At 34.5% G+C, this 90,722-nt stretch carries 77 protein-coding genes and 1 CRISPR repeat array; of the genes, 36 read left to right on the forward strand and 41 right to left on the reverse strand.

What is annotated here, in order from left to right:
- From H7A25_25820 to H7A25_25835, 4 genes are all read left to right on the forward strand, one after another.
- On the forward strand, window positions 1–264 hold a 264-nt coding region (locus H7A25_25820), incomplete at its 5' end, for a hypothetical protein (protein ID MCP5503343.1).
- Window positions 265–777, forward strand: a complete 513-nt coding sequence (locus tag H7A25_25825) for a hypothetical protein (GenBank protein ID MCP5503344.1) — start codon at window positions 265–267, stop codon at window positions 775–777.
- Window positions 778–951: 174 nt separating this feature from the next.
- Window positions 952–1,245 (forward strand): hypothetical protein, encoded by a 294-nt coding sequence (locus H7A25_25830; GenBank protein MCP5503345.1) that lies wholly within the window; start codon window positions 952–954, stop codon window positions 1,243–1,245.
- Between the two features lie 2,076 nt (window positions 1,246–3,321).
- Entirely contained in the window at window positions 3,322–3,603 is a 282-nt protein-coding gene (locus tag H7A25_25835) for a hypothetical protein (protein ID MCP5503346.1), read from the forward strand.
- Between the two features lie 589 nt (window positions 3,604–4,192).
- On the opposite strand, the gene H7A25_25840 is transcribed toward H7A25_25835, so the two are convergent.
- Together H7A25_25840 and H7A25_25845 are read right to left on the reverse strand one after the other, a co-directional pair.
- Window positions 4,193–4,885 (reverse strand): Rpn family recombination-promoting nuclease/putative transposase, encoded by a 693-nt coding sequence (locus H7A25_25840; protein ID MCP5503347.1) that lies wholly within the window; start codon window positions 4,883–4,885, stop codon window positions 4,193–4,195.
- Window positions 4,818–5,210: an Rpn family recombination-promoting nuclease/putative transposase gene (locus H7A25_25845; GenBank protein MCP5503348.1), complete on the reverse strand. Its 393-nt coding sequence runs from the start codon at window positions 5,208–5,210 to the stop codon at window positions 4,818–4,820. The genes H7A25_25840 and H7A25_25845 overlap by 68 nt, the downstream gene beginning before the upstream one ends.
- 22 nt (window positions 5,211–5,232) lie before the next feature.
- Between H7A25_25845 and H7A25_25850 the strand changes: the two genes are divergently transcribed.
- The 17 genes from H7A25_25850 to H7A25_25930 all read left to right on the forward strand — a co-directional run bounded on the left by H7A25_25850 (window position 5,233) and on the right by H7A25_25930 (window position 20,186).
- Window positions 5,233–6,825 (forward strand): hypothetical protein, encoded by a 1,593-nt coding sequence (locus H7A25_25850; GenBank protein ID MCP5503349.1) that lies wholly within the window; start codon window positions 5,233–5,235, stop codon window positions 6,823–6,825.
- A gap of 537 nt (window positions 6,826–7,362) precedes the next feature.
- On the forward strand, window positions 7,363–7,719 hold the full coding sequence (locus tag H7A25_25855) for a hypothetical protein (GenBank protein ID MCP5503350.1): 357 nt from the start codon (window positions 7,363–7,365) through the stop codon (window positions 7,717–7,719).
- A 62-nt stretch (window positions 7,720–7,781) separates the two neighbouring features.
- Window positions 7,782–8,018 (forward strand): hypothetical protein, encoded by a 237-nt coding sequence (locus H7A25_25860; protein MCP5503351.1) that lies wholly within the window; start codon window positions 7,782–7,784, stop codon window positions 8,016–8,018.
- A 1,838-nt stretch (window positions 8,019–9,856) separates the two neighbouring features.
- Window positions 9,857–10,246 (forward strand): hypothetical protein, encoded by a 390-nt coding sequence (locus tag H7A25_25865; protein ID MCP5503352.1) that lies wholly within the window; start codon window positions 9,857–9,859, stop codon window positions 10,244–10,246.
- A gap of 13 nt (window positions 10,247–10,259) precedes the next feature.
- Window positions 10,260–10,445: a hypothetical protein gene (locus tag H7A25_25870; GenBank protein MCP5503353.1), complete on the forward strand. Its 186-nt coding sequence runs from the start codon at window positions 10,260–10,262 to the stop codon at window positions 10,443–10,445.
- Window positions 10,446–10,448: 3 nt separating this feature from the next.
- Window positions 10,449–11,531, forward strand: coding sequence for a hypothetical protein (locus H7A25_25875; protein ID MCP5503354.1), 1,083 nt, complete (start codon window positions 10,449–10,451; stop codon window positions 11,529–11,531).
- A 4-nt stretch (window positions 11,532–11,535) separates the two neighbouring features.
- Complete coding sequence (locus tag H7A25_25880; GenBank protein MCP5503355.1) at window positions 11,536–12,135, forward strand: hypothetical protein; 600 nt, start codon at window positions 11,536–11,538, stop codon at window positions 12,133–12,135.
- A 26-nt stretch (window positions 12,136–12,161) separates the two neighbouring features.
- Window positions 12,162–13,538 (forward strand): hypothetical protein, encoded by a 1,377-nt coding sequence (locus H7A25_25885; protein ID MCP5503356.1) that lies wholly within the window; start codon window positions 12,162–12,164, stop codon window positions 13,536–13,538.
- Entirely contained in the window at window positions 13,528–14,088 is a 561-nt protein-coding gene (locus tag H7A25_25890) for a hypothetical protein (protein ID MCP5503357.1), read from the forward strand. Before H7A25_25885 ends, H7A25_25890 begins: the two co-directional genes overlap by 11 nt.
- 3 nt (window positions 14,089–14,091) lie before the next feature.
- Window positions 14,092–15,351, forward strand: a complete 1,260-nt coding sequence (locus tag H7A25_25895; protein ID MCP5503358.1) for a hypothetical protein — start codon at window positions 14,092–14,094, stop codon at window positions 15,349–15,351.
- A complete protein-coding gene (locus H7A25_25900; GenBank protein MCP5503359.1) occupies window positions 15,333–15,920 on the forward strand; it encodes a hypothetical protein in 588 nt (195 codons plus the stop codon). The genes H7A25_25895 and H7A25_25900 overlap by 19 nt, the downstream gene beginning before the upstream one ends.
- A gap of 223 nt (window positions 15,921–16,143) precedes the next feature.
- On the forward strand, window positions 16,144–16,401 hold the full coding sequence (locus tag H7A25_25905; GenBank protein MCP5503360.1) for a hypothetical protein: 258 nt from the start codon (window positions 16,144–16,146) through the stop codon (window positions 16,399–16,401).
- Window positions 16,323–17,657: a hypothetical protein gene (locus tag H7A25_25910; protein ID MCP5503361.1), complete on the forward strand. Its 1,335-nt coding sequence runs from the start codon at window positions 16,323–16,325 to the stop codon at window positions 17,655–17,657. Before H7A25_25905 ends, H7A25_25910 begins: the two co-directional genes overlap by 79 nt.
- A gap of 68 nt (window positions 17,658–17,725) precedes the next feature.
- Entirely contained in the window at window positions 17,726–18,091 is a 366-nt protein-coding gene (locus H7A25_25915) for a hypothetical protein (protein ID MCP5503362.1), read from the forward strand.
- Window positions 18,092–18,111: 20 nt separating this feature from the next.
- Window positions 18,112–18,567 carry a hypothetical protein gene (locus H7A25_25920; protein ID MCP5503363.1) on the forward strand — a complete coding sequence of 152 codons (456 nt, stop codon included), beginning with the start codon at window positions 18,112–18,114 and terminating at the stop codon, window positions 18,565–18,567.
- Window positions 18,568–18,614: 47 nt separating this feature from the next.
- Window positions 18,615–19,001: a hypothetical protein gene (locus tag H7A25_25925; GenBank protein ID MCP5503364.1), complete on the forward strand. Its 387-nt coding sequence runs from the start codon at window positions 18,615–18,617 to the stop codon at window positions 18,999–19,001.
- A gap of 282 nt (window positions 19,002–19,283) precedes the next feature.
- Window positions 19,284–20,186, forward strand: a complete 903-nt coding sequence (locus H7A25_25930; protein MCP5503365.1) for an SGNH/GDSL hydrolase family protein — start codon at window positions 19,284–19,286, stop codon at window positions 20,184–20,186.
- A 21-nt stretch (window positions 20,187–20,207) separates the two neighbouring features.
- Here H7A25_25930 and H7A25_25935 read toward each other — a convergent pair whose 3' ends face one another.
- Window positions 20,208–21,215 (reverse strand): sugar phosphotransferase, encoded by a 1,008-nt coding sequence (locus H7A25_25935; GenBank protein ID MCP5503366.1) that lies wholly within the window; start codon window positions 21,213–21,215, stop codon window positions 20,208–20,210.
- Window positions 21,216–21,297: 82 nt separating this feature from the next.
- On the opposite strand from H7A25_25935, the gene H7A25_25940 reads away from it, so the two are divergent.
- The 5 genes from H7A25_25940 to fbaA all read left to right on the forward strand — a co-directional run bounded on the left by H7A25_25940 (window position 21,298) and on the right by fbaA (window position 26,083).
- A complete protein-coding gene (locus tag H7A25_25940) occupies window positions 21,298–22,182 on the forward strand; it encodes a 4-hydroxy-tetrahydrodipicolinate synthase (protein ID MCP5503367.1) in 885 nt (294 codons plus the stop codon).
- Complete coding sequence (locus tag H7A25_25945) at window positions 22,175–22,984, forward strand: 4-hydroxy-tetrahydrodipicolinate reductase (GenBank protein MCP5503368.1); 810 nt, start codon at window positions 22,175–22,177, stop codon at window positions 22,982–22,984. The genes H7A25_25940 and H7A25_25945 overlap by 8 nt, the downstream gene beginning before the upstream one ends.
- A complete protein-coding gene (locus tag H7A25_25950; protein ID MCP5503369.1) occupies window positions 22,968–23,804 on the forward strand; it encodes a TIGR00159 family protein in 837 nt (278 codons plus the stop codon). Before H7A25_25945 ends, H7A25_25950 begins: the two co-directional genes overlap by 17 nt.
- Entirely contained in the window at window positions 23,801–24,925 is a 1,125-nt protein-coding gene (locus H7A25_25955) for a hypothetical protein (GenBank protein MCP5503370.1), read from the forward strand. The genes H7A25_25950 and H7A25_25955 overlap by 4 nt, the downstream gene beginning before the upstream one ends.
- A gap of 75 nt (window positions 24,926–25,000) precedes the next feature.
- Window positions 25,001–26,083, forward strand: a complete 1,083-nt coding sequence (gene fbaA, locus H7A25_25960; GenBank protein MCP5503371.1) for a class II fructose-bisphosphate aldolase — start codon at window positions 25,001–25,003, stop codon at window positions 26,081–26,083.
- Between the two features lie 156 nt (window positions 26,084–26,239).
- Here the strand turns inward: fbaA and H7A25_25965 are convergent, their stop codons facing one another.
- A complete protein-coding gene (locus H7A25_25965; GenBank protein ID MCP5503372.1) occupies window positions 26,240–27,070 on the reverse strand; it encodes a hypothetical protein in 831 nt (276 codons plus the stop codon).
- Between the two features lie 165 nt (window positions 27,071–27,235).
- Between H7A25_25965 and H7A25_25970 the strand changes: the two genes are divergently transcribed.
- Window positions 27,236–29,533 (forward strand): ion transporter, encoded by a 2,298-nt coding sequence (locus H7A25_25970; GenBank protein MCP5503373.1) that lies wholly within the window; start codon window positions 27,236–27,238, stop codon window positions 29,531–29,533.
- Window positions 29,534–29,581: 48 nt separating this feature from the next.
- On the opposite strand, the gene H7A25_25975 is transcribed toward H7A25_25970, so the two are convergent.
- The 7 genes from H7A25_25975 to H7A25_26005 form a co-directional block, all read right to left on the reverse strand.
- Window positions 29,582–29,860 (reverse strand): hypothetical protein, encoded by a 279-nt coding sequence (locus H7A25_25975; protein ID MCP5503374.1) that lies wholly within the window; start codon window positions 29,858–29,860, stop codon window positions 29,582–29,584.
- A 3-nt stretch (window positions 29,861–29,863) separates the two neighbouring features.
- A complete protein-coding gene (locus H7A25_25980) occupies window positions 29,864–30,868 on the reverse strand; it encodes a 2-oxoacid:ferredoxin oxidoreductase subunit beta (protein MCP5503375.1) in 1,005 nt (334 codons plus the stop codon).
- A complete protein-coding gene (locus tag H7A25_25985) occupies window positions 30,865–32,715 on the reverse strand; it encodes a 2-oxoacid:acceptor oxidoreductase subunit alpha (GenBank protein ID MCP5503376.1) in 1,851 nt (616 codons plus the stop codon). The genes H7A25_25980 and H7A25_25985 overlap by 4 nt, the downstream gene beginning before the upstream one ends.
- A 32-nt stretch (window positions 32,716–32,747) precedes the next feature.
- A complete protein-coding gene (locus H7A25_25990) occupies window positions 32,748–33,287 on the reverse strand; it encodes a hypothetical protein (GenBank protein MCP5503377.1) in 540 nt (179 codons plus the stop codon).
- 3 nt (window positions 33,288–33,290) lie between these two features.
- Window positions 33,291–35,783 carry a S8 family serine peptidase gene (locus H7A25_25995; GenBank protein ID MCP5503378.1) on the reverse strand — a complete coding sequence of 831 codons (2,493 nt, stop codon included), beginning with the start codon at window positions 35,781–35,783 and terminating at the stop codon, window positions 33,291–33,293.
- Window positions 35,784–35,862: 79 nt separating this feature from the next.
- Window positions 35,863–36,657 (reverse strand): DUF4846 domain-containing protein, encoded by a 795-nt coding sequence (locus H7A25_26000; GenBank protein ID MCP5503379.1) that lies wholly within the window; start codon window positions 36,655–36,657, stop codon window positions 35,863–35,865.
- Window positions 36,654–37,502: a hypothetical protein gene (locus H7A25_26005; GenBank protein ID MCP5503380.1), complete on the reverse strand. Its 849-nt coding sequence runs from the start codon at window positions 37,500–37,502 to the stop codon at window positions 36,654–36,656. Before H7A25_26005 ends, H7A25_26000 begins: the two co-directional genes overlap by 4 nt.
- Window positions 37,503–37,566: 64 nt before the next feature.
- On the opposite strand from H7A25_26005, the gene H7A25_26010 reads away from it, so the two are divergent.
- Entirely contained in the window at window positions 37,567–38,553 is a 987-nt protein-coding gene (locus H7A25_26010; protein MCP5503381.1) for a metallophosphoesterase, read from the forward strand.
- A 4-nt stretch (window positions 38,554–38,557) separates the two neighbouring features.
- Window positions 38,558–40,789: a DUF2723 domain-containing protein gene (locus tag H7A25_26015; protein ID MCP5503382.1), complete on the forward strand. Its 2,232-nt coding sequence runs from the start codon at window positions 38,558–38,560 to the stop codon at window positions 40,787–40,789.
- A 4-nt stretch (window positions 40,790–40,793) separates the two neighbouring features.
- On the opposite strand, the gene H7A25_26020 is transcribed toward H7A25_26015, so the two are convergent.
- From H7A25_26020 to H7A25_26130, 23 genes are all read right to left on the reverse strand, one after another.
- Window positions 40,794–42,917: an SMP-30/gluconolactonase/LRE family protein gene (locus tag H7A25_26020; protein MCP5503383.1), complete on the reverse strand. Its 2,124-nt coding sequence runs from the start codon at window positions 42,915–42,917 to the stop codon at window positions 40,794–40,796.
- Window positions 42,918–43,000: 83 nt separating this feature from the next.
- A complete protein-coding gene (locus H7A25_26025; GenBank protein ID MCP5503384.1) occupies window positions 43,001–44,746 on the reverse strand; it encodes an IPT/TIG domain-containing protein in 1,746 nt (581 codons plus the stop codon).
- Complete coding sequence (locus tag H7A25_26030) at window positions 44,743–46,452, reverse strand: hypothetical protein (protein MCP5503385.1); 1,710 nt, start codon at window positions 46,450–46,452, stop codon at window positions 44,743–44,745. The genes H7A25_26025 and H7A25_26030 overlap by 4 nt, the downstream gene beginning before the upstream one ends.
- A gap of 338 nt (window positions 46,453–46,790) precedes the next feature.
- Window positions 46,791–47,195: a type II toxin-antitoxin system VapC family toxin gene (locus H7A25_26035; GenBank protein ID MCP5503386.1), complete on the reverse strand. Its 405-nt coding sequence runs from the start codon at window positions 47,193–47,195 to the stop codon at window positions 46,791–46,793.
- Window positions 47,192–47,437: a hypothetical protein gene (locus tag H7A25_26040; GenBank protein MCP5503387.1), complete on the reverse strand. Its 246-nt coding sequence runs from the start codon at window positions 47,435–47,437 to the stop codon at window positions 47,192–47,194. Before H7A25_26040 ends, H7A25_26035 begins: the two co-directional genes overlap by 4 nt.
- A 532-nt stretch (window positions 47,438–47,969) precedes the next feature.
- Window positions 47,970–59,901: direct repeats of the CRISPR family, unit length 29 nt; unit sequence TTTCAATTCCAATCTGGTTCTATTATAAG.
- Between the two features lie 112 nt (window positions 59,902–60,013).
- Window positions 60,014–60,277, reverse strand: coding sequence for a CRISPR-associated endonuclease Cas2 (gene cas2 / locus H7A25_26045; protein ID MCP5503388.1), 264 nt, complete (start codon window positions 60,275–60,277; stop codon window positions 60,014–60,016).
- Between the two features lies 1 nt (window position 60,278).
- Window positions 60,279–61,286, reverse strand: coding sequence for a type I-B CRISPR-associated endonuclease Cas1 (gene cas1b / locus H7A25_26050; GenBank protein ID MCP5503389.1), 1,008 nt, complete (start codon window positions 61,284–61,286; stop codon window positions 60,279–60,281).
- A gap of 95 nt (window positions 61,287–61,381) precedes the next feature.
- Window positions 61,382–61,606, reverse strand: coding sequence for a hypothetical protein (locus tag H7A25_26055; GenBank protein MCP5503390.1), 225 nt, complete (start codon window positions 61,604–61,606; stop codon window positions 61,382–61,384).
- 86 nt (window positions 61,607–61,692) lie between these two features.
- A complete protein-coding gene (gene cas4, locus H7A25_26060) occupies window positions 61,693–62,214 on the reverse strand; it encodes a CRISPR-associated protein Cas4 (protein MCP5503391.1) in 522 nt (173 codons plus the stop codon).
- Between the two features lie 7 nt (window positions 62,215–62,221).
- Window positions 62,222–62,590, reverse strand: coding sequence for a hypothetical protein (locus H7A25_26065; protein MCP5503392.1), 369 nt, complete (start codon window positions 62,588–62,590; stop codon window positions 62,222–62,224).
- A gap of 3 nt (window positions 62,591–62,593) precedes the next feature.
- Entirely contained in the window at window positions 62,594–63,481 is an 888-nt protein-coding gene (locus H7A25_26070; protein ID MCP5503393.1) for a hypothetical protein, read from the reverse strand.
- Window positions 63,478–63,621 carry a hypothetical protein gene (locus H7A25_26075; GenBank protein MCP5503394.1) on the reverse strand — a complete coding sequence of 48 codons (144 nt, stop codon included), beginning with the start codon at window positions 63,619–63,621 and terminating at the stop codon, window positions 63,478–63,480. Before H7A25_26075 ends, H7A25_26070 begins: the two co-directional genes overlap by 4 nt.
- A 17-nt stretch (window positions 63,622–63,638) precedes the next feature.
- On the reverse strand, window positions 63,639–64,034 hold the full coding sequence (locus H7A25_26080) for a hypothetical protein (GenBank protein MCP5503395.1): 396 nt from the start codon (window positions 64,032–64,034) through the stop codon (window positions 63,639–63,641).
- A gap of 2 nt (window positions 64,035–64,036) precedes the next feature.
- Window positions 64,037–64,504 carry a DUF5063 domain-containing protein gene (locus H7A25_26085; protein ID MCP5503396.1) on the reverse strand — a complete coding sequence of 156 codons (468 nt, stop codon included), beginning with the start codon at window positions 64,502–64,504 and terminating at the stop codon, window positions 64,037–64,039.
- 9 nt (window positions 64,505–64,513) lie between these two features.
- Window positions 64,514–67,240: a CRISPR-associated helicase Cas3' gene (cas3, locus tag H7A25_26090; GenBank protein MCP5503397.1), complete on the reverse strand. Its 2,727-nt coding sequence runs from the start codon at window positions 67,238–67,240 to the stop codon at window positions 64,514–64,516.
- A gap of 1 nt (window position 67,241) precedes the next feature.
- Window positions 67,242–68,009, reverse strand: coding sequence for a CRISPR-associated protein Cas5 (gene cas5, locus H7A25_26095; GenBank protein MCP5503398.1), 768 nt, complete (start codon window positions 68,007–68,009; stop codon window positions 67,242–67,244).
- Between the two features lie 19 nt (window positions 68,010–68,028).
- Window positions 68,029–69,021 carry a type I CRISPR-associated protein Cas7 gene (locus H7A25_26100; protein ID MCP5503399.1) on the reverse strand — a complete coding sequence of 331 codons (993 nt, stop codon included), beginning with the start codon at window positions 69,019–69,021 and terminating at the stop codon, window positions 68,029–68,031.
- Window positions 69,011–71,026 (reverse strand): hypothetical protein, encoded by a 2,016-nt coding sequence (locus H7A25_26105; protein MCP5503400.1) that lies wholly within the window; start codon window positions 71,024–71,026, stop codon window positions 69,011–69,013. Before H7A25_26105 ends, H7A25_26100 begins: the two co-directional genes overlap by 11 nt.
- A 64-nt stretch (window positions 71,027–71,090) precedes the next feature.
- The gene (locus H7A25_26110; protein ID MCP5503401.1) at window positions 71,091–71,396 is read right to left on the reverse strand and encodes a XisI protein; all 306 of its coding nucleotides are present in this window, start codon (window positions 71,394–71,396) and stop codon (window positions 71,091–71,093) included.
- Window positions 71,384–71,797, reverse strand: coding sequence for a hypothetical protein (locus tag H7A25_26115; GenBank protein ID MCP5503402.1), 414 nt, complete (start codon window positions 71,795–71,797; stop codon window positions 71,384–71,386). Before H7A25_26115 ends, H7A25_26110 begins: the two co-directional genes overlap by 13 nt.
- Before the next feature lie 40 nt (window positions 71,798–71,837).
- On the reverse strand, window positions 71,838–72,329 hold the full coding sequence (locus tag H7A25_26120) for a hypothetical protein (protein ID MCP5503403.1): 492 nt from the start codon (window positions 72,327–72,329) through the stop codon (window positions 71,838–71,840).
- A gap of 180 nt (window positions 72,330–72,509) precedes the next feature.
- Complete coding sequence (cas6, locus tag H7A25_26125) at window positions 72,510–73,280, reverse strand: CRISPR-associated endoribonuclease Cas6 (GenBank protein ID MCP5503404.1); 771 nt, start codon at window positions 73,278–73,280, stop codon at window positions 72,510–72,512.
- A 472-nt stretch (window positions 73,281–73,752) separates the two neighbouring features.
- Window positions 73,753–74,463, reverse strand: a complete 711-nt coding sequence (locus H7A25_26130; protein ID MCP5503405.1) for a DUF4469 domain-containing protein — start codon at window positions 74,461–74,463, stop codon at window positions 73,753–73,755.
- 288 nt (window positions 74,464–74,751) lie between these two features.
- Here H7A25_26130 and H7A25_26135 point away from each other — a divergent pair, with 288 nt between their 5' ends.
- A complete protein-coding gene (locus H7A25_26135) occupies window positions 74,752–75,639 on the forward strand; it encodes a site-specific integrase (protein ID MCP5503406.1) in 888 nt (295 codons plus the stop codon).
- On the opposite strand, the gene H7A25_26140 is transcribed toward H7A25_26135, so the two are convergent.
- Window positions 75,623–76,384, reverse strand: coding sequence for a sterol desaturase family protein (locus tag H7A25_26140; GenBank protein MCP5503407.1), 762 nt, complete (start codon window positions 76,382–76,384; stop codon window positions 75,623–75,625). The two genes, H7A25_26135 and H7A25_26140, sit on opposite strands and share 17 nt — an antisense overlap.
- A 140-nt stretch (window positions 76,385–76,524) precedes the next feature.
- On the opposite strand from H7A25_26140, the gene H7A25_26145 reads away from it, so the two are divergent.
- Complete coding sequence (locus H7A25_26145) at window positions 76,525–77,016, forward strand: hypothetical protein (protein ID MCP5503408.1); 492 nt, start codon at window positions 76,525–76,527, stop codon at window positions 77,014–77,016.
- A 129-nt stretch (window positions 77,017–77,145) separates the two neighbouring features.
- The gene (locus H7A25_26150; protein ID MCP5503409.1) at window positions 77,146–77,658 is read left to right on the forward strand and encodes a hypothetical protein; all 513 of its coding nucleotides are present in this window, start codon (window positions 77,146–77,148) and stop codon (window positions 77,656–77,658) included.
- 67 nt (window positions 77,659–77,725) lie between these two features.
- Here H7A25_26150 and H7A25_26155 read toward each other — a convergent pair whose 3' ends face one another.
- The 5 genes from H7A25_26155 to H7A25_26175 all read right to left on the reverse strand — a co-directional run bounded on the left by H7A25_26155 (window position 77,726) and on the right by H7A25_26175 (window position 85,185).
- Window positions 77,726–79,507 (reverse strand): LTA synthase family protein, encoded by a 1,782-nt coding sequence (locus H7A25_26155; protein MCP5503410.1) that lies wholly within the window; start codon window positions 79,505–79,507, stop codon window positions 77,726–77,728.
- Window positions 79,504–81,207: a tetratricopeptide repeat protein gene (locus tag H7A25_26160; GenBank protein MCP5503411.1), complete on the reverse strand. Its 1,704-nt coding sequence runs from the start codon at window positions 81,205–81,207 to the stop codon at window positions 79,504–79,506. Before H7A25_26160 ends, H7A25_26155 begins: the two co-directional genes overlap by 4 nt.
- A complete protein-coding gene (recD, locus tag H7A25_26165; protein MCP5503412.1) occupies window positions 81,204–83,291 on the reverse strand; it encodes an exodeoxyribonuclease V subunit alpha in 2,088 nt (695 codons plus the stop codon). Before recD ends, H7A25_26160 begins: the two co-directional genes overlap by 4 nt.
- 104 nt (window positions 83,292–83,395) lie before the next feature.
- Window positions 83,396–83,803, reverse strand: coding sequence for a hypothetical protein (locus H7A25_26170; protein MCP5503413.1), 408 nt, complete (start codon window positions 83,801–83,803; stop codon window positions 83,396–83,398).
- Between the two features lie 17 nt (window positions 83,804–83,820).
- Window positions 83,821–85,185 (reverse strand): porin, encoded by a 1,365-nt coding sequence (locus H7A25_26175; protein ID MCP5503414.1) that lies wholly within the window; start codon window positions 85,183–85,185, stop codon window positions 83,821–83,823.
- A 326-nt stretch (window positions 85,186–85,511) separates the two neighbouring features.
- Between H7A25_26175 and H7A25_26180 the strand changes: the two genes are divergently transcribed.
- The 4 genes from H7A25_26180 to H7A25_26195 all read left to right on the forward strand — a co-directional run bounded on the left by H7A25_26180 (window position 85,512) and on the right by H7A25_26195 (window position 89,879).
- Window positions 85,512–87,428, forward strand: a complete 1,917-nt coding sequence (locus H7A25_26180; protein ID MCP5503415.1) for an AAA family ATPase — start codon at window positions 85,512–85,514, stop codon at window positions 87,426–87,428.
- 105 nt (window positions 87,429–87,533) lie between these two features.
- On the forward strand, window positions 87,534–87,743 hold the full coding sequence (locus H7A25_26185) for a helix-turn-helix domain-containing protein (GenBank protein ID MCP5503416.1): 210 nt from the start codon (window positions 87,534–87,536) through the stop codon (window positions 87,741–87,743).
- 98 nt (window positions 87,744–87,841) lie between these two features.
- A complete protein-coding gene (locus H7A25_26190; protein ID MCP5503417.1) occupies window positions 87,842–89,251 on the forward strand; it encodes a GGDEF domain-containing protein in 1,410 nt (469 codons plus the stop codon).
- A gap of 13 nt (window positions 89,252–89,264) precedes the next feature.
- Window positions 89,265–89,879 carry a hypothetical protein gene (locus tag H7A25_26195; protein ID MCP5503418.1) on the forward strand — a complete coding sequence of 205 codons (615 nt, stop codon included), beginning with the start codon at window positions 89,265–89,267 and terminating at the stop codon, window positions 89,877–89,879.
- An 83-nt stretch (window positions 89,880–89,962) separates the two neighbouring features.
- Here the strand turns inward: H7A25_26195 and H7A25_26200 are convergent, their stop codons facing one another.
- Window positions 89,963–90,568 (reverse strand): YceI family protein, encoded by a 606-nt coding sequence (locus H7A25_26200; protein MCP5503419.1) that lies wholly within the window; start codon window positions 90,566–90,568, stop codon window positions 89,963–89,965.
- Window positions 90,569–90,722 lie beyond the last annotated feature (154 nt).

Here is a 90,722-nt window from a genome sequence, read left to right on the forward strand (position 1 = left end):
AAATCCGGAACGCAATCGTTTTATCAGAATGATGTAAAAGATAAATCTGGTAATCCATTACCCGTTTATCAGTTAAAGCCAGATGGAAAGTATAAACGTGTAAAAGATTTAGAAGAACTATCAACGGTTGGAATTACCGCATATCAGGGGACTGTTGTTAATGGCAAAATGGTTTATACGAAAATTACCGGTAAAGAAATCGAACCGAATGTGAATATGATTCGAGCTGAACACGGAGAAAAGGTTAAGAGGGTGGTCTATTAAATGAGAGAATATTTTATTATTTTAACTCTATCAACAGTTCTGTTTTTAGGAAGTGAAATACATGCAGAAGTAGATTATTGCAAAGAATTAGAATATTGTTATATAGTTTTTAAGGATTCTGAGTATCATTCCAAAATAGGAAATCGAGTTATGCACTCAGGTGGATTAAACTTGAGTTTTGATCCAGAACATCCGGAATATGTAGAAATTGATCACTTATACGAGGAGCATTCCTTTATTCTTCCGGGAGATAAGATATACCGTATAGATAAGTGTAAACTTCAATATGACTTTCCTGATCAGCAAGTTAAATGTTTTAAAGACATCAAAGCTCACCATTATTATTCAAGGCTACACTATCTTTTTGCAGCACCTTTAGACGAAATGGTAAAGCACATCAAAGAAGTTGAAGTGGAACGTGATGGAAAAAAAATCATTTTTAAAACAGAGGCGGAAAACCGCAGTATCCTCCGTAAGATATTTTTCTTCTGGGAATGGGGAGATTTTTTTTAGGTAAAGGACTGTTTCACTGACCGGTGGTTTGAACCACAGCTCAGAGGCAGTGTGGAAAGAGGCTATAACGGGATAGCTTACATCCGGTTACTGAGCAAGCGAAGCGCGTCGAAGTACGCGGACGGCAGCTGTGCTTCGACTCACCTGCGGTTCGCTCAGCAACCGAGGTGTTCTATGGAGATTGTTTCTGTGGAGCAGGAATACAGAGATGAGTTGGTTTACAACTTCGAGCTGGAAGACAACCACACCTACTTCGTGACAGAAAACGCGGTGCTTGTGCATAATTATGAGAAGAATATTGATTTTTCTACTCTCGCAAATGCAATGGGAGCTGTTGATAAAAATAAAAAAGATTTCAAAGCTAAAGAGGAAGCAAGGAAGAAAAATTTAATACTAGTAAACGCAAAAAATGGTAATAAACTTACTTCGGCTGAAATTGATGAGGTTTATAAAGAATTTGAAAAATGATCCTAAAAAAGTGACGAATTATATAAAAGCTAGAAGATCAACTTGATCAAGTGATAAATCTTATCATAATCCCAAAGGATGAAAAAGGAAAACGGAAGTTAGAGCATATTTTTAAATAAAGATAAAGCAGATATTGGCTTGATTACAAAATACGAATGATATATCTATCGATGGAAAGGTTAAAGTTCAAGTAGACGAAAAGACTGGGGAAATGAAGTTTATCTGAAGGTAGTGCTAACTCATCTCTTGGTAATAAGATACTTAATGACTTGGCAAAAAATTTCCTAAAACAAGATCTGGTTAACATGTTATTCAAGGTGGGGATGCAGGATTCATATAGATAATGATGGAAAAGTGCAGAATCGAAATAATGCTTTCCAAACCTATGATGATGGTAAGGTATTGAGGGTATATATTAACGATGCTTTAAAAAAAATCAGAAAATAGATGTGAGGTGAGATACGGTTTTACCCTGACTTGCAGATAGAATACTTCTCCTAATAAGACTGTAATGCACTCCTGACTGAAATCTCTTTGCTCATGAAACCAGTCTATTTAATCAGAGAAGAATGCAAAATAGGTAAAGAGAAAGACGATGAAAGGAGGAATATTACCAAACAAAGATAGCATGGTATGGTGGTGAGACATATAATCCAGATAAAAACCAAAAAAGCTGGAATACGGAGAAGCAAGAATAGCAGGAAACAAAACTTTGGACGTAGGATTTAAGTTTAGGGAAAGTTGTTCCTGTTTCTCATGATCCAAAATGGGATAATTATAATACGAATGCTTGAGGAAGGGAGAAAGGAATTGAAGTACGGTGAGATTTACTTATTAAACTGAATATATTTTATTAATAACATTTTTCCAGAATTGTTTTAAAAACCATCTTTTTCTAAGGACTTCAAAAATGTTGCAAAAGGATGTTGATGCTCATACTCGCTATGTAATAACCAAAAGAGAGTAAAATGTATTATGCTTTTTAGGCGTCATGCGATATCCCGATGTAATATTCAGCTATACAACTGCGGTAAGTGAAAGTCCTCCTTACCACCAGGTAGAAAAAATGAATTTAAACATCCCTTTTACAAAGGTGTTGATAAAATATTTATGGGGAAAATGTAAAGTAGTATATGAACACATTGATTACGCGGAATACTCCAAATTCAGACGATTACCATTCCTATCCTAAGTTTGCTTTTACATTTTGTAGCACCTTTATCTCAAACTTTAATTAAAGTAATGGATAAAATAGAAATTGAGCGTGATGGAAGAGAATGCTTATTGATGTTGCAATGTAAGAATGAAGGAAAAGAAGAAAATAACGGAATGGCGTGAAAAGTTGACAAACTGAATGGGATCTCTGAAGATGAAAAAAGAAGTAAAAGAAATTAATTCACAAAAGAAAGAGGCAATAAAAAAGATCCAGAAAATTGAGAATAATTTTTAGAAAATCAGCAGACATCTATATTAAAAAAATCATGTAAGTATTTGCAAACATAAGGCAGCTTTACCGGAAGAACCATACCCAAAATGAAAAAACGATTCCATAAGCTAACCTTATCTCTCCTTGAGCCATATTTATATTCCTGGTAGTGCTACAAAACCCGAAGGGAAATTGCGCAGGGTGACCGTAAGAACGGCAGGGGGATTTTAGAATTCACCAAAGGTTCGCTATGAAGGTGAATTCAAAGACGGGCCACAAGCAGCAATGATTTGGCACTGCTTCACGATACTAAGGGCACCATTACTTTGAAGGCATGGCAATGCCAAAGGAAAAAAGCAGGGCTGGCACCTACAGCTACCCCGCAAGTGGCGGGGAAACCTACAGCGCTTTTTCATAAGGACAAGAAATGGGGAAAGGGATTCACACTGGAATGACAACACCAAGCATCGGTGCATGTGGAAAACGGAGAGCTGGAGGGTGAGGGGAGGTTAGCCCCTGCTCCGGGAGGCAGGGGAAAGAAGTGAATCTATAAAAAACGGGACTATCTACGAAGGAGTATGAATCTAAGAATATTTACGCAGCAAGTATATCGGAGAATGGAAAGATGCAAGCGTCAATGGGAGGGAACATTGAAAGATAAGACAGGGAAGTTAATCTTTCAAGGAAAATGGAGAGAAAAGCAGTTTTCAAAGGATAATGGATGTCATCAGACCGACCTCAGACTGGCCCTTCAGGCTGTCAAATTGGCTGGATTAGAATTGGAAAAGGTGCGAAACAAAATGCTAAAAACAATTCGAGAAAGCTCGGAATCATTACCGGCTCACAAAGAAATGTTGTTCCCGATCAGCCGAGCTACAAAAATCAAAAAGAAGACTTTCAAGCAAAAACTATCCAATATACCATCCTATTAGGACTATGGCGTCTTACGAATATTAGCACTACTTACCAACTATAAAGACATGCAGGTCTTAAACGAGATGCTTGAAACACACTTGAAAGCAGCCAACATCGAAAAATTCACATTCAGCATTTATCCCTCATAATATATCTATATACTTTATGTTTTTTGCTTTCTGAGGTATACATGATACTTGCGAGTTATCTTTTTACAAATTCTCTCGAGAAAAAAAACAGGAATATAAAACCAACACCGCTTTTAGTATATGTTGCGCAATACTGGGTATAATCTTATCTATTTTTCTAATATTTCTTACCAATACATTTTACCCAATAACAGATGAGCCAACAAAACTTCGTCTGGCTATACTCTTAGGTTTATGGATATTCTATTTGCTATGGGGAATCTACTATTCCGGCAAATACTATTACCGGCTCACGAAAGATGTTTTTGAGCAAAACCGAAACATCATCCTTTTAAGCTGGAATCTACCCTTTCTTTTTCTGGGAATTTACATGTATCTGGCATTAAGTTCTTAAGGAGGAAAGCGTGGTATTATTCTCGACCGGCTCTAAAGAGCCGGGATAGGTTGAGAACGGAAATTAAACCCCTATTCGGCGGAAAAGTCTCTCTAAAAAGTTTTCATCGAGTTCGGTGATGCTCGCAATCAGGGGCATATCAAGAGCCTTTCTTCGCATAGAAATAGCCGTTCTGAGCGTTTTTTTCCGCTCTGCACGTCTGGCTTTTCTTTTCTCGTCCTCAGCCCTTCTTTTCTCGTTTTCCGCTCTTCTTTCTGCAAGTTCAGCTCTTCTTTTCTCGGTTTCTACAAGATGTAAGGCTCTATTATAGCCTTTTTGCTCAATTTTATCTAACAGTGAAACCAGCATATCCTTTACTCTCCTGCTTTCCTTAGTTTCCATCATAGATTTTAGACTGTCAAGTTCAATTTTTTTTACACCTGATAGGGTGTAGAGAAGGACAGTTTCTATATATTCCATGCCGGTTTTCTTTTCTGCTAATTCAGCCAGCAGAGAAATAATTTGCACCAGCTTTTCTTCAAACTCTTCACGATTGATATATTTCAAGAGCAGGGTAAAGAGTCTCGTAGTTATTTCTCCTTTTATATCTTCTTCTTGAAACCTGGAGAAATCATAAACTATATAGGAAAAATTGACCTGGTATTTTTCCCAGCCCGGCATCATTTCCTGTAAGCTCTGCAGCAAATCATCACCATACGCTAATTCGTTTTTTCCGCATATAAAAAAAAAGCACAGGCAGGATAAGAGGAAGAACAAGCGACTTCTCTTTTTTCTCCTGGCTTATATGAAGGCTCCAGATTCCGAGCATATACTTCAATAGCTGAAATGAAGTCATTCTATCGGGATAACTTTTGTGTTCGAGAAGAAGATAGATGTAGCTATCTTTGCCAGCTATCGGAACTTTGAAAAGCATATCCGAATGCACATCCTGATAATTGGCATCGACGAAACTATCTTTTGTAATTTCGAGAGAATCCAATAGAATGTCTTTTAATAAGTCTGGCGGAAGTTTGTGTTTCAGGAAGTCGATAGCATTCTCCCGGTTCTGGAAAGTGATTTTGAAAAAGGAATTATGATCCACCAAGCTTAAAACTATTCACAGAATGATTCGTCAAGAAGAAGATCTTGATTCTCTAACACCTAAAGAGCTTTCTGCGCTGAATAAAAAGCTGATACAGGAAGCTGTTAAGGCAGGAAAAATGGCTCCTACAGATGACGAAGCCTCCGGCTGGTCAAAAAACAAAGATGATAGTTTATGGACTAAATTTGTAGGTGATGCAAACGATGCCTGGCAAATTTTACAGGGAAGCAATGTAGATGACGACGGTTGGGTAGATGCAAACGGCGTTTACCACCAACGCACCTGTTTTGTGGCCGGGACTCTAATCTCCACAAAAAACGGTTTTAAAAAGATTGAGGATATTCAGATTGGTGATATGGTTCTGTCTTACAACGAAAAAACCGGGGAAAGAGAGTTTAAGAGAGTAACTAATACTTTTGTAAGACAGGCTGATGTAATTTATACAATTAGCTATGAAGATGGAAGTGTTTTTGAAACAACCTGGAACCACCCTTTCTATATTGAAGGCAAGGGATTCATTCAGGCCAAGGATTTAAAACCCGGCCAGCTTTCCCATACAAGCCAATCCAGATTTTTAAGAATAGCGAATATAGAAAACGAAAGCAGGATGGAAACGGTATATAACTTCGAGGTTGAAAGTAACCATACGTATTATGTGGGTGAGTCCGGAGTATTGGTGCATAATCAATCATTATACTATAATGAATATATGGGTCGTATTTCTCAGGATATGGAAAGAAATTTTCCATTGTTAAAGGAATTACGTGAAGCAACAGAAAGAAAAGAAAAGATACAAGAACAATTAAAGACATCTCTTAAAGCAAAAGAATTTAAACATTTAATAGGCATGCTAAAACGAAATGGGAATGATGCAGAAGTATTAGCCAAAATAATCGAATCAAATGAAATATATAAAGATGACAATCTAAGAGAAAGACTTACTGCTATTTTTGAAGCAACAGAAGCGTCAACTGTAGAGGGACTTCCTGTTAGAGCAAAAGGTTTACAAATTGGCCCTCCTCGTTTAGGTGATAGGGGATATAAAGAATTTTTTAAAGATGGTTCGCCCACACAAACAGGACACTTTTTAACGGGATTAAGACTTGCTTTACAACCTGAAGTCGTTAACGAAAATTCGAGTGCATTTAATGGAAATATTATTATTGAATCACCTCGCAAACAATTTACAAAAGAAAATCCTAAAGTTTCAAATATGTCAGATGAAGAAATAGCATTAAGAATGTCTATAGGCCATGAAAAGTTTCCAGATCCAACAGGAGTTCATGGATTCATTACAGGAAGAGGTTTAAATGGAGGTTTATATAGACAGTTTGCTGCAACAAATGAAGAAGATATAAAGAACTTCAACAAGGCAGTTAATATTTTAGGTAACGATAACTATAATCTCGATTATAGTAACGCAGAAAAATATATCAAAAAAATAAAGGTAACGGAGCAAGAAAAAAAATACGGAATTATGTGGAATAAAGGAAATAGCTATGCAGATTTAATGTTAACAGCAACAGCTTATGACCTTGGGAATAAAATAAAAAGCGGAAAAATAAAAACAAGAAATGAAGCAGCAAAATATATCAGAACAAATTTAAAGGAATAAAGTTGTGAAAATTCTTCGGATATCTTCGATCATATGGTTTTCTCCTTTCTTTTTAATAAGTCTAATAATAGTTGTCATTAATATTTATGATATGTTTACAGTTCAAAATTATTTTAGAATATTTAATGACTGGAAAATACTTTTCATAGTTTCTATACTTGCAACAATGTTTTTTTATATCTTAATAAGAATAGAAAAAGAGAGTAAATATAGTATTATTTTATACATTTCAAGTTTCTTAATATCGGGTATATATCTTTTGTTTTATTATATATATTATGCATTTGCAAAACTTCTTTCTTGGTAAAAAATCAACGGAAGGATTTTCTACGATCATAACTTCAAACTAATAAATCAGGGTGTTGCTTTTTAAGTAATGGAGATCGTAACATGCATTTTTAAGCTAATTTAAGCCATTCTACGAAGGTAATTTTAAGAAAAGCAACAGCCAGAATTACCACTTTTTCCTAAAAAAAGCGATATTCTCTCAAATAAATAAACGGTTTCAAAAAAATCGAAGAGATTCAAATTAGGGATGTGGTGTTATCCTATAACGAAAAAACTGGTGAAAGAGAATTTAAGAGAGTAACTAATACTTTTGTAAGACAGGCTGATGTAATTTATACAGTTAGCTATGAAGATGGAAGTGTTTTTGAAACAACCTGGAACCACCCTTTCTATATTGAAGGCAAGGGATTCATTCAGGCTAAGGATTTAAAATCCGGCCAGCTTTCCCATACAAGCCAATCCAGACTTTTAAGAATTACGAATATAGCAAACGAAAACAGGTGGAAACGGTCTATAACTTTGAGGTGGATGAGAACCATACGTATTATGTGGGTAAGTCCGGAGTATTGGTGCATAATGATGAAAAGTATTCAATTAAAAAAATGATACTTTGAAAAAGATAGTTAGTGAGATTAATAGAAAAATGTGTACAAACTTAACAATACGTAATGTATAAAGAACAAATAAAATTTTATAAATCCGAACATTATAAAAAGCCGGATAAAACATTGTTGTTCCTTCTACAACTGGACGTGATGAAAGGATTAAGGAATCAAAAAGGTGAAGCTTTCTTAATAGATGAAGCTGTAGATAAAATGCAAAAGGTGCTAAGGAGAAGTAGAGGGTTTGTTCCCAAATTTTCCAGTAAAAATACTCTATTATTTCTTCAGGCTACAGGACGATGATAAGTCTTTAGTAAATAAGTATAATGAAAAAAAAATAGACAACGGCTAAAGTGGAATAATGTTGACAAAGACTTAGTAACCCATTATCCATGTAGAATCTTCTCAAGATGTTTCAAAAATTATATTACAATGAGTATTTTAGCGGTAACTCATTGTTACTAGAAATGTGGGGAAAAATTGGTATGTGATTAGAAGAAGTTCCATATAAAGGAAAAATTAAATAACTAAGGAAAATTTAAAAAATCCTGAATTCAATATTTATGCAACTGCAAATATTCTAGTTCTTTAAAAAAAGTAGAACCATAATCCAACAAATAGAAAGGTGGTATTTTATATAATAATAATACGGTGCTGATATGAAAATTAGAGGTAGTAATAAAAAAATGGACAGGATTATGGTGCATTAATAGAAAAGTTTGCAAAAAGAAAAACCTTGGGAGAAAAATGAAAAAAAAATATTTATACTATTTTGTATATGCTTATTTTTAGGATTAACAATTAGCATTTTATATATATATGTAGAGATAGGAGAGCATCCCATGAGCCATATTGACTCCAAAGAAAGTTTTGAATGGATAGAAATATTAAAAACGATAACTGGAATTACCTCTCTATGTATCTATTAGCTGTATTTTTTCCCTTTATCTATATTATATATTTTATTGATATTTTTGTATAAGGAAATAAATAAAGTCAAATAATATCTTATTGATCATTAAAATCATACTTAATTATCATCAACGCACCTGTTTTGTGTGGCCGGAACTCTAATCTCCACAATAAACGGTTTAAAAATCGAAGATATACAGGTTGGGGATGTGGTTTTATCAAAAGACGAGATTTCCGAAAGATTGTGTATAAAAGTCACCGAGCTTTTTATCACGAGGTAGATAATGCTTTTTGAAATCCGCTTGAGTAAATGGGAGCAATAGAAACCACATGGAACCACCCATTCTATATAGAAAACAGGGGCTGGACGAAGCCAAGGACTTAAAACGTGGCGACCGCTCTGTCCCTCGCGGACGGCAGCTCTATGGAGATACTGTTCGTGAACAGGAATACAGAGATGAGTTGGTCTATAACTTCGAGGTGGATGAGAACCATACGTGGCCAGGTGTGGGTGAGTCCGGGGGTGCCAGTACACAATGATGCAGCTATGTATTTGATGTTTCCAGAAGGGGAGAAGGATTCGAGCAAACCTGCGATTGTATCAGTTAAAAAGATGAAGAGCAAAAAAAGGATATATAGGAAATACTAAATATAGAGAATATGGTAGATATGAAAACTATCTTGATTAAATGGAGATGGCAAGATTGATGATGAAGAAAGAAACATGATAACCAAGCAGGAATAGTGAAAAAGTATATCCAAAGGAACACTGGACTTATACTATGATGAAAAAAGGTGGACTACAAAAGAAGAGTCGCTGAAGGAATTCATTTCAGACGGGTAGAAAGAGAAACCTATCGATAACAAATAGTGATCGCTCGGCGAATTAATACACATTATAAACAATTCCCGTGAGAAAAATAAATATAATGGAAAAAGGAGGATCCAACTAACTATGTTTATTACAAATCCATATAAGCCGAGATGGTTCAACAGAAATAAAAACTGGTAAAAAAAAGAAGAAATATATACTGTAGGAGAAGTTAAAATTTATGCAGATGATAAAGGAAAATCCCACTCCAGCACTTAAAGACTTCTTGATTAACTTGTAAAGATTTTTAGGAATTGATTACTATCAAGAATATACAGAAAATATGATACGCAAAGTTGAACACAATATTTGATAAGAGATTGACCTATTTGAAACTTGATAAGAAGGATGAGCCCAAATGATACTTAAATTGAGTAACTATATTTTCATTATTCTTCTTAACATGCCTGAGTCCTCCACAAAAAAACTTTTTATGGATATAGGGATGCTTGAAGAAGCCTTAAGAAATATGTTTCCAAGTGCCAGTTACAAAAGTGACCCGGAAAGAAAATGTTATAGCTACTTATACATATACTGGAACTTTTACGCAAGGTTAGTGAGGAGAGGAGAATATTATTTCATCGCTGATGATACTGAGTTTAATGTGTTTAAGTTGACTGAGAAACATCGAGATAAAATTTACAGAATCGATGATTGTATTATGAAAGACTCTAAAGTGGAACACGATCGAAAATACAATTATAAAATCCCAAGGAAATTATCACAAAAGCAAATATATTCTGTTTAATAGAACTGAAGACATGGTAGGTTTGATTAAAGAAGTGTATCTTAAAAAGCGGATGTTTATTACTATAAATGTAGAAGATTACCCTCAAAAGCATGGCCCTTCCGATCCCAATCACCAACCTTTCAAAGAATTATTTTTTCGATTAGAGGTCATGGGAGACGATTATGCCAGAGAACCAGGAAACTGGCGCAAAGAATAATTATTGTCCTATAACGAAACAACCGGTATTATAGAAGTCGAGTCTAATAAGCAAAAGTATGTAAGCTCTGTTGGGGTTTACAACTTTGAAGTGGAAAATACTCACAGCTATTTTGTCGGGGAAAATAGGGTTTGGGTGCATAATTATGAAGAATCAATACCAACTAAACCTGTTGACTATGAATATAAAAAAAGGGAAATTAGTGAAGTCTTAAATAACTTTAGGAACGCAAAACCTGGAGTTATTAATGGGACTTTTCAAAAGGTTAAAAACTTTTTATTAAATGGCGAGTTTGTTGAAGATAGGGTCATTAATTATGGAATTGACGAAGAAGAATTATCGGATATTACATTAGAATCTCATGGGATGACTGCAAAAAAGAATGAAGAAATATTTTTTGAGGGTATTAATAAAATGACAGATTCCCTATGGTTTGATAGTGATGGAGGAAAATTAAAAGTTTATCGCATGAAAAATGAGAAAGAAACAAAAATCTTATCTGCTTCTTTATTAAATGACGTATTAATAAATCCAAAGTACAAAAACGTATTAAACATAGTAAATGAAGGAGGTTACGGTTCTAAAGTGAACGTAATTGATTCTGATGATATTTCAGCAAAATATAATGGTACTGGCACTGGAGCAAAGATAACTATAGATGTAGGTAATTATGATGGAGAAAGATCAGCATTTCATGACCCTATTGCAGTCAAGGATGATGATGGTAAAATTAGATATGAGTATATACCTTTGATTGCAACATTAGGGCATGAATTTATACATGCACAACAAGTAAATACTGGTACAAGCCTCCATCCATTTCAAAAAGTTTTAATGAAACATCATTGGTTGGATGGAAAATGGGAACCTTCTCTTGTGCCTGTTAATGCAAGCGAACTTCATACTATTTCAAGTTCCACTTCAGAAATAGAAATTTATGGAACTTCTACCAAAAAGCCAATTCCGTATTTGCATAATAATAAAATAACAGAGAATAGTATTCGCAAGGAACATGGGGTACCTATTAGATTAACTTACCACGATGATAAAAGTGCATTAAAAGCTTTAGATGAGTATGAGGAATAAAAAAATGAAATATTTTATCTCTCTTTTTATTCTTTTAGATCTTTTTTGTATGCCATGTGTAGAGAAATATTATGAAAATAAGATAGTAGGAAAAGATTTATCCTGTTACCTTAAAACAGATGATAGAGAATTCGCAAGAATAATCTCATATTTTTTCTATCCAGAATCACTTTATCACAAAGAATTTGATTTTAAAATAACTTTGTTTAAAAATACTCATCACATTAAGGTACATGACACCATGAACAAGAGATTAAAGAATACATTTTTAAAAAATAAAGATGTTATCATAAAAATTGATAATTGTCCTGGAGCTTTTGATGCTCAACGCAAAGAGTTGCTCCAATATAATTATTTACCAAAAGCATATTTTCTCATTTTTAAACCTCCACATGAATTAGTTGATAAAATTGAAAAAGTAGTGATTAAAAGAGATGGAGAATATTCTACTATTAATATAAAAGAGTATGCAAGTTCTCAACCTATTACCTCACGAGAAGATTTATGGCCAGAGGTAAATAAAGAATTCGATTCTTATTCTGAAGATAGAATAAAGAAAAGGGTAAAATTTTTTAAAATTTATTTTGAATTACCGGAATATTAATCGAAGATATACAAATTGGGGATTTAGTGCTGTCCTATAACGAAAAAACCGGTGAAAGAGAGTTTAAGAGAGTAACTAATACTTTTGTAAGACAAGCTGATGTAATTTATACAATTAGCTATGAAGATGGAAGTGTTTTTGAAACAACCTGGAATCACCCTTTCTATATTGAAAACAGGGGCTGGACGGAAGCCAAAGATATTCTTGCTGGCAATAAGTTAATCACTTCAACCGGTATTATAGAAGTCGAGTCTAATAAGCAGAAGTATGTAAGCTCTGTTGGGGTTTACAACTTTGAAGTGGAAAATACTCACAGCTATTTTGTCGGGGAAAATAGGGTTTGGGTACATAATTATGAGAAGGATAAAATTACATTGAATAAATTAGAAACTGCTCTAACTGATATCAGAAAATATAAAGAACTGAGTAAAGGCTCTTTAGGAAGGTATATCTCTTGTGCTTTAGGTATTTATTCAATAAAAGTATGTAAAGATACAAGTGATAATATAGATAGTGCCGAAAAAATTATGAACAGTTCAATTGATGATATAAATATGCCTCTGATTGAAAGCTTGAAGTTCTGGAAATCAGATGAAAGTAAAATAATGGATATACTCAATGAAAATTACATCAATTCAAAAAATATTGAAGCTGCGAAAGGTATGTTTATGCTTAATAAGGATCCTGAAAAAATTACACAATATGAGAAAGATATAAATTCGTTATCTAAAGATAAGAAAATTCAATTCAAAGTTGATAGAGAAACAGGAGAAGTTAAAGCAATTATTAAAGATGGCGTAAACTTAGATGAATTATATAAGACTACAGATACAGGAAATAAAATATTGATTGATATGATAAGAACTCAGGAGAAACAAAAGTCAGGTTTAACAACTTTTGTATATGATGAAATGGGTAAAACACAAGCTGTACCAATAAAAGATAATGGAGAAGTTAGAATTTCTGTCAGTAATAATCAACTAAATACAGAAAAATTTGAGTATGAGTATATTCAAAATGTTAAAGATAAAGATGGAAACGTTATTCATCGTAAAGGTGAAGTAATAGAGAAAAACCCGGAAAGAAAATATGCTGTAGCACATGAGGTAGTTCATGCGAATATTATAAATTCCGGAAAACAATCCCAATATCAAAATAATCAAATAGGTGATGATAAAAAAGCATTACCCGTATACAATCTGACTTCAGATGGAAAAATTGAAAAAGTAAATGACCTTGAAGAATTATTACTGGTGGGAATTCCTGCATATCAAAAGGTAACTAAGAACGGAAAAGAAACTTATATACAGATTAAGGGTAAAGATATTGAAACAAATATCAATAAACTTCGAAGGGAAGATGGACTTTCTATAAAAAGGAGAAAGTATAAAAATGTTGATTAGATATCTAATAGTGACAATTCTCTTTTCTATCATTCATAGCATTTCAATTTTTGCTGAATCCAATAGATGCAGGCTTGTTAAAGCTTGTTATATAGTATTTTATAATAATGAGAAATACCACAAACTGGACAGGCATGATTTTGGTATTTATGGAGTACGTTCAGGAGTAAGAATTATATATCCAAATGATGGAGTTGGAGAATATTTTGAAGTTAAAGGATTTAAAAGACACTCTTTTTTAAAAGATGGAGATAAAATTTATCGTATTGATGAGTGTAGGCCCAAAAATGATCCGGGTGGAGTGGTTGGATGCGGAAAGATAATTGATAAACATTATTATCCAAAACAATACTATTTGTTTTCCGCACCTCTTGAATATATAGTAAAACATATCAGGGAAGTTGAAATTGAGCGAAATGGAACTCGTATTATCATTCAAACTGAAAAGGTATTGGAAGAAAAAAAAGTGAAAGATAGAGAGGAAGAAATCCAAAACCGTAATATTCTCCGTAAGATATTCTTCTTCTGGGAATGGGGTGATTATTTTTAGGTAATGGACTGTTCTCCTGACCGGTGGTTTAAACCATCGGTCAAAGGCAGTGTGAAAAGAGGCTATAACGGGATAGCTTACATCCGGTTACTGAGCAAGCGAAGCGCGTCGAAGTACGCGGACGGCAGTTCTATGGAGATACTGTCTGTGGAACAGGAATACAGAGATGAGTTGGTATATAACTTCGAGGTGGAAGACAACCACACCTACTTTGTGACAGAAAACGCGGTGCTGGTGCATAATTATGAGAAGGGCTTGAGTCGGGACTCTTTAGTGGAAGCAATAGATTATTTGCAAGGTCTTCAACGTGGAAATTTACCACATGAAGATTATGAAAAAACCTTAAAAAACATGCTTAAGGAAAGTAATCAAGAACATCTGCTTGAAACTAGTCTTATTGGAAAAATAAAATATGCGGAAACAATAAAAAAACTTGATGATTATATAGGGAAAAGTTTCTTTCCCTTACCGCAAGATGATAAAACTGGAGTATTTATTGAAAATCGTTCAGAAGAAGAGTATAAAAAAATTCAGGACGCTTACTCTGCGTTTTCAAAAGATGGAAAAGTTAAAGTATCGATTGATTCAAATACAGGAGAAATGAAGATTGAAACACAAGAAGGATACGACAAGAATGATCCAGGAAATAAAATGTTATTAAAGCTTAAAGAGGTTTCTTCGAAAAAGACTATATCTCTAAGTTACGGAACTCATTCAAGTCTTTATATTGATAGAGGAAAAGCAATGAGCAGACCATCAGAAACAACAGCCAGACCGTATGACGAGAAAGCTGCGATAGATGGATCTGGTACAAGCACATTAATAAAATTAGACCCACAAAGTGTAAATGATACAATGAATCTTTACTATACAGAGGATACAACAGACAGCAATGGTATCTTTCATAAAAAAGGTGAACCAACTACTGGGAATTATAGTTTAGACACACTACTTTATCATGAAACAGCACATGCAATACTAAATGCCATGGGTGCAAGTAAAGCAAATCAACAGCAAAACACTTTTTTTAGAGTAGTAGATAAGGAAAAACAAACATTTGGAAACTCGCTCACCCTTGAGGAAGTGAAAGTGGAAAATACAAAAGATGAATTGTATGTAAAAGAAACAAAAATTATTAATGGCATAAAAGTTGATACTTATAGACCAGCAAAGAAAGAAGAATTGCAAATGAAGCTACCGTTTCCAACCGTTTGTGAATATTTAAAAAGTAAAGGAAGTAAAACATGCAGATTAAGTTATTAATGAGTTTTTTTATATATCTTTTATCTTACACATATATATTATCAGATGAGAAGAAATGTAATTATTCTAATCCTGCTTATAATATGTGTTTTAAAATAGAGCAGTGTTTTATTAAAATGAAGATAAATAAACATGCACACTACCACGATGCATTTTATAAATGGGGGATGGGAGGATCTAATGGCTTAAACTATAATTCACAGAAAGAACCCTATTATTGGATAATAAACCAGGTTCCGGAATCTCATAGATTTTTACTTCAAGCCGGTGACTGGATATACTGGATTGATGAATGTAATCCTTATATACAAAATAGACTTGAAGATGATATGACTAGAAAACAGTATGCGGAACACGTGCCCCTTATAGACACCTTAGCTCTATTTCTTTTTACTGCATTTCAAAACATTGATACAATTGTTGTTGGGCGATTGGTCAATGGAGAACGGGTTCGTATGACACTCAATATGAAAGAGTTATTCCGAAAAGATTTAAAAGAAAAAGAAATCCAAAATCGTCACATCCTCCGTAAGATATTTTTCTTCTGGGAATGGGGAGATTATTTTTAGGTAATGGACTGTTCTCCTGACCGGTGGTTTGAACCATCGGTCAGAGGCAGTGTGAAAAACCATCAGGCTCGGGGAAAATATAAAACATGAAAAAACGATTCCATAAGCTAATCCTTATCTTCTTTCTCCTTTTTGGAGCCATATTTATCCTCGCAGTAGTGCTACAAAACCCGAAGGGAAACTGCGTGCAGGGTGGTTCGTAATTGACAATCGATAATGAAGAATGGAAAATGTGAAAAACGCAGACCGGTCCTTCAGGACCGGGCAAATTGGGGATTTAGTGCTGTCCTATAACGAAAAAACCGGGGAAATAGAATACAAGCCCGTGACACAGCTTTTCCGTAACGAGGTGAAGACCATCTTTAAGCTCACCTATGCTAATGGAAAGATAGTCGAAACCACATGGAACCACCCTTTCCTCGTGACTGGTGGTTTAAATCATCAGTCAAAGGCAGTGTGGAAAGAGGCTATAACGGGATAGCTTACATCCGGTTACTGAGCAAGCGAAGCGCGTCGAAGTATGCGGATGGTAACTCTATGGAGATACTGTCTGTGGAGCAGGAATACAGAGATGAGCTGGTTTACAACTTCGAGGTGGAAGATAACCACACCTACTTCGTGACAGAAAACGCGGTGCTGGTGCATAATTATGATAAAGAGAATTTGTCATATAACCCAGAAACAACTTTTTTTGAAGGAATTGGAGAACGAGTTAATAACCTATTTAGTGGTAAAGGTTTTAAAACGGATAACAATTTAATAGAGGAAGACATCACGGCAAAGGGTGATTTTAAAGGAATAAAAGCGGAAATTGATGCAAAATTAAAGTATCAAATGCCTTTAACGGAAGCAGAAAATGACTATCTTAATAAAAATAAGCAAATAAGTGATTTACAATCAAAAGAAAACTTAAGTAAAGAAGAAAAGGATAAACTAAAAGATTTAAAAGATCAGCTTGAAGCAAAAGAGTTAGGACACAGCCTAACTATGTTTGAAAGATGGAAAGAAGAAGGAAGAGATGAAGTTCCATTAACACCTTTTATTAAAAATGTTCTTCAAAAACAATTTGAAGGATTGGTTGACTTGGATGAAATAAGGATAAAGAATAATAACAATACGTTATATGAAATAATTAGAAATAAATTTTATGGAAAAAGTTCTATAGCTTTTGTAGATTTGTTAAATAGTGAGAATATCATATATGCAAATAATGGTGCTGAGCTTTTCAATGAGTCAAACAATTTACCCGGAGGTATTGACCAGTTCAATATAAAAGCATCAGGTTTAACAGGAAAAAGTGGGTTAATGAGTATTGCTCATGAATTAGGACATATTGCACAGCTAAAGTTATTTAGAGAAAAATATGGATATTCAAAAGGAATAGAGTATATGAATAAAAGGAGAGATGAAGAGGAAAAATTAGGAAAAAAGGCATATATATCGAATGACGAAGGCACTGCATATTTCAAAGCAGATAAATATGGATTAGTGTTAAAACCTTTATCGAGTGAGAGCAATTTTATCAATAAGACGATGAATGAAAGATTAATCAGTGATAAGCTTTACGGTGAGGATTTATTCGGTAGGAAACTTCCAGATAGCAACAATAATGCAAAAGCTACATTAGATCTATATGCTGATGTAGCAGGATATATAGGTAACGAATTAATGCAAAAAAAGGTAATTAACAGTAAATATATCTTCGTAGAAAATGGCAGATTAAGGACAAGGAAGTGAAATTGTTTCGATTAATTCAATACTGTTTAATATTTAGTTGTATTGCAGTAGCTCAATGCAGAAGCAATATGTTTAACTTTATAGAAAAGGATTCTGTGGTTATTAGAAGTGAAATCAAAGATGACTTCAGGGTATTTATTTTTTATCATAGTGGTTCAATGGAACCATATACTTCTAAAGCTAATGTTGATGTTGATATGGAAGATGCTATAACTAAAGAGAAGATGTGGCATTCTACTGGTTTAAAATTAACTAATCGGGGAATATTATATTATGGTAAACTTAATTACAGATATTGTATGCATCAGGAAGTTAAGTTTACAGATGTAACTTTTAATTATTATAATAGAGAGTGTATCAAGCCTAAGAAATTAGTAAAAGGTAGGAAATATATTCTAAGCGGGAATTTTCCTGATTTTACATTCGTTCATTAACATTATGGAGTCCCTATAATATGCGTGTAAAAATAATTATTATTTTTTGTATTCTTTTTATCGATTTCTGTATACACACAGAACAGTCAGCACAAGTAGAAAAACCATTGTTTTTACAAATTAGCTCACATGAAAGTAATGGTAATCGGTATTTTAAGTTAAAATTATCAGATAGGTCACTAAGTAATCTTACTATTCAAAGCATAACATTGATAGATTGGACTACTGGTTTTTTGATGTGGCAAGCAAATCAAATTAAAACTAATAAATCCGGAGATATAAAATATGGGATAAAGAATTTAGATTACTGTAATCAAGAGTGTTTAAGGTATTTTACGCATGAAAATGAACGATGGAATTCCTGTTTCAACCATTTTACGATGTGTGGTAAAGCTACGCCATTGGTGAAAGGTAATGAATATAGACTTATAATTGAATCGAGTTCAATTATTGGAGAATTGTTTTTTCGACATTGAATGTTAGATTATATCGAAGCCCTCAGTGCCGGGATGGTGTTTAAAACATGAAAAAACGATTCCATAAGCTAAACCTTATCTTCTCCCTTCTATTGGGAGCCATATTTATCCTCGCGGTAGTGCTGCAAAACCCGAAGAGGAACTGCGTGCAGGGTGACTGCAAGAACGGCAGGGGGATTTTAGAATTCACCAAAGGACTTCGCTATACAGGTGAATTCAAAGACGGGCTACAGCACGGATTTGGCACGTTTGCCGATGCTAAGGGCAATCGCTACGAAGGTAGCTGGCACAAAGGAAAAAAGCAGGGCTTCGGCACCTACAGCTACCCCGGCGGGGAAACCTACAGCGGCTTCTTTCATAAAGATAAGAAAGATAATCTTTCAAGGAAAATGGAGAAAAGGACAATTTTTAAAGGACAATGGGTAAGCCATTAGACCGACCTCAGGCCGGTCCTTCAGGGCCGGGCAAATTGAGAAGTGTAGATAGAATCTTCGGAACCAGAATTGGCCGGTAAAGAAAATTAAATTAATTAGACGAAATTATTACTCTGATTCCATTTTATTTTCCACTATTTTTTTTGGTCAAGTTTTTATTTTTTGTGGGGTAGACTATATTTAGGACGTAGTAGGGCTATAGTTAGGGTAATACCTAAAGAAATTCAAAGTGGAACTATATTCTGATTTACAGATAGTCCCTCATTCAATAATTGTCCAGTCATGAATAAAAAATTTATCTATTTTCTAACATTTCTATCTGTTGTTATATTATCTGTATCGTATTTTAGACACCTACAGAGAAAAAAGAAGGAAGAAAACGAATCCAGAAAAGGATTAGCTTTATTATATAATCTAATTCGAATATCTTATGATCAAGTAAAAGAAAAAATTAATTACAAACCTTTTCCTGAAAGCCTTGATGACTGTCCTTCGAAGCCCACTATCAAAAAGCAATATATGCTCTGGGATAATGAAGGTTTTTATCCAATATTATATGAAGATATTAGAATATACTGTAAATATAATAAAATGATTATTTTGGCTATGGGAGATTCTATTACGGCCGGACTCGCACCGGACAAATCAAATACTTTTCCGGAACTATTGGAGAGAACCATAGAAAATACTTCCGTAATAAACGCAGGAATGAATGGAGCCAATACGATTCACTGGAGACCGGAGGGAGTCTTGTATAAAAAAAATATCTATGACAATAGAAAAGTCATTGATGTAGTTCTTTTTCTTTTGGGTGGAAACGATAGAAATTATTTTTCGCACTTGGATAAGAGTGAAATAAATGAAAAATATGCAAAGGAAATCGGCTTAAGACTAAGAAAAATCTTAATGAAAATGAAAGAGGACCTGCCTTCCGCAAAAATCATTCTCGCAAATTATCCTCAGCTTAAAAACGAAAATCGTTTTCCTGCGGTAGAGCAAATTCGCACGAAATTACCCGAAGAAGATTCCTTCTTCTGGAAAGGGCCGGATTTTACTTCAGCTTTTGTTGGGAAAAAAGAGTATTTCTTACCGGATAAAACGCATCTGAGCAATCTCGGTCATCAAAAATTTGCAGAGATCTGGAAGAACTTTTTACTACAGAAGAAAATAATTCCGGGTAACTAAAACATTTATTTTTCTTATAGCTCAGGTCTTTGATGTCTTTCGACGGAGGTAAAACTCTAAAAACATGTATAATCCTAAATATAATAAAAGACAGATAATAAATGAAACAACGAAGGAATCCGAGGCTTGAAGTATTATATATACAAAATAAGCCAGCAGATTCATTAAACTAAAAATAATAGTTGTATAAACCGGTTTCCAGGCCTTGAGAGTGATTCTCTGGTATAAGTGTTCTCTGTGAGCTTTCAATATATTTTCTTTGCGAATAAGTCTTTTTAAGATAGTTACCATTCCATCCACCCAGAACACGGGAAGTAAGAAGAACGAGAGTCCGGGTTCAAAACTATTCTTACTATTCATAATAAAAACAGGACTCATAGCCATTAAAAAGCCGAGAGCGAGAGAACCTGCATCTCCCATAAATACTCTGGCTTTTGGTCGATTAAACAGCATAAATCCGACAAGGGAAAATAATACAAAAAGTAAAATCGTACCTTCGAAAGTTATACTTTTATTCAAAAGAAAAACCACTATAACAAGTGAGAGAAAATTCAAACTGAGATATAGATCCAATCCATCCATGAAATTACATAGGTTGATCACAAAGATGATGTAGAGAGTAGCCAGAAAGCTTATCAAAAATCTCGGTAGTTCCGGTTCAAAACCCAGCAAAGTATAAGAAGGGAGAAAAAAGTAAACACCCGGAAAAAAAAAGAGAATTTCGAGAAACATTTTAGATAAGGATGATAAATGGTATATATCATCCAAAAGTCCCAGAATCATTAAAAATAAAGTTCCAATGGTGATTAAAAAATATATGGGTTTTATCTCTGAAAATATAGGAAAATATATACCGGAAAAGAAGAAAGCGATTAAGATGAAGAAAACACCGGCTGATTTTTTAACAGCACCCTTGTGCATACTTCTGTGATTGGATATATCTAAAATATGGAAGGTTTCGCTTTTAATATAGAAATATTGAACAACAAGACTGGTTAAAAAACAAACGACGAGGAATAAGAGTAACATAACCTTTTACTTTTCTTCCCGGCTTAAGCCTGTATGGCAAGTTTTTTATTGCCAAATAAAGGCTTGGTGAAAAAGTTTTTCTATGTTTCAGGGTGTATTTACAGCGATTGTTACTCCTTTTAAGAATGATAAAATAGACTATGACAGCTATTTTAAAATTTTGGATATACAGATAAAATCAGACGTTACGGGCATTGTTCCCTGCGGAACCACCGGAGAATCTCCAACTCTCAGCCATGAGGAACACGAGGAATTCATCCGTAAAACTGTAGAATATGTAAATAAGCGTAAGCTTATTATAGCAGGAACCGGTTCCAATTCTACCCGCGAGGCCATTCGACTGACAGAAAGGGCCTGTAAAGACGGGGTAGATGGAGTTTTATCCGTGAATCCATATTATAACAAACCCGGTCAAAAAGGACTGTATGAACATTTCAAGCAGGTTGCTGAAGTATCTTCAGTTCCCGTCATGCTTTATAATATTCCGGGAAGAACCGGAGTAAATCTTCTTCCGGCTACCATTTTAAAGCTTTCTAAAGAGAAGAATATCCGTTCGGTAAAAGAGGCCAGTGGAAACCTGCAACAGATGGCAGAGGTCATTTCCTTAGTAGGGGATAGTATGACAGTTCTTTCAGGTGATGATAGTCTTACGCTTCCTCTGTTGTCCGTAGGTGGCAAAGGAATTGTATCCGTTGTTTCCAATGCTTTTCCTTCCAGCATAGCTAAAATGACAAAATATGCTCTTGATGGAAAATATTCAGAAGCCAGAGAAATTTATTACGAACTATTTAAAGTATTCAGTCTGGCATTTTGTGAAACCAATCCTATCCCGATAAAAGCGGTCATGAGCTGGCTGGGTTATTGCGAAAATAACCTCAGATTACCCCTTACTTCTCTTTCCGATTCTACGGAAGCTTCCGAGTTAAAAAAAGAAATCTTTCGTTTGAGGGATAAAGGCTTTGAGTAAAAAAATAAAAATTGCTCTTATTGGTTCTGCAGGTCGGATGGGAAAAGCCATTACGACCGTTTTATCTCAATCTCAGAGAAGTGAACTATCAGCAGCGCTTGAAAGAAAAGATTCTATACTTTTTGGAGTGGATAGCGGTCTTAATGCAGGCATTAAGGCTAACCAGGTTCCGATTACAGATGATTTGCTTAAAGGGCTTGAAACAGCCGATGCTGTAATTGATTTTAGTTCGGTAGCCAGCACGGAAGCTGTTCTCTATGCCTGTTTACAATTAAACAAACCCCTGGTAATAGGTGTAACAGGACTTTCGGAAGCCTTAATCCAGAAAATCAGGGAAGCTTCCGAAAAAATTCCGATTGTGCAATCTCCGAATATGTCTGTAGGAGTCAACCTGCTTTTTAAACTGGTGGAGCTGGCTTCCGGTGTATTAAAAGAGAATTATGATATAGAAGTTTTAGACATTCATCACAGGCATAAAAAAGATTCTCCATCGGGAACTGCACAAAAATTAAAAGATATTATGCTGAAAACCCTGAATAGAACAGAAAAAAATGTGATTTATGGTCGACATGGGGATAATTACTCGGAAAGGGAATCCGAAGAAATTGCTATTCACTCGATGAGAGCGGGAGAAGTTGTGGGAGATCATACGGTTCATTTCTTTTCACCGGAAGAGAGGATTGAAATCAAACATAGCGCTCAGGATAGAAAAACATTTGCGGTAGGAGCAGTGAAAGCTGCTGAGTTTGTTGTAAACCAAAAACCGGGTTTGTTTGATATGTTTGATGTTCTCGGAATTTAAGCTTTTTCAATTCTTAAAAACATTCTTATTTCTGGACTACAATAAGAATCTACACCTGATATTCTTAGATATTTTTGTAGTCAGTATTATCATATACTCAGCCTATATGATTCTCAGGCGTTCCAAGGGGATTCTTATAGGCATAGGGGTATTCTGGCTTCTGGGTTTTTCTGCCCGAACTTTACAGTTGGAACTTTTAGAATGGGTGATACAAGTAGTCAGCCCATCTATTATTTTTGTGATTGTAATTGTTCTTCAGCCTGAACTCAGAAGGATTTTCTCCGAGTTTTCTCGCATTCGTTTTTTTAAATTTTTTCGCCTGAAATTAAACTATGAAATAGATGAAGTGGTTGAAGCAGCAACGATGATGTCTCGCTCCAAAACGGGAGCTTTAATCGTTTTTGAAAAAGATGTAAGCTTAAAACATATTGTGGAGCAATCGGTACAGCTGGATGCCATTATATCTAAAAGTCTTATCCTGACTGTGTTTAAAAAAAATTCGGCTCTTCATGATGGAGCTATGATTATTCAGCAAAACCGAATCGCATCTGCTTCTTCCTATTTACCCATGAGTAATAGTCTCGGAAGTTCAACTCTGGGTGCCAGACACCGTTCTGCTCTCGGAATTGCAGAAGAGACCGATTCGGTAGTTCTGGTTACCTCAGAAGAAACGGGAGAGATATCCGTTTGTCACGATGGTGAGATGATTCACCCGGTAAAACCTTTTGAGTTAAAGTCCTTACTTCTTCAACTTTTACACGGAGAAACCCTTAAGCAGGAAAAGAATAGTACCGGGAAAGAGCAGGAGGGAGAAGGATGATTCTTCGCTGGATTTTTGAAAACTGGCAGGCAAAAATACTCTCTTTTGGCCTGGCAATTTTGCTATATTTAAATTTGCAAAGTTCTAAGATTACCACAAGAGAGCATTACATTCCCATTCGTTATCCGAAGCTCGGGAAAAATCTGTTTTACTCAGATAAAAACAAACAGGTTTATAATGTAAAATTGGAGGGGCATAAAGAAATCATCAATCTTCACCTGCAGGACTTGCATATTGACATTAATGAAGATGAACTTTCACCTGGCACCAATGAAATAGAAGTGAAGAAGGTGGAAGGTCTACCACCCAAAGGAATTCGAGTAAAGCTACTGGAAGGCCCAATAAAAGTAGTAGTAGATACCCTGGAATCCAGAACCATTCCAATAGAAGTAGGATTTGAAAAAGAACCACCACCCAATTATATGAAAACTTCTCATCAGGTCAGTCCGTCTACCCTTACCATTTCCGGCCCTAAAAAAACTATTGATAAGTGGAATCGTTATATTGCCGGGAAGATAAATCTTGAAGATAAAAGAGAAACCTTTACCCGAAAATTTCGAATCAATGGACTTCCGGGAAATTTAAAACTTTTAAGCAAAGCGAGGGAAGTAAACGTAAAAGTAAAAATCGTTAAAACGTCTTCCGATCTTTCTGAACAAATGGTGGTAGGAGTTCCGGTTCGTTGCGAAGGTTTGAAAAAAGGTCTGGAAGCAGAACTTTCCAAAAAGAAAATTTCTATAAAATTCTATTCTCCGAGTAACCTCAATAGCTTTCAAATTATGCAGGGAATACGGGCTACTGTTCCCTGTTTAAATACTATAGACCCGGAAACCTTAGAAATCAAGCCTGCCGGCGAATCTATAGAAAAAGTAAAAGTGAATAAAATCAGTGCAGATTTGAAAAATGTAGATATAATTGAGATTATTCCTGAATCCCTTACAGTTAAATACAGTATTCGTTCTAACTATAAAAAAGATACAAAGAAGCCTATTTCTACCCAACCGGATGAAGATCCCAAGAAAGAAAAAACCGATGAAAATAAGCAACCGGATAAATCAGATGAAAAACCCGGAACTGAAGAAGAAGTGGGTCCCCCCCAGGAATTTCCTGTAGAAAATTAAAAAATTAACATAAATCATTTCCGTACAAAAAAAAACTAATTGGTAAAAATCCATATACAGAAAAGAGATGGAAGTATGGGAAATAAAGTATTAGATAAAATTAAGCCGGGTGTTGTTCATGGAGAAGATTTAAAAACCCTGATTTCAATTTGTAAATCAGAAGGTTTTGCAATTCCTGCCGTGAATTGTGTGGGTACAGATAGTGTAAACGCGGTTCTTGAGGCAGCCAGAGAAGCAAAATCACCGGTTATTGTTCAATTTTCCAATGGTGGAGGAAAATTTTTTGCAGGTAAAAATATACCTGCAGTTGGAGAAGAAGCAGCTATCATTGGGTCTATTTCTGGTGCTCAGCATATCCATCTGGTAGCAGAAAAATATGGTGTACCTGTTGTGGTTCATACGGACCACTGTGCTAAAAAACTATTGCCCTGGATCGATGGTTTACTGGATGCAGGAGAAGAGTTCTATAAGAAAAATGGCAAGCCACTTTTTTCTTCTCATATGCTTGATCTTTCCGAAGAGCCAATTACAGAGAATCTTGAAATTTCCAAAAAGTACCTGAGTCGTATGAGCAAAATGGGAATGTTCCTGGAAATTGAATTAGGAATTACAGGTGGTGAAGAAGATGGAGTCGATAATTCAGGTCGTTCGCAGGAAGATCTGTATTCCAAACCGGAAGAAATCGATTATGCCTATACTGAGCTTTTAAAAATAAGCCCAAATTTTTCTATAGCTGCTGCTTTTGGAAACGTTCACGGGGTTTATAAACCGGGTAATGTTAAGTTGACTCCGAGTATTCTAAAAAAAGCCCAGGACTATATCACAGATAAGCATAAATTAAAGGATTCGAATCCTGTTACATTTGTCTTCCACGGTGGTTCTGGTTCCAGTAGAGAAGAAATTCGGGAAGCTATTTCTTATGGAGTAGTCAAAATGAATATCGATACAGATACCCAATGGGCTACCTGGGAAGGTATTTTAAAATATTACAAAGACAAAGAAGCTTATCTCCAGGGTCAACTTGGAAATCCGGAAGGTGCGGATAGTCCGAATAAAAAATACTACGACCCGAGAGTCTGGTTAAGAAAAGGGCAGGAAGCCATGGTGAAAAGGTTACAGGTTGCTTTTGAAGACCTGAATGCTGTAAACCGTAATTAATAAAATAGGGATCTTAACTATTGTCGGGAGTGTTTCTTAATTACAGGCGAGTCTTCTGTGGCTCGCTTGCTTTCTTAAAAAGATATGTGCCTTACCTGGTTTCGGCCACCGATTGTATTCGAGATTGAATAATATTGGAATATTAGTAAAGAAGCATCAAATTAACTTGAGTTTTTTCCCGGTAACGGATTCGTATATATCCTTTTGCAGGTGAGTTACTTTTAAAAGTCCTTTTTCTTGAAGTTGTTTGGCCCATTTTTCTATGATAGGAATTTTGTGTTCTTTCTTTTTCTCAAATTGTATTGCATAATCTCTATCTACTACTGCAATGTGGGTTAAATACCATTCTCTTAGGAAATCAAATGTTTCTGAAAGTAGCTTCTCAATCCTGATATTTTCATTAAAGGCAGAGTTCAGATAGTTTTTCTTGGCTACAATGGAAAGCTTAAATTTTTTATGTTCTTCAAGGTGAGAGGCTATATTATGATCGAGAATTTTTACTAATTCTTCCTCTACTGTAAAATGCCTGAGTGAATAGGTGAGGCACTCACTGATAACGTCAACAGCCAGATCCAGATTCTTTTTTTTACCGGTATTTCGGTAGTAGGTTTCAGAGTGATAAATTAAAGTAACAAGCCAGATATGTTGCAGATCAATAATTGGAATTCCGGTGGAAAGGCTCAGTCTTCTATATTTATCTCTGACTTTGGGAATAATTATCTCTTTTCTTAGATCTAATTCAATGAGGTATTCTTTAGAATCCTTTTTGCTATCTTCCTCTTTAATAACATGCTCAAGGTATTCATCTGTCAATTCAGATTGTTTATTTAAGAATTCTTCCAGTAGTTGAGAATCAATAAAACCTTCCTGGATAAGAATCTGCCCCAAAGGAGTAGATTTTCTTTTTCTCTTCTGGATAAAAAGAGCATCATCCAACTGTTCCTGTGTTATAGCTGAGCTGTAGACCAGAAGTTCCCCGATTAACATTATATGAACCTTTGCTTGTAAGTATTCAAATGAGCTATTTTCAGTCAACTGATTTAAATAGATATATTACTTTCTCTCTTTATTGAATTGACGCAAGGGGTATTGAGAAGGTAATTGGAAGAAATCAAGGAAAACCGGGAGAGGGTTTAAGGTAAAAGTAAATATATGAATCAGAAAATAATTTCTCTTTTTGAAAGGATAAAACGGAAGGAATCCAATTTTTTTGATAATTTCATCCTGATTATCATTACACTTTCGGCTGTTATAATAGGAATTGAAACCGATCAAGATCTGGCAAAAACCTATCATACATTTTTCTATTACTCAGATCTTGTTGTTTTATTCATTTTTATTTTTGAGTTTTTCTTTAAACTTTATGTTTATTCCCCCAAACCTTTGGATTACTTCAAAGACTCCTGGAATATTTTTGATTTCAGTATTGTTATTTTAAGTATCCTTCCTTACCTTCTGAATAGCTCTGTAAATGTTGAAACGATCATTATTTTAAGAATATTGAGGCTTGCCAGGGTTTTCAGGGTATTTCGTTTAATATCCATATTAAAACCCTTGCAACTTCTGGTTTCTACCTTAATTCACAGCTTACCTTCCATGGGTTATGTGGCTTTATTGATTATGCTTTTATTTTATGTATATGGTGTTATAGGTGTATTTCAATTTAATGATACAGATCCTGAGCATTATTCTACATTGGGACTTTCCATACTAACCCTATTTCAGACAATAACAGGAGAAGGATGGCCTGATTTATTAGCAATTCAGATTGCCAAGAAAAATACTGTTTTTGCTTCTATTTATTATATTAGCTTCATTGTACTTGGAAGTATGATCATTCTAAACTTACTTATTGGGGTTATCGTATCAGAATTAGAAAATATAAAAGAAGTAGATGCCAGAGGTAAAGACTATATTCACCATGAAGATCATATAGTTATCCTTGGCTGGTCAGATAAACTGATCTATCTTATAAGTGAATTAATTGAAGCGAATAAAGATAATCGAAATACAGTTATCTGTATCCTTGCAGATAGAAAAAAATATGATATGAAAGAATTTTTTAAAATGAATCACTTACATCATAAAAACATTACCTTTCATTTCAGAACAGGACTTGCGACCGAGAAACGAGATCTGGAAATGGTGAATATTACCAGGGCTTCTTCTGTTATTATTATCAATGGAAACGGGACGGAATCTGATGCAAGTATTATCAAAGCTTTAATTGTGGTGGTTAATAATTTTGGTAAATATGAAAAACTTCCCCCAATAGCTATTCCGCTGTATAATATAAAAAATGATTCAATTGTACAATTGGTCAGTAAAAAACAGGTATATAGCGTACTGGTTGATGATGTGATTTCCCGACTCATAGCGCAAACTTGTAGGCAGGCAGGACTTTCAGTTGTCTATGATGAAATTCTTTCTTTTGAGGGAAATGAAATCTATTCTAAGAAAATCACGGATCTTGAAGGAAAAAGATTTGGTGATATAATTAACTTTTTTGAAAATGCTTCTGTTATAGGAATACGTAGAGCAGGGGGAGAAGTATTAGTAAATCCTTCGTATACTAATACAGTTTTAGAACCGGGTGATGAAATTATTGCTCTTGCGGAAAGTTCCATGGGTTTCATGTATGATTTACGTGATTTAAATCGAACAATGGATCTTTCCAAAGTCCAAAAGAGCAGTGTAAAACGTGAAACTGAGAATGTTTTAATTATCGGAGCCAATCGATTGGTTTATTCGATAATAAATGAGTTGGATTCTTATGTTCGAAGAGGCTCTAAAATTTCTATTTATGTTGATAAAGAAAAATTCCAATATGAACAAACTAAGCTTTCTAAAAATATGAGATCATCTGTATCGGTTGAGTATTTGGATACAGAATCAAGAGAGGACTTAGAAAATATACCCTTTGAAGAGTATCATTATGTAATATTACTTACTTACGATATGCCTTCTGTGGATGATGCAGATGCCTACGTTATTATTCTCTGGTTATATATACGAGATATTCTCAAAAATAGAAATCATCCGATCCCGATTGTTACCGAAATGCTTAATAATAAAAACGAAAAACTTGCCCGACCTTCCGATTTAGATGACTTTATCATTATAGATAAAATTGATAGTCGGCTTCTGGCACAGTTTTCTCAGAATCCTTATTTGAAGCAGGTATATGAAGTTTTGTTTGATGAAAAAGGTTCTGAGATTTATTTAAAACCGGCAAAGGATTTTTTAGAAATTGGGAAGGAATATTCTATTTATGAAGTATCGAATCTTGTGAATCAACAATCCGATCTGTTGATAGGTTACAAGAAAAACTCGGAGGAAGAATATAAAGATAAAAGATGTGGTGTTGTTGTAAACCCTCCTAAATCAGAGCGAATTACCTTTACTGAGGTTGATAAGTTAATTGTTATTTCTGAAGTAGAATATACTTAAAGAGAGGAGAACATTCGAGGGCAGGGATTACTACCCTCGAAAAAAGTATCACTTTTTATCGTAAAGTTCTTTCTGCATTTTTTTATAGTACTGATCGATTTCATAGAAATCCAGGTTTCCATCTTTATCCAGATCCATAGAGTTGAAGACGCTTAGATATTCCTGTTTGGAAATTTTTCCATCATTATTCAGATCGTATTTTTTAAAAAATACACCTTTTTGTCCGCCAAGATAAGTCTTTTTCTTCTTTTTTGCTTCTCCAAAAGCCATAGAACCAAAAGCAAGACAGAGGCAAAGAATCACGATACTATTTATCAGTTTTTTCATACCTTATTTGACTTCCCAGGTTTCATCAGAGAAGAGTAATTTTTTCAAATCTCCTTCTCCTTTTTCCCTCTCTACTTGGTTTACCTGTGCATGAAGCTGTGTTTCATAGGTAGGTCTTTCTACATCTCGGAATACTCCCATCGGAACCGGGTAGTGGGGCTGCATCATCCGGGAAAGAACAAAAGCATGATCCGGATTTTCACGATTTTCGTCATGAATCGAAACAGCATCCAATCCTTCTTTTGTTATATCCACAATACTGGCCTTGGAACCATCCAGAGAAATACCTTTATCATTATTTTTACCAAAGATCATGGGTTTTCCGTGCTCTAATGTAATAGTATTATCTTCTCTTACTTCTCTACCGTAAACCGGATCATGAATACCATCATTGAAAATCACACAGTTCTGGAGTACTTCTACAAAAGAGGTTCCTTTGTGCTGGGCAGCCCTCAGGAAAATATCAGACATGTGTTTCTGGTTTTTATCATGAGTTCTGGCTACAAAACTGGCTTCTGCTCCGAGAGCAATGGAAATAGGTTTGAAGGGAGCCTCAAGACTACCATACGGGCTGGATTTTGAAACGGTTCCTCTTTCACTGGTAGGGGAATACTGGCCCTTGGTTAAACCATAAATCTCATTATTGAAAAGGATGATATTAATATCAAGGTTTCTACGAATCGAGTGAATCAAATGGTTACCACCAATAGACAGACCGTCTCCATCACCTGTAATTACCCAGACACTGAGTTCGGGGTTTGTGATTTTTACACCGGTAGCGAAGGAAGGTGCCCTACCATGAATTGTGTGAAAACCATAGGTATTCATGTAGTAAGGGAAGCGAGAAGAGCAGCCAATCCCGGAGATAAAAACAACTTTTTCTTTCGGGATTCCGAGTTCCGGCATAGTTTTTTGAATGGCTGATAGAATTCCGTAATCTCCGCAACCCGGGCACCATCTAACGTCCTGGTCTGAAGCAAAATCTTTTTTAGTCAGTGCGATAGTCATTGAATTAACTCCTCAATTTTTTGTTGAACTTCCTGGATAGTAAAGGGTCTTCCTTTTACCTTGTTTAGTTTTTCTACCTTGATTCCAAAATTTCCCTGGATAATAAAAGATAACTGTCCGAGGTTAAGTTCCGGAACAAGTATCGTATCGAAAGATTCCAGGAGAGATTTGAAGTTCTTTGGAAATGGGTTTAAGTATCGAACATGAGCATGGGATACTTTTTTGTCCGGATTTTTCTCATTAAAATTCTCAACAGCACTGCGGATGGCACCAAAAGTTGAACCCCAGCCTACTACTAAGAGTTTTCCTTTTTTCTCTCCGTAAACTTCCTGATCCGGAATGTCATTGGCTATACCGGCAATTTTCTCTGCACGAGTATGAACCATTTTTTCATGGTTATTGGGATCGTAGCTGACGTTACCTGTATGGTAATCTTTTTCCAGACCGCCGATTCGGTGTTCCAGTCCGGGCGTTCCGGGGATGGCCCAGTGCCTGCCCAGAGTTTCTTCATTTCGGGCAAAAGGTCTAAACTTGGGTTCAGGGAAGCTTGTAATCTGGTTATGGGTTATTTCGGGTAATTCGTCTGTATTAGGAATTCTCCAGGGTTCGGCACCGTTGGCGATATATCCATCAGAAAGCAAGAAAACCGGTGTCATATACTTCAGGGCTAAGCGAACCGATTCCAGAGAAACATCAAAACAATCAGTTGGAGTAGAAGCCGAGATAACAACTAACGGACTTTCCCCGTTTCTTCCATAAAGAACCTGCAGAAGATCAGATTGTTCTGTTTTGGTTGGAAGACCTGTAGAAGGACCTCCTCTCTGTATATTAACAATTACAATCGGAAGCTCTGCCATGATGGCCAGGTTGATGGCTTCTGATTTGAGACATACCCCGGGACCTGAGGTTGAGGTAACGGCGAGTCCACCGGCATAGGCAGAACCAATTGCAGCCGAAACAGCAGCAATTTCATCTTCAGCCTGAAATGTATAGATATGGTAATTCTTGTATTTTGAAAGGTCGTGTAAAATATCCGAAGCGGGTGTAATCGGATAGCTACCCAGGAATAGTGGTAAATGGGTTTTATAGGACGCTGTAACAAGACCGAGCACAATAGCCGAGTTGCCGGTAATGTTTCTATAAGTTCCGGGTTCTAATTTAGCTCCGGGAATTTGATACTGAGAAATGAAGATTTCAGCAGTCTCAGCATAATGAAAACCTTTTTTTAATACAATTATGTTGGCTTCAATAATATCTTCTTTTCCTTTAAATTTGTCTTCGATCCATTTTATGGTTGGATCTAAAGGTCTTGAAAACATCCAGTAGGTCATACCGAGAGCAAACATATTCTTGGTTCTGTCAATTTCCTTGGAAGAAAGGTTTTTTTCTTCAAGAGCAATTCCTGTTAACTTGGAAATCTGAACTTCTATAACCTGGTATTTGTTTTTTAGGTCGGTTGTGATGGGGGATTCTTTATAACCTGCTTTTTCCAGATCTTTGTCTGTAAACGAATCCGTATTCACAATTAAGATTCCATTTGTTTTTAAATCTGCAATGTTGGCTTTTAGGGCAGCGGGATTCATTGCAATTAGAACATCCGGTGAGTCACCCGGTGTGTGAATCTTTTCAGAGGAAAAGTTCAACTGAAATCCGGATACTCCGGGAACCGTACCCGCAGGTGCTCGAATTTCTGCCGGAAAATCCGGAAAAGTTGCCAGGTCATTTCCTACGATAGCACTGGTAGAGGTAAACTGGCTACCGGTTAATTGCATTCCATCACCGGAGTCTCCGGTGAATCTAATTGTAGCTGATTTAATAACTTCTACTTTTTTTTCTTTATTATCCATTGTTTTACCTGATTTTAATTCAATCCTTAAAACTATCTGATGTTTCTCGAAATCCACCAATTGGGTAGTGCTTGAAATGGATTTCTTTCTTCCTGTAGTTTGTCGGCAAGCTCAAGAGAAGGAATACCCGGAGGAGACTCCAGTACAAAAACCAGTCTTGAGCGAAGAGGAAGTTTTCTTATAACTGTGTATTGTTTTTCTTTAAGCAATTTTAATGCTTCTTTTTCGCCTGTACCTTCTGGAAAGAATATAAGAACATTGCCCGGTAAACCATAAAAATGACCGGATGCATCTCGAAAGACGGGAGAACTGCTTTGAGGAAATTCTCCTCCGTTTATACTTGTATTTACTGCTTGTTTATGAATTTCAACTGTACCCTGTTTGTATATAAGGGTATCGTTATAGGTTTTTTTTAAAACTGGTTTAGCGGTAGGAGTATTGAATTTTATGTAAAGCTTATCTTCCATGACGAGCGGTATTTTCTGATTGCCATTATAATAGTAATAATCTTTAGCCGATATACCTGTCAATACTAAGAAGAAAAGAAGAGGGCAAAAGTATTTTTTTTTCATGAATTATCTTCCATAAATTTTTATTCCCCATGAGTCGAAAGTTCCTGTAATTCCACTTTCTTTGTCTTTTACCGTTAGCTTATAAGTTCCATCAGCTGATTCTCCTAAAAATTGAGAAGTTCCAAACACCCAGGAAGAGTAGGCTGAACAGGTAATTCGATAATAGGAAGAGCCGGAAGAATAACAGAAATGGTATTTTGCAAGTGTGCTGCTGGTTTTTCCATCTTTCTGTAAAACTACTTCGATCTGTCCGGGTTCGGGATGTGTAGCTGTGAAAATAACTTCTATAAATTCAATATGGTTAATATTACTGCCTGAGACTGTATTAGTGCTGCTTACACCTGTAGAATCAAAGTCAGGTATAGCGAGAGATGGACTCAGGGACTGGTATGAATTGGAGGGATATATTTTTAATGTAGAGCTTCCTCCGACACTGGTCCAGGTTTTTGCGAGACTTACAGCCTTTTCGGAATCAAAAGCACCAAAACCGTATTTAGGATTAAAAGAATAGCCCGCCTGGTTGGTTGTCCAGGCCGAATCTGAAGAATCATTTTTACGGGCAGTTCCGGCCAGAATGAGTTTCACATCTCTCCAGCTTAAGGAAGGATTCACTGAAAGAAGTAGAGCGCCGAGGCCGGAAGCAACCGGTGCAGCTGCTGAGGTTCCATCGAAGTTTCCTGTATAATCTGCATCACCGGGTGAGGAGGAGCCGGAATTAAAACCGGAAGTACCTTTTAGATCTGTGGTATAAATCGCAGCACTGGCCGTACCGGAACTTGCCCCCCTGGAAGGTGCAACTACCCATAAATTAGCACCTTCGTCTGAATAATAGGCTTTTTTTCCATTATTTCCTATGGCACCTACCGTAATTACTCCATAGTAATTGGCCTGTCCATCGTAATTCGCATTATCTACTTCTGCTGAACGAAAAGAACCGTTACCGGATGCCCAGAAATACAGGGTTCCTTTTCCGGCTCTGCCATAAGCTAATCCATCCTGTATGGCAATTTTCCAGGTTGCATTTGCCGCCGAAAGTTGTCCGGTTCCATCTTCTGCTCCCCAACTATTATTGGAAACTCCTACGGATGTATTGGCACTCATGGCTATAACTTCATTTTCCAGGGTATAGTTCTGTAAAAGATTCATACCAATAAGATTACTACAGGGGGCAACTCCTCTTAAACCAACATTATTCTTGTCACGCGCAGCAATGACTCCACCAATTGCTGTTCCATGAGAGGGACTATAAATATCCGGATTATTTTTCTCCAAACCGCTCTGGTTTATAAAATTAATACTTCCACCCGAAACGTTTTCTAATAGATCCGGATGAGTGATTTGAAGCCCATCATCTACTACAGCAACCAGCACTCCTTCACCCTTAATTCCGGCATTCCAAACAGGTTCTACCCGAATGTCTTCTCCCGGAGTTCCGCCAAATTGACCCGTATTCGATAGATGCCATTGATAGGAGTAGTAGGGGTCTTTACCCTCTCCGTAATTACAATCGGTTTGGATACAGATTCCGGTAGAACCCGGTCTCGGACATATTTTGATAAGGCTGTAATCGCTTGTTTTATAGAAACCCTGACCTTTCATGTTCAAGAAAGCATCTATATAGGGCTTTAAATCAAATTTAAAATTTCCATTATCTAAGGTTTGACCGTTCGCATCTTTAAGATCTAATTTCTGAGTTGTATCTCCATTAAAGATTACTCCATCCGCAGAACCATCCGAAAGGTCTTCTGAGTAAAGACTCCAGAGATTCTCAAGGTTTTCGGAGTAAGAGCTTTCAGAAGGATTCGTTCCTGAAAGTTGCTTTGCATAATAAGCTAAAGAAAACAGGGCCAGCATATAAGGTTTATTTTGTATACTTCCGTTACGGTTCATCGGAGCAGCAGCCAGTGGAACCAGCCTTTCAAGGTTTATATTATTGGAGAAAAATACTTCAGCTATTTCTAAGTTAGAACGGTTGTAGGCTGTACCTGCATTATTATATAAACTAAATAGAAGTCGAAAACGTTCTGACATCATCCTGGAAATCGGAGAAACAACCGTAAAAGAACCGTCACTTATCGCGGAAAGATAAGTATTCTTTACATCCAACCAATTTAACCTGGATAAGCCTGAATCCATCGGGAAAAAATTAAATGCTGTACCGGTAGAGGGATAAACCAGAATACAATAAGGGAAGACTTTCTTTACAGTTGCGGAAAAGGCTCCATAAGAATCAGTGTTAGTTTTAGCTAAAAGCTCTCCTTCTGCATGATTCCGATGACACTCTCCTTTGGGACCGGGTAGTCTGATTTCGACTATAGCTTTTTCGACATTGCCGGTTATATTCACATTTCCCGAAAGTGTAATCGGAGCACTGGCTATGGCCAGCATAGTTAATTCCTTTTCTTTATTATCTTTCTTTTTCTGGCAATTTAAAGAGCTAAAAAGGAGCAAAACAAGGCTTAAGAAAAACCTGAATATGGGCTGTTTAAATCTCATGATAATGCTGCTTGTATAGAGTAGGACTCTAAAAAAACAGTTTTTGTTTACCCTATCTGTAGAAAAGCATAATTCTTCCTCAAGGAAAGCGTTTTAAATCATGCTTTTGAAAGGTCCATTCCGGAGTTATTAATTGCTTTTTAAAAGAAAGCTTATACCAGGGGCTTAAAGAAGAGGAAGGGTTTCTCAGGATATGAATATCCTGTGCCGGCATATAACTTTGTGCCAAAAGAAATATGGTGTCTCCTTTGGTGTTCTTAGCCATATCCATGACTATAACCGCGTGACCGTAAGGATTCCCGGTTTGTAGGAAGATATCTCCAATTTCCATATTATTCAGCTTGGATATTCTTGTAACTTCCTGGTTTAAAGAATAGGTTCCGGCATAAGAAAAAACTACATCCATGTAAGAACGAAAGGTTTTGTATGTATAATCTTTTTTTGCTTTTTTTATCCAGTAAGTTTTATTTCCTCTTACTTTTAAGCGATAACCTTCTGCATATTTTGTATAATACGCCGTATCTCCGTTGGTAAATTGGAAATGAATATTATTCCACATTTTATTTGTATATAAATATTCCGCACGTAGACGCATCACTGCATCTGCACATTGTTGTAAATCCCTATTTCCCCTGTCTATATCGAGTACAGCAAATTGAACATCCTGCCTTCTTTTCTTTTTTCCATTGTATAAATAAACCATAGAGTTCTTTTTTAGTTTGAAATTTCGCAAGAAAAGACCAAAGGATTTTTTTGGAAGTTCGATTCGTTTATAGCCTTTTGGAAGAGGTATCTCTGAAACGGACTTATAGGGATTGTCCTGTGCATTCAAACAGGACAGGAAGAATATTATAAGAAGAAAGATTTGCTTCATAATAGAAACAGGATATATAGCATTTCCAAAAAGGGAAAGAGAAAAATAGGAAAATCTAAAAACAGATCATAAAAGATTTCTTTTTTGAATAGTACCCGGAATGGCTTAATTTTAAAAAGGACTGCGATTAAAAAATATAATCCAAGAATCAATATCTCTGCACTAAAAAGTTTTGCACTTAAATGAATCAGGATACCCAGAAGGGAGCTGACTAATAAGAGATTCCCAAGTTTACTTTCACTTATATACAAACTGAGATTCGGTTTATTATAAACCTTATCTCCTTCTTTATCTCTATAATCAAACCAGAGACCATTAATAAAGAAAATTAAGAAACGAGAAAGAAAAAAGAGAATTCCACCTGAATCCGGATTTTTTCCGAGGTAAAAATAAGGAAAAAAACTGAGTACTAAGCCCCAGGCCAGACCTAAAAGTAAAGGTTTTAAAAAACCCCTGATAAGTGAGGGAATAAAAAAAGCTTTACTCAATAAGAAATACAATAGGGTTAAAATCGAAGAAATGATAAGTTTCTTAACAAAAAAGAAAGGAAGGAAAAAAAGACCGGACGCAAGAATCGTAAATGAGAGAGTTATATGAACAAAAAAAAGTTTTTCATGTTCCTGATAATAAATGGCACGCAGGGGAACATTTAAAACATCCACCGAAGCTCTGTCTTTCCATCTATCGAGATTGTATAGTGTAAATACAAGGAAGAATGTAAAAATATAAAATTCATAGGGAAAAGCCTCCAGGCCCCTGTGTCTTTGCAGTGTGAAAATACAAATAGGAGCTAAACCGGCTAAGGGAAAACTGAAATAGAAAAAATATTGCAATAAATGGCGCATAGGAGTATTTCTATTTTTAGTAGTTAGGAAGAAATTTCCAGATATTTTTATGAGGATTCTTACTTTGTTAAAAAACCTGAGTAATCTTAAACTGTATTTAAAGTTTAACTCTGAAGCAATAAGCTATTTTCTGTATCTGCTTTTACTTCTGAGTATTTCCTGTATTTCCAGCCCGGCTTCCAAAAGCTTTAAAGACTTAAAGGTGGATACCACTAAGTTTCAAGCTGAATTTAAAGATCCAAAGCAGATTAAAATTCTGATTTTTGGAGATAGCGGAACGGGGAATGAAAACCAGTACAGGGTAGCCAAAGCCATGAAAGAGGTCTGTGATAAGGAAGGTTGTGATTTTGGCATTCTTCTCGGTGATAATTTTTATGAGACCGGCATATCCTCAGCAGATGATGCACAATTTGACGAAAAGTTTGAAAAACCCTATTCTCCTCTTGGAATTAAAATCTATGCAGTTCTCGGAAACCATGATTACGGGCTTGCCGGTATGATAGGAGGGAATACGAAATACCAGGTGGAGTATACTTCCCGTTCTAAATACTGGGTTATGCCACATTCTTATTATAATATTGCAGGAACTGAAGTTGAATTGATCGGTCTGGATACAAATCCTTTTAAGAAAGATAAGCTTCAACAGGAATGGCTTTATGAAACTCTCGAACAAAGTAAAGCCAGGTGGGTTTTAGTCTTTGCTCATCATCCTTTCTTTTCCGGTGGAAGGCATGGGGATGATAAAGGTTTAGAAGAACTTCTATTTCCGAAACTCTGTCAATATGCAGATATTTACCTTGCGGGTCATGAGCATGATTTACAGCTTTTGCAGGAAAAATGTGATACGGAATACTTTCCCCACCTTATATCCGGTGCTGCCGGTAAAAAACGAGCTACCGGAAAAAGTGAGAGAAGTCTTTTTGCCAGGGAAGGTTTTGGTTTTACAAGGCTTGTTTTAGCGGGAGAGACAATGAAAATTTATTATTATGATGATTATGGAAAAGAAGTTTTTCATAAGGATTTTCCCAAAAGACAGATAAGAAAGAAATAATTATATGAATACAGACAATAAAAGTTTAATGACTATACAGCCCCAGAGAGTAGATAGTAAGCTTGTATTAGAGACAGCTTATCGTTTTACAGTTCAAGAAAATCCGGCTAAAGAAAGGGGAATTCCCTCTGCTTTGTTTGTTTTCTTTTTCATTCTTTATGCTTATTCCAGGGCGAATACCTGGGCCTTACCTACCATATTTTCTATCGATGGAGCCGAATTAACACTGAATAGTATAGAGTTAGGAGTAGACCATCCTCCCGGTCATCCTCTCTGGACATTACTGGCACATTTGTTTTATAAATTAAAATCCTATCCGGCTGAATGGGGAGCCATTCATGCCAGCATACTTCCGGCTGCCCTATTTGTTCCCTATTTATATAGAACTCTTGGTTTATTAACCCAGAATCGCTTAAGTTCTTTTCTCTTAAGTTTTTCTTTTGGTACTTCCTTTCTTTTCTGGTTGCATGGTAGTATCATGGAAGTTTATGCTTTACAATCTTTATGCTTAATTCTTGTTTTTTTCTATTCTTTAAAAAGTATTTCTTTTTTTGAACCCTTTGATTTTATTAAAACGGGTCTGAGTCTCGGTTTATTAGGTTCTGTGAATTATCCTTATATTATAGCTCTTACACCGTATCTGGTAATGTTATATTACCCTTTTTTAAAACATAGAGAGATCCGTATAAAACAACTTGTCTATGTCCTGTTATCAACATTCATTGGTTTATTACCTCTTTTATATATTCCCTTACGTTTAAAAAGTGGTAACTTTATCTTCGATTTGAATTATCTTTCCGGTTATAAATTGGGAAGTTTTAAGTGGTATATCTGGTATTTAAGCGGTTGGGGATTTACTCTTGATAGAGGAGGCTGGTTAAGCACGGACATATCACAGTATTTCCGGTTTTTATTGAAATATATACAATCTGTCCTGGAGAATTTTACTCCCTTTTCTTTATTTTTATTGCCTTTTTCTTTTTATTTTTTTACAGCTTTTTGGAAAGGATATAAAGAGAGATTGGCAAAAAAAGACATCTCCTCATTAAACTGGGTTTATCTTTTAGTATTTTTACAATTTCTAATATATGCTATTCCCTCAATTGCTTACAGTGTAGCCGATCAAGAAGTATTCTTTTTCCCTTCATTTATTTGTCTTAGTTTATTTTTATCTTCCGGCTTTCAATTAATTGAAAAGAAGAGAAAAGGATTTATCTTATTTTCTTCAGCCTTTCTTCTTTCTATTATTATTAGCTCAATCTATTCCGGAAAAAAAGTTTTATCAATCAGTAAGTCTGAAAATGAATATAAAGCAAGGTTAGCTATGATTCAGGGTTTTCCACTCGGTTCTCTAATATTAGGACATGGAGATGGAACTACCTTACGTTATAAGTATTTTCAAAGTATAAAAAGTTTGAGACCTGATTTGGAAATTGATACTATAAACTCTTATTTAAGGCAATACAGGGGAGAATTTTCTGAGGAAATAAAAAAACGCTTTGATACGAATTCCTTATATACGGGACTTTTGCATTCGGATAAATTTTTATTTATAAAAAAGGTTTTAGAAAAAAATACAGAAAGAGATGTATTTCTAATACAGGGAAAAAAAGCCATTAAATATCCCGGTATTCAGTATCAACCGGTTCCTTACAATCCGGAAGTATACTTGATAAGCCTAACATCTGCCGGTTCTTCTCATAATGAAAAACCTTTAATGGATATAAATCTGAATATAAACTCGTTTCCGGCTCATTTGAAGTTAGAAGGTTATAGTTTCAAAACTGACAAAGAAAATGCTGATAGAATAAAAATAGATAAAGAGAATTCAAAAATTCATATTCCGAGGAATCTTGAGTTTCAGTTTCTTTTATCGGTTAAGAGGTTAAATCAAACTGAAGAAGAATATATAGCCGATATTTTTTTTACCGATAGGGAAGGGAATATAATAGAAGATAAGGCTTCGAATTTTTATCCGGCTTTTCGTTTTTTTATACTGCATAAAGATACAAAAAAAGATGAGTATGAGACTTCCTCTTTTTATTTTTCTTTTCCTGAAAAATATAAAGCAGGTATATACAGGTTATTTTTGCGTTTAAATCAGACTACTGGTGAAATACAAAACTTACCGGGAAATCGGAAAATACATAAAACAGAAATTCAATTTACAAGTCCTGTAAAAGAAGGGGATAAACCCGGAGAGTTTATCCCGCTTGGCAATGTAGAGATTTATTAGAAATTCAAGGTATTATCTTTCGTATGGTATGATTATAGTATTCACTAATATATAGGTTTCCATTTTTATCTACTGCTATTCCGAAAGGAGTATTAAACCTGGCATTCGTTCCATTTCCATCCTGAGAACCAATAGAACCATCTCCTACAACAGTGCTTACCGTATTATTCCTTGTATCAATTTTTCGAATTTTGTTATTATAACTATCTACTACATACAGGTATCCATCCTTTCCTATTACAATTCCGGTAGGTGAATTGAATAGGGCATTCGTTCCCGCACCATCTGAAGAACCGGAAACAAAGGCCGAGCCGGCTATAGTATTCGTTGTGCTGGAAGTGGTATCAATTTTACGAATGATTCCGGGTCCCGGATCAGTAAAGTAGAGATTCCCGGAACTATCCATGGTAAGGCCACCCGTAGAGTAAAGCTGGGCAGAGGTTCCAATTCCATCATAAGTGCCTCCTGTACCATCTCCTATTAGAACCGAGATAGTACCGGTACCGAGATCAATTTTTCGAAGATAAGAACTCATTGCATCCTGACCGAAATAAAGAATATTATGAAGAGTATCTAAAAAAACGGATACAGGGTTATATAAATAGGGAGAAGTGGAACTCGGAATCCCCATTTGTCCTGCAAAAGTACTTACATTACCATTAGAATCAATTTTTCGAATCACCTGATTATAGGTATCTGCTACATATAAATCTCCGCTTCGACTATCTATAGTAATGCCATTGGGTCCATTGAATTGGGCATTCGTACCTATACCATTTGAAGAACCGGTAACAAAACTGGAGCCGGCTAAGAGACTTACATAGTTATTGCTCAAATTTATCTTTTGGATTACATGAGCTGAATTGGAAGTAATATAGAGGTTTCCGGTGGAATCATAAACGATTCCACCGGGGTAATAGAGACGTGCGTTTGTTCCGTAACCGTCTGCAACTCCGGAAGAACCGGCAATACCGGCCAGGGTACTGACACAATAGCCGCAGGCAGGAGTGGATGCCGTGACAACCGGGTATTGAACTATGTTCCCGAGGGAGTCCCTGGCGAGAACAGTGAAGTAGTAGGTGCTGATAGAGCCCAGACCGGAGATTGTATAGCTGAGTGTAGAAGTCGTCCAATCCATAGAAGGAGTTTTTAGATTGGCTGAATCTATAGTGGAAATGTCGTTACTTGTAGAGAATATTAGCTTATATTGATAAGGAGGTATACCGCCTGTAGCTGCCGGCCAGCTGAGCTGAATGGATTCATAGGATTGAACAATGGTTGTGATACTACCACCTGCACTGAAAGGGCTCACTGCATTGGGGTCAATATTTGTAGTATTTGTGCTGTTATCATCCAGAACTTCGAGAGCTGTGATGGTAATCTTTAGATTTCCTTTTTCTACCGTAACGGCAGGAGGAGGGTCATCCTTTTTAATTTCTTCCGGTATTACAAAACTAAAAGTACCCAGTTCTTCACCATCTTTTACAACCGTAACCGTAACTTTCTTAGAGACATTTTTCCCATCACTCTGTTTTTCCAGTTTAACAAGAAGAGTATAAGTTCCCGAAGCGTCGCTGATAGTATCCGCTTTTACATCCTGAATACTTAAAGAGAGGGGTTTTTCGATTAGACCGCTATTGTCTCCTGAAAAAACAAGGAACCGGGCGGCCTTACTCGGAATTTTGGTATTTTGAGAGAGAATATAGTCAAAGTTGGTTCCAGTTTTATAGAACCTTCCAATTCTTCCGAGGGCTTTATTATTTGCATCTCCCCAGTAAAGTTCATAAAAAGTGATTCCGGTTTCATCAGCAGCTTTTTTTAAACTCAGCTTTCCGGCGACTTCACCTAAATCCGGATCCACGTCAGTAAAACTGAGTCCCTCTGAATTGATCACAGGTGTTCGATGAATGGAGAGCCCGGTATTAATCCCGGAACTGGAGGAAACCGCAGCAAAAGATAAAGGATTGCCAGAGGCGTCCTTGAGAGTTCCTTTTACAGAAAGCTTGGGTACGGGACTCGAAATTGGCTGAAGAGCAGAAAATAACCTGATTCCATTGTCTTTTTTATTGGAAGAAGATGGAAGGCAGGAGTAAAGGTATAGAATGATAAGAAGGACGAGCGACTTCATATTTATCTCCAAAAACAGAATTTTATATACTAAATTAAGAAAAGCAAGTATAATTTTTGAAATAAAACATGAAATTACTTCATCTATAGGTTTTTAACTTCTAATTCATCCTCTTCCGGTTCAGTTTCCAAAATGGGTATTTCATCTGTTGCGATTTCAATGCCATCCGTTAAAACTACACTTCCTCCTCCGGGTAAAAGAAGAATTAAATCATGGAAGCCGAGAAGGTTTGAGGTATTTTCAGGAATATGTATTGTACAGGAAAGAGTTCCCGAATCTTTTTTTTCAACAGGAATGGGAGAACCGATTGCTTCAATCAATACCTGCATATCATCAGTAAAGCCATTACCGACGAGTTTTAGATTTATTTCTTTATCCGTTACATACCATTTGTTAGGAGAAATAAAACTGATTGATATTTTATTCGTTGCAGCTTTTGCCGCGATATAACCGGTTTGACTGGTAGTTAATAGCCCGTGCAGGGTTACAGGAATATCGGGTAAGCCATTTAAAATATTAGATTGAAGTAAGTTATAGATATAAACAAATATAGCTACAATAGTGAAACCAAATAACTGTAAGCGAGCAAGGTCAATCACTTTACCTGTACAGATTAAATTTCGCATAGAGGGCTGAGTATTTCGTAACTCATTTTTGCTTATCTTATTTTCTATAATTGTTGATGAGAGTAAGCCACCGTAACTGATTGCCATTAATCCTAATAAAGAAGGGTTGAAATCGGGGATTTCTCCGCTTTGCAGGATTAAGCCCCAGCAGATTGCTACGTAACAATAACTTCCTAATAGCACAATAGTCCAAATGAAGGCCTGAAACCTGGATAAACTGTATGTATTTGTTTTTATATCAAGAAAAATATAAGGGAAGAAGTTAAATCGCTTCATAATAAAGGAAATAAAACCCAGAAAACTTAAGAGAACGATTAAGCTTATAATTACAGCTCCTTTTTTCCAATGAGCATTTAATACTACATATCTCTTGACTTCCGAGGGTTGCGAATTAATCATGAGTTTTAACTTGATTGTTTCACCAAAGATTTCACTTCTCAAATGAGAGAATAGGTTTGACTCTTTTGCTTTTATGGTGTGTAACATTCGGTCAAGGGTTGTGGAAAGAGTGAAGCGTAAGGTTTGTTGGTTGGTTTTTGGGTTTGGTTTGGAAAGATAAATTGCCTTTCTTGTTGTCAACAACCTTTCCTTAAATTCATAGCTTGGATCTTCTTCTTCGTGAATATAGAATAAGTATATATTATCAATATTATCTCCAAAATTTTCACCTTCAATTGTAATCGTATCCCCTGCAACGCCGGCTGCCGGGCTTACTTTAGATATATGAGGTTGCATTCCCGGTTTTATCGAACGTTGTGGAATTTCAAAAGTAACAGCCTGGAGGTCTTTTATTTTTTCTAAGTTATGATAGAGACAAAGAGTAAGTGTCGCAGTATCCTGATAGGGTATGGGAGATTCACTTTTAATTTCGAATCTTGCTTCTGTATCACTATAAAACTTTACGCTTCCTGTAACGATATGAAGTTCTTCTCCGTTTAATTCAAAATTGAAGTAAAGGTTATCCGCAGTTTTCGGTTTCTTTACTTTTTTTTTATGATGGTAATTAACGTCCTCTAACAAGAAACGTTCTTTTAGATTATCTCCTTTAATTTTAACTCGAAGTAAATTTTTAGAAAAATCTTTTACTTTTACCGAACGCATTCTATAATTAGAATTACTTACCTTATCAATTTCGCTTACTGCATGGGAGTGTAAAGCACCTGTTATCAAAAAAACTGTTAATATACCTGTAATAATTTTCATTTTTCATCTTCTCCCTGTATTTGTATTGCTTCTTTTAGTGCTGTTTTTTTCCCTTCTGAAGGTATTAGTATTAAGTCATATTTCCCGGGGGCTTCGAATCCGGGAATCTGAAAGCTGCAACTGGATGGGTTTTTAAACTCGACCGGGAAGGGTCCCAGATCTCCGACCAATACCTGCATTTCTTTTTTAAATCCGGTCCCGACAAGGTGTATAAGCAGATTTTTTTCGCTTACTTTAAAACTTGTTGGCTTAATCACGGAAACACTTATATCGTCTGAAACCATTTTACCGCTTAAATATCCCGCCTGACTGGCTGTCAGGAGTCCGTGAAGAGTAGGGGGTATGTCCGGGAGTCCATTTAATATATTACTCTGTACCATTGTAAAAAGAAAAGCTATAATAGAAACGATGGTAAAACCGAATAGTTGTAGCCTCGCCATGTCTACTTCATTCCCGGTACAGAACAGATTTTTTAAGCTGGGACTTGTTTCTCTTATTTCATTTTTAGGTTTTTTATTTTCAATGATTTTCGAGGATATCATTCCCCCGTAACTTACTCCCATCAGGGCAATTAAAGATGCATTAAAATCCGGGATTACACCATTGCCGAGGATCATGGCCCAGCATATAGCCACATACAGATAGCTACCTATAAGAACCAGCGTCCAGAGAAAAGCCTGGAATTTAGTCAGACTGTATGTATTGGTTTCCGATTCCAGAAGGATTTCTTTTAAAAAATTAAATTTCTTCATTATATAAGAAATCATCAAGAGGAACAATATCACGGCAGAAATACTTACTGAACCCGCGATAAGCTTCCATCTTTTGGATAGATACCGAATTTCTACAATCTTAGAAGGGCGATTGGCTACCATCAGACGAAGTTGAATAGGGTGCCCGAGAAAGGATCGGAAACCATGCTCGGGAATACTCATTAAGCCGAGTTCTTCCTCCAGAAGTTCCGGTATACTAAATCGTATTTCATCAATCCCCTTGCTTCCTCTTGATGTATAAAAAGGTCTTTCTGAAGACAGGATATCGTTCTTGTTGAGAATCTTCTTTTTTCCCTTTCGGATAAACTGAACTTCTATTGAATCTGCGCTCACACGGGCAAGGTTATTGCCTCGAATGATGATTGTGTCCCCCGCAACTCCCGCAGCGGGTGCTACTTCTGAAATGAAAGGTTGCTCTCCTGCTTTTTCCCTGCGTGTTTCAATACGGAATGTTTTTGTATCGAGGCTTTCTCCCTGAACTTTTCCGTAATAATTCAGGTACATTTTCAGTTCATATTCTCCTTCTTTGAGTTCATCGAAGAATTGGATTTGAACCATGCTGAGAGTGGAATCTTCAGATACAAAAGAACCCGGAATGATTCGGGCTTTGAATTCTTTTCCATCTTTTATTGCCATAAAGGAGAGATAATAAGGTTCTAGAGTTTCCGTATCTTCTTCATTTTCTTGTTTTATCTTTAATTCTGATTTTTTTTGGATATTATCCAGTAAGAGACTTCTGGCAATATTCTCAGGAGCGTTGATATAAATGTGAAAGGTGTTTATAGAAATATTATCCAGAAGGATACTGTGTATTCTTAACTGTTCTCTATCCAGGGCATAAAGCGAGGAGGATAAAAAAAGCAGCACCACGGTAAGCCCACGGAACATGGACATGGAAAATGCAATAATGGACAGGGATTGCTTTTTTTGCATATTATCCTATTTATTAGAGTTTCTATGAATTGTCAATTTTATTAAATTCTTTTTTTAGCTATCAGCCGCTCAAGGCTTTGCATCCGGTTGCTGAGTAAACGAAGTGCACCGAAGCATCGCTTTCAGCTATTAGCTTTATCTTATTTAACAAGAAAGTGCTCCATAAGTAAGTGAAGCTTTTCTAATACAACGCTGGCCGTTTTTTAGCTATCAGCCATTAGCTTTCAGCTATTAGCTTTATCTTATTTAACAAGAAAAGCATTCCATAAGTAAGTAATGCTTTCCTAATACAACGCTGACCGGTGATCGCTGGAAGCTAACCAGCTTACCCTATATCATTACTCATTCCAATTATCAATATCTAATTCTTCAATACGATTAAAATGATTTGTGTTATTCGTAATTAATTTCATATTATTCACAATTGCAGTACTGGCAATAAGAGTATCGTTGTGTCCTATGGGATTACCATTTTTCTTAAGTCTGGCATAAATTTCTGCTGCCTTTTTTGCAATCTCATCGGTTAAAGGTAATATTTCATTTAACTCGACGAATTTTTCAAATTTAGATAATTGATTTTTGGCATCTTTGAAATAAAGGCCATTTAATACTTCATAATAAGTTATGATACTGATATTAATAAATCCAAATTCTTTTAAATATTTGTCAAGTTTCTTAGTAACTTTAGGATTATTTCTGAAGAAGAAGGAAAGGGTGTCAGTGTCGATAATAGCCTGCTTCATAAATTTATCTCCCTCTGAAACATTTCATCTCTTGTGTTTTTAGTAATTTCCAGATAATCCTCAAAATCCTCCTCAGACATATCACTCCAGGAGCCTGCCAGATTAAGTATTAATTGCCTGTTTTGTTCTTTAGCTTTTGCATCTAAAGCGAGTTTTTTTAGATAAGAATCCACCATATCAAGGTATTCTACCGGAATTAGGCTTAAATGGTTTAAGATAGATTGATAGATGCTCTCTTGCATTATAATTCTCCTTGATAATTCTATCCTGGTAAATAAAATTGCATTGTCAATCAATAATCCAAATAGAAAAAATCTTGATTTTCATAACTTTTAATCGTAGTGATTTTATCTGTAAGCCCTAATTTTTTCAGGAAGGAAAGCGTAGCATAGGAGGTTTGCAGCTTCTGAGGAATAGGGGATTATATTAGATTTTTAGCTATCAGCTTATCAGCTTTCAGTTGCTTGGCTTCGGCTCAGGCTTACGCCTTCTCTCAGCCGGCGCTCCATAAGTAAGTAAAGCTTTCCTAATACAACGCTGGCCGCTTTTTTTAGCTATCAGCTAATCAGCTATTAGCCGTCAGCTTTTCCTCTTTAACAAGAAAGCATTCCATAAGTAAGTAAAGCTTTACTAATACAACGCTGGCCGCTTTTTTTAGCTATCAGCCATTAGCTTTTAGCCGTCAGCTTTTCCTCTTTAACAAGAAAGCATTCCATAAGTAAGTAAAGTTATTCTAATACATGGCTGGCCGCTGATCGCTGTAAGCTGACAGCTACACCAATTCCAATCTGGTTCTATTATAAGGACTACTGTCTGTAAAAAGTATGAATAGGACTGCATGTTTCAATTCCAATCTGGTTCTATTATAAGTTGGGGAAATATTGACCTACTATAAAGCCGAAAATCAGTTTCAATTCCAATCTGGTTCTATTATAAGAACCCGATTCAAAATTTCTTTTACCTGAATTTTACCGTTTCAATTCCAATCTGGTTCTATTATAAGATTATCCGGGTCTGTAAAAATGTAAACTGTTTGTTCGTTTCAATTCCAATCTGGTTCTATTATAAGCAGCCTGTTTTGGATGCTCTTTTCAGGTAAATGCTAAGGTTTCAATTCCAATCTGGTTCTATTATAAGTATCTCAAGGAACTGTCAAGACGTTTTGATATATTTTGTTTCAATTCCAATCTGGTTCTATTATAAGATACCGCCATTTCAGGCATGTGGAGCTCTTTGACCTGTTTCAATTCCAATCTGGTTCTATTATAAGAGAACATAGAACCCGTTTTCATAGACCGCTTTGTCTCGTTTCAATTCCAATCTGGTTCTATTATAAGCTCGACAAGTGAGAATTCAGAAACTACGCTTGCATTGTTTCAATTCCAATCTGGTTCTATTATAAGTTGGAGATGGAAGGAAGAAAGGCTACATATAGTAAAGTTTCAATTCCAATCTGGTTCTATTATAAGCCGTTTGATTAAAATGTTGCAACTTAGGTTTGATAGGGTTTCAATTCCAATCTGGTTCTATTATAAGCCGAATTAATGCCCAGCTTAACCCTAATATCACGAAGTTTCAATTCCAATCTGGTTCTATTATAAGGCAATAACAAAAAAATTGTGCATCCATTATAAAATGTTTCAATTCCAATCTGGTTCTATTATAAGACGTTCAAGCAGGAATAGATATGTTTTCTGACATGAGTTTCAATTCCAATCTGGTTCTATTATAAGCAAGCCAAGTATTTATATGGAACCGGGTTTAAATACGTTTCAATTCCAATCTGGTTCTATTATAAGATCGGATAGATTGTTTATTAACAAGGAATAAAATAAGTTTCAATTCCAATCTGGTTCTATTATAAGAATTTTTTCAATTCATGAAATACAAAGCGGAAAAACAGTTTCAATTCCAATCTGGTTCTATTATAAGACAACAATAGAAGGAAATCAGATATGAATGAAAACGTGTTTCAATTCCAATCTGGTTCTATTATAAGGGTAAAAATGGACGACTTCAAAGAAAGGTTTGTGGTAGTTTCAATTCCAATCTGGTTCTATTATAAGGGGCTCCGACATAGCGGCCATATTAGGCCTGTCTAAAGTTTCAATTCCAATCTGGTTCTATTATAAGACCGTCTTTCTTTCCCGAAATCTTTCTTGCTGCCGAGTTTCAATTCCAATCTGGTTCTATTATAAGAATTTATAAAAACAGGGAAATCAGTCGGGATGGATATGTTTCAATTCCAATCTGGTTCTATTATAAGGCAGGACTTCACTGGCGTATAGCATTATGGCATGTTGTTTCAATTCCAATCTGGTTCTATTATAAGACCGTCTTTCTTTCCCGAAATCTTTCTTGCTGCCGAGATTCAATTCCAATCTGGTTCTATTATAAGCTACTTGGCATTATTCCGTTTTTCTCACTGGTAGCATGTTTCAATTCCAATCTGGTTCTATTATAAGGAAAGGGAACTGCAAAATTATGGAATGACGGTATGAAGTTTCAATTCCAATCTGGTTCTATTATAAGGTGATTGTGGCCTTGCCGTTCAAGTGTATCCTATCAGTTTCAATTCCAATCTGGTTCTATTATAAGAATTACGATTCCGCGTTTTAGAAAATATTCCTCAATTGTTTCAATTCCAATCTGGTTCTATTATAAGGATCGAAAATACGTATGTTAGAGCTATACAGTATATAGTTTCAATTCCAATCTGGTTCTATTATAAGTGAGGTCGGCTGTATGATTGAACAAGTTAATATATCGTTTCAATTCCAATCTGGTTCTATTATAAGTACTATATATTAATATGAATTCACTTGCTGCCGATGTGTTTCAATTCCAATCTGGTTCTATTATAAGCGTTTTTTAGGTAATATTTAAAAATACTCATACTTCGGTTTCAATTCCAATCTGGTTCTATTATAAGCATTTTGAATGATATTGACGACGATATTTTCAACCGTTTCAATTCCAATCTGGTTCTATTATAAGCATTTTGAATGATATTGACGACGATATTTTCAACCGTTTCAATTCCAATCTGGTTCTATTATAAGTAATGGAGTTGGAGGCCTTGCAGTCATTCCATACAAGTTTCAATTCCAATCTGGTTCTATTATAAGCCAAAAAAGCATTTCTTGAATCAGTCCAAAGAAAAAGTTTCAATTCCAATCTGGTTCTATTATAAGCCAGAAGATGTTTTTTTAATCTCTCTAAATACAGCCGTTTCAATTCCAATCTGGTTCTATTATAAGCAGTTTGGAAACGATAGTTCTATTTATGATCTTGAACGTTTCAATTCCAATCTGGTTCTATTATAAGTGTTTAGTATTATTAGGGTATTCAATGGACTAATATAGTTTCAATTCCAATCTGGTTCTATTATAAGGCTGAAAATTACAGGAAGTTTGGTGGTAATAATTTCGGTTTCAATTCCAATCTGGTTCTATTATAAGGGCACTGTCAGCATCGCCCATCCATAATGTAAGGTAATTTCAATTCCAATCTGGTTCTATTATAAGCATGTTGCTACTCCTGTTCAAGCTTCCTGTAAGAAATATTTCAATTCCAATCTGGTTCTATTATAAGTTCCTTTAGGGCTTCAATCCTGTCATCTAAACTTACATTTCAATTCCAATCTGGTTCTATTATAAGATATGCGTTTAACAACGCATGTTTCAGAGACTAAATAATTTCAATTCCAATCTGGTTCTATTATAAGGCTTGTGTTTACGTTTGTCCTCCTTGTATTCGGCAGGATTTCAATTCCAATCTGGTTCTATTATAAGTATTCAAGCTATACATACGATTTCGTTTTCGAAAAATATTTCAATTCCAATCTGGTTCTATTATAAGTATAATTTTTATACTGGCTCTTTTGATTTATATCGTGTTTCAATTCCAATCTGGTTCTATTATAAGCTAATACTTTTGCAGCAGGTGAAGATCTGAAACGCGTTTCAATTCCAATCTGGTTCTATTATAAGAGGTGCAAAGAATATGCCTGTCAAAGTTTTACTGATGTTTCAATTCCAATCTGGTTCTATTATAAGGTGAAAGATTGGTTTGATATCTCTAAAAATAATATCGTTTCAATTCCAATCTGGTTCTATTATAAGCCTAAATATTTATTGACAAAAATATAGTTATGTGTTTAGTTTCAATTCCAATCTGGTTCTATTATAAGCAGAGCATACCGTCGGCTAAGAAACTTTCTCCTGTTGTTTCAATTCCAATCTGGTTCTATTATAAGTTATTCCGTCGAACACAGTCTTATTTGCCTCTACAGCGTTTCAATTCCAATCTGGTTCTATTATAAGTATAAATCTGCCTATCTATCAATACAATATCTTCAAAGTTTCAATTCCAATCTGGTTCTATTATAAGTGTTCTCTTTAAATGTATGTAAGATTTCCCCTTCGTGTTTCAATTCCAATCTGGTTCTATTATAAGATGTAGATAGTACACTGTCTTACAGCATATCCTGCCGTTTCAATTCCAATCTGGTTCTATTATAAGAAGTATACTATACCTTAGGAGGAGAAAGGATATTTGGGTTTCAATTCCAATCTGGTTCTATTATAAGTCTGATATAACCAAGTTTATAAACAAAATTCAGAAAGAGTTTCAATTCCAATCTGGTTCTATTATAAGTATTTTCTTGAAAGCATTTTCATAATCAAGTATTTCTGTTTCAATTCCAATCTGGTTCTATTATAAGTGGCCGCACCAACTCCATACTCAGAAACAAGATCGTAGTTTCAATTCCAATCTGGTTCTATTATAAGAGACGCTATTATATTAGATTGTGTTAATAATTACACAGTTTCAATTCCAATCTGGTTCTATTATAAGTAAGCAATATTCGAATCGTCAAAAGTAAGTGTTACAGTTTCAATTCCAATCTGGTTCTATTATAAGCCTGTTAAAAATCAATTTTCTTTAAAATACGAATATTGTTTCAATTCCAATCTGGTTCTATTATAAGCTACTGAATAACTCCTCAGTAAAAGAGCCGATATTTAGTTTCAATTCCAATCTGGTTCTATTATAAGGATGAAAAGAAAGCCCCTTTAGAAGTTATACAAAAAGTTTCAATTCCAATCTGGTTCTATTATAAGGCACGTAACTATTATCAAATGCTATGTCAAGGGTATGTTTCAATTCCAATCTGGTTCTATTATAAGATCAATATCCTCCGGAACTTTCTTTCAACTATCGAAGTTTCAATTCCAATCTGGTTCTATTATAAGATTCTCGCTTGTTCATATCTCTTATATGCCCGCAGTGGTTTCAATTCCAATCTGGTTCTATTATAAGAATTCTATTTAAGCACAATCGAGGATTTTCATCATGTGTTTCAATTCCAATCTGGTTCTATTATAAGACGGGTCTATTGCTGATTCGAGTAAAGACGCTGTTAAGTTTCAATTCCAATCTGGTTCTATTATAAGGATATTTGGTGGATATATAACAAACCCTTCTGTCAAGTTTCAATTCCAATCTGGTTCTATTATAAGTAGTAAGGCAATCTAAGAAATACATAACATATCAACCGTTTCAATTCCAATCTGGTTCTATTATAAGATATATATAGTAATGCTTCTTAAACCGAATACCCTTAGTTTCAATTCCAATCTGGTTCTATTATAAGTCGCTTTGACTTGCAAGAAATGAAGCAAGCTTACCAGTTTCAATTCCAATCTGGTTCTATTATAAGGTAGTTACTGAAGAACTGCTATTGACCTGGGTAGAATGTTTCAATTCCAATCTGGTTCTATTATAAGCTTATTGTAGACCCTGATTTTACAATGCTCGATATTGTTTCAATTCCAATCTGGTTCTATTATAAGCAGGAAATCCCGAATGGTTATTAATAACAGCATCAAGTTTCAATTCCAATCTGGTTCTATTATAAGTAAATATTTATTGACAAAAATATAGTTATGTGTTTAGTTTCAATTCCAATCTGGTTCTATTATAAGCTCTCAGATTTCTCAGGAACGTGGTGTAGATGAGAAGTTTCAATTCCAATCTGGTTCTATTATAAGGCTGTAAAATAAAATTGTTTATTATAGATTACATGCGTTTCAATTCCAATCTGGTTCTATTATAAGAAGATAATGATTCACAAAATTCTTCATAAGCTTGCTGTTTCAATTCCAATCTGGTTCTATTATAAGGTATCAATATAGCAAGAGAATCTTTGAAACTTGTGAAGTTTCAATTCCAATCTGGTTCTATTATAAGAAGACTTTATCGATGAACTCGAAAGGAACATTCCTGGTTTCAATTCCAATCTGGTTCTATTATAAGAGAATATAATGAAAGCATTATATTCAATTTATCACAGTTTCAATTCCAATCTGGTTCTATTATAAGCCGTAAGAACTGGCGTAGTAATAGACTCAGTATTCCACGTTTCAATTCCAATCTGGTTCTATTATAAGGTAAGCATATCTTTTAAAGGAGTTACTAAAACCGTAGTTTCAATTCCAATCTGGTTCTATTATAAGGCAAATTTGGCGGCCACATTGTCGACTTATTTAAAGGTTTCAATTCCAATCTGGTTCTATTATAAGCGCTTTCAAGAAAATAGGAGGAACTTTCAATTACGCGTTTCAATTCCAATCTGGTTCTATTATAAGCAACACAAATTTGTCGGGTTATTTACCTCTTGCAGGGTTTCAATTCCAATCTGGTTCTATTATAAGAATCGGTTTCCCCTATATTATTTTGCAATCTTGTAAGTTTCAATTCCAATCTGGTTCTATTATAAGGCGGCAGACAAGACTGTTGACATCAACACTGGAGAGTTTCAATTCCAATCTGGTTCTATTATAAGTTTTTTTAATATTGCTAATATTTCTTTAGATTGTGCTGTTTCAATTCCAATCTGGTTCTATTATAAGAGAATAGCTTATCTATAACTACATCGCTTCTCTGTTTAGTTTCAATTCCAATCTGGTTCTATTATAAGATTTGACAAATGCGAATTTTGAATTTGCAAATCTTAAGTTTCAATTCCAATCTGGTTCTATTATAAGGTAGTAAACGCAAAAATCCCATTTTTCTTCAAGCAGGTTTCAATTCCAATCTGGTTCTATTATAAGAGAAAAAAAATTAATTTTATTTTGTCCGGAAAAATAGCGTTTCAATTCCAATCTGGTTCTATTATAAGTAAAAAGAATTCAGGCAGAATTCTTGATGGAAGAGAAGTTTCAATTCCAATCTGGTTCTATTATAAGTCTTTGTACATAGTAAACTGCCTTGAATTAACCGTTGTTTCAATTCCAATCTGGTTCTATTATAAGTTCAGGGTCTCGCCGGCCCTGCAAATCAATTCTACAGTTTCAATTCCAATCTGGTTCTATTATAAGTTGTGTTTTAACTCGGTTTCCTCGGTTGTATTTTCAGTTTCAATTCCAATCTGGTTCTATTATAAGTATAAATAACTTACCATGTTTTTCCGCTTTGTATTTTGTTTCAATTCCAATCTGGTTCTATTATAAGACAGAATGCAAAAAAATGTCGTAAAGTGTTTATAACGTTTCAATTCCAATCTGGTTCTATTATAAGTTCAAAAAAAACACAGAGCAGATTTTGCTATATGGATGTTTCAATTCCAATCTGGTTCTATTATAAGAAGACTTTATATTGAAGCCATCCATACAACGTTTGCAGTTTCAATTCCAATCTGGTTCTATTATAAGCATGTTGCTACTCCTGTTCAAGCTTCCTGTAAGAAACCATTTCAATTCCAATCTGGTTCTATTATAAGACCGTCTGTCAAATATGAGTTTGTCCCTGCAATAACATTTCAATTCCAATCTGGTTCTATTATAAGCTTTGAAAAGCTCTTCATCATTAACCTGTAAAAACGAATTTCAATTCCAATCTGGTTCTATTATAAGTCACAGCAACTCCAGTCAGGATGAAAGGGGATTTATATTTCAATTCCAATCTGGTTCTATTATAAGACACTACAGCAATCACATTTTCCCCGGCAATCGTAGAATTTCAATTCCAATCTGGTTCTATTATAAGCACAATTAAAACGAGAAGGGCTTATAAACCCTTCAAATTTCAATTCCAATCTGGTTCTATTATAAGCATAAGAGAAAGAAACGCTTGATAAAGAGCTTTCTGATTTCAATTCCAATCTGGTTCTATTATAAGCTTGTGGCCATAATCCAACCGTCAAGGAGTTAAAGACATTTCAATTCCAATCTGGTTCTATTATAAGAAACTTGAAACAGATTATTTGAAAGTTAATTATTACAATTTCAATTCCAATCTGGTTCTATTATAAGTAAAAAAAATTTACACAAATATATTTTTATCGAAATATTTCAATTCCAATCTGGTTCTATTATAAGTCAGGATATTTGTAAGAAATCCCGGTGAAATCACAATATTTCAATTCCAATCTGGTTCTATTATAAGAGACCCGGAAAGCAATATTAAGGTTTTAGAATCTTCATTTCAATTCCAATCTGGTTCTATTATAAGTTTCGAAATCTCAGGAATTACGGTCTTTTCAGTCTCATTTCAATTCCAATCTGGTTCTATTATAAGTAAAGGTCGCTCAAAGAGATTACAGCATGAACCGGAATTTCAATTCCAATCTGGTTCTATTATAAGACAATAGATCAAGAAATAGTCAAGATATTTTAAACGATTTCAATTCCAATCTGGTTCTATTATAAGCCGAAGCCGGCCCCGGAACCGAAAACAACCGAGGAAATTTCAATTCCAATCTGGTTCTATTATAAGAAAAGTTTTGAGAACTTTATAAACCCTGATATATTAATTTCAATTCCAATCTGGTTCTATTATAAGCTTCAACCGATTCTGAATATTCACCTTACCTTACATTGATTTCAATTCCAATCTGGTTCTATTATAAGAATTAAAAATGAACGAAAGATTAGATAATGAAGTTAATTTCAATTCCAATCTGGTTCTATTATAAGATATAATCTCCAACAGATAACTCTGTTGTAAAATCAGATTTCAATTCCAATCTGGTTCTATTATAAGCTTCAACCGATTCTGAATATTCACCTTACCTTACATTGATTTCAATTCCAATCTGGTTCTATTATAAGCAAGATTTGTCTAATGAGCTTACAGTCGCTCAAAAAATTTCAATTCCAATCTGGTTCTATTATAAGAGATTCTTACAGGAAGTCCGTTAAACATTGAAACCAATTTCAATTCCAATCTGGTTCTATTATAAGTCCATAAAGGCTGAATTATCCTCGGTCTGCTTTTTCAATTTCAATTCCAATCTGGTTCTATTATAAGTGTTTGCTGTGTTTTCCGATATTCAAGAAATTTCTCAATTTCAATTCCAATCTGGTTCTATTATAAGTCTTAAGCATTTCCTTAAATATCGGTTCTTTTACTGATTTCAATTCCAATCTGGTTCTATTATAAGTAAGAAAGCTGGAGATAAAATAAGCCTATCATTCAAATTTCAATTCCAATCTGGTTCTATTATAAGCGAGGAAATCACCACGGGCTATTTGTCGAACTAAAGAATTTCAATTCCAATCTGGTTCTATTATAAGTAGTGTTTTTGCATCGATGTTCATCCTTGCGGAAATATTTCAATTCCAATCTGGTTCTATTATAAGACAAAAGAGGAGTATTTAGCTATTTATACCGATGAAGATTTCAATTCCAATCTGGTTCTATTATAAGAGTCAAAAGGTTATCGAACCAAACAGAGACTGTATTATTTCAATTCCAATCTGGTTCTATTATAAGCTGCAAGGCCTCCGACTCCATTATCCTGTATTTCGGTATTTCAATTCCAATCTGGTTCTATTATAAGGCTTTTGATGATGATAAAAAGCTAAAATCACTAAACCTATTTCAATTCCAATCTGGTTCTATTATAAGTACTGACGAAGCGGTAAAAGACGCTTTATTAGGATTATTTCAATTCCAATCTGGTTCTATTATAAGAAAAACGATATTCCGAGATAAGACGCAAAAGTCGGTATTTCAATTCCAATCTGGTTCTATTATAAGATCATCCCATCAATTTTTCCTGTTGTTGCGTTAATGATTTCAATTCCAATCTGGTTCTATTATAAGCTGGCTCTAATAAATGGACTGTAGCGAGTTCAATATATTTCAATTCCAATCTGGTTCTATTATAAGTGCTTATGCGAGAAATTAATTCGCTTCAAGGAATCAGTTTCAATTCCAATCTGGTTCTATTATAAGTATCGAAAACACTAACCGAAGTCCATTGTTAAGACTCGTTTCAATTCCAATCTGGTTCTATTATAAGTTTTTAATTAACTGTCTCATACACGATGTTCTGGATAGTTTCAATTCCAATCTGGTTCTATTATAAGAAAACAAACCCATGCCTCGGAATCGGACTGTATTCTCGTTTCAATTCCAATCTGGTTCTATTATAAGCCAATAAAATAGGAGATAAAGCTACTTTAAATTTTGGTTTCAATTCCAATCTGGTTCTATTATAAGCCCGGCTCATAATACAAGTAAAACCTGTTCAAATTGGTTTCAATTCCAATCTGGTTCTATTATAAGCTGCTCGTCTGTATCTTTATATCTTTTTGTCGAATAGTTTCAATTCCAATCTGGTTCTATTATAAGTTCTTTAATAGAAATTATTTGGCCTTTACGGCCTTGGTTTCAATTCCAATCTGGTTCTATTATAAGTTGGTTGTTTTGTGGCTACAATCAACAGGGATTTGGGTTTCAATTCCAATCTGGTTCTATTATAAGTCTTATTCAGAAACTTGATTTCATTGGTAATTCTAAAGTTTCAATTCCAATCTGGTTCTATTATAAGTAAGAAAATAATGATAGTCTTTGATACGGTTTATGAGTTTCAATTCCAATCTGGTTCTATTATAAGCAATACAAAAAGAAAAACGAGAAATTAGAATATTAAAGTTTCAATTCCAATCTGGTTCTATTATAAGATCAAGGAGGATATGAAACACGGGGATTTTACAAACGTTTCAATTCCAATCTGGTTCTATTATAAGTATTATAACATAGAGAGATCAAAGAAAATGGCAAATAGTTTCAATTCCAATCTGGTTCTATTATAAGCCTTTACAGGGGAATAGGAAAGAAAATCAAATTCTCGTTTCAATTCCAATCTGGTTCTATTATAAGAAATCAGAAACACGAAGGGCGGTTCTATACATCGTCGTTTCAATTCCAATCTGGTTCTATTATAAGTCGGCAAAATAAGCTCTTTCCGATTGTCCTCAAATGGTTTCAATTCCAATCTGGTTCTATTATAAGTTTTTTTTATAACAATTTAGAGAGAAAGTTCTCACACGTTTCAATTCCAATCTGGTTCTATTATAAGAAGAACGATACGCAAAGTAACCAGGGAGCCTAAGCCGTTTCAATTCCAATCTGGTTCTATTATAAGGATATGGAAAAGCATGATTTACAACCATACTCTTTCGTTTCAATTCCAATCTGGTTCTATTATAAGAAAAAATCAGGTTCTTAAATTCCTTTTCGGTAAGTAGTTTCAATTCCAATCTGGTTCTATTATAAGTCGATTAGCATAACCACAATCAAGAATATCTTTTCGTTTCAATTCCAATCTGGTTCTATTATAAGGTATAAAAAAGGCGATCAAATTCTAATTATAGAAAAGTTTCAATTCCAATCTGGTTCTATTATAAGTTATCCTGATATGTATTTACTAACCTATTCACGTCTTGTTTCAATTCCAATCTGGTTCTATTATAAGATATAAAAAGCACTGATATTGTAGTATTCCATGAATGTTTCAATTCCAATCTGGTTCTATTATAAGGGGGGACTTCCCCCGGAACCCTTCCACTTTACAATAGTTTCAATTCCAATCTGGTTCTATTATAAGAAGTTTATCGGCTATAGGTTTCTTGTCTTTTATGGTGTTTCAATTCCAATCTGGTTCTATTATAAGCTTATCTTATCCCCTAAGCTTTCAGTGTTACCAGTTGTTTCAATTCCAATCTGGTTCTATTATAAGCTCAAAGATAAGGAGCTTCCTGAGATAAAAGGTTCAGTTTCAATTCCAATCTGGTTCTATTATAAGTTGTAAATTCTATTGTATTGTAGTTCTATCCCTTCGTTTCAATTCCAATCTGGTTCTATTATAAGTTCCTGAAACTGGCTGGGTTAGTGTTTACATTTCCGAGTTTCAATTCCAATCTGGTTCTATTATAAGAACCAGATACCATATAAAATTCTTCGTTTAATTTGAGTTTCAATTCCAATCTGGTTCTATTATAAGACATACCTTCTGCCCTCGACAAGTCCCTGTAAAAGAGTTTCAATTCCAATCTGGTTCTATTATAAGGATAATAAGAATCGTGAAACCTGTAAGGTATAAAAAGTTTCAATTCCAATCTGGTTCTATTATAAGGTCCCCCTATAATTTTTATTCAAACGTCCACAAAACGTTTCAATTCCAATCTGGTTCTATTATAAGGTAATTTCTTGTCTTTTCTTGTAAAATTACCAGCCCGTTTCAATTCCAATCTGGTTCTATTATAAGTATTTTTCTGGAGATCAGACAGAAGTAAATTATGGAGTTTCAATTCCAATCTGGTTCTATTATAAGCGTAAAAAATGAGTAAGCTTGCTAAGACGGAAAGAAAATCAAATTCTCGTTTCAATTCCAATCTGGTTCTATTATAAGGCCGTGCTATGGAGCATTCTACGGTCGGTTTGGTGTGATTGCAAGCGTTTTTTGTGTCGTCGATCGGTGATAGGGGTAAAAATGCCGGGGATCGACGACTTTTTGGGAGTTTTCAGAAGAAATTATCAGTAGAATTCTTTTCGAGTCCTATGATTTCCTTTTCCAGCCAGCGTTGTTCGCGACTTTTAAAGATTATGAGACTATCCGTATTACTGTCCATGATTTTTTTCGCTTTCAGGCTGAGTTCTTTTAATTTTACTTCTGTAATTTCTCCTTCGAATACCGAATTTTGAATCCAGGTCAAGTATTTCCTGCAAAGCTTTAGCATTTTACCAACTCGCTTTGCATCCACATCATAAACGAGAATTACATACATCTTACCACCTCATCTTAAATCCCTTATATTCTTTTAAACCCATGAGGTCTTTGATTAGTTTATAACATTCTAATTGTATAAGTTGTTTATAACTTACTTTTTTCTTTAATTCTCTATGTTCTATAGTTTCCTTTAATCGGTTATCATAAGCCCTGGCAAATGTATTTCTCCCATTCTCATTCAAGAAACAACCATTGGTTCCTTTAATAAAATCTTTTTTCTGTATTTCTCTTTTATTCAATAGTTTAAAGATAAGTCTATCAGTTATCACAGGTTTAAATATTTCTGCTATATCTAAAGAAAGAGAAAACCTTCTTTCTCCCGGAACATGCAAGTATGAAATCGAAGGATTTAGTTGTGTATGATAAATCGCCCGCACACAGGCAGCATAGCAAAGTCCATTTCCAAAAGAAATCATAGCATTTAATTCATTCTCCGGAGGTTGCTTACTTCTTCCATTCATAGTGTATCCATCTACGATTTTATCAAATCCAGTATAATAGGTTTCTCGAATATTCCCTTCGATTCCCATTAATTCTGAAATGTCTTTCGCTTCAGAAAGCTTGATTCTTAATGTCTCTATGGTTTCAATTTCTTTTAGCAGGTCTTTGTCTCGATTCTGGTAATACTGTAGATTCTTATTCATATTATAAGCCGCTGCTTTGAGTATAGCTTTGGCCAGGGATAATCGTTTTTCAAAGTTTATATTGGCTTCTACCTGCTTGACTAAAAGTCTTCCTGAAAGTAAGTATTCTTTTGGATAAAAAGACCCGGTATAGTTTTCATAGTAATCAAAGAAATGCACCATAATCCCATGTTTCCCGACGAAGTTAAAGAACGCTGAATTTGCATCCATACTTCCCAATAAATAGAGTTCGTCCACATGTTCAACGGGTATATGTCTCGGCCTTTGTGGTTCTTCTCCTTCCTTAGGGTAGAAGTTAATTTGGATAGTGTTATCGTGTCTGGCTATTCTTCCGGGATTAAAAAAATAATATGAACCTTTCATGGTATTTACTTAAATGGGTTTATAACCTTCAATGTTTTTCTTTGCTTTGTGTTTCGATATAAGAATAAAGCCAGATATTCGTATCAATAAAGATCTTATCCATATATTTCATCCCTACTTAAAGGTACAAAATCGGGAATTTGTAAAGGGTTTTTGAATAAAAAATCCAAATGTGAATCTAAAATTTTATATGATAATTTCTTATTTTTCTTTGGAATAATCAGAATTTCTATCTCAGAATCTATGTATTCTTTGGGAATTTGAATAGTTATTGTTTCTTCTTTAGCGATTAATCTTTCTATAATTACATTTTGTATCATCACTTTTTCTCCTTTAATCTCAGTGTAGCTAACAAAGATATTTAGTAAAGTGAAATTCTTTTATGCCTGATGAAATTTGAAGCTCTTCATTCTTCTTCCTCTGTTTCTCCTATATAGCAAAAGTCGTAATACGAGCATTTTTTACATATCTTCGAATGAATCAGGGCAGGGCAGGGGCTATTGGCTTCTACAATCTGAGCGATTTCTTGTTTCGTATTTTGGAGAATAAGTCTATCTTTATCTTCCAGAAGAATTTCTTTGTTCTTCTTTTGTTCCGGGTATTCTAAGATTCCGGTAACTCCTATTATCCCTGCTAATTCTAATATATAAATATAAAATTTTAACTGCCATTCATGGGCCTTTTCCATCTTCTTGGATTTCTTTATCTCGTGTATGACTTTATTATGAGGGTCATAGAAGTCGATTTTAATTCCCTCGATTTCTATTTCCTTATATTTCTCATTGCGTTTTTCATAGCTATTCTCATGTATAAGTTTTCCTTCATAGACGATATCGGAATTGGTTTCCATAGTGATTTCATTTACATAGAGCCAGAGTTTTCTCTTGCAGATGAAGTAATAGTGTATCTGGGTTCCGCTGATTTTCATGTTTTTATTATATAATGATTAGATAACATACTGCAAGAAAAATTAAACTTCCGAATGCAGCAATGGCTGCTGTTATATATTTAGGACCCTTTTTATTTCTTTTACTGATACTATTATAAATGTTGCCTGAAGTTCCACCTTCTGATTGTGCACCACCATGATAATCAATTAGCATCTGCTCTCTTCCACGGATAGCATTTTTATCATAAGATATTCTGTCAATTTCTGCTTTTCCAAAACCTTCTTTATTTTTGTGATGAGAACTCTCTCTTCTCTTTAGAATGTTATTTGCATCAGAGAATCCACTTGCCATTCCACTATACGTCTTTCCATCACCACGATTTTTTATGTAAGTGATATATAATCTTTTTATCATATTCTATTGTTTTTTAAATACTTTTCTATAACGTGTTTCCAGCATATATTCCCATGCTTTCAAGTCTTTAACAATCTCTTTCAAAGATATATCTTTTGGTTTTGCATTCTCTATTTTACATTTCTTTTGATTTACAATTACTTCGGATACTTCCTGCCAATAATCGTAATTAAATGATTTTCCCTGTGTTTTTTCTGGTGAGCGAAGAAAAGATATTATATTCTTTACAATAGGTATATTCCCAATAGTCGAAATATTATTTTTCTTTTTCATGTCTTTCGCAGAATACCAGTATACAGCATAACCGGCATTCCATTCTCTATAGGAAATATAGAGGACTTTCGATTTTTCTACATCTTTTATGTTTGGCGGTTCTTTAGAATAAAAATCTAATAGAGCAATTATATTTCCACCGTTTTTATCCAGACTTATTTCCGGGATATCATCTCTTGTTACAGCTATTGCAGCAGAGTAGTATCCATTTTCTAACTTTATAGAAATACAATCTCCGGAGTATAGTAAAGGAGGATATGGTTTTACTTTTTTTCTCTTTACTGGTTTTTCACAGCGGATCTGAAATTTATCAACCAATACATCCAATTCTTTTATTTTTTTTTGGAATAATCTATCGTTTTCTTTATAGATTCCGAGACCTATTAGTTCTTCCCGTATTTGTTTGATTTTAGAAAAAACAAGGTCTTCCAGTGAATCGGTTTGCCATTGCCAGAAAGCTATACTAAACCAGTAATCTGCTCCTTCATCTTCAAAATCAGGTTTGCGGTTTTTTTCTAAAAACTTACGGATGTCTGCTACTTCCCAACCATCGTTATACAGGGACTGGAATGTGTAGGCAATTTCGTGATATATATCGGTTTGTTTTAGTATTTTCATGGCTTCTTATTACTTGAAAAAATCGTTCGATTATCCATCTTTAATTCCTGAGGAGAATCGTAAACTGATTCACAATTTCCTGTATAATATTTACTACTCTTAAAATTATAGGGTTTTATAAGAATCTCAAGTTCAAACATATCATCCGGTAACGCTCCTAAGTCCTGTTTTTATTATCCATATTCTGAATTATATTTTTTAAAACAAGCGGTAAGGGTTCGTTTATATATTCAGAAATATCTACCCCGTATAAATTTTTACATCGACGAATTAACCATTTTCTTCGATGGATTGCTTTTCTTGAGACAATCACTTCCTTTTTGTTTTCATCATCAAAGCCCTTACAATAATATAACTTAAAGAAATAATGCCCCGGTTTCTCTGTATCCTTACCAATTGAATATTCAATTCCCCAGGAAATGAAGTCTTCTAGTTTAGTCATATCCGAAATAAAAGCATTTTTAATACCGAATACTTCTTCCAAGAACTTTACAGCAAATTCTTCAACAAAACGAATTTGTTCCTGTTTGCAAAACTCTATTTCTATATCCATGATTATTGTTTTGTATATAACTGGTAGTATAAAGCACGAACTGCACCTGTTGCATGTTCTCCCCAATGAATTTTAAACGTAAATTTCCATGTTGATAATATTTTCCTTTTCTTCTTTTTATTCACTTTTTTCCACTTAATTAATCCAGGCTTTAATTCTTTATAAATATCTGTAAGGTCATCTGCAAGACTTCCTATTACAGGCTCGATATCATTAAAATCATAGGGATTATATATTTCTTTGTAGAAATTTTTTGTTGAAAATATTTCCTTGAGTTCACTAAAGATTGTACTGGCATCGAGATCATACTTGCTAACAGAATATATATCTTCATCAGACAGCTTAGCTACATGGTATAATAGCTGTAGAATAGATTTATAAAGAATCATCTTAAAAGCTCTTGGTTTGTAATCTTGATTCTTTTCTATAATCTTACAAAATGATTTGGCTGTTTTTACAAATGGATGCATGGGTTATATTTAGAAGAAGTTGTCCAATAGTCCGTCTTTGATTCCTGAAGTATAATCATAAACTGGCTCATAATTCCATAAATATAAGAAGCCATATTTATATTCTCCGTATACTTCCAAATTCTTAATTTCATTAGATTTAGCAAATATTGAAATTATAAATTTTGACATTATTCCTTGTAAAGTTTTCAATGATATCCTTTTGTTTATAAAATCTAACTTCTTATTATGTATTATACTTTCATATATTTTCCAGACTTCTCCACCATCAACAACAACTTTAGTATTTACTCCAAGTTGATTTAAAAAGTTTAGCTCTTTTTCAGTAAAGTTTTTATCTATAGAGCCTTGAATTTCAATTTTTATTTCCAAAGGAATATAAATTGAAATATTATCATTATCTATTAGTTGAAATTCATTATTGACTTTCTCGAAATTTAGGTCGCAGATATAGTTTTTATAGTTAGTGAAATTATCTTTATATTTACTACTGTTCCAATTAATGATTTTATTCATAACTTCGTTATAAAGCTTTGAGAATTGTTTAGTTTCAAGAATGTTTTTATAGTCACTTATACTTAATTTTTCTCTTGTTACTCTATATCGCTCATCATTTTTATAGATCACTGAAGGATCATCATACTTAAAAAGATATAAAATACAATTATCCTTTTTTACATTTCTATTTATTCTTCCGGCTAATTGTTCGTCACTATCGATTAAAGAAGTGTCCTTAAAGCCTATGTCCATATCAATATCTACACCTGCTTCTACCACCTGCGTAGTAATTAGCAATATTTTCTTTTTTCGATTATCTTTGTTCTTTAAAAAGTTAATAATTTCTTTTCTTCTAGGTTCCAAAATAGTTCCAGAAAGAACAAATATCTCTTCAAAAAAATCACTAATTTCATTATTATTTTTTATAATCGAGTAGAATTCTGAAGCTGTTTTTTTGAATATAAATTCTATAATTACATACACGCTATCCGGATTTGTTTTATTCGTCTTTGAGTAACTTGTAGCTTGCTTTAAAACTTCTTCTGATAGGTTTTTTAATGTTATTTTCTCTTTCTTCTCTCTCAATGTAAAATCAAATATTGTTCGATCTTTAAAGTTTGGATTTGTAAAGTATTTTATAGAATCCGGAATTAGTTCGGTAAATAATGATTCAGTATTATTTAAAAGCTTATCTATTCTTGGTAGGGTTGCTGACATCAATATAAATTTAATGTTAAAATACTTTGAGTAATTAGAAATAAAATAAATAATCTTATCCCAATGTAAAGGATTGTAGGATTGGAGTTCATCTATGATAACAATGGAGTTAGCTAATCGATGTAATAGGTAATTGTTTTCTTTTTTATTTCCTTTCAGAATATCAAAAAATCGAATATGTGATAATAGGCAGAATGGATAATTTACAAAAAGATTATCTATATAATTTAATTTCTCACTACCGTATACACCATCTTTTTCTTCTTCATTTTTATCTTTGAATCCTGCTTTGGAATGCAGTTCTATTATTTCAGAATCTTCTAAACCTAAAGTTTCTTTTATTACTGTATAAGTTTGAGTAATAAGTGTTGTAAATGGAAATACATAAAATACTTTAGAAATAGAATTTGCCTTCATCTCTATATCGATTTTTAATAACTCAACTAAAGCTATCATTGAAAGATTTGTTTTTCCAGAACCTGTGGGGGCCTCTAAATAAAACAGATTACTTTCCGAATGGTTTCTAATGGATTCAATAACTTCTACTGCTAACTTTTGCCTGATTATATTTAGATTATCATTCTTTCTCTCTTGTAAATTATCTAAGGAATAGTTTTTAAAGTAATCATGCTGTTGATTTAAGTTTTTATTATATTCTTTAGCTTTATTATCATGATAAAAATATTTGATAATATTTCTTTTTTTTCCTTCATCTAAAAGTCCTAAATCATTATAAATCTGATTCCAACCTAACATATAATGAGAAGTTGCCAGATAGTCAGAAGAAGTAAGTAAAGAGTAGTTTAGTTTTAATAAAGAAAATAAGGAAAATTCATAATCTGTATATAAACTTTTAAAATTATCAAACAAAGTATTCATATCTTCATTAATGAGATTATTAACCAAATCGTCATCTACTACTATATTATATTGTAGTAGGTAATGCTTTAACTTCAAAATGTGTTTGTGAATTTGTAAAGATAAAATGTTTTTCTTAGTGTTACCCAGAAAGGAACTATGATGCTTCAGTATTGGATAAGAAAGAAATAAACATATAACCAAAAGGCCTACAGCATCTTCATCTGAAAGTTTTGAATCTGATAGCTTGTCATCGATTATTTTAAGCCAATACATAATAAAAATATATAAACCTAAAAAAGAGTGTCCGGTATCTAATCCATTATTAGATTTATTAAACCGTGTATTATTTAATCTTTCAATTTGAAAGTTTTCATTAATTTTTCCAAGATCATGAAAAATTATAGAAGATAAAAACAATTCCTTTATACTGTTTTTAAAGTAATTGTTTTCATTGATAAAGCATTCGAGTAAAGAACTAATAACTGTATCATAACTATTTTTAGAAATAATATTCTCTAAGTACTTTTTTACAAGTTCACAGTGATCTTCCAAACTTTCGGGGGAGTTAGAGTTAGATGTATGGGCGTAGTAATCTTTATAATTGTTCAAGAGCCCTGGAATAGTTGGTATATTAGCCAATACTTTTTTTATACCGTTCATATTAAAATAGTTGTATTATTTTTTCATTATTTAAGCTATATAAGCTTGGAATAGAAGATTCTTTTGAAAGTGTCCAATTGGTAAAAACAAAATCTGCTAAAATATACTGAAATAAACCTTCATGAAAACCTATTGGTAAACTTTCGAAATAGCTAAATCCTTTAAAAACAACTCTATTTTTAAAGGATATTATAGGTTTTACTTTTTCAGATTTTAAAGGATTCTGTTTATAATAGATAGAAGAGATACTAAAATCATTAGAACACTCAAATATTTTGTAATCATATTGCATTACGTTATTTTTACTCCACCAGGTGGAATAATCATTCTTACCGAGGTAAGGTAAAAACTCAGCATTACCTTCCCTAATGTAAGTAAAAATTTTACTATGATATTCATATTCCGGATTCAATAAAAGATATACTCGATAGGATGGCTTAATTAACGTTTGCTCATTAATGATAAGATTACCACCATCTTCTCCACTAGCGTATCCGACTCCATTATTATACTTAATTGTAGTCTTTTGGAAGTTTCCATTTTCATGATTCAAAGGTTCAATTCCAACAGGCAATTCTTTCAAGATGTTGTAATATTCAGGAAAGATGTCTTTCTCTTTATATCCCGATAGACCTATAATAGCTCCCAAAATTCCTAAAAGTGCGGGTTTGTGAAGCATATTATAAGTAAGAAAAATTTTATCATTGATATCGGGCTTTTTAAAAAAGCCCATATCTGCATGTAAGTCAAAAGAAATTAATTTATTCATTATTTGATACCTAAGAGAATTATAATTCACTTATAACTGAGTTATCAGGTAGTCCGATTAACTCTGTGATAGAGCTGTTATAACTAACTTCAATTTTTTCTATCTCATCTTTACGACTTTCTAAAACCTCTTTGATTTTACTTAAATCAATTTTTACTTGTCCGGATTCTTTCCTTTCCACCTCTACTAACTCAGACAAATTTGGTAAAACAGCTTTTGATTCTTTTTTTAATTGAATCCAGAGTAATAGTTCATTTTCAGTTCCGGCTTTAGAAGCTGAATCATAATAGGTTGCTCCTTTTTTCATACCTTCTTTTAATTTTTCAATATCTAAATTGGAAAGAAATACTGTTTCAGATTCTTTTTTACCTTTGTTTGCTATTTCAGAATGGTCTCTAAGGTTTAGGGGATTAATAGAAAAGTGGTGAACATAATGACCTTCTTTGAGTTTGGACTGAGAACCAAGTGTGGTCATTCCTGGTTCACTACTTTCAGATTCCTCATTATCTTTCCCTTTTTTTTCTTTTGGATTGCTAAAAGGTGACATGATTTGTTCTGAATAAATGCTATTTTCTGGAAATCGATTTACTCCATGATTAATTTGCACTGGTCCATGAATAGAAATATTTTTTCCTTTTTGATCATTACCTTTAGGAGCAAATGTAGCGCCGAAAAGTTTTATGTCGATACAGCTTAATAAATTGATAAGTAGTTTATCTTTAGAGTCACTTTTTATTTCAGAATTAAAAACTCTCTTATACATTCCAACTAAGTCAAGAGGATTCAAATCTTCATTTAACCGCTTAAAGTAAAAAACTTTTTCTTCTGTATATACCCTATCAATATAGTTTCGAATAGTATATTTCAACGCTTTATCAGTAGCGTAAACAGTGCCATCCGGTAATGTTCTGGGCTGGTGGGTGAAATCTGCATTATAATTTGAGTTAATAGATTTTACTATTACACAACCAAATACTCTATTTTCGAAAGATGCTTTTTTATTATCTGTCATGGTTATCTCCTTGTCCTGTTGACTTTTCTTTCTTAAAAACTGATTCTGAAAAATATCCTGCTAAAATAAAAGGTAAAAGTTTTTTTAAATTCTTCTCTTCTAATTCAAACGCCATTACTTCGCTCATGATTCTATCAAACTCATATTTGTTTGGATACAAGGTGAATTCATGTTTATATCTTTCAAAGGTTTTGGCTATTGCCTCCTTATATAATTTTATATCATGCTTTTGTAAGAAGGGTTCTAATAAAGCATGGGTTCTTGTTGCTGATTGACTTTTTGTTAATAAATGAAATATTAACTGTCCGGAAGCAAATGCAAACTCATCATCTGTTTCTAAATGTTTAGAATTTTCACTTGCAATGCTTTTTATTCTATCAAGTTGTTCCTGTAGCCTGCTGGGCATATAGTGTCCTCCAAAGTTTATATTATTTTTATCAAAATGATGGTTTAAACTAAACCAAATATTTAGCTTTTCTTTAATTTTATAACTGTGTTTCCAATCATGATCTTTTTTTATATCATTCATAATACCTGAAATTAAAATATCGTAAAACATATTTCCATTAATAGCTTCCGTTTTAGACTTATAGATATAATCAAAGATAGCTTTTCTATATTTTAAAACAAGCTGATAAATGATAGGGCTTTCTCCACAATCCTTTTTTAACTTTTTAAAAGATTTTGGATCATCCATAGTAAAATAATTAACTCTGATGTTATCATCAAAATAGCGAATTAGTCCTCCATTGAATATTTGGTCTATTACAACCCTTTCAAATAAAAATATATTATCTATTGATATATCAGGAAGAGTCTTATCATTATTTTTTAGCTTAAAAAGATTTTTAATTTCAAAATCAGTTTTATACCTAAAATTAGAAACAAAATCAAAGTCTTTTATTTCTTTTCCCATAGTATAAAGTAAATAATAATTACCTAAGTCTTCTTTTTTATCCTCATATATATTTTTTATAATTTCAGAGTATTTAACTTTTCCATCTCGTTTAATTAAAGTTATAACATCTTTATTTAATTCTCGTTTGTCTATGAATATAGGAAGTGGATTTGGGAGAAGTTTGTCTTTTAAATATTCTTCAAAAGTAAATAAGGATTTAAGGTCCTCAAGAGGAAGTCTGGTATTGAATAAAAATGCAGATGTTTTATGTTTTAAAAAAGGTTTCTTATCATTATCTTGATAATAAAAGGAAGGAAGAAAATATTTCGTATTTTCAATAATTTTAGTATAATGTTGGTTCTTAGTTTTATCATCTTTTAAAGGTAATTTTTGATTGAAATACAAATCAGAAGCTTCTTTTACTAAATCATAATTACTTGAAAAATTAATACGAATTTCAGAATCCAATAAATCAGGACTTAATTCAGATTCTCCTTTTTTATTTTTCTTAAGAATTAAACCTTTTGAAAAGTTTTCATCTTCAAGAAGGATTTTCTTCAATTTATTAAGACAAAAGCTCTCTATGGCATCAAATTTATTAATAATTTCATCATTATAAAGTTCAGTTTTTATCTTTGAATAATATTCTTTAATTCTAATAGTATGATTATCTTTGATTTTTTCTGAAAAAATAGCATCAAAATTATTTTTAACTATTTTTAGATCGAAAAGAGTAATAGAAGTATTTGCTTTATTATTAGAAATGAAATCTTTTAATATCTTTAGTTTTTCTTTTTCATTAGAAAATATTAATTTAAAATACAGTGTATAAATGTTATTTGAAAAGATTTTTTTATCAATAATCCCTTTGTTATTTCCTAATGCTTTTGAAATTTTTTCTATTTTTGCAAGTTCATTTAATTGTTGTAAATATTCGTCATCAATTAATTCTCCTTTTCGGTGAGTATAACTAAAAAAACCATTTCCCTTAATGTTTCCGTATTCATCTAAATCAATTATAGCATGATAGCCAGGATTTAATTGAATATCACTATCATTTAGTTCATTTTCAATATCTTTCGTAAACTCTATAATCTCTTTTATCATTTTTCACTCTCCCGAAACGCTTTTCCAATCTTCAACACTGTATCTAAACTCATTCTATAATCTCCTATTTCTCCATATAAGATAAAACCAGATCTTCATTAGAAATACCTTTATCTTCTAAAACTCTTGCAATGGGTAAATCTGTAGTATCTTCTTGTATATAGACTTTGTCATCGATAATATCTATATGGATTATACAATCATGGATTCTATTAGAGTTTTCCCAACCTATACTAAAGAGGGCAAAGCGTTTATTTTCCCTATCAATAATCTTTTCGATAGTTAAATGCTCATCGCCTTCGGGTTTCAAGCTCCCATAGAAGTTAATGACATCTAAAATGATGCTATAATAATGTTCTAATTTTTCCATTTTACAATTTCCTCAATTTCTGGGTTAAATACAATTAATTTTACATTATGCAAATAAAATAAAGACTTCAAACCCATACTTTCTTTTAACCTGTTGTATGTATTTTCATCAATACCTAAAAATAAATCTCTTTCAGAATTTTTTTCTTTTAAAATCATTTTGTAATTAGTATACTGTCCTATCATTACATGAAAATCATAAATATTTGAAGGATTCAAGAAGCTTTTAAGCTCAATAGCTATTCTCTTTTTCTTTTTTTCTGCCACAAGGAACTTTTCAGCTCCAAAATCTATATAAAAATGTTTTTCAAAATATTTAATAAATAATGGATCATCTGTGACTTGCCATCCATCCTTAACTAAAGCATTAATAAGTATATTATGATATATATCTTTTGCCATAGCTATAACGCTTTTCCAATCTTCAACACTGTATCTAAACTCATGAAAACTCTCCATTACTCTCATATAACTTATCCTCAAAACTCTTAACAATCCCGTAATATACAGTCGCGACCTCTTCAGGTATCATACTCGGACTCATATAAATATTTTTCAAAACTGTTGTCGCAAAGATATTCAATTCTTTTTCCCTATTTATAAACTGCAGCTCTCTACGCTCGCTATCATCGGATTTATTAAAATAATTAAGAAACTCGTTCCATTTCTCTATATTTTTAATTATATTAGATTTTGTTATTCTTTTTATCCTAATTTTCTTAACTTTAACAATCGCATACCAGATTGTAATTATACTCAACATCAACTCATCAATATCGTAGCCATCTATGCCACTCTCTTCGAGAGCAATCATGATAGCAGGAATATTCTTATGAGTTGTATTCATTTCAGAAGCCAGAGGCTCTAATAAATATTCCGGATTATTATTAAAAAAATCCGATGCAATCTTTAAATCTTTTTCTGTAAGTATCATCTTTAACACTCCTCAATTTTTTCTCGTATTGCCAGTTTTCTTTTTCCCATAAAAACCATTTGCAATCCTCATCCCTCACCCCTCAATCCTCCGTACATAGCTTCGCCGGGTGAGTCACATCTGGTATTTAGGGATTAGATATTAGAGATTAGTAAAACACTAATTCCTAATACCTAACCACTAATCCCTAATCCCCAGACAACCGAAGCCCATACTATTTTCCTTACCTATGCCGGCGTAGTAGGCCAGCTTCTGCAATTCCGGATGAGCTTTTAGTTTGAAGGTAAAGGTGTATCCTTTTACCCGGACCGGTTTCTGGTTCTTTTTTTGAATCTGCAATACCTTACGTTTGGTTTCGCTTAAGAGTTCTATTTCAAATTCTCCTTCCGGCGTTGTTTTATCAGGAAAAAGTATGTTGTATTTGCTTATTAGATTATTATAAATAATTTTTGTATATAGTTCATGACCCGGTTCGAGATAAGTAGTATATTTTTCACCGGGAAATTGGTAATCCGCACAGACAGGGCTGTAGGTTTTATACTTCATTTCCTCTTGAAATTCCGGACAGGGCAGGCATTCAATTTGATTTACGCGAAACTCTACAGAAGAAATTTCGTCACCTATCCGAAAGGTATTATTTAAAAATAGGCCCCGGATGAAGGGTAGGGCGGCTTCTTCGTGGGCAAAGGAGAGTTCCCAGCTTAAGTTCGGATGCAATAGTTTGAGTCTGTCTCCATGGATTTTGTATTCCTTTGTTACGAGAGTTCCGAAATTAAAAAACTTAAACAGTTTCCGTTTTTCTCCATAGCCTTTTTCGTGTAACCAGTTGGCATAAGCCGGATTTTCCTTAGATATAGTTTTATAAACATAAGAACTCAGGAAATAGGAATAATCGAGGGGTAAGAGTCTATCTCCCGAACCTGCGGCCAATGTAAATCGAAATCTATTCATATTACCTCTTTTTCTCAGAATATCAGGGATACCGGACAAAATAGAATGAAAATCCTATTAATTTTTCACTTTTTATCCCTTTTTAGAATCTAAAATTATTATGACAAGCTTATTCTGGTCAGATTTATGAAAATATTACTTATAGGAGGTGATCCACCGGTGGTTCGCTTGCTATAAGTAAAAAATGAGAGCTTTTATAAGCGATACAGGCTTTGTATATAAGTGATATACAAACTCTTTCATAGTAATGAAACAATCCATATCATACTAATAATAGCTTCTGTATTATAGTAATGAAAGGATCTGTATTATACTAATGATAGGTTTCGTATTATAGTAATGAAATGCCCTGTAGATTATTATATAGCCGGTAGATGTTGCCGAAGGTCAAGGTGAGTTAAAGAAAAAGGGAGTAGGGCTGTTTTATTTCTCTACCTCCCGAAAAAGGGCTTTCGGGAAGTAGAAAAGTCTATCAGGCGGCGCCTGTCAAAGCAAAGGAAAGTCGGGTTACTTTCAGGGTATTAGAAGCCTGCATCCGGTTTCTGAGTTCAAAACGATAGGTATTTCCCTCGTTTATCACAGGAGGAACCAGAAAATTCAGCTCTAAAGCTGCATTTTTGGACAAAGTTTCTATCCTCGTATAGTTCATATCCTGCATATTCTGTATATAAAGACCCTCGTCTTCTCTTTCCGGGTTGAACTTGAGGTTCTTGCCTTTCAGGGCGGCAATCGTTCCCGGGAAAATGCTACTGTTTCTTTCGCCGGTTTTGAAATCAATGAACGCCTTCATGACGGGCAGGTTTACCTGGCTTTCGACCTTTTCAACCTTTGCCTGACTGACGAGCTGTTTGAGTTCGGAAGAAGCCCTTACTCCCACATCAATTTTATGTTTCGAAGAGTCAAAATTATCAAATTCATCGTTAAAAACGCCCTGAATCAGGGGATAAAACTGGATAAAACCATCGAGGTTAATTCTGCCGCCTTCAAGTAGAACATTGGTTACTGTAGACTCAAGCAGGTTTAAAACGGCCAGAATATCGCTTCTGGTCACACTGGTTCCGCTATCGAGCATTCGTTTTACAAGTTCTTCACGGTTAAAAACCTGTGGTGTTACGACCCTGGAATGGAACTTATTATCAGCATTTCCGATAACAGTCCTGTGTAAGCTGTATTTTATAGACATATAGTCTCCTTAGTTTTCATATTAATATTTTTTAGTTACTACCTTTGCATTTAGTTTTCTTTTGGCATAAATAGCAATGAAATGTAAGTAATAAGTATGAATATATCTGTCAAATATTATTTTCATAACTTATCCAAAAAAGTTTAACATTATGATTATTGTGTTATTGCACAAAGACTCAAAAACTGAATTGGACTCTGTATATTGGATTTATAATTTTATCACTTAATACAAGATTTTGTGATTTTTTTATTGCCCTAAAAACGCTCTATATTTTAGATAAGTGGAATGGAACTGGAAAAGAGAAAGAAGGATTCGCCTGCATCCCTGCGGCTTACGGGAGAAGAAAACTACGATACCCACGTTCGGGATTTCAACGAATACATACATACAAATGATTTAAGTTTGAATTCCGAAAGCATCCGCTCTTTTATAGAGCTTAAGAAAACAGAAAAAAATCGTTTTGGAAAGAAGAATTCCCCGGCGACTTTACGCAAAATCAAATCCTCTCTATTGCAGTCAGTTAAGAAAACTTTTCCGGCCAATTCCGATGAATTAGCTTTTTTAGAATTTGTCTTTCAGAAAATTAAGATAAGTAAACCGGCAGAGAGAACCAGACCATTAACAAAAGAGCAGGTCGAACAAATTTTTGCTAATTGCAATCGAGAATATAAACTTTTGCTCAAATTCCTTTTAGTGTCCTGTGTAAGGGTCTCGGAGTTTTGTAATATTCGAAAAGAAGATGTGAGTCCTTCTTCCAACCGGGGCTTAAGTCTGGTTCATATCCGGGAAGGAAAAGGAAATAAGGAGCGTTTTATCGAAGTACCTTCTATACTTATCAAAGAAATTCAAAACCAGATTCCATCTGAAGAGTATCTCTTTGAGTATATCAAAACCTATACCGATGTTTCTAAAAATCATACAGCTCCTTACTACCGAGAAAAAGTAAATCGTCTGATTAATGATATTGCAGAAGATACATTCGGAGAGGATATTCACCTTCATCCGCACATTTTCCGAAAAACAGGAGGTCAAATTCTGATGGACTCTACAGGTGATGTGCACAAAGTCCAGGCTCATTTAGGCCATTCAGATGTATCTACAACTATTAAAAGTTATCTGAAAAGCACGATAAGCGGTAAAGATATTATAACAGCATTTAAGGATTATTTATAGAATTTTTCTTTACTTTTTTATGGTAGTATTTACCATCGGACATATCAATACCTTTTAACATAGAAAGGATTTTTGTTTCCCCCTCTTCTTTAAAGCCGCATCTTCCACGGAAGTTTCGGAGATTCTTAAAAGTTCCGAACATCATATCCCATAAAGCTAAATCTCCATAGTTATAGGCATGTACTCCCTGTAAATGGTGAATCCCGTGGGATTCTGGTCTCTGTATAATAAAACCTATCCAGTAAGGAGTCTTTACATTCCAGTGGTAAAACATATCGGCAATTCCCAAAAGAAGGACAACATTTAGAGCTACATCTCGATTGGCCCCTACTCCCAATAATAATACGGTACTCATTATCAACATATTTATAATAATTTCAAAAGGGTTTCTATAAAAGCTGGTAAGAAGCTCTATTCGTGTCGGACTATGATGCACCTGGTGGAGATAATTCCAGAGAAAAGGAAACTTATGTTTAATTCTATGTTGCCAGTAACTCACAAAGGTCATCACCAAAAAGGCTATGCCGGTAGCCGCATATTCATTTATTCCATCCAAGTTATAAAGTCGATGCTTTTCGAAATAAGCATCCAGGGAAGAATGTAAGGTGAAAACTACCAGGGACTGAACTAAAGTAAAGCTAATGGATCGCAAATACCATTTCGGGCTGGCCGGAAGCTCTCTTCGTCCGTATTTTTTTTCGATTACAAACATAAGCCCGGCAAGGGCAAAAAATAAAAGTTTCATATTATAAGGTTAAGCCTATTTCTACCTGATTATTGTTCTTTTCTAGGAGGCATTAAACTTCAACCTCTTTTTGATTAAAAAAAGATTTTCATTTTTAGTATACCTATTTTAAACTTGTAAAAAAAAATAGGAATTAGAAGATGAATAAAAAGCTATACCTAACCATTATTTTTTTCCTTTCTCTATCACTGAGTTTCTGTGGCAAGGAAAAAGCAAAAAAAGACAAGATAGACGAAACTCCTACTCCTAAAACGGAGAATTCCAGCTCATCCGAATTAGAAGTAGAAAAAGTGACACCTTTTTATGTAAAGGTTAATGACTCTCTGATTATCCGTTCCGGCCCTTCAACCAACAGTAATAAAGTATCCTGTAATCAATTTAGTGGAGACTATTCCCTGGATGGAAAAAATGGCTGGTCCTGTGGTTCAGGTTGTAATCGTGAAGTAACAGCCTTTAGTCCGGGTGATATACTACAGATACACGAACAAACCAAAAAAGAAGTAAATGTAGGTAAATGGACAGCCCGCTGGTATAAAGCCAAACTTCCTGATGGTTCAAATTATTCGTGTCCCGATTTTTTCTGGGTTTATGGTAAATTTGTTGTGAAAACAAATTATATACCACCCAAATAATATGTGAATAATATATAATGTGAAGGCGACCTCCTAGAAGGCGACCCTTCGGAGGGTCGCCTTCTAGTAAAAAAGATTTTCATTTTTTATCATACCTTTTATCATGGGGAAAAATTAAGGATTTCGAATATGATAAAAAAGACTTACTTATTTCTTCTCCTTTCTTTTTTATTCTCCCTGACTTACTGTGATAATAAGAAAGAAACAGATAAAAAACCCGTAAACCCTCCCGCTACAAAAACAGGTAGCTCCACTTCTTCTGGCCCGGAAACAGAAAAAGTTACACCTTTTTATGTAAAGGTTAATGATTCTCTTATCATGCGTTCTGAGCCATCAACAAGTAGTGATAAAGTATCCTGTAACCAGTTCAGCATGGATTCTTCCCTGCATAATAAGAATGGCTGGACCTGTGCTTCGAGTTGTTCTCGTGACACTACGGCTCTCAGTCCCGGTGATATATTAGAAGTGCATGAACAAACCAAAGAGGAAGTGAAAGTAAATAAATGGTCTGCTCGCTGGTATAAGGTAAGTGTTATTTCCGACTATGATAAATTTTACTATTCGTATAGCTGTCCGGATTATTTCTGGGTATATGGTAAATTTGTAGACAAGACGAATTATACACCACCTAAAGATAAGTAAGCACATATTGAAGGCGACACCTACGTGAAGGCGACCCTCCGAAGGGTCGCCTTCACGTAGGTGGGTGTTAAGGAAAGCTTAGCTTCTCTCCGTATAAAAGATCATACTGTATCAGCTTATAAAGCTCTATTACTTTTTCATAGTTTTCCGGCAAATTCTTATAAAGTTTACCTTCTGTTGTCGATTTGTAAAAGGAAAATACGGGTAAGGTAGTTTCTACTTTTTCTAATATTCTGTAAAATACGGGTAAGTCTTTCGGAAAAGAATTCTTTAAAAGGTATAAACCCAGATAATTAGAGCTAAGTTTTTCCGGGAATTTCGCTATTTCTACATTCGACCAGGCGAAGTAAGGACAGGTGAAATTATCTATATCTTTATCCGAATAATCTCTCAGGGAAAAGCCGAGATAGTTTTCATTGGGAACGTGGTCTCCGAATACAACTAAAAGAACAGGTTCTTTTAAAGTCTTTAAATCTTCCAGCAGCTTTTCTAAATTATTATCGAAATTATGTAGTAAGTTTAAATTAGCCTGTAAATGCTCTTTATGCAAAGAACTTAATGTAGTATTCCCTATTTTATAATGTTTACGTATGGCTGTTTTGTTGTAAGGTCCGTGCGTAGCATAGTTTGAAGCAAAGATAAAAAAGGGAGATTTTTTCTTTATTTCCCTATTTAACTTTTTTATAAAATATTCGTCGATAATGTATCTTTCATCTTCTATCACTTCATCTTGAAATTCCCGGAAAAAGTGCTTATCGTATTGAAATTCATTAAAACCTAAAAGGGGAACTACCCTGCTCCTATCATAAAACCAACCATGATAAGAATGCAGGAAGGAAGTTTTATATTTTGCTGATGTATAAACACTTGCCAGGGAAGGTACTTCTCTATGTACAGCACTTACATAGGGATAACCCCAGACAAGTTGGGTAGATAAACCTGTTAAAACTTCAAACTCGGTTAAGACCGTGCCACCTCCAAAACCCGGCACGATAATCTTTCCCCCGTTTTTCTGAGCTAAAGAGCGAAAGAAAGGAATCGGATCAGGACTGATTTGTAAGGAAGGATACTGTAAGGGATCCCAGAAAGTCTCGGCTAATATGAGGATTACATTAAGAGAAACTTTTTTTCCCGGTTTGCTTTTATAAGAATCTAGCTCTGATTCTAAAGCCTGAGGGTATGTTTCCGGTTTGGTTTGTCGGTAAAGAACTTTATAATTATCTAATAGACTGAGTAAAAGCCCCTGTGTCTGATAATGTATCTGTGTGTTCATATAATTGGGTTTTAAACGGAATACGTCCCTGTAAAAATTCTCAAAAGAAGCTTCGGGATTCAGATAAAATAGGATAAGAGAAAAGGGAACTAAAAATAAATTGATTCTGTATGCCCATGAGAGAATAGAGTTCTTCTCCTTTTGATAAAGTAGAATATACAGATATAGGAATATACTAATTGAGAAAACGGTAAGAAACAGGAGAAGAAAGAATTTCCAGCCAAGGCCCGGAAAGACAGCAAATACCGTTTTTAAGCCCGCTGCATAGAAATCAGTCAAAAATAAAACAGAACCTAAGTACTTTAACTTAAAAGCATGAATCAAAGCTAATAGAATAAACAGATTCAGAGAAAGAAGGAAGGAAAAGAAAACTTTTTGGGAAAGAAAAAATAGAATACTATAAAAGAAAAATAAAAGAAATGTATTGAAAAGATAGGGAAATGGAATATTCGTAACCGGTAAAAAGTGTTCTCCTACAATGGGTTTAATAACAAAGGTTTCCGTGAAATAAATAGAAAAGCCCTGGAATAAAAAAATAGTAATTACAAGGAATATTTGTATTAGTTTTGTTTTCACTTGGAAAACTTCACATTATAATATTCATCGTAAATCCCGATATAGGACTTGAAGACGTCTTTATTCTTTAGTTTTTCATTCCCCAGGTATTCAATTGTTATTTCCGGAACCTGTAATTTAAAATTTCGACCCGATTCTTTTTTACGGGCAAAACCTCTTTTTTTCGGACTTTCTAATTCTTTAGAAACTCCTATATTTCCTTCACTGTCGATATAAATTATTTTATAACGTTTCCCTTGTATGACATTTATCTCATAATCATTGTCTTTATCTATAGAAGTATAAGCTATAAATTTATGATCTACTCCCATAGCTAAGACATTCACATACTCTCCTTTCCTTATGGATGAAAACTGTATTTTGCCTTTTAAGCAGGCAATTTCAGGAGAAGGTTTATCAAAATTATAAAAAGCAGAATTATCAATAGAAGTAATATATACACCGACACGTTTCGTTTCATCAGAATAGGAAAGATCTCCACTCTTTTGAACTGCGGTATTCACCCTTTCCCATTGTTCGCTCTGATTTATTTTATAAAGTCCCATTCCTTCTGCATTGCTTACAGCCGGAAATTTTAGGCTCAGAGTCTTTACCAGGAACACTTCTTTATTTTTATGGAAGGCACGTATTTGAAACATCCCTCCTGATTCAAAAAGGGTTTTTCTTCCTTCTTTATCCCTGTAATGTAAGGATAAGCCGGAACTAATAAAGTCTATATCCTGTATAATTTCAGTGACTTCTAAACAGACCTCGCCTTCGACTATAAAACCCGATTCTGTTTTAAAACTATAGGATGGAACTAATATAAGAGTTTTACTATGTGTAATTACCTGGTTAGAACTATTTGTCAAAAAACAATATCGTTTAGCCGGACTTTTATAAGAAGATAATATAGGAAGAAGATTTACACTATTTACTTTTTCTTCTTCTGTTTCATATTCTTCTAAGGGATCAAAACTTAAAGTTCCGTATTCATTATGCTGAAAGAAGAGATCGCTTTCTGCTAATAGCAGCTGAAAAGATAAGAGAAATAGGATGATAAAGAGTTTATATGTATACATATTACCTGATATTCTTTTTAAGTATTCTCTCAGCTTATAAAAGCATAAAGCCCTGTAATAATATAAATCATAATAGTTTGCCTGAAGCTCTATGGCCCTGTTGAACTCAAGCATAGCTTCCTGAAGTTTGTTTTCCTTCATATAAATAAGCCCCATATATAATTTGGGATAAAAATAAGAATCATCTAGCTGAATAGCTTTTTGAAAAAGTTCTTTTGCCGGGAGAATCTCATTTTGATACAATAAAAATACACCGTAAGAACTCAGGATAGATACAGCTTCTTTATCGAGTTCATAGCTCTTTTTATAGTATTGTTCAGCCAGAACCCTATCGCCTTTTTGAAAGTAGGCCTGTGCCAGATTAGAATGATAGTAAGGATGCTCCGGTTCGATTACTATGGCTTTTTTAAAAAATTTTATAGCTGATGGATAGTCTTTCAAAGCGAGAAAGGTAATTCCGAGGGAATTAAAGCAGGCAGCACCGGGATGTTCAGAGCAAAGAATAGAAAAGGCTTTATTGGCTTCTGTATAATTCTCTTTTTGTAGTAAATCCTGAGCTTTCTTTATACTGTTTTGTATAGAACTTTCAGGATATAAAAAAGTAATGCTAATAAGAAAAATGAATATAGTTTGCTTCATGAGTTCTCCCAGACAGAAAAACCGGTTTCTCGGATTATTTGGTTCTCAATACTCGATTTTAAAACAGATTCGGAAGAAATAAGAATTGCACTTTTCTTAGCTCTTGTAATAGCCGTATACAACAACTCTCTTGTTAAAAGGCTATGCCCCTCTTCTTCCGGTAAGAGGACAGTCACATCTTCATATTCAGAACCCTGGGACTTATGGATGCTAATGGCAATGGCTAATTCATAAGATGTCAGGATTTGTAAAGGAGTAAACTGTATTTCTCCTCGATTGATATACAGGAAATAGGGAGTTCTTTGTATATAAAAGCCTACGCCTGTATTTCCATTGAAAAGTTTATTTCTGTAATCATTTTTCGAGATGATAAGAGGAAGTCCATTCAGATTTAAGTTTTCTTCTCCAATGCGATATTTCCAATATTGTAGTAAGATTTTATTTACAAAGTTAACTCCCCTGCCCCCTTTTTTTAAGGCACAAAGAAATTTACAATTCTCTAAAACATTAATATACTGAATTATCTTTTCCTTTAAGGGTGATGTGTTTAAGGTATAGATGGAATTGTTTTCTAAAACCGGAACCAATTCCTGATAAAGTTCTTTAAGTTCATTACCTAAAAATATATCGAATATAGAATAGATTGCTCCGGTAAAAACTTCATTTGTAGAAACATTAGATAATAAATAGGTATCACGAAAGTCCGTTTTATGCTGAATCGGGCTTAGATTGGCATCCATAAATAGCTTTTCTTTATAGATAAGATTTTTTAATTCTAATGAATTATCCCCCTTATTTATTCTTTCAGCTACCGATAAAATACTTTCTTTAGCCGAACTATCCTTTTGCCTGTGAGATTTGTTTAAAATTACAATTTTATTTTCGAGTAAGCTTTTTCTTTCATCCTTAGAATTTAGATTCATATTCAAAAAATCTTTAGCTAGCTGACAGAGCTTTTTACTAAAGATTATCTCACCTTTAGGAAGTAGATCGGTTAAAACCGCACCTGCTTCTACAGAAGGAAGTTGAAATTTATCTCCAACCAGGATAAGCTGTGTATCAACACTCAAGGCTTCAATGAAGTAATTCATCATCGAAATATCCAGCATGGATACTTCATCTACTATTACGAGTTGGAAAGGTAGTTTGTTATCCCGATTAAAATTAAACTTTTCTTCATACGATTTATACTTCAGTACGGAATGTAAAGTCTGTCCCATAAGCAAAGATAAGTTTAAATTGGGTAAAGGAGACTGAAAATCTTCAATATTCTTAGTAATGGAATCGGAAAGCTTTTGGGCTGCCTTTCCGGTGGGAGCCGTTAAAAGAATATCATTTTCTGTATAGTAAGGATGTTTAAGCAGAAAAGAATATATGATTCTTGAAATGATTGTAGTTTTACCTGTACCGGGCCCACCCGAAATAATTAAGGTATTGACGTAATTTGAAAGTATACAGGCAAGAGACTGCTCGCGGTTTAGACTGTATACAGGTAAAGACTTTTCTAAGGATAAAAAATCACGAAATTCTTTATCTCTTAACTGTATATTGCTTTCAGTATGTAACCTTTCCTGAATATTCTCTTTTAATTGATAGGCATGAAAAAAATACTTTTGAAAATAAAGATATTTCTTTTTATTATACTCGTATAGGATTAAAAGTCTCTGCCTTGCAAGTTGAATGGAGTTTGGGTTCGCTTCGTAGTATTCTACCCATAACTCGCTCTCTTTATTTTGCAAAAAGAAGTTTCGAATCTCTAAAGCAACTTTTTCCACTATATCAGTAAGTTCAAACTTAGTAAGGAGTTCTTTTAGTGTTTCCGTATGTAATGATAAACAGATACTTCCATTATTTAAAAAATGATACAGTAACAACAGACTGATATGCAGAGAATAACTATCTTTATAGGTCGGAAAAAAAACTATAAGGTCTCGAATGCCAAGATAATCCGAAATACTCAAGGTCAAATTCCGAAAAGCACGACTGTAGAGTTCTTTTAACTCGGAAGAATTTCCACTGATTGTATGAATTACCTGTTGAATCGAAACAGGAATGTCGGCTGGTTTGGAACGAAGGGAAATCATTTACCGGTATTATCCTTAAGAACTTACCAGTAAACAGGGGATTTAAAAAAGGGAAAGAAAAAAAAGGAAAACTCCCATCCCTTTTGAGATGGGAGACTTTTAAACTACTTAAATAGTGTGATTCCACCTGTTGATGTTTGGCAGGTTGTAAATAGCGCTACTGTAGCAGCAGAGGTTTGAACCTTGTATTGTGGTAGATTGCAACCGGTATCGGCTACTACCTTTGCAACACAGGTTATAGCTGCATCATAATCTGCTTTTGTTGCTGTTACAGCCTTGGATTCGCAGGTAGCATAAACATCCACTCCGAAACCCGGAGCTGCACATTCATTCATTTTCCAGACCATAGCCTGACAGGACGCTTGTGCATCGGTTTGATTGGGCTCTAAGAGTCCGAGCATCAGGTAACGGTTTTGCTCATAGTCCTTTTGAGCATAGTTCCTGGAACAGCCTACTAAGCCTGCTATTAGTATTAAACTGAATAAGGTTAAACGATTCATTGCTTTTCTCATCTTTCTATTCTCCTTTATTAGAACTTCGCAACTATACCGAGAGTTGCACCATTCTGATAGCTTGCCGGTCTTCCACTTTCATCTACGAAGGGAGTTCCCATTCCCCAGTCTCTTCTCAGGTCTAATTTAACTATCATGTTTTCAGACCAGTTATAAGTGGGTGTAATAGTAAAAGTTCTTACTTGAGCACCGGTTCCCTTTTTGTCTCCATATCCACTTGTGCTTTTATAGGAAAGGTCGTATCTGTAAGAATCATTTCTGGTTACAGCCATTGAACCACCATACCTACTATCGTCAATGTATTCATAACGAAGTGCAAGTAAAAACTTCTCGGTAAAGGCATATTTTATCCAGGCACCATAAGTATTGTAAATACGTTTTACGTTTCTTCCATCACGGTTTACCAATAAACCACTTACAGTTGCTCCGGAATTAGTATTTGGTGCAGAAGCTCCCACTTTCTCTCCGTAGGTATAGTCCAGATCCACTGTCAGTTTATCAGTAGGTGTAATAGAAAGTATTACTTCATTCACGAACCAATGGTCATAAGTATAACTACCCGGTCTGGCTCCTGGCGTATTGGAAGGATAAGTCTGGTATATATATTCATCCATTGTCGTTCTTCTGGCAATAGCTTGATCCATTCCATAAATGGTGTTCCAGACAACTTTAAGTTGCTTTACAACCTGTCCGGAAAGCTGAGTTCCTACTGCTTTCGCTTTATTCGGACCATCTGCATATACGTGGTCACCTGTTTGTTGGTTGGCTGAATTGTAGCCGGTTCCCTGAACACTATTATACAGGAAGAAAGAAAAGCCCCAATCGTCGTTAATGCTTAAGGCAGCCCTTGCACCTGTATGAATAAAGGGGATTGTATTGAAGAAGATATAACCTATCGTATAGTTAGGGTTATCAACTGTTTCCAATAACTCATAACCAATATGGGTAGCCATCTTACCTACATCGACTGTTAAGCCGTTCATAACAGGAAAATAGAAAGAGACAAAACCTTCCTGCAACATATTCATGTTATTTGTATTGTTGGCATTACCATAGTTGTTTTCCTGGTGGGTCGTATTTTGACCGTTCATGAAGTTAATTCTGAAACCCCAGGGACTTGCCTTATCAGCAGTTTTTTGAAGCGCAAGTTCTACAGCGTTTACACCAAATTGTTTATTATAGGTAGCGAAAGCCCGGCTGGAATCATACTGGGCTCCCTGTTTGTTATTGGCTACATACTGGTAATAAACATCTACAAAACCAGAAAACTCTACCTGGTCATACCATTTTTTTTCAGCTTTCTTTTCTTCTTCTGCGATTACAGCAGTAGTAAAAAAGGCTGATAGAAGGATCCCAATTAAATAATTTGCTCTCTTTTTCATCTTCTATTCTCCTATTGCTTAAATTATAAAGCAAGTAGTGTACCAGTTAAAATTTCACTGCTTATATTTTTTACAAAAAAGTTATAATGATACTTATTTAAATTCTTTGTTAATTTATTAATCTTTCGATGCTTAATATTTAAGCATTTTTTATCCTGAAACCCGAATCCTAAACTTTCCTTGAAATCCCTTCTAAATTTTTGTACTACCTATATAAATTAGTGCTTAGTAAACTGATTGCTTAATTTATAGGCAAGTCTGCTTATTCTAATGGTTTATTCAACATGATCTTGACCGTTAAAGACAATATATAGAACCTGATCTGCATGAACTCTAAGGCAATTCAGGCTATTGAAGAACTCTTGAACCTGCTCAAGCTCGAAAAAGAAGCGGAAAGAAAAGAATATGAGTCTTTATTGAAGGATTTAAGCCTCACAGAAAGACAGGAAAGAGGTGTAAGCTGGTATCCCCTGATTATTCAGGAAACAGACTATAATTCCGGTGGTAAACCGGTTTTAAAGCTATCCAAGAAAAACTTTCTTGAGGTAGATAACCTGTTTAAACAGGGGGAAATGGTTCGTTTTTATAAAAATAAGACAGGTTCTGAGGATTCGGAAGAAAGCTACATTGGTATTGTTTCTTTTTCCAAAGAGGATAGAGTTCATATTATCCTTGAAGCTGAGGAGATGCCCGAATCCTTGGAGGATGGAAGGTTCGGTCTGGATTTATACTATAATGAGTATTCCTACAAGGAAATGGAGTATGCCCTGCAGGTCGTTCTTTCTGCCGACAATAACCGTCTTTCTGAATTTCGTAATCTATTAACCGGGCAAAAAAAGCCGGAGTTCAAGCACTTTCACAAAGAACTTCGAGAAAACCTGAACGAATCCCAGAACCGGGCCATACAACAAATTCATTCCTCTATAGACCTTTGCATTATTCACGGGCCTCCCGGTACCGGAAAGACTTTTACATTAGTCCGGGCTATAAAAGAGATTCTTGAACAGGAAGAGAAGCATTTGCTGGCCTGTGCGGCCAGTAATGCCGCCGTAGATCTTTTAGCAGAACATTTAAACGAACTGGGAGTAAATGTTACCCGGATAGGAAACCCCGTTCGCATTTCAGAAAAACTTTACGATTTAAGCCTTGAGAGTAAGATTCTAAAACATCAGGACTATAAAACCCTTAAAAAGTATAAGAACGAAGCCGGTAAAATTCGGCAGGAAGCTTTAAAGTTTGTGAAACACTTCGGACGGGCTGAGAGAGAAGAAAGAAAGGAAAAGCTAAATGAAGCTAAAGAAATCTGGAAAGAATCCCGGGTTTTAGAACGTAATATCATCGATGAAATCCTCGATAGAACAGATGTAGTCTGTAGTACCCTCGTGGGAGCCAATGACTACAGCCTGAAGGGAAGGAAATTTGGAACCGTTTTTATTGATGAGGCCAGTCAATGCCTCGAACCGGCCAACTGGATACCGATTTTAAAAGCCGGAAAACTTATCCTGGCCGGTGACCATTGCCAGCTTCCGGCGGTAATTAAGTCTAAAGAAGCAGCTGAAAAAGGTCTCTCTAAAAGTCTTTTTGAGAAATGTATGGAGTTTTTCCCGGAAGCTTCTGTCCTGCTGAATACACAGTACAGGATGAATGATTCCATTATGGGCTTTTCTAATCAGAAGTTTTACGAAGGAAAACTGGTTTCAGACCCTTCGGTAAAAGACCAAAGTCTTGGAGAGGGTTATTTAAGCTCGGAAAAGCTTATTTTTATAGATACAGCCGGCTGTGACTATTTAGAGAGTTTACAGGAAGAAACGAGGAGTTATTCCAATAAAGAAGAAGCCTTTTTATTAGAGAAGCTTTTAAAGCAGCTTCTGGAAGAAATGGAAGGAAAGCCTTTCAGTCTCGGAATTCTTTCTCCCTACCGGGAGCAGATTCGTTTTTTTCAGGACCTATTTCGAAAAACCCCCCTACCCCCTTCTCTGGATTTAGAAATCGATACCATTGATGCCTTTCAGGGCCGAGAAAAAGATATGATAGCCATAAGCCTGGTACGCTCGAACGAAGAAAGAGAAATAGGCTTTCTTGCAGACATTCGACGGATGAATGTGGCTATGACCAGGGCCAAAAAGCTGCTTTTGATTATCGGAGATAGCAGTACTATCTCAGCAGACCCTTTTTATGAGGATTTCATTTCTTACGTACAGGAGAAAAACTACTATAAAAGTGCCTGGGAATTTATGGACTGAAAAGTTTTTCTTTTTTCTTAGAGTTTGAGACATAAAAAAATTGACGACTTTCGGGCTTGGGACATAATTAATTCAATGTAAGTTCTTTTGTTAGGAGATAACTTTATGACCTTTGGGCAGATAATCCATAATAAACGATTAGAAAAAGAGATGGCATTAGGAGATTTTGCAAAAAAACTCGGTTGGACTACCGTCTATGTATCCGATATTGAGGAAGGAAGACGTCAGCCCCCTTCACGTGAAAAGCTTTTAGAAATGTGTAGTATTCTGGGAATTTCAAGAGAAGAGGTGAAACTTCCGGCTTACATGCTGTGAATCTATCATTCATTGATACCGGGGTCTTTATCTTCAAGTAAAAGATCCCGATTACCTTACCGACTTAATATTTTCTTCAGGTAGGTGAAAAAACCTATATGAAAACTGATTATTCTGAGAAACCCAGGTTTACTCATTCCATTTTTTTAGATTTACTCCTATATATGATGGGTTTTGGCCTTTTCATAGGTGTACTCTTTCCTCCACTGACAAGTCTTGTCACTCATCTGGATCAAAAAGAAATTTACACGTATAGTTTTTTTATTACCTGTATGTTTGCGGGATTTCTGGTCGGCATCTTAAATTATCTTCTGGTAAAGTTAATACTCGGAAATAAGTTTCGTCAGTTTCTCGATAAAATGGTTCAAATCAGAAACCGAATCAATTCAGATAATTCCATGGGAATTTGTGATGAAAAGGAATGCCTGATTCACATAAAATCTGATGATGAAATCGGAGCCTCTGCTGATAATTTTAATCAATTAGTTTTGTCATTATACAAAAGAATTAGGCTCGAAGATAGATTACTCGAAATAAACAACTTTGTTCATCATTATCTTGAAACTCGAAAACTGAGCCACTATGTTTTGGAAGAGCTCTGCAAGCAGGGAAACTTTCACGGAGGAATCTGCCTGATTCAAAATTCCCAGGAAGATAAATGGGAAGGCATATCGCATTACGGTTTAAGAGAAAGCGATTTGGACAAAGAGTATTTGTTCCATCCGGGCAGCATTGTAGATAGGGTTTTAGCCAATAGAAAAACACTTACCCTGGAGTTACCTGAGGATATACCGGTTGAATTAAAAGGTTTTGGTTTAAGTTATAGACCTCGATTTTTTATCATTGCACCGGTCAGTTACTATAGTTCAGTCATTTCTTTTTTTATTTTCGTCGGAGATAATAAACCGGATGAAGAAATCTCCCGACTGATGGAATTGATTTTTTCTCAATTAGGACATGCTATGCAAAATAGCCTTCTTCACGAAAAACTTCGTAAAATATCTATTATTGATGAGCTAACCCAGGTTTATAATCGGCGTTACGGCTTCGAAAAACTTCAGGAAGCCTTTCAAAATTCTGTCCAAAAAAATACTCCTATAACAGTGGTTTTATGCGATCTGGATTTTTTTAAAAAAATAAATGACACTTACGGACATCTTGCCGGTGACTATATACTAAGAGAAATGTGTTTAATCTATCAAAGTAATATACGAAAAGAAGATATACTCTGTCGCTACGGAGGGGAAGAGTTTATGCTTATCCTCTTAGAAGCTTCCGGTCCGGACGGCTTTAAACATTGCGAACGTTTCAGAAAAAAAATTGAAAACCATGAATTTCACTGGGAGGGAAACAGCTTAAATGTAACTATGAGTTTTGGTGTTTCCTGCTACCCGGACTGTTTTGCCAGAAGCGAATATGAATTAATTCAGCAGGCTGATGACGCTCTTTATCAGGCCAAGCAAAATGGAAGGAATCAGGTAGTTCTGGCTTCCGAACCCATTAAATAAGTATATAGAAATTATGAATGCAGATAAAAATCCGATTTATATTGAAGGAGATCCCGAACATTCAGACCTTTCTAAGCGGCATATGTTCTATCTTTTTATGAAAAAAACTCCGGATGGAAACAGGCGATATGAACTCTGTATGAAACCAATCCTTATTTGGGTTATGGCCTTCTATACTTTTTTACCGGCCGGAATGATAATATTTGCACAATGGCTTTTAAAAGAACTCAAAAGACAGAATGATAGCCTGGGTGTAAAAATGGTTTATGGATTTATTGTTCTCTTCATTATGTTTTTCTTATATATGTTGGTTCAGTTGATAATTACTACTGCGGGAACATTTTCTATTGAACTCAAAAATAATGCAGTTTTTTATATCAGAAAAATTGGTAATATTCCTCCTCTTAAAATTGAAATTCCTATAAGTAGCATAGATAGGATGAAGGTAGAAGAGCGTTATGCCAAAGGAATTTATCATATATTGTTGATTGAAGGAGATGGAAAAAAAATTGAGTTCTGGCAGGCACCTATTTTCGGAACCTTTCAACGGGAGTATCTTGATTACCTCGAAGAAAAAATTCGGGAATATGCTATAGAAAAAGGTCAGATTATTTCATTGAAATCCTAACAAGTGTTATCGCCCTTCGATACACCACCGGAGACTGAGTGGAAGCGTACCGAAGCCCCGATGGTATATGTATTAAATGGTTCTTATTTTAGTTCTAACTTTAACTTAACATCCACTAATTGATTCACTTCAACCAACTTTGTATTTGGCATAGGAATCTTAAAGTCCTGTAAATCAACCTTAAAATCGGATCTGAGAGCATAACCCTTTCCCGTTTTAGATTTTGTAACCTTTCCCTCGATAACAAAATTATCTTTTGTTACACCATGGACTGTTAGTTTGCCATTCACTTTAGCCATGCCGGAAGCAGGGTCGTAGGAAATGATTGTTCCCTTATAACTGGCAGTTCCAAATTTAGCAGAATTCATATGTGTTTCATGCATTCTGCTATTTGCAAACTTAAACTCACCACTTAAGAAAAAATTTATTAAATTAATACTCATAGATATATCAAAAGTTTTTTCCTTTAATTTAATATTTCCTGAGAATTTATTGGCAAGGCCTGTCATGCTTACATACTTAGTCATAGTTGCATCATAGCCGGACTCGGTTTTTTTAGTAAGTGTAAATAACATTCGACCTGAATTAACTTTTAATTGCTCTTCCGGAATTGGAGTAGCCGAGAGTATCCCATACAAAAAAAAGAAAATTAAACTATACAGCCCGAAATACATTCTATTATGTTTCATTATGTTCCCCTTATGAAGTTATATCATCCTCTAACATTTTGACTTTCTTGTTTAGAAAAATATCCCTTAGCTTTATAGCTTAATCTTAAATTCTGAAATTGTCAATCATTTCCGGAAAAAATAGTCCTGAGGCAAAGTTATAATTACAGGATTA

This window comes from Leptospiraceae bacterium (assembly GCA_024233835.1).
GTDB lineage: Bacteria > Spirochaetota > Leptospiria > Leptospirales > Leptospiraceae > JACKPC01.

Excerpts from the sequence above, each read along its gene's own strand:
- H7A25_25935 (MCP5503366.1), bottom strand. The coding sequence starts at position 21,215 with ATGTTACTCTTATTCCTCGTCGTTTGTTTTTTAACCAGTCTTGTTGTT.
- H7A25_26080 (MCP5503395.1), bottom strand. The coding sequence starts at position 64,034 with ATGGATATAGAAATAGAGTTTTGCAAACAGGAACAAATTCGTTTTGTT.
- H7A25_26100 (MCP5503399.1), bottom strand. The coding sequence starts at position 69,021 with ATGACAGATAATAAAAAAGCATCTTTCGAAAATAGAGTATTTGGTTGT.
- H7A25_25990 (MCP5503377.1), bottom strand. The coding sequence starts at position 33,287 with ATGAAAAAAAAATACTTTTGCCCTCTTCTTTTCTTCTTAGTATTGACA.
- cas2 (MCP5503388.1), bottom strand. The coding sequence starts at position 60,277 with ATGTATGTAATTCTCGTTTATGATGTGGATGCAAAGCGAGTTGGTAAA.
- H7A25_26185 (MCP5503416.1), top strand. The coding sequence starts at position 87,534 with ATGACCTTTGGGCAGATAATCCATAATAAACGATTAGAAAAAGAGATG.
- H7A25_25915 (MCP5503362.1), top strand. The coding sequence starts at position 17,726 with ATGTTTAACTTTATAGAAAAGGATTCTGTGGTTATTAGAAGTGAAATC.
- H7A25_25850 (MCP5503349.1), top strand. The coding sequence starts at position 5,233 with ATGATTCGTCAAGAAGAAGATCTTGATTCTCTAACACCTAAAGAGCTT.
- H7A25_25895 (MCP5503358.1), top strand. The coding sequence starts at position 14,092 with ATGGACTGTTCTCCTGACCGGTGGTTTAAACCATCGGTCAAAGGCAGT.
- cas3 (MCP5503397.1), bottom strand. The coding sequence starts at position 67,240 with ATGAACGGTATAAAAAAAGTATTGGCTAATATACCAACTATTCCAGGG.
- H7A25_25890 (MCP5503357.1), top strand. The coding sequence starts at position 13,528 with ATGTTGATTAGATATCTAATAGTGACAATTCTCTTTTCTATCATTCAT.
- H7A25_26105 (MCP5503400.1), bottom strand. The coding sequence starts at position 71,026 with ATGATAAAAGAGATTATAGAGTTTACGAAAGATATTGAAAATGAACTA.
- H7A25_26170 (MCP5503413.1), bottom strand. The coding sequence starts at position 83,803 with ATGAGAAAAGCAATGAATCGTTTAACCTTATTCAGTTTAATACTAATA.
- H7A25_26070 (MCP5503393.1), bottom strand. The coding sequence starts at position 63,481 with ATGAAAATACTAAAACAAACCGATATATATCACGAAATTGCCTACACA.
- H7A25_25825 (MCP5503344.1), top strand. The coding sequence starts at position 265 with ATGAGAGAATATTTTATTATTTTAACTCTATCAACAGTTCTGTTTTTA.
- H7A25_25985 (MCP5503376.1), bottom strand. The coding sequence starts at position 32,715 with ATGGATAATAAAGAAAAAAAAGTAGAAGTTATTAAATCAGCTACAATT.
- H7A25_26140 (MCP5503407.1), bottom strand. The coding sequence starts at position 76,384 with ATGAAACTTTTATTTTTTGCCCTTGCCGGGCTTATGTTTGTAATCGAA.
- H7A25_26040 (MCP5503387.1), bottom strand. The coding sequence starts at position 47,437 with ATGCAAGAGAGCATCTATCAATCTATCTTAAACCATTTAAGCCTAATT.
- H7A25_25920 (MCP5503363.1), top strand. The coding sequence starts at position 18,112 with ATGCGTGTAAAAATAATTATTATTTTTTGTATTCTTTTTATCGATTTC.
- cas5 (MCP5503398.1), bottom strand. The coding sequence starts at position 68,009 with ATGAATAAATTAATTTCTTTTGACTTACATGCAGATATGGGCTTTTTT.
- H7A25_25910 (MCP5503361.1), top strand. The coding sequence starts at position 16,323 with ATGGAACCACCCTTTCCTCGTGACTGGTGGTTTAAATCATCAGTCAAA.
- H7A25_26075 (MCP5503394.1), bottom strand. The coding sequence starts at position 63,621 with ATGTTTGAACTTGAGATTCTTATAAAACCCTATAATTTTAAGAGTAGT.
- H7A25_25980 (MCP5503375.1), bottom strand. The coding sequence starts at position 30,868 with ATGACTATCGCACTGACTAAAAAAGATTTTGCTTCAGACCAGGACGTT.
- H7A25_26065 (MCP5503392.1), bottom strand. The coding sequence starts at position 62,590 with ATGATAAAAAGATTATATATCACTTACATAAAAAATCGTGGTGATGGA.
- H7A25_26110 (MCP5503401.1), bottom strand. The coding sequence starts at position 71,396 with ATGGAAAAATTAGAACATTATTATAGCATCATTTTAGATGTCATTAAC.
- H7A25_26030 (MCP5503385.1), bottom strand. The coding sequence starts at position 46,452 with ATGCAAAAAAAGCAATCCCTGTCCATTATTGCATTTTCCATGTCCATG.
- H7A25_25865 (MCP5503352.1), top strand. The coding sequence starts at position 9,857 with ATGATACTTAAATTGAGTAACTATATTTTCATTATTCTTCTTAACATG.
- H7A25_26135 (MCP5503406.1), top strand. The coding sequence starts at position 74,752 with ATGGAACTGGAAAAGAGAAAGAAGGATTCGCCTGCATCCCTGCGGCTT.
- H7A25_25995 (MCP5503378.1), bottom strand. The coding sequence starts at position 35,783 with ATGAGATTTAAACAGCCCATATTCAGGTTTTTCTTAAGCCTTGTTTTG.
- H7A25_26035 (MCP5503386.1), bottom strand. The coding sequence starts at position 47,195 with ATGAAGCAGGCTATTATCGACACTGACACCCTTTCCTTCTTCTTCAGA.
- H7A25_26000 (MCP5503379.1), bottom strand. The coding sequence starts at position 36,657 with ATGAAGCAAATCTTTCTTCTTATAATATTCTTCCTGTCCTGTTTGAAT.
- H7A25_26150 (MCP5503409.1), top strand. The coding sequence starts at position 77,146 with ATGATAAAAAAGACTTACTTATTTCTTCTCCTTTCTTTTTTATTCTCC.
- H7A25_26130 (MCP5503405.1), bottom strand. The coding sequence starts at position 74,463 with ATGTCTATAAAATACAGCTTACACAGGACTGTTATCGGAAATGCTGAT.
- H7A25_25830 (MCP5503345.1), top strand. The coding sequence starts at position 952 with ATGGAGATTGTTTCTGTGGAGCAGGAATACAGAGATGAGTTGGTTTAC.
- H7A25_25975 (MCP5503374.1), bottom strand. The coding sequence starts at position 29,860 with ATGAAAAAACTGATAAATAGTATCGTGATTCTTTGCCTCTGTCTTGCT.
- H7A25_26025 (MCP5503384.1), bottom strand. The coding sequence starts at position 44,746 with ATGAAAATTATTACAGGTATATTAACAGTTTTTTTGATAACAGGTGCT.
- cas6 (MCP5503404.1), bottom strand. The coding sequence starts at position 73,280 with ATGAATAGATTTCGATTTACATTGGCCGCAGGTTCGGGAGATAGACTC.
- H7A25_26180 (MCP5503415.1), top strand. The coding sequence starts at position 85,512 with ATGAACTCTAAGGCAATTCAGGCTATTGAAGAACTCTTGAACCTGCTC.
- H7A25_26190 (MCP5503417.1), top strand. The coding sequence starts at position 87,842 with ATGAAAACTGATTATTCTGAGAAACCCAGGTTTACTCATTCCATTTTT.
- H7A25_26160 (MCP5503411.1), bottom strand. The coding sequence starts at position 81,207 with ATGAAGCAAACTATATTCATTTTTCTTATTAGCATTACTTTTTTATAT.
- H7A25_26115 (MCP5503402.1), bottom strand. The coding sequence starts at position 71,797 with ATGGCAAAAGATATATATCATAATATACTTATTAATGCTTTAGTTAAG.
- H7A25_26195 (MCP5503418.1), top strand. The coding sequence starts at position 89,265 with ATGAATGCAGATAAAAATCCGATTTATATTGAAGGAGATCCCGAACAT.
- H7A25_26200 (MCP5503419.1), bottom strand. The coding sequence starts at position 90,568 with ATGAAACATAATAGAATGTATTTCGGGCTGTATAGTTTAATTTTCTTT.
- H7A25_25900 (MCP5503359.1), top strand. The coding sequence starts at position 15,333 with ATGCAGATTAAGTTATTAATGAGTTTTTTTATATATCTTTTATCTTAC.
- cas4 (MCP5503391.1), bottom strand. The coding sequence starts at position 62,214 with ATGAAAATCAGCGGAACCCAGATACACTATTACTTCATCTGCAAGAGA.
- H7A25_25905 (MCP5503360.1), top strand. The coding sequence starts at position 16,144 with ATGGAAAATGTGAAAAACGCAGACCGGTCCTTCAGGACCGGGCAAATT.
- H7A25_25870 (MCP5503353.1), top strand. The coding sequence starts at position 10,260 with ATGGTAGGTTTGATTAAAGAAGTGTATCTTAAAAAGCGGATGTTTATT.
- cas1b (MCP5503389.1), bottom strand. The coding sequence starts at position 61,286 with ATGAAAGGTTCATATTATTTTTTTAATCCCGGAAGAATAGCCAGACAC.
- H7A25_26005 (MCP5503380.1), bottom strand. The coding sequence starts at position 37,502 with ATGCGCCATTTATTGCAATATTTTTTCTATTTCAGTTTTCCCTTAGCC.
- H7A25_26085 (MCP5503396.1), bottom strand. The coding sequence starts at position 64,504 with ATGCATCCATTTGTAAAAACAGCCAAATCATTTTGTAAGATTATAGAA.
- H7A25_25930 (MCP5503365.1), top strand. The coding sequence starts at position 19,284 with ATGAATAAAAAATTTATCTATTTTCTAACATTTCTATCTGTTGTTATA.
- H7A25_26120 (MCP5503403.1), bottom strand. The coding sequence starts at position 72,329 with ATGATACTTACAGAAAAAGATTTAAAGATTGCATCGGATTTTTTTAAT.
- H7A25_26055 (MCP5503390.1), bottom strand. The coding sequence starts at position 61,606 with ATGATACAAAATGTAATTATAGAAAGATTAATCGCTAAAGAAGAAACA.
- H7A25_25880 (MCP5503355.1), top strand. The coding sequence starts at position 11,536 with ATGAAATATTTTATCTCTCTTTTTATTCTTTTAGATCTTTTTTGTATG.
- H7A25_26015 (MCP5503382.1), top strand. The coding sequence starts at position 38,558 with ATGAATACAGACAATAAAAGTTTAATGACTATACAGCCCCAGAGAGTA.
- H7A25_25970 (MCP5503373.1), top strand. The coding sequence starts at position 27,236 with ATGAATCAGAAAATAATTTCTCTTTTTGAAAGGATAAAACGGAAGGAA.
- H7A25_25860 (MCP5503351.1), top strand. The coding sequence starts at position 7,782 with ATGTATAAAGAACAAATAAAATTTTATAAATCCGAACATTATAAAAAG.
- H7A25_26020 (MCP5503383.1), bottom strand. The coding sequence starts at position 42,917 with ATGAAGTCGCTCGTCCTTCTTATCATTCTATACCTTTACTCCTGCCTT.
- H7A25_26145 (MCP5503408.1), top strand. The coding sequence starts at position 76,525 with ATGAATAAAAAGCTATACCTAACCATTATTTTTTTCCTTTCTCTATCA.
- H7A25_25955 (MCP5503370.1), top strand. The coding sequence starts at position 23,801 with ATGATTCTTCGCTGGATTTTTGAAAACTGGCAGGCAAAAATACTCTCT.
- fbaA (MCP5503371.1), top strand. The coding sequence starts at position 25,001 with ATGGGAAATAAAGTATTAGATAAAATTAAGCCGGGTGTTGTTCATGGA.
- recD (MCP5503412.1), bottom strand. The coding sequence starts at position 83,291 with ATGATTTCCCTTCGTTCCAAACCAGCCGACATTCCTGTTTCGATTCAA.
- H7A25_26175 (MCP5503414.1), bottom strand. The coding sequence starts at position 85,185 with ATGAAAAAGAGAGCAAATTATTTAATTGGGATCCTTCTATCAGCCTTT.
- H7A25_25925 (MCP5503364.1), top strand. The coding sequence starts at position 18,615 with ATGAAAAAACGATTCCATAAGCTAAACCTTATCTTCTCCCTTCTATTG.
- H7A25_25950 (MCP5503369.1), top strand. The coding sequence starts at position 22,968 with ATGTTCTCGGAATTTAAGCTTTTTCAATTCTTAAAAACATTCTTATTT.
- H7A25_25965 (MCP5503372.1), bottom strand. The coding sequence starts at position 27,070 with ATGTTAATCGGGGAACTTCTGGTCTACAGCTCAGCTATAACACAGGAA.
- H7A25_25940 (MCP5503367.1), top strand. The coding sequence starts at position 21,298 with ATGTTTCAGGGTGTATTTACAGCGATTGTTACTCCTTTTAAGAATGAT.